Raw genomic sequence first — 106,455 nt, 5'->3', positions numbered from 1 at the left:
GTAACAAACCTTCTGAAAAAGGATTTCAGGATCACCAAAAGTTGGGAAGAGCCTGTACTGGTCGATTTGGGACGGGAGATTGTCCGCTCTAGCCGGACGACTTGCCAGCTCTATGCCGGACATCGGGGCGCAGGCAAATCGACAGAGCTGTTGCGGCTGAAGCAGGACTTAGAGAATAAAGGCTGTCTGGTCGTTTATTTTGCGGCGGTGGGGGAAGACGGAGACATTGATCCGGAAGACTCTGAATATACCGACATTCTGCTTGCCAGCACTCGACATTTGCTAGAGGGCTTACAAAATGCTGACCCAGCGCCTTTAGTAAACTGGCTGAAAGCCCGACTGAAAGCCATGCAAGACCTGGGACTCACCGAAATTCAGGTAGATAGCATCTCGGCTGAGGCAGGTATTAAGGAATTTGCCAAGCTCAGCACCATGATCCCAGCGGTGCCCGCCGAATGCCAAAAGATTCGTAACCTGGTGAATCCCCATTATTACAACAAAGCTTGTCGCTATGGATTGCAAGGCAATATAGAAAGGGCGATCGACTCTTTACAACGGGCGATCGCGCTTGACCCTGCCTATCGAGAGATGGCAAAACCCGATACCGATCTTGACAGCATTCGAGAGAGCAATGTGTTTCGGGCTTTGGTAGATGAGCGACAATGAAGATACTGATTGACTATCAAGGCCGCAGCATCCGCCTGACCGAAGAGCGATTAAGACATATTTTGGAGCGTCCAGAAATGGTGACGCTAGAAGCAGCTCTAGAAAAAACCTTGCAGGAGCCAGAGTTGGTCAGACGTTCTAGAAGCGACGCTGATGCCGCCTTATATTATCGCTATTACACTGGAACTGCGGTAGGAGATAAATGGCTTTGTGTCGTTGTTAAATTTTCGAGCGATGATGCTTTTGTCCTTACTGCCTATCTGACCGACAAGCCTAAGCAAGGAGACCCCCTATGAACCAGCCAGTGAGCCAACCAGTCAAAATCTGGTTTGATGCCGAAGGTGATTTTCTAGAGGTTTTATTTTCCGAGAAACCCGGCTACCTCCGAGAAACCAATCAAGATGCCGTTATGGAGCGAGTTGATGAAGCAGGCAATCTTCTGGGATTCTCTGTTTTCGGAGTCAGTCAACTGTCTAGAAGCAAGCCTCTGATTGCCGAGTTACTGGCTCAAGCCTCATAGCATTGAGAGAGGCAAAGTGATACAGCAGAAGCCCTAACATTGCAATACGATCGAGTGGGCGATATCCTCTACATTAATAAACGCCCTCCCTACGCAGAGCAAGAATCCGAGGAAGTAAGAGATGAAATTATTACTCGTCTCAATCCCATCTCTGAGGAAGTTGAAAATTTGGAAATTCTCTTCTTCTCTCAACGCCTCCTGAGCAGCGAAGATATTCTAGCGTTACCTATTGTTGCCAATCTGCGCCTCATAACTGCATGATCGCCTACGAGAGACAGATCTCCTTGAGAGCGTTACATCAAGCGATCGCTCTCAATCCAACCTATCGAGATAAGGCAAAAAATGACACCGATTTTGATGACATTCGAGAGAGCGATGCGTTTCAGGCGTTAGTGGAAGGCTCGTAGAATAGGGAAAGGGCGATCGCTGCCTCTCATAAAAATCGTCAAGGTGGTAAATAGGGTGGTAAACAATGCGCGTTAAAGCACTCGTTCATCCTGCTGAAGAAGGCGGATACTGGGCAGAAGTCCCGGCACTGACCGGTTGCATCACCGAAGGCGACACAATGGAAGAACTGATGGCAAATTTGCAGGATGCGATCGAGGGATGGCTAGACGTTGCCATTTCAACCAAGACTCAAAATTGGAACCTTGAAAGCTCTAATGAGAATTGCTGGACTCCTTGAAGACGATTTGCAGTGATAGGCGATCGCTCTCAATCCAACCTATCGAGATAAGGCAAAAACTGATACCGATTTTGATAGCATTCGAGAAAGCAAGGCATTTCAGGCGTTAGTGGAAGGCTCATAGATAGGGAAGAGAGCGATCGCTAATGCTTTTGTCCTTGCCGTTCCCTACAAATGTTGGGATAAAAGCTCAGTCGTTGCCTGTCCTGTTTTTTGCCAGCTAAACTGACTGGCTCTGGCGAGTCCGGCAGTCTGCAACTGCGATCGCGTCCCTTCGTCGTCAATTAAAGTCTGCATGGCGGCGGCAATTTCGGCTTCGCGGTAGGGATTAACCAGCAGGGCGGCATCTCCGGCAACTTCGGGGAGCGAAGACAGATTGGAGGTAATCACAGGCGTACCGCAAGCCATAGCCTCTAGCACCGGAAAGCCAAATCCTTCCCATAGGCTAGGAAACACCAGCCCGATCGCTCCTCGCATGAGCTGAGGCAAATCCTGGTAGGCAACATAGTCGAGAAACTTGACCCGATTGCCCACCGCCAATTCATCCGCCTGAGCCTGAAGCAGTGGCGTGTAGCGGCGATCGCGGGAGCCAGCAATCCATAGGTCATAATCTTGAGCGCTGTCTTTTGACAAGGCGGCAAAAGCACTGATAATGCGGTGCAGATTTTTGTAGGGATCAGGACGACCGATATAGAAAAAGTAGGGGCGATCGGATCTGAGAGCGTGATTTTCTGAAGCACTGCTTTCTGGAACCTTAAAATGGCTCGCGTCATGCGCCAATAAAATCGGCGTGATCTTTTTGGCTGGAATGTGGAAGTAATCCACAATATCCTGGGCGGTTGCTGCCGAGTTGCAGATGATATGCTCAGCCTGCGCTAACACCTGCGGCACATAGTAGCGGCTGTACTGCGTCAGCGGCGAAGTCCACTGCGGAAAACGTAGGGGAATCAGGTCGTGGACGACTACAACGGCAGGAATCTTTTGACTCCACAGCGGAGCCTCTGGAACCGGAGAGAATAACAGGGGCGATCGCAACTCAGCACAAATTCGAGGAAGCTGCTGCTGTGTCCAAATCAACCGCCGCAAGTGACCCAGCTTTCCCTGCTCGGCAGTTAGATTTGCCGGAATCTCTCGGCGATTGTAGGCTGCGGATTCTGCTTCAGGAAAAGCAGCTGAAGCCAGCAGCGTTATGGGCAAACTTAGATGGGGAATGAGATTTCGCGCATAGGTGGCTAGTCCCGTTGGCTTTACGCCGACTAGGGATAGATTGACCGTAACGCCGTTTCTTTCTCGCATACTAGACTTCTTGCAGATTAGGATTTTGAGATTGGATTGGGTAGGCTGCGCCCCCACCCAATCCAATTTGCAAGAGGTTTAATGCCCAGGTTGGGTTTGGGAAAATGCCTAGCCGATCGCCACTCGCAATCCAAAATAGGTCAGCACCAGATCCTCTATGCCGGGATTGCTGACCTCATGCACTTCACCTGGCTCCACAGACACGCAAACTCCTGGCTCTAGCCTGTAGGGCTGACCGTCAATTTGAATGATTCCAGCCCCCGACTCCACAAAAAACACTTCACACATATCCTGATGGGCATGGGCAGCGGCTATCTGTCCGGGGGCAAACCGCGCCTGAGAAAAATTGGTTAGGTGGGGCAAGTCGCCCGATCGCAGCATCACTTTTTTCTGGATTGCCGGGTTATGGGAAACCTGCTCATAGGGCAAATGGCTTAAGGCGGTGAGTTTCATGTGAAGCAGCAGTTAAGGCTAGGATGCAAAATAAGAAAATTTACGGGGATTGGCGGTCAGATTTTCGTGGGCTTGACGGAGATTTAAGCCTTTAGGCGCGATTTTTATCTCACTTTAGGCTTCAAAATATCTCTTAATGGCTGCTTTATAGAGGTCGATACGATCGCCGTACTTAGGGCATACTGGCTAAGAATAACCTACTTTGGCGATCGCTTTTGATCCTGACCCTTCGCTCAAAATATCAGCCATTCGCATCGATCTCTGCCCTAAATCTGTCCTAAAGCAGCCATCTACAGCTTCTCTGCTTCTGTATAAAAACCCCATAATCCCCGCCTTAAACCTGTCCTCATGAACCTATCGCAATCTTTCCCTATTTCGCCCTGCGCCCCTAACTTTCGCACGGCTGTCCAGACTGGAGATTTTTTGGTGACGGCTGAAGTGATGCCTCCCAAAGGCGGCAATCCAGCCCACATGATCGAGATGGGGAAATTGCTGAACGGGAGGGTTCATGCCGTTAACATTACGGATGGCAGCCGTGCGGTGATGCGGATGTCTTCGCTAGCAGCTTCGGTGATCCTGATGCAGCAGGGCATTGAGCCAATTTGCCAGATGGCCTGCCGCGATCGCAACCGCATTGCCCTGCAAGCCGATCTGCTGGGGGCACAGGCATTAGGAATTCGCAACATCTTGGCGCTGACGGGCGACCCGATTAAGGCGGGCGACCACGCCGATGCCAGAGCCGTCTTTGAGCTGGAATCCGTGCGGCTGCTGCGGCTGATCGACAAGCTCAACCAGGGTAGTGACTCTAACGATAAGCCGCTGACGGATGGCGCGACCGATTTGTTTGCAGGTGCGGCGATCGATCCTCAGTGTCAGAGCTGGTCGGGGCTACAGCGCCGCTTCGATCGCAAGCTTGCCTCTGGCGCACAGTTTTTCCAAAGCCAGCTAATCTCAGATTTCGATCGCCTAGAAAAGTTCATGGATCAAATTGCGATCGGCTGCAATAAGCCCATTCTTGCCGGAATTTTTCTGCTTAAGTCTGCCAAAAATGCGCAGTTCATCAACCGCAACGTGCCGGGGGTTCAGATTCCGCAACACATTATCGATCGCCTGGAAGCTGCGGCCGATCCCCTGCAAGAGGGCGTGGCGATCGCGGCGGAGCAGGTTCAAAGGGCGCGAGAGCTGTGCCAGGGTGTTCATATTATGGCGATTCGCCGCGAGGACTTGATTCCCCAAATTTTGGATCAGGCAGGAATTGCACCTCTAGATAGCGCTTTGGATACTGGCGAGAAAACGGCGAATCTTCTCCACAAGGCTCCTCTGTGATGGGTCACGCCCCCCTTGTGATTACGGGAGGAGGTTGTCATTATCTAACTCAGTGACGATTTTCAGGAACTCCAACCCTCAAGCTTTGTGTTTGGGGGTTTTATTTATGGGCTGGCGCGATCGCCCCCACTGCACAAAGCTATCGCTGGCGGTGTGGTTTTTGATGTCGTACAACTTCTTATGGTTCCTCTACGTTTTTATCGATCGCATCCATGACTTGCCTGACAATTTTGCCTCTTGTGCAGTTCAACGAGGAAGCTTAGGCAACCTGCACCTCTAGCGTCATGGCTACGACTTCTTTATTGAAGAAAGACTGCTTTTCTTCCTCTGAGAGCGTTTCCAGGTAAAGTTCAACTGCCTCCTTAATGTTCTCTGTTGCTTCGGCTAACGTGTCTCCCTGACTTTGACATCCCGGCAATTCTGGACAATAAGCATAGAACCCATCTTCATCTTTTTCAATTAAAATGTTCACTTTGTAAGGCATATTGCTTATCTTCTCCATATTTCGTTTTCAATATTATTTTGACTGGCAAAAGTGGCTTTGCGCGATCGCCCTCACTGCATCAAGGGGTCAATAACGAGCGCTTCCCAAAGTTGGATGAGGGGCAAGTTTCACCCTTAACCTACCGATCGGCTGCGGCTGCTACCGTCAACATCCGCCCCTCGATCGCGTCCCAGGTCTGGGGCGACACGCGCACGGCGGCTTCTTTGCACCGCACCATCAGTTCACAGGCATAGAGATAGTTGTCTATCGCTTTTGCTTCATCCTTCGAGAGCATTGCAGTCTCTTGATCAAGTCCCAAGGCATCAAACCAGATTTGACAGAGGCGATCGAGAAAGGCTCGTTGAAATTCAATCGGCTGACTGTTATCTGGAATTTGAGGCTGAAGTCTGTCTAAGTCTGCAACCAGCTTTGTAAAGTTAACAGATTTAAGGATTTTTATTTTTTCAAATTCACGAGCGAGAGCGAGGTCGAGGGCAAGGGCGCGGGCAAGGGCGAGATTGCGGGCGAGGTTGCGGACGAGGTCGAGGTCGAGGTCGAGGTCGAGGTCGAGGTTGCGGACGAGGTCGAGGGCGCGGTCGAGGTCGAGGGCGTGGGCGCGGTCGAGGTTGCGGGCGCGGGCGAGGGCGCGGGCGAGAACAATCGCAGCCGCTCGTTTAGCCACAGGCTTATAGTCTCCCTCTGAGCCTGATGTTGATTTGTCTGCCCATTGCAACAAAGCTTTCAACTTTGGACTGGTGATGAACGATCGCGCCCGTTCTTCTATCAACAGCAAAAGCGGATCAGCTCCTTTGCTTCCGGGCAGCAGACCCGCAATTAGCAAAAACACTTCCCGCCAGTTGTCGTTAGTCAGATGTTTTGCGACCAGCGATCGCATATTTTCGGGATTATCGACAATGTACTGCGCCGTCAGATGCTCTTGCAGCGTCAGATGCGAGAAAGAATAGGCATCTTCTGCCCGCTCTACCAAAATTCCTTGCTGTACCGCGATCGCCTCCAGCACTTTTTCGCCATCCAGATGCTTTGGCGCATTCAGGTTGCTAGCCAGAAAAGTCTTGATGCGATCGACAATCTCGCGCTGCGAAAAAAATAGCTGGTCTTTGGCAAAACCTTTGGCGGCGATTTCCGACAGCAGACTTTCCTCTAGCTCTACGCTCAGCCCTTCATAAATTTGCCGCTGATTCTCCAAACACTTCTCGGCTGCCCATTCTTCTAGCAAGATCCGCAGGGCTTTGCGATATAAAACACTGCGGTTGCTGGGAAAGCTAAGGGATCGATCATAGACCAAGCAAAGAAAGGTCAGCAGCAGCGGCGTATGGGCTAGCTCTTTGGCTCCAGCCGCTTGAGGCTTCTGCAATTCTGTCCAGCAGGTTTCGGCTTTTTGGGTTTGATAATCGGTGGGCGATCGGAACCAGTTGCGAATAAACTGCTGAATCTGATCGTCTTCAAACTCTGCCATTGTCACATCGCTGAAGCGCCGAAAATTGCTGCGGTAGGCGGCGATCCGGCAGGATGCAATGTAGCGATTTTTGTCATAGTGATCGACAAAATCTTGAATGGCTCGAATCGCTGGCGTTAGCTGTGCGGTTGGCACTTCATCTAGCCCATCCAACAAAATCAGCAGCCTGCCCTGCTCCAAGGCTTTGCGGGTAAACCCTTTGGCATCAGGAAACCCACAGGTTTCAAACTCGTTGACAATCACCTGCTCTAGATCAATGGCTCCAGTATTCAATCGCTTTAGCTCAATGAACACTGGAATGCAGCGATGCTGAAATTCCTGACGCTTTCCTCGCAGCGCCTCCAGACCCATCTTGCGCAAAAACGTAGACTTTCCGGCTCCTGGTGCGCCCAACACCATCAAATACGGCTTGGCATTGGCAACGGCTAGCCCCTCTTGCTTTTTGCCTTCCTGCTGCCGCAGCCGCCGCGATCGCGTTTCCCGAAACGCCTGCTCCATCGCTTGAGCTGAGACAAACTGGCGGAGACCATCACCGTCTAAAAATCGCACTGCGGTATAAACAGAGTCTAGGCTGACAGGCTCTCGCATCCCCAAAACCTTGAGGATGCAGTGTCGCTCCTGATAGTTTTCTATATACTGCCGAGAAGCATTGAAAAGCTGCTGCTGCGTTCCGTCGCTGATTTGCTTGCCGCCCCAGCTCAGGAGTCCTTTAGCCTCATCTTTGGCGCTGTCTTTAAGGATATCTGTCGCTAAGTCTTTCAAGACCGGAGCCATCGCCGCGATCGCAGCAGCCGTAAACGGATCAACCATAAGGGCAATCAGAGAAGAACGCTATGACTACCAAGATAGGCGATCGTTTCTGTTCCGAGGTGCAAGGTTCGAGTTCAGAAGGCGAAACTTCGAGTTCAAAGGTGCAAGGTTCATGCTCAAAGGCTAAAACTCCGAGTTCAGAGGTGAATGGTTCATGCTCAGAGCTACAAGGTTTGAGTTCAGAGGTGCAGTGTTCGTGTTTTGAGGGCGATCGTTCCTGTGTTGAAGTGCAGCGTTTGAGTTCAGAGGGCGATCGTTCCTGCTCAGAGGTATAGCTTTCAGGGTTATGAAGTGGAATTGAGAAAAGTAGAGGGTGTTAGAGCTTAATCTTCATCCTCTAATAGCTTTCCAAGATTGTGAGTATCCATTAACTCTTGATATCGATCGGGCAGACTCTCTCTAAGCGTGTCTTCAACAATGCTGCTCACCGTTTGATCGCTAAGACCAGATAGCGTCTTCAAAAGCCTATCTAAGTTAGGCGTGATATACAGGCGCAATTCTGTTTTCTTTTTCCTAGCCATCTAAGGTTCTCAATGCCCACTTAGCTTCAAAGACTCAACGATCGTATCTAGGTTTGGGAATTAATCTTTATTTTTGTCGATTCTATATTGCTCGAATTGCCGAATTAACTTATAGTGAAATCATATCAAAAACGTCCAGAAGTCTTATCGAATCTGGGCTATATCCTTTATGGAGTTTCAAGAATGATTACCCTTTCCGCCGACGAAGTTGCGCTCCTGCGATCGATCCTCACTGCTCTTAGAGCCATCAAAGTCCGAGATATCGACAAAGCTCTCGTCATTCTCAGTAAGTTCGATCACAACCCATAGGAGACCTGAGTTCAGCAGGCGATCGTTGGAGTTCAAAGGGCGATCGTCTGTAACAATTGAGGAGTGCCAGAGGAACTTGCGATTATGGTGACTTCACCCCAACAGCCTCTCAAAATGACGGTTGAGGAATACCTGGAATGGGAATCTCAGCAAGAGATGCGCCATGAATACGTTAACGGCGAACTGTTTGCCATGACAGGCGGAACAATTCCCCACAATGACATTGCACTCAATCTTTACACGGCGTTGCGTCCTCATGTGCGATCGCGAGGATGCCGGATCAATGTTTCGGATGTCAAAGTTCAGGTCAGTCCTGCTAGCCCCTACTATTATCCGGATGTCATCGTCAGTTGCGATACGCAAGACCGCAACGCCCGTAAATTCATCCAGTCTCCTACCCTCATTGTGGAAGTGCTCTCTCCTAGCACGGAGGCAAAAGATCGGGGCGAAAAGTTTATTTCCTATCAGACCATACCCAGCCTGCAAGAATACGTCCTGATTGATTCTGAGAAAGTTGCGGTGGAGTGCTATCGGCGGGGTGAGGGGCGAATGTGGCTCTACTCTCCTTACCGGATAGGAGACATGATTACCTTAAATAGCCTTGAGTTTGAGTGTCCGATCGAACTGCTGTATGAAGGGGTATTGTTTGAGGAGCCAGGATAGCGTTCAGAAGGCAATCGTTCCCTCTATTCACTCAACTCCTGCCTCTGGGACGCAAAAGCGTACTGATCACTTCTCCCGGATTCCCCGTCGAGATCAGCCGACTCCAGGTGGTTGCCTCAGCAATCCCAACCGCATGGAGCCTATAGATCATGCCTTTTACCCATTCTCGATCGCCAATCAAAATCATCTTATTGAAAGATCGATTCGGCTCTTCAGAGACCTTTGATGGGCTAGGCATGGCATTAGTGTTGTCTGAAAAATCTCTAAACATTTGAGTTGCTACTTCTTGCTCAGCGTTATGGTTGCAATTGCAGACATTGTCACACTCTCTGAGTGATTGCAATTGCAGACATTTACGCAATCCAACACCTCTGCCAATATTTGAGGCATGGGAAAAGCTGGAAAAGCGCTCAAGCAAGTCCTTGAAGCCTATGGCATTAGCCAAAATCGTTTAGCCGTGATCATGGGAATTGCCCGTTCCACGGTGAGCCACTGGTTTAATGAAACCAGAGATCCATCGGCTGAAGCCGTCACAGAAATTGTCAAAGCCCTTAGGCAAATCAATCCAGAGGCGGCTGATGAATTTGTCGATTTGTATCTAGAGCGAAATTCTTGGAATCAGCCTCCCGATCGCTTTGAGTAAATTCAGGAAAGCTAAAATTAGACTGTTCTCTAGCTGAGCAGCCCATTATGGTCGTCACGCAGAAACCTTCGAGCAATCGCCCCCCCCTGATCGTAACCTGGGAAAAACTGCCCGACGACTTTCAACTCGACGATGAACCCGTGGAAAATACAGACCAGCCGCTTCTGGCGGGCGCACTCCGAGAGGCACTAGAACTAGCAGACTACATTAAACCCGGAATGCTGATTGCCTCCAACTTTGGTCTCTGCGCCACAGTAAATGAATCTTTAGTGATCAAAGCTCCAGACTGGGTTTATGTCCCTTCAGTTTTTCCTCAAGGCGATCCCCAAACGCGCAGGAGTTACACCCCCAACCTAGAGGGAGACATTCCGCTGGTGGTCATGGAGTTTTTGTCAGATACTGATGGCGGCGAATACTCCGTCCGGAGATTTCCTCCCTTGGGCAAGCTATTTTACTACGAGCAAATTCTTCAAATTCCGGTCTACGTTGTTTTTGAACCAAAATCGGGGCATCTAGAAGTATTTCGGCTTCAGGCAGGGCGCTATGAGCTGCTTTTTCCCAATAGCGATCGCTCAGAACCCGATCGCTACTGGATTGCCGAAATGAACCTGTTTTTGGGCATTTGGCAAGGTAAAAAAGAAGGGCGATCGGGCTACTGGCTGCGCTGGTGGGATCAAGAAAATAATCTGCTGCTGTGGGGCATGGAGCGGATTGAGCAGGAGCGTCAGAATGTTGAAAAAGAGCGCCAGAGAGCTGAACAGGAGCATCAGAGAGCCGAGCGACTTGCCGCCTATTTGCGATCGCAGGGCATTAATCCTGACGACCTAAGCTAGCCGCTGCCGCAAGATAAATTCTGCGATCGCCAAATCTACCGGAGTCGTCACTTTGAGGTTCGTCTCTTCGCCTAAAACAATTTTGACGGGCAGATGACACTGCTCAAACAAGGCCGCATCATCGGTTACTGCCCAGCCTTGACGAATGCCTGTTTCGTGACAGGTCAGCAGTTGAGTTACGTCAAACCCTTGAGGCGTTTGAGCTGCCCAAAGTTGACTGCGATCGGGCGTGCTTTTGATCCGTCCCTCTGCATCTACGACTTTAATCGTGTCTTTGACCGGAACTGCTGCAATTAGCCCCGGAGTTTCCAGCAAGGCTTCGGCACAGCGATCGAACAACTCTGGAGTCGCCAGACAGCGGGCACCATCGTGAATCAAGACGCGATCGGCTTCGGCAGGCAACCCTTTAAGACCGCAATAGACGGATTCTTGTCGGGTCGAGCCACCCTGAATGAAATGAACTGTGACTTCAAGATCGGCTGCAACCGCTTTGAAATCCTGCCAGTCTTGGGGTTGCCCAATGATGCCGATCCATTCAATGTGCCGTGAATGCTTGGCGGCTAAAAGCGTCCAGGCGATCAAAGGTTTGCCTAATAACGGCAGCAAAAGCTTATTGCGATCGCTCCCCATCCGTCGCCCCGAACCTGCTGCCGGAATCAGTAAATGCACAATCGTCTCCTCAGCCCGTCACTAATGCGTTCGGGCGTTGCTGGTTTTATGTATGAATTTTTTTTGAAAGGGGCGCTCCGCGCCCCTTTCAAAAAAAATTCATACCCAGATTCAGCAATGCCTGCGTTCGCAGATCTTTGTCACTCTACCGTATTGCGCTAACTACAGCTCAAATGGAGCTTCAATTGCCAGACTTTCAAGCAGCGATCGCAAGACCTTTTGGGTAATCAGCACCAGCCCTAGCCGCATCTGTGCCACTTGCGGATCTTGCTGCCTGACTTCTCCCCAGATTCGGCAGGATTTATAAAAATCTTCAAAGCTGTGGCTGAGAGCTTGGGCGCTTTTCCAGATCACTGTAGGGAAAGCCACTTTCTCAGGCTGCGCTGCATGATCCAGAACAGATACGTTATCCAAAACAGACGCAATCTGGTCAATCAAGTGCAGCTCAGCTGTGTGCTGAGGTTTGAATAGGCTGGAACGTGAGTCCTTTAGCTCAAAATGAAGCAGATTTTGGGTAATTACGCCGTCTTTTGCAGCCGATCGCAGTAGAGAACAGCAGCGAGCGTGGCTATACAAAACGTAAAACTTATCCGTGGAATTACGTATTTCCCAGGGTTTTTCTAGAATACTTGATGTATTTTTTACATCTCTTGATATAGACTGGTCAAGGCTGCCAGGGTACATAGGTTGATCGACAAGAATGTGTAGCCATTCTGCTACTCCCTGATTCTCTAGCTTGAGATAAATCCAGCCTGGAGAATCAACCTGAACCGTGACGTTCTGCCAAACCCGATCTAGCAGAGGATTGTCTAACGAGTGAGACCCCTCGTTTTTCAATTCCACCCTCTGCTCCAGATAATGCTCTATTTCCAGCGCAATGTTTATGGGAGAACTTTTTCTTGAGTATTGTCCTGCTAACTTGAGGGCGATCGCAGAAACGTAACAAATCTGAGTTTTTTCTTTAACTCTGTTGAGCGGAATTTTGAGGGAGATGGATGATCTGGAATGTTCAGAGGGCAACAATTGAGCTAAAGGTAAGCAGAGAGAGGATTCTAGAGACGAATGCGGCTGAAAAACAAGCTGATTTTTTTTCTGTAATTGAATCGCTTTCTGTAGTCTATTGACTAGCAGCGACCGAATACCTAGAGATAGGATAGGGAAATATACAGGGTTCACAATATTTTGAGGTCAAAATTGTTGAGTTAGCGTATGAGATTCATTCAATTGAATCAATCCTTGTATAATTCATAGGGCTAAATTTTTTTAAGGGTAAAATGAAGATTCAGGTAAGTAAGTTGACTTAAAAAGCTGAAAAGTTCATAAAAAGTCAGATACCTCCAGAATTTTCCCTATTTTATTTACAGAGAGTAAAGTTAAGTCGGTGCTACTCCATAAGCTGTTTTAATCTGCGGGGTTAAGTTAAGTTCGCCCTATTTTTCCCTGTTGCAGAGTGTTCCACCTCTACTGACTTCAAGAAACTGCCCCTATGTTTTCAGTGTCATCACAAACCGATACCGCCCGTCCCTTCCTCACCTGGCAACGGATTCTAGATTGGGCACAAGAGCATTATCGTTGCCGTACCTTTAGCAAAGACGAAAAGATCCCGACGCGAGCGGGTCTACTTTATCTTGTTCAGCGGGGTGCCGTGCGGCTAGTGGGGGAAGCACAGGTCAGCGCAACGGCAGCTAACTCGTCGCGGGTGCCGAGGATTAACTCAGAAGAGGCGTTTCTGGGCTTTGTGGGAGCAGGGCAGCCGTTTGAAATTGTGGCTCAGTCTCCGTTCATTCTACAAAGCTTCGCCCATGTTGATCAAACCTCGGTCATCTGGCTGTACTGGCACGACTTAGACAACTGGCCTCACTTCCGTCGCGAAGTTTTGGATGCTTTCCGCTACCAGCACCAGCGCAAGTTGCTGTGGCTCAGTACGCTAGGGCAGCGCCGCACGATCGATCGGCTTCTAGGCTTTCTGACTCTGCTCATTGAAGAATTTGGCGAACCTTGCGAAGAAGGGTATTGCCTGCCTTGGTCGTTGACCCATGCCCAGATCGGCAGCGCGATCGGTTCGACGCGAGTGACGGTGACTCGGCTGATGGGCAAACTGCGGCAGCGGGGGCTAGTCCGGACCTACGGTGATAATTTGCTGTGTCTCCCGGCGGAATCAATTGTTCGCAATGTCCAGTAGAGGGCATCGCTGATTTTATCTATGAAATTTATTTTGAGAGGTGCGCGGAGCGTACCTCTCAAAATAAATTTCATAGCCGGATTAAGCAATACCCCAGTAGAGTACGCCCCAAAAAGCACTCGTGATGAGTGTTTTACGTCACCGGATGCGAATAAACTTAGCTTGGCTTAGCAGCTCTTGCCCCTGATCGCTGAGAAGCAGTTTTGCATAGGCTTCGCCTGCCTGTTGATCAGCCTGTCCATCCTGCTTGACAATTACAAACAGTCGGCGGGTCAAAGGATATTGACCGCTTTGTAACGCCTGCATATTGATCTGGTTACGCTGTGCTGGACATTGTGAGGCTGGAATCAACGGCTCTTGGTAAGGCGCAACTAGCTCATTGGATTGCCGCCCAATGGCTATAGGCTCAACGCCGCACTGCCCAATGACTTCAGGTGCAGAAGCATAGTACAGCCCTCCCGGATCAGACGAGACAGATTGCAAAGCCTGAGTCGTCGTGTTGCTGAACTGAACCGCGTTGCCGAAGCTGCCGCCGCCTAAGACGTTTTCCACAAAAAACTCCACGGTGCCGCCATCCTCAAGCCGACGCGAGTAGGGCGTGATTGGCAAATTGGCTCCGCCAACCTGGCTCCAGTTGGTAATCTGTCCGGTATAGATGCCCTTGAGCTGCTCGATCGTCAGCCCTGGAATTTTGAGATTAGGATGGACGGCGATCGCAATTCCCTCCATTGCCACCGGAATTTCTTTGAGGGTAAACCCCTTCGTTTGTGCTTCCTGGTATTCCTCTGGTTTGAGCGATCGCGAAGATTGTGCCAGAGAGAGCTGGTTGTTGAGCAACATGCGAATCCCGGTGGCTGAACCCGGCGTGCCGCTTGTAGGCTGGGTGTAGCGCAACTGAAATCCACTCCAGGCTTTCTGAATCTCTGGGTCAACCTCACCACGAATCGGTGCCCAGCTTGTGCTGCCTCCGTAGTTGAACAACCCTGAAGGTACCTGCACTTCGGCAAAGGTTTTGGCGCTGTCCTGGCTGGCGCTGCCCGGATTAGCATTGCCCGGATTAGCATTGCCCGGATTAGCATTGCCCGGATTAGCATTGTTCTGTGGCTGAGCAGATGCTGAAGTTGGGGGAGCTGTAGGAGAAGAAACTGTGGGCTTAGCTCCAGAAACCTGACCGAGATTAAAGCCCGATCGCTGCGTTAGCCACCACAACCCGCCGCCAATCAAGCCTAGCGTCAGCAGTAGGGAGGCAATCAGCGCGGGAGTGTCGTTCTTTTGAGCCATAAAAGATAAGCCTTTTGCGGGTGTTGCAGAGCGAGTGTTGCAGAGCCGTCACGGAATCGGCACAAAGTCATAGCCATAGCCTGAAGCTGAACCGGGCTTGATTTCGACGAGCTGCACCGACTGATTGCGATCGCCCGACGGCAAAAACCGGACGGTTCCCGTTGCGCCCTCGGCAGAAAAATTGGGATCACTCAAGGCTTGCTGCACGCCCTGGCGAGTCGGATTCCGCGACAGCGCTGCGATCAATGCTACCGTCGCATCGTACGCCATGGCAGTTCGCCAGTTGACATTGGCACGCCACAAATTGCGAGAGCTATTGGCAAAAACAGACTGGGGATTCGCCAGAATATGCCAGGGCACAGCCACCACCAGACCTTGGGCTGCCGCGCCTCCAACCGCCAGCGTTTTCGGAGCATAGACATCATCTCCAGCCAGCATTTTGAGCTGTTGCCGATTCACCTGCACCACCTGAAGGGCGCGATCGAGCTGACCTGAGTTGGGCATGAGCGCCAAGACGGTTGCTCCTTGCTGAGTGGCTTGCTTGAAGCTTTCGGCAGCGCTAAAGGTCGAGGCAGAGAGGTCAAACTCGCTAACTACCTGTCCGCCGCCCAGAGACATGGCGCGATCGAACTCTGACTTAATCGACTGGCTGTAGCCGCTCTGAGAATTAAAAAACACGGCGGCTTTTTGCTGTTTCAGATCTTTCAGCAAGTAGTTTGCCAGCGCCCCCGCCGCCACGAAGTCACTGGGAACGGTGCGAAAGGTGAAGCGCCCCAGATTAGAGAGCTTTACGGACGTGCTGACCGGAGAAATCATCACCAGCCCGCTTTGGTTGTACACTTCGCCTGCCGCTAGAGAAGCATCGCTGGCGTAATGTCCCACCACGCCCAATACGGCTGCGTTCTCCACCAGCGCCGAGGCTGTTTGTTGAGCTAGCGCCGGGGTGCCGCCATCGTTGACAATTACCACCTTGAGCGGAACGCCAGAAATGCCGCCTTTCTGATTAATCTCATCCTGCGCTTGGGCGATGCCGCGCAGCATTTCTTGAGAGGCATCCACATCGCTGTCTAGAGGGACGGCGATCGCAATCACATTCGCCTTGGCTTCCCCGATCCGAGCATTATTGAGATAGATCAGCGCTTCGGGATCATTTCTCTGTACCTGGAGAGCGGCTTGCAATGCCGTGATTGCCTGGGGGTAATTTTTGGCGGCGATCGCCTCTGTGCCAAGCTGCTTTTGGGCTTGTGCCTGGGGATTGGTAGTGGCTCCCGGCGGCACCAAGAGCCTGTCTCCCACACTCTGACGCGCTTGCATCGATGCGGCATCTATGGGGGCACCTAGCTGAGTAGAGCCAGACTGACCCGAATTGCTAGAACCCCCAAAAAGGCGATCGCGGAATAGCCAAAGCCCGCCTCCAATTAGCCCGCAGGTAATCAGTAAAGACAAAATTAGCGGCAGAGTTTCGTTCTTCTGAGACATAGGTTTTCCGACGAGAGCCAGTGGTGAAGATGCTTAAGCCCAGATTAGCCTTTACAAGAGGCGAGAAAGCAGAGTGTAAATTAAGCGAAATACCAGCGCGATCGCCACCACGCCCAGTCCGCTCAAAATCACTAAGGGTGCAAGCACGGACAAAACTTGTGACAGCGCTGCACCAGCAGTCAATCCCAAGGCAGGAATAGCGTGTAGCGCAGGAAAGAAGGCAACAATCCCCAGCGTGACCGCTCCAATGATGAGCAGATCCACTTTCTCAATCCAGCGGAAATACTGCGCTACTACCAGCCCTGCGATCGCCACACCTGTGGCTATAAGCCAGGTCGGTGCAGCCGTGCCTAGCAAACTTGCTGCCGCGATCGCCACTAATCCAGTCTCAGATCCCGTAAAAGCAGCGCTGCCAATCAATTCTCCTAGGGAAAACGATCGAGCAGGACGACGCATTGAGCCACGCTTGCCCAACGAAGGAGGCTGAGTGACTGCAGGTTGGGCAATAGCAGGCTGAACGTTGGGTAATGGGGTTGGGCGAGGGCTAGGCGATGGGGTTTGAGGTACGGCAGGTCGAGCGCTGGCAGAGGGGACACTAGGAGCCTGGGCAGGACTAGACTGAACCGCAGTCGAGTGAGCGGGCTGTGGAGTTGCAGCGGGCTTTAGCGCCTGCAAAACTTCCGCCGCAGACTGAAATCGCTGATTGGGAGCCGCTTGCAGCAGACGATTCAGCACGGCCTCTAGACGATCGCTCACCTGGGTATAGGCTCGCCAATTCCAGCGATCGCTGTAGTTGTCGTAGAGGTCAGCCGGGTCTTTGCCCGTCAACAGCATGACGCAGGTGACGGCCAGGGCATAGAGATCGGTTGCGGGATAAACGCGATCGCCCCGCATTTGCTCAGGCGGGGCAAACCCCATAGAGTAGATGCCTGTAGAGCGTCCGGGCTGTGCGCCCACTGCTGCGCCAGACGTGACTTGCTTAACGGCTCCAAAATCCAGCAGGTAGTACACGCCGTCCCGACGGCGGATGATATTGGACGGCTTGATGTCGCGGTGAATTGAGCCGCTCTCATGGACAAACTTCAGAACAGGCAAAATCTCTAGCAAAAGCTGGGTTATCTCTGCCTCTGAGAAGGTTCCGGTTCGCTCCAGCGTCTCCTCCAGCGTCTGCCCGTCAATATATTCCTGAACCAAATAAAAAAACTTGTTGGGCTGACCCGCAGCACCGCCAGGGGGGGGATCAATTTCAAAAAATGCGTATAAATCTGGAATTTGGGGATGCTTACCCAAGTCTTCTAGCACCTCGCCCTCGCGCTCAAACAGGTTTTGTGCCAGATGCAGTTGGTCAGGAGTCAGATCTCCGGCAGGCTGAAACTGCTTGACCACAGAGAGCCGCATGGCTGGCGTGTAGCGATCGCGCGCCAAAAATGCCGCCCCAAATCCACCCCGCCCCAGCAGCTTCAGAGGAATATAGCGATCTTTGAGAATCAGCTCCATGCCACAGGTCGTGCAGTATCTCTGGCGAGAGGCTTTTAACGTCGCCTTACTATCTAAATCAGGATACGGGTTGACGGGTCTAGGGCAACCTGGGCGGGTGCAGTAAATTTCCATGAATATTGGCTGGCTGGAGAAACTGAGTTTTAAGTTTTGAGCGATCGAGACTCAACTTTGATTAAACCTCTTGTCATCCATTCTGAACTACCCCCTGTCAAATCCAGCCTTTCCATCACAAAATTGAGCAGTTTATCCCGAAAGCGGCTTGAACGCTTGCCAACGGTCAAGCGATTTCCCGAAGCTTAGAGTAATTTCCCAAAGCTTAGAGTGATTTCCCAAAGCTTAGAGTGATTTCCCAAAGCTTAGAGAGTAGGCTCTAGCGCCAAAACCTCGCCCGATTTGCCCTTATCTGACGACTTATTATCTGACGACTTATTATCAGAAGGCTTGTAATTAGAGAACTGCGGCAAAATTTCCTGCGTGAACGCCTCTGCGGCTTTAGACCGATAGCGGTTGGGGTTAATAATCACGGATAGCGTGCGATTTACGACTACCCCTTCAATTTTGACGCGGTGCAAAACGCCCATTTGCAGCTCTTTCTCGATCGCCGAAATCGACACAAACGCGGCTCCTAGACCCGCCTGCACCGCATTTTTGATCCCCTCGATCGTGTTTAGCTCCATCTCCACCTTCAGCCGCCGAGTCTCGATGCCGCAGCGGGTCAAAACTTGATCAATCACTTTACGAATGGTGGATTGGGAATCTAGCGCAATGAATTGCAGCCGATACAGGTCGTCCCGCTCAATCTGAGCCAAACGGCTAAAGGGATGGAAAACAGGCAGAATTAGTGCGAGTTCGTCTTCTGCATAGGGAACAATCTCTAAAGAATCTTGTAACTCAGGAGGAATTTCGCCCCCAATGATCGCCAGGTCAATTTGTCCATTGGCGACGCTCCAGGCTGTGCGGCGTGTCGAATGCACATGCAGCTGCACTGCCACGTCGGGATATTGCTGTCGAAACAGACCTAGCATTCGCGGCAGAAGATAGGTTCCTGTGGTTTGACTCGCGCCAACAATTAGCGTGCCCCCTTGGAGGTTTTGCAAGTCTTCGATCGCCCGACAGGTCTCTTGACACAAGCTGAGGATGCGATCGCCATAGCTGATCAACAGGTGCCCTGCCTCCGTGAGTTGCGCTCGTCTGCCGCCGCGATCAAACAACGGCACATCTAGCTGGCGCTCCAGGTTTTGCACCTGAAGACTAACCGCTGGCTGAGACACATAAAGGCTATCGGCGGCGCGCTTAAAGCTGCCCTCAGCGGCGATCGCTTTAAGAATGCGTAACTGATCCAAAGTAAAAGGGAGATCAGACATAGCTGCTAAATCCAAAAGGAAAAAAAGCCGGTACCAGCAAAGCGGTGCCTCTAGAGTTTAGATCCAGAAGGGCAATACGGATGAACAGCGAGGTGAACCAAAACTTAAATTAAGGTCAAGACGCCTGTAGGTTAGGCTGTGATCTTGAAGATGGGCTTGAAAGCGACTCAGCATAACCCTGTGCAGACCAACTGTGAAGAATCATAATGAATAGAGTTTCTAGGTCGGTGGAAACTTTACAACAGATAGCTACGGTGAGATGGGATGGTTTAGCACGTAGAGTATTTCTATGAAGCGGGAGGTTGTTCAGGACTTTCTGAATTTACCAGGAATTATGGGCGTTGCCCTAATGCATGGGCGATCTCGTCCCTACTTTTGCGGTGTTGATCAAGTTTTAAACTTTCAGCAAAAGGAGGCGCTGGCGCAGGGTATTCAGCAGGTGATTGAGACTACCCCAGCTAGCTTTCACTTCTTTGAGTTTCAATTTAATGGGCACCAGGTCTATATCTATAAGCTGAGCCAGGGGATCATCCTGCTCGTCTTGACGGTAGATAATCTGGGCTATGTGGGCTGCTCCGAAGTCGTCGATCGCCTCAAAGCCGAGCTTCAGGAAAATATCACGGATGCGATCGCCACTTTTCGGCTGCTGGCAGGTAGCACCGCTCTTCCCGAAGAAAACCAATGGAAGCAGCAGTGCGAGTCTTCCCCTTCGACTGCCGCCGCTCGCCCTGTGGCGCTGGCTGCATCCGTATCTCTGCGCGATTTGTTGATTGCCCTAAATCAACTCAGCCATTTCACCAAGCACTATTTGGGCGCATCGATCGCAGTGAGCAACTGGAAGTCTTCTCGCCCTGATGCTGAATGGCTGAAACAGTTTCAGATCGATCGCACTGCCCAAATCGGCTTTATGGGACAAATGGACAGTCAGACTTTGGTTTCTGCCGAGCAGCAGCAATGGATTCAAGCCTGGGTTGCCGGATTTATCGATCGGTGCAGCAAAGTAATCCGCGATTTCCCCAAAACAGTTCGGCAGAAGGCGTTAAACCCTGAGCAGAAAAGACTCTTGCTGTCCGATGCTGACTAGCCGCCTCCTGATCCGTTTATTCGTCTAAAAATACTCTCTCTAAAAATATAAGGAAAGTTCCATGGTAAAAATTGTTCGTTTAGAGCCGATCGCCCAAGAAACCTCTATTGAAACCAATGGCAATCTGCTCTCGGTGCTAATTGACAAAGATCTGGATGTTTTGAGAGAGTGCGGCGGACGCGGCATGTGCGCCACTTGCCATGTTTATGTCAAGCAAGGTATGGAGGCTCTCTCGTCGGTTAACAGACGAGAACAGCGCACCCTAGAGGTGATTACCACCTGCAAGACTAACTCTCGTTTAGCCTGTCAGGCTCGCGTCATGGGCAATGGCGTTGTGGTCGAGCTGCCGCCGGGGATGTACATTAATTCCATTAAAGACATTGAAGATCTGATTGGACGACGCGCTGAGCAGAATTTACTGCATCCTGTCACAGGTCAAGTTTTGGTGGAAGAAGGCAAGCTGATTACGCGATCGATGCTGAAGCAAATCGAAACCACGACTAGCTTTAACTTTGGAGCCTTTCTGTCCAGCAGCAGCGATATTTAATCGGTTTGATTGCTGCTCAACGTTAAGCGATGTTGCTGAATTTCATTTATGTGATGAGTCATTCCATGCGACGGGAACAATCACTCTATATTCAGATCTAGCCTGTTACTTTGCGATTGATCGGAACCCCTACATGAATCAGAGCCTCCCATGCTAAGCCAACTCAAACGCCTCAGTTTGGAAGTCGATGGGCGCTATGCCAGCGATGCCGAACTTCAGTTTATGTCCGATTACGTTAAGTCATTTAATCTGCGGCTGCAAACCTACCAAAAGCTACAGGAGCTAGAGTCCAAGCTGATCGAGCAAACCTACACCAAAATGCGATCGCTCGATCCCACGCTATTTATGCAGGGCAAGGATGACTTCAGCAATAAATGGAAGATGGATACTACTCGCACATTTCGCTATGTAGCCATTGCTCTCTTAATCAATGATCCCGATACTTTGCGGGAACGACTCTTGCTTTGGTTCCAAACCATTCTCCACGCATTTGGCATGGAGCGAGCCGCCGACGTGACCTACCAAATCCTGCAAGAAGTAGTGAAACAAGACCTAACGCCTCCTCAAGCTAGTTTGGTCTGTCCCATTTTGGAGCTAACGCGTCGTTCTTTGGGAGGGGTTTCAGCTTAGAAGCTGAAATGGCTTCAAATTTGTTATCTATTTTTTGAAAAGGTTGCTGTGCGAATCTTTCAAAAATAACTGCCTTGTACAATCTTTGCTTCTTACCGTCTTCATTGCAAATCTGCTAAACGTTTGCCCTATGGTCACTCTAATTAATACCCAAAACCCTGTTAAGCTCAAGTATCCTAAAAAGCATGATCACTACGGCTTTCGAGACTTTTTTACCTTCGATCCAGATAAAGGAACGATCGTCGATTGGAACGAAGGTCAAAATTTACTAACCACTGAGGACTTTATCATTGGTCTGGTAGAAGGCTTGCAGGAAGAGGTCGGCGATGCCTCGGCGGCAACCATGTACGTCATCGGCTGCGAGTGGGGTCAAAAAGATGCCTTCTTCTTCGAGAAATGGTTTGAGAAAGAATTCGATCGCAATATGCGACAAGCCAGCCTGCTGTTCTTGCTAGAAACCTGGTGGTGGCCATTTACCTCGCAGGGCTGGGGTCGCTGGGAAGTAGACATGGGCGATCGCAAGCAGGGCTTTATGTTCATTAATATTTTCGATTCTGCTGTGGCGCGAACCTTGGGCGATGTCGGCAAGCCAGTGTGTTTTCTGTATGCGGGGCTATTTGCTGGATTTTTTACAGAGCTGGTGAAAAAGCAGCTGAGCTGTATTGAAATCCAGTGCTATTCCATGGGTGAAACCTACTGTAAGTTCCTAGTGGGTGGACAAGATCGGATTGATGCGGCGTCTTTTTGGATGAACGAGGGCGCCAACGCGCGCGATATCGAAAAACGTCTGCGATCGGGAGAGCTTCTAAGATGAGCAGCACTATGGTTCTTAACTCCACCAACGGTCATAAACCGCGATTGTCTGCATCCTCACCTGAAATTTTGTCTGCATCCTTAACTTCCTGGAAGCGACAATCTGTGCAGCAGTTCTTCACGGCTTTTAACTGGGATGATCATCCCGCTGAGATGCAGGAAATCAAGCTCATTGCCGCTCAGCAGGGCGTTCACCCACCAATGAGTCTGGCGCTCAAGGTCAAAGATTTCTTTAGCGCCTTTAATTGGGATGACAGCGCGATCGCGGCAACTCCTAAGCCGCCTCAAGTTATTCCGGGCAGCGACAATGCTGACGACGCCTTTACCTTAGACGATTTTTCTGGTCTGTTTTAGGTTTTATACCTTCAAGTTTCATACCTTCAAGTTCTATACCTTTAGGTTTCATATCGTTTCTCCTCTTCATTTACTATGCATCCCCAAATTGAAGAAATCTTTGATGATGCTGGCAGCCGCTACCTCAAGATTGAGGAATTGCGGCTAGTGGCCCAATATGCCAGCTCAGTTCCAGACCGACTGGCAACCTACCGCAGCTTGCGCGATTGCGAACTCGACGTCATGCAATGGGTTGCCGACCAACTCCAGGCTGAAATGCCTCAGGAGCCAGAGGCGACGCTTGAACGCAGTATCACCAACGCGCTGCTGATGCTGCGCCACTGCGGTCTGACTATGCTGCTGAATCAGGACTCCATTGTCAAAGAGCGGTTTCTCAACTGGGTGCAACCCACTGTTGAGGTTTACAACACTCAGGCGATCGATGCTCGGCTCTATCAGCTCTTGAATCAGCGCTTGGATGAGGCTCTAGGTAAGCAGATGATCTTGCTTAGCCCGATCTTGCTAATGGCTCAAAATGCGCTCCTGCCGCAAAAGGTTGAATCCGTCAACGGCGTGGCGATCGGCTGGTAGTACCTCCTCTCAGCGTGAATAGCGCGAATATCCTCCTGAATCCTGACACCCTTTTTTCCTATGATTTCCGTTGCTGATCTACTAATTGACAAACAGCTTCCGGGTAACTACTTTGCAGTCGATACCTATGTGCGGGGCGATCTAGAGATGGGTCTGATCGAGAATCGGCAGGGCGATCGCTTGATTGCCTTGCCCGAAACCTTGATCCAGGCGATCTACGCAGGTTTGGAGAAAGAAACCGGACAAGCCTCTCGCCTTGTGCTATTTAACTGTGGGCGCTGGTGGGGCAAAAACTTCTATGCCCGATTTCGCGAACAGCTGACGGATTACTACAGGCTCTCACCTGCCGACATGGCAATGGTTGAATTTTTACAGGCGCTCCAGCAATGCTGGATTGCCCATGGCTGGGGCAAAATTGACCTGGATCATACCCATCAGCAGCGCGGATTTCTGGTCGTCAAGATTTGCAACTCTCCGTTTGCCCGCCTTGCCCCTCAAAATCAGCAAACCTCTTGCCATCTAGAGGCTGGAATTTTATCTGCCTTTTTCAGTCAGTTGACGGGTCGAGACTTGCACTGCCTTCAAACCACCTGCGAATCCATGGGAGCAGACTGCAATCGCTTTGTCTTGGGCTTGCAAAAGCGGCTGGAACCTGCTGAAGGGATGGCGGCAATTGCTGATCACGATTCCATCATGCAGCAGCTTTGCCAGTAAGCTGAATTAGTAAGCTAGGTTCAATCAATCGGCGCAGCATCATCCCTTACCCCTCCTGACTCACTGTGTCCAAACGTTCAAACTATCGACTTCTCGGTCTGGTTGGACAAGGGCAGTTTGGTCAAGTGTATTGCGCTGCTTCTCGGCAAAATGGTCGCTTGGTTGCCTTGAAGCGATTAGATCATCAGCGCTTTCCCACCCACAAGTTTTTGCGTGAGCTGCGATTTTTGCTGAGCTTACGTCACCCCAATATTGTCGCCTGTCAAGCCGTAGAGCATATGGCAACAGGGCGGCACTTGGTGATGGATTACTGCGAAGGGGGCACTCTGCGCAGCCTGATGACTGAAGAGAATCGGCTGAGCTTGCCGCAAAGCTTGAAGCTGGTGATCGATGTTTTGAAGGGACTGGCTCATGCCCACGATCGCGGCATTGTCCACTGTGATATCAAGCCTGAGAACATTTTGGTGTCAGTGCAGCTCGATGGTTGGGTTGCAAAAATTTCTGACTTTGGCATCGCTCGCCTCAGTCAGGAGGTGCAAGACCGAGAGACTAGCAGCACCGGATCTCCGGCATACATGGCTCCAGAGCGGTTTTACGGTGAATACTCGCACACTTCTGATCTCTATTCAGTTGGCGTACTGCTATTTGAGCTGGCGGCAGGTCATAGACCTTTTTCGGGCACCCCCTTAGAGCTGAGATCGGCTCACCTAAATCAGCCCGTCACCCTGCCTGATGCCATCCCGGCTGCTTGGCGACCGATCATTCTGACGGCGTTGCAAAAGCTCTCTGCCCGTCGGTTTAAGTCTGCAACCGAAATGCTGATGGCGGTGCAAGCGATCGCTTCTTCCCCAGAGCTGAATGCAAATATGGTGCCCTTGCTCACCCCCATCACCGAGCCGCCAGAGTGCATCCTTCACGTTCAGCAAAAGCAGTCTTTAGATCAACCCATAACGGCTCTGGCCGTCCTAGAAAACTCGCTCTATCGAGTCACAACTGGGCGCGTCATTTGCGATCGCTATGCCACCTCTCTGCTGTCGTCCCCGAAGAATCTGCATTCTGCCCTGCCTGTAGCCTGTAGCCATATCCTGCTGCAAGAGCCTGTAGATCTGCTGTCGATGCGATCGCAGGGCTGTTTTGTGGTGACAGGGCGGTCGGTTTATCTCATGCCCACGCCTACCAATAATTCTCGACTGATGCCCATTCAGGCACGAGTGCCTACAGGCGTGACGGCGATTTCTCCCCAGGGTGACTGGTTAGCAAGCGTGATTCCCAGTGTTCAAGGAGGCAGTGTTCAAGGAGAATATACCCTGTCATTCGCACGCCTGTCCAAGCGATCGATGAAGTTAGCGACTGCACCCGTCGAAGTGTTTTTCAAAAAAAGGTTACCCGTTCATCCGCAGATCTTTGCGTTGGATAATCGCCATGTGGTGATTGCCATGCAGGTTGCAATCGGAGAATCGGTTTCTTCTGGATCACCGAGTAGTTCCCAAACCTTGATCAAGGCGTTTACGCGCCGAGGCAGCTATGTTGCATCACTGCTGCTTCCCTTTCACCTCGATCAGGCTATAGTCACCCAAAAGCCCTACCAGCTGTTAGCAATCGATCGCTATCAACCTCAGACAATCGGGGTGATTGACCTGAAGCCGTATCGCATTCGGCGGTTTGCCATCAGCATTGAGCCGACGCTGTTGGCGGCAACAGACTGGGGCTATATTCTGGCAAATTCTGCTGGACAAATTCTTCTGCTAGATTTTGAGGGGCGGCAGTTGGGGCAGCTTACCTTTCCTGAGCCGATTACGGCGATCGCCCCCTTTGATCAGCGCGGCTTGCTGGTGGCAACTTGGACAGGTCAGCAAGGCAGTCTCCATACCCTAGACTTGAATGAGATTGGCGCAGATCTATTGTTCTAGTACCAATTTAGGCTGGTCATGAGGGGGATTTTTTTGAGAGGCGCGAAGCGCGCCTCTCAAAAAAATCCCCGTTTAGACTTTAAAGCGATACATGCTAGGGGACAGAAACCCCGGCTCTCCTAAACTTCACAAACCGATCGCCTCGCATCGATGGAGCCGCACTCCGCAGCAGCTTCTCCATTAGACCTGGCATGAGGCGATCGCCCCAAACTGCCAGATGGCTCTGCCAGCCCACCAGGATTTCAGGGGATTCTCGCTTCAGTCCGGCAATCAGCGACTGCGCCACCTGTTCGGGCGACATGGGCATCACCCAGCGAAACCAGCGAAATTCTCGCACCATGTCAGTATCTGTCAGAGAAGGCAGCAGCGCCATGACCTGCACATTGTGGGCAGCTAGCTCTCCGCGCAATGCCTGAGTGAATCCGAGAATGGCAAATTTCGTTGCCGAGTAGGTTGCCATGGTGGGAGCCGCAAGCTTGCCCATCAGGCTAGAAACATTGACAATTTTGCCTTCGCCTTTTGCCACCATCCGCCGCGCCACGAATCGCGTGATTGTGTACATTCCCACCAAATTCACGGCGATTTCTTCCTGCACATCTGGCAACTTTGTCTGCAAAAAGGAGGCTTGATGTGCCACGCCTGCACAGTTAATCAGCAGGTGAATCGCGCCATAGTTTCGCCAAGCTTGGGCGATTGCCACATTCACCTCTACCACCTGCGTCAAGTCGAGCGGCAGCACCACGGCTTCCGCGCCCAGTGCCTCTACTTCTTCTGCCACCTCCATCAAGAGCTGCTGATTTCGCGCCACCAGCAGCAGCCTTGCCGCTCCTTGGCGGGCAAGTTCCAAGGCGATCGCTTTACCAATTCCCCGTGAGGCTCCGGTAACGAGAGCCGTCTTTCCTAAAATATTCACAGTCAGAACCTCCTAAATACGAGTCTCGCTGCATTCAAGAGACTAAATCTTGTCTGAATCAGCTTGCAAAAACTTGCCGAAATCAGAGCATCGAATGCAGTTGAACAGAATGCGTGGATTTAGAGTGGCTTGCGTCCGGGTATTGAGTCCTTCAAAGGACGCAGCTTGCAATTTGTCTCATGAGTTGCTACGGGTTCCATGCCCTGTTTGGGAACGCTGAGGACTCAGACTCTAGCCAGTGGGGGCAACCGCTTGAGGAGCCTTCAAGTTGATCCGGATAAAGTGGAAAGGTTAAGTGAATTAAAAAGAATGTTAAGAAGGAACAATGCTTGTCAACAGAAACTGTTCAACAGGGAGTCAACAGGGGGCTGTAGACATTGAGATATCGCATCGGAGCTTCTCTCTTCAGTGCCAAACAATCTGGACAAGACGATCTATGTCAGAGGGTCTATTCCAGATGGGTTAGCAGGTGAACTATCTGCACACCTTAGCAACGGGATCAAGTATCTGCAACATTTCATAAAATTTTTCAATGTTCTTTTACATCAGGGATCGCTGTTTTACAGAGGTCAAGCGACTTGCCCATAATGAATTGAGCCTGTTTAGGTGGATCAATTGCGTAACATTGCTAATCGTTATCAATGAAACCGCTATTTGTCATCTGCGTCACAAATGGCCGCTCTTTGGGATCGACATTAGGTTTAGTCCTCAGCACTGCTTAAAAGTAAAGCCCGTAAAATCCGGTTTGGGGATTTTACGGGCTGAGTTGTTTCACGGGATCAATTGAATCTTACAAAATTGGCTGAGCTGTATGCTCTAAACTTTCAGCACCCACTGGCTGCGGCTGTCAGCGCTCACGAAAGAGGCAGGAACAATGGGAATACTCACCCCAAGCGACACAAAGGCAGCGCGAATTGCGGTTGCATGAGCTGCCTCATCAGAACCAATGCTGGCCCCTGCGGTGATTAGCGCAGGAGTTTTGAGCTTAGCAATCTCGGTTGCGTAGGCGATCGCTGCATCCGTTTCCAGCGCCAGCGCCAGCTTTGCAATATTGACATCGCTATCAATGTTGCCTTCACCCCGCTGAATATAAGAAGAGAGATCGTAGCTGCTTGCCGCGACCGCAGGAGTTGCTCCTAGACTTTTAACGACTTCAGTGAGCTTATCGCGATGCGCCATATGATCGCGCAAGTTGCCTTGTGCTACAGCTAAGACAGCTTGACCTACATTGGAGTTGCTGAGCTTGCCAGCCGCAAATTGATAAGCCCAAATGGCTTGATGCTCATAAAATAGCGCCTGATTTAAGACTTCAGCATCACCTGAAGCAGCCATTCCTAAAGCCTGACTCGATCCTGCCGAGAGCGCTGAAAGCCCGATCGCGCTTGATAACCCTGCGATCGTTCCTCCTACCAAAATCCCCCGACGAGAGAGGACTTTACTACGACGGGAGCGCATTTGGCTCAGATCAAAATTATCGTCATTCACGCTAGTATTCTCCTTTCTTCACGCTCAAGATACCTATGATGAACAGCATTAGGGAAGCTGCGAGTTATGCTCTTCCACTGTTCTGTATATGATTACGAGAATGAAAGTGGATTGGATTGATTCAGCTAAAACTCACTCAAAGTTGATTGGGTTTTATTGATGCTTAGAAAATTATACGAGTCTGCACAAAGTTTGGATTGGTTAGACGATCGCCTCGTCTACTTCCTCAGGATCACAAACTAACGCGATGTGCCACTCTTTTTCTAAAGCTTTTGATCTACATGGGGCAGGCATCTTGTACCCATTTGAATTGGAACCACAACAGATCCTGGTACGGGCTTGGCATTGCCAAGCCCCTTCTGAGGTTCGATGTGCCCACAAATTCGTTTAAATCGGTATTACCTGCCCAGATTCGGATGGACAAGATGTCTACCCTACAAGACTTTCAGATCAAGTTGCACATCGCGTAAACTAACCTGCAATAGTTTTTGGGGTACTGGTATTCACGTACTGATTTTTTATGGAGTAGGCAAAGACCACCCCATAAAAAATCAGTACATTTTGAGGACTACCGTTTTTGGGTTTTATTTTGTACGCGAGCCTTGCTCAACTTTCAAGAGCTATTCTGGAGGCTTGTCTTCTGGGGTTTCCACCATGGCAGACTTAGCGCGATTCACCAAAGACCGAATTCGCTCCATCTGCGACTCACAGGCTGCCCTCTGTTCGGGAGACATCTGGGTTGTGTCAATTCTTAACATTTGCTCATAGGAGCGAAAAATCTGAAACGCATAGCTGGCGATCGCCACCTGATCTTGCGGCAGGGAATCAATATGCTGCACTAAATCTGCGCAGGTGGCTGAAGGGAATAGCCCAAAAACATCGGCATACAGGGGCGGCAATGTATCCGATCGCTGCTGCAATTCGTCCAGGATGGGCAATGCTGCTGGCGGCACCTGCCCATCAAAATCAGCTAAAGAATTCAACAGCGCCAGTAGCAAAGCGTTGGTGTGTTTCTTTTTCAATCTACGATACCTAAAAAATCCTTGGCTCTCTACCAGTTTAGCAAGGGGTTGGCATCCCTAATTCTGGGGCGATCGTTTAGAAGCTTTGAATGACCCATCGCCTTGTTTAGAATATTACCTGTACTGAGAGACTATCTCTGAAATAATGAGCAGCAGTGTTCAGGATATTTTTCTATGAGTAGTCGAGGAGTGGTTTACTGTGGTGCAACTAATTTGGCTTATCTGGAAGCTGCATTAATTAGCGCAATGGCTCTACGCCAGCAGGAACCCGAAATATCTATTACGTTAATTTCTGATCAGCCTTTGTTGAAATTTCTGCCGCTGCACAGCCATAGCATCACGCCTAAGTTTCTCAGTCCAGGTGAAATTGATACTCATCCCTTTTCATCTCGACAGATCAAGACCTGCCTCAATCTCCTGAGTCCTTATCAGGAAACGCTGTTTTTAGATGCAGATATTCTGCCGCTTCAGCCTATTTGTGATCTCTGGAATCACCTTGTCTACGGCGATTTTGCAATGGTGACTGACCGACTGCCCAGAGTAGCTTTGTGTGACCATGTGGCGCTGGAGGAGAAAACCTACACCCTGCAACGTTTACCCGGAAGTACCACACACTTTAATAGCGGGGTGATGCTTTGGCGCGATACGCTGGCAGTTCAAACCCTGTTTCAGCAGTGGCATGAAGAGTGGCGAAAATTTCAAAAACATGATCAGCTGGCGCTGGTGAGGGCGCTTCATAAAACGCAAGTTCCCGTGATACAGCTGCCCAAGACCTACAATGTGTCTCCCATAGATGCCGAATCAAGATTTGGAAAACACCAGGCTCATCTGCTGCACTGCTGGGGCGGAATGGTAGCTTCGGGAGAGTTTCGTCAGTTTGCTCACAATTACTATCCTGAGGTGGTTGAAAAAGTCGTTTCTTTATTTGAAAGCAGTCATGCTATTCTTCAGCCTGTACTTTTTCAGCCTATGAAGGTTGAGTGAATGGCTCCTTTGGCTCTTCCTCATAACTCTTCATAAGAGGATGGATATAGAGTAGTGAATGTTGGAATCATAGGCGATCGCACATGGGTAGGCTTTGGGATTTGAAAGGCAGGTGGTTGAGTCGAGATCTAGCGGCTTGGGTGCTAATGGCGATCGGGGCAACCCTGATGACAACTGGTTTGGCACCCTTGAGTTGGGCGCAGTCCTTGCCAACGCTAGAAAGGCAATCCGCTCAGCCTGATGCTCAGACGGCTGAGGGACAAATGGCGATTGGGGTACAGTATGTGCAGCAGGGACAGTTAGAGCCAGCGATCGCTGCCTTTCGTCAAGCTGCGGCGCTCAATCCAGCCTTTGCTCCTGCACACTACAATCTGGGTTTAGCGCTGCGCCAGCAGGGAAACCTTCAGGCAGCGGCTAACTCCTTCTATCAGGCGCTGCAAGCCGATCCGGGTTTTGCCCTAGCCTATGCCAGTTTGGGGGCGGCGTTGCTGGAGGGTGGCAATCTTACTCAGGCTTCAGAATACTTGCAGCGTGCTGTCTTGCTCGATCCCAATTTGGGGCTAGGACATTACAATTTGGGTCTGGTTTACCAACAGCAGAGACAGACTGATCGGGCGATCGTCGAGTTCAAAAAAGCCGCCCAGCTCAGCACCAATGCTGCCGAGCCGTCCTACCACCTTGGCTTAATCTATTTGCAACAGGGGCAAACTGCGGCGGCAACTGAGGCTCTACAACGCGCCGTGACGCTAAACCCGCGTTACTCAGAAGCGCATTACAGTCTGGGGACTATCTGGTATCAGCAGGGCAATCTCAATCGCGCCTTGGATTCATTTCGGCGATCGGCGGAGGCTAACCCCAATTACCCCAATGCTTACTATGGCGCAGGGTTAGTGTTTATGCAGCAGGACAACTCTACGGAAGCTCAGCGGGTTTTGCAGTACGCCAGAGATCTCTTTGCGGCTCAGGGCAATACGCAATGGGTGGAGCGATCGGCTCAACTTTTGCAGCAGGCACAGAGTCGGTGATGTCATGACTTTCAATGCTGAGGGAGAGAGCAAAATATATGAAGACGCTTCTCACTGCATCATTCAGGGGGATGCGCTTGAAAACTTGAAGCGCCTTGAATCAGAATCGGTTAACCTAATTTTTGCCGATCCGCCTTACAACATTGGCAAAAATTTCGATGGTCTAGTTGAAGATTGGTTAGAAGAAGAGTTTCTGAGCTGGACGTATCAATGGATTGATGAATGCCATCGTGTTCTCAAGCCTAATGGTACTTTTTACTTGATGAACAGCACAGAAAATATGCCCTACCTTGATATCAAGTGCCGCAAAAGTTTCTGCGTTAAAAGCAGAATTGTTTGGACTTACGACAGCTCAGGAGTACAGGCTAAAAATCACTTCGGATCTCTATATGAGCCAATACTTATGCTGACGAAGCATGAAAAGAACTATACGTTTAATGCTGTCGATATCCAAGTGGAGGCAAAGACGGGTGCAAAGCGTCAATTGATTGACTATCGCAAAGAACCTCCTCAGCCGTACAACACGCATAAAGTGCCGGGTAACGTTTGGGATTTTTCGCGAGTACGGTTCAAGATGGAAGAATATGAAAATCATCCCACTCAAAAACCAGAAGCTCTTCTGGAGCGAATTATTTTAGCCTCTTCAAATGTTGGAGATCTTGTACTAGACCCATTCTCTGGTAGCTTCTCCACCAGTGCAGTTGCCAAACGCTTGGGAAGAAGATCTATTGGAATTGAGATTAACGAAGACTATATCAAAATAGGAATTCGTCGCTTAAATTTACCTTCTACTTACACTTTTGAAGAGTTAGAAAAACAGAAGAAAAGAAAAACAAAAAATCTTTCCAAGCAATCAAGAACTTTGCTTAGAGATCAGCCAAAGCATATGTTTCACTATCCAGACTCTGTTAATGTACTGACCCAATAAAGGAAGTATTTTAGCTTCGTCTCTGTTTACTCAGACCCTGAAAGGCGATCGGTTTTAGCGGATAATTTCGCTAAGCTCAGTAGAGCATAAATGCTCGTTGATTCTCCAAAAAGTTAATTTTTTGGGGTTTTGGGTTGCGCTACGCGCAACCCAAAACCCCGTTTGCAATCTGCTGAAGCTATTAGTAAACCGAGAAGGATTTTACGGATTGACGAAATTTCTCCTGAGACTTTTCCCAGCGCTTCTCAGTAGTGGAGAGATTGTAGGTAAACAACTGACCGCGCCGCACGACAACGCTAGCCAAATTGTGACGAGCCTGAGTCGGCAACTGAACGGCATATTCCAACAGGTAGTAAGTTTCATCACCCACTTGACGAGCTTGGGCATCTACGAGTTCTGCCGTGCGGTTAGAGCCGGGGGGGGCGATCGCATTCTTTGACAGCCTGTAACCCACTTCGCTCGGCGTACCCAATTCCTCTAAGGTTTTGCCATCTGGCACGTCGCTAATGATGACGCTGGCGTTTTCAGTCTCTTCAATAATGTCGTGTAGCACCACGTCTGCGTCGCTGACCTTCACCGGAACCCAGCCGTTGGGATAAAGAAACTCGTACCCTTTATAGCTCTCAACGTAGCCTTTGAGTCCGGCTCCAGCTACGGTAGGGGCACAGCTTTGTATCGTCAAACTCAGCACTACCAGCAGCACGACCGCAATTCGCTTCAGCATCTCAAGACTTCCTAAAACCTTTCATCCTCAAATTTTACTGGCTTGGGGGACGCTACGATCGCCGATCGATCTCATTGCCGCTCTAATTTGCTTCCCTATTTCTTCAGCTTTGCCTTTGCCCGTCGCCAAAATGCCTCCAATTCTTCCGAGCTGTAGTCGGTAAGCGATCGCCCTTCACTCAAAGCTTCTACCTGACTAAACCGTTCGACAAAGCGCTGGTTAGTGCCCCGCAAAGCTGCATCCGGGTCTAACCCGTACCAGCGGGCTAGATTGACGATTGTGAACAGCAGGTCGCCCAATTCCTCTTGCTGCCGTGCCTGGGTTTCTTCCTCGATCGCCAGCCGAAATTCACCCAGCTCCTCCTGAAATTTCTCCCATACGCCCTCTACATCTTCCCACTCAAACCCCACAGATGCCGCCTTTTGTGAGATTTTCAGGGCGGCGGTGATTGGGGGCAGCGATCGCCCGTAGCGGCTGAGGCGAGGGCTAAGGGTTTGCACTTGAGTCTTTGCTGCCTCCTCAGCCGCTTTGATTTGCTCCCAATTTTGATGGACTTCATCAACGCTAGCAACGGTTACGTCGCCAAAGACATGGGGATGCCGCCGGATCAGCTTCTCCGAAATGTGATCTGCCACGGTGGCAAGGTCGAACTGTGCGGCTTCGCTGGCAATCTGTGCCTGTAACACGACTTGCAGCAGCAAATCGCCCAACTCATCGGCGATCGCCTCTGGTTCACCCTGCCGAATTGCATCCACCACCTCGTAGGCTTCTTCCAGAACATAGGGAATCAGGGTTTCAGGGGTCTGTGCCAAATCCCAGGGGCAGCCGTCTGGCGATCGCAGCTTTGCGACCACTTCCATCAAGCGTTGGAGTGCGTCGAGGCTCTGCTGACGAGTTTCTGAATGCGGAGCGGTCATGATGAGTTGGAGGTGAAGATTTGCCCTTATTCTAAGCCAGCCCTCCAGTCCAAGTTACAGCAATTTTCAATTGCATAAATCACACTTAACCAAGTGCAAAGGATCGTCGACTAAACAACCTGTACAACCTTAAATCCATGTTCCAAAGCGTTGTAGGAATCAGCCACTCCTGATTTTCTCTCAGCTCATCTTTTAACCTTCTTCTTTGCTTTACCGTTCTTACTGCGTTTGTGGGACGATACTAGCCAGTCAGCCGTGTAGTGGCTAAAGGCTCCGAGTTCTAGACCCACTATAAAGGCGATCGCTTCGACCCGATGTTGCCAGAGCAATTGCCTAATGACGCTGCCAATATCTTCCCAAGTCCAGCCCAACTGCCAGAGTTCGTTTGCTAGCGCCAAGCTAGCAAAACCCGCAAATCCCAGCCATGCCAGCAGATAAATAACCCGTACGGTCGTTCCAGTAATGGGCGCATGAGACCAGGGCGATCGATGCTTCATGCTGCCTCGGTAGGGCAACCAGATCCAGCGCAGCCAGCCCCAGCGCTTGTATTGCACAGAATGAATGTCGAGATCAGGTCCCAACATGAGTCCTCCAAACAGGAACCCAGCGCAAATCATCAGCGTTGCCATGCCTTGCTGAGTTCCGACGAGATGCCGAGTTGCCGCGAGAGTCAGTCCTGCTACTACAGGCAGAGACCATAGGGTGATGCGATCGTGGGTTTTACCCGAAGGCATGGAGAATTGTTCCAGAATTTTATTTCTGAGAAGATCTTAGCAAGCTGTGATTAGTCTGCTATCATCTTTAACTGTACTGATGTGACGAATGCGCCGAGGCGTATCTCTAAGCACGGGCGGTTAGCTCAGTTGGTAGAGCGCCTGCCTTACAAGCAGGATGTCGCGGGTTCGAGTCCCTCACTGCCCATAGATGTTGTACGTTCGTACACAAGGTCTTGCTTTGATGTGAAGCAGTGCTTTTTACAGAGATTTTCAATTGCCTTTTTCAGATGGGTATTCTAGGTCAATCTTTTCGATTGACACTAAGTTTTAAACTTGACAAATAGCTATGGCATTACGTAATTGAGTTAGGGCGAGTTAATTTTTGAAAGCCTCGCGGAGCGGGGCTTTCAAAAATCTTTAGGACTACCGCCAATTAATAACGCGCTTTAGGCAGGAATCACGATCGCCTCGCTACCCGATAGATCAAACGCAGTATGAATCACTTGAAGTGCCCGTACGCCGTCTGATTCAGGCACAACGCAGCTAATTTTGATTTCAGAAGTCGCAATCATCTGAATATTGATTTGCTGTTGGGCGATCGCCTCAAACATGCGCGCTGCAATGCCCGGTCGTCCCACCATGCCTATGCCCACAATGCTGACCTTAGCGATCGCCGGATCGACCGTCACTTCGCCATGACCCCATTCGTCTGCGGCTTTTTGCAAGAGCGCTCTCGCTTCTTCCGCATCCTGCTGTGCCACGGTAAAGGCGATGTCCCGCGTAGCGATCCCATCAATTAGACGGCAGCGCTGAGACTGAATAATCATGTCTACACTGATGTTGCAGTTTGCCAGAAGCGTAAAAATCTGAGCTGCCATGCCAGGGCGATCGGGCACATGACGTATCGCCAATTGAGCCTGTTTGAGATCGAGCGCTGCTCCTCGGACAGGGGAAAGATTTGAGGCGATCGCCTCAGGATGATGTCCACGCGCCGGAGAACTGCTGACTTGAAACACGTCACAGAGGGCAGCAATGGCGCGATCGCAGTCTTCCGCCGCCACCGCGCAGCTAATCTTTACCTCTGAGGTTGAGATCATTTGGATATTAATTCCCGCCGCCGCCAGAGTAGAAAACATTTGTGCCGCTACGCCTGGTCGTCCAATCATTCCGGCTCCGGCAATGCTGACTTTGGCGATGTGGCGCTCTACCATAACCTCGGCTTCTCCAACCGCTGGGTCAGCATTGCGCAGGGCAGGGGCGATCGCTGCGGCTACCGCCTCGGCGCGATTGAGGGAGTTTTTTCTGACCGTAAAGGCAATGTCGTTGGTGTTGCCCTCATGAATTGACTGAATGATCAGATCGACATCTAGACTCTGACGGGCAATTTCACCAAACAATCGTGCTGCAATCCCAGGGCGATCGGGAACGCGTAGCATCGCCACCTTTGCCTGATCGGTATCAAACTCAATCGCATCCACAGGTTGAGCAATTTCTAACCCCTGAAGCGATCGCGGCTGTGGCAGCGGAGACACCACTCTTGTTCCCGGATCGTCTGACCAGCTCGATCGCACCACCAGCATCACGCCATAGTTGCGGGCAATTTCCACAGCTCGCGGATGCAGAACTTTTGCCCCAAGACTTGCCAGTTCCAGCATCTCATCTGAGGTGATTTCCGCCATGAGCTGAGCGTCGGGCACCAGTCGCGGATCGGTAGTCAAGATGCCGGGAACGTCGGTATAAATCTCGCAAGCATAGGCTTTCAGAGCCGCTGCTAATGCCACAGCAGAGGTGTCAGATCCGCCCCGTCCTAGGGTCGTAATCTCTAGATCGTCATGGCTAGAAACGCCCTGAAATCCGGCAACCACTACCACGCGCCCCTCGCGCAAATGTCGCTGCATCCGCTCAGTCTCAATGCTAAGAATACGGGCACGGGTATGTTCGGCTTCGGTGACAATGCCTACCTGTGCGCCTGTCATGGAAATTGCGGGTTGTCCCATTTCCTGGAGCGCCATGCTGAGGAGAGCGATCGAGATCTGTTCTCCGGTCGAGAGCAGCATATCCATCTCGCGACGGTTGGGGACAGGAGAAATCTCGTGTGCCAGCTTCACGAGTCCGTCAGTGGTTTTTCCCATTGCCGAAACCACCACTACCAAAGAATGTCCGGCTTTAACCGCTTTAATCACTCGCTGGGCAACCGCCTGGATTCTCTCAACCGACCCAACCGATGTACCGCCATATTTCTGGACAATCAATGCCATAGTGCCGCCAACCTGAACCTTTGAAAACCTGGAGTCTTTGCGCTCTTAGCCATGCTTGGCGCTGCTCTCAGCCATGATTTATTTACGGTAGCAGAGAGGTTGAGCGATCGCCGCATTTTCCAGAATTCTTTTCAATCGGCTGAGCTAGATCTGGCTCAAGAGCCGTCTTTGCGCTTAACCATACTTAACTTGTTCAATAGGGCTAAGTATGAACATAATCTGTAGGAGGCTTTGCCCTACCCTTCGGGAGCGTCGGGTAAGGCAGAGTCTCTAGTTTTTTATCACGAACCCCTTTTTTGAAAGACTGCCCAGGAAACAGCTATGATCGTTGGTGTAGCGGCAGGGCGATCGTCACTGAGTCTTTAGATTAGGGTTTTAAGAGATTAAAGCTTTAAGCCTCTACGAAGGATAGCGCTGCGCAAAGCTAGGGTTTAGCGTTGAACGTATTGAGAGAATGCTGAAGGTTTTCCGAGAGTTGAAACTGGACAGTTGAGCCGCCCATTGGGGGTTTACTCATGCCCATAACCAGATAGAGGGCAGAAGTGATCGCAGTCGCCTGAATAAGTTTTTGCCACATTTTCAAATGCCTCTGCTTTGACTCCTACCATCTTTCAATGCTGGGAGCTTAAACTGCATCCGCACTTCACCCGATTGGGCTTACTTAAACAGCATTTAGTGCAGGTTTTTTGCATACTAATGCAGTTGACAAATTGTTGGATCTATGCAGGTATAGTTGAACGCGCCTTGCTTTCCTTGCCATCTTGAGGATAATCCGGGTAACGTGAGGTACATATGAAGAAATACTTTAAATCTGAAAAGTCTAACCTGAAAAAAGCTGGTAATTCTCATAATAATTGCCAGACATAATTGTTAAAAATTGCCAGAAACAGAATTACCAGAAACAGCTAACTGCCAGAAATAGCGATGCCTAAACTTCCCTCTGTAGACCCCCAAATTAGTGTTGAGGAGTTAGCTCGACGGATTGCCGAGCCGAGCTTACAGCTCATTGATGTGCGAGAGCCAGAAGAGTTGGAAATCGCCCAGCTCGACGGCTTTGTGAATTTGCCGCTCAGCCAATTTGCTGACTGGGCAGAAAATATTCACAGCCGCTTTGAAGCAGATGTCGAAACCTTGGTCTTGTGCCATCACGGAATGCGATCGGCACAAATGTGCAGTTGGTTACACCAGCAGGGCTTCACCCGTGTCAGAAATATATCAGGCGGTATTGAAGCTTATGCGGCGATCGTTGATTCGACCGTTCCGCGCTATTGACCCCCCATCTCAGGTCTGTCCAACTTTGATCTCCCTGTCCCCTTCCCTGAACCGTCCATGCAAGTGAAGCTTAGTCCTCGCCAACAGCTAGTGCTTGGAGCAACGGTGCGCCAATATATCGCCACAGCTCGACCTGTGGGTTCTGAAGCACTTGTAGAAGACTTTAACCCTAGAGTGAGTCCAGCAACGATTCGGAATGCCATGGGCTATTTGGAAAAAGCGGGTTTGCTCTACCAACCCCACACCTCTGCTGGGCGGGTACCTTCTGATTCAGGCTATCGCATCTATGTCGATCGCCTGGTGACTCCTTCAGACGCGATCGCTCGTCAGGCAGACCATTTGCTCTCGGAACAGCTGAACTGGGAAGAAAACGGCTTAGAGGTGCTGCTTCGCGAAGCCGCCCAAATCTTGTCTACCCTCAGCGGCTACATTGCCTTAGTCACCATGCCGCAAACTAGCGCAGCTCACCTGCGACACTTGCAGCTGGTGCAGATTGATCCGCGTCGGGTAATGCTGGTGGTGGTGCTGGACTCTTACGCTACACAGTCGATTATGGTGAGCCTGCCTCAGATGCAAGAGGAGAGCTACCCCGATCCAGAACAACTCGATCGAGAGCTGCAAATTCTCTCCAATTTTCTCAACAGCCAGCTTCGCGGGCGATCGATTAACGATTTGTCTACCCTCAACTGGAGCGATTTGGGGCGCGAGTTCGATCGCTATGTGGATCTAATCCATACTTCTTTGACAGAGCTAAAGCGCCGTAGCGGCATGGCTCTCTCGACGCAAATTTTGATTAGCGGCGTGGCAGAAGTCCTTCGTCGTCAGCCAGAGTTCTCAGAGCTTCAGCAGGTGCAGACGATCATGCAGCTTTTGGAATCAGAGCAGGATCAGCTCTGGTCGCTGATCTGTGAACCCATGCTGTGTGAACCCACTGAACCTGGCGCACTGGGCAAGCGCGTCACCATTCGCATCGGAGCCGAAAATCCTCTAGAGCCGATGCGAACTTGTGCCTTGGTGTCTGCGACCTATCAGCGCGGTACGGTGCCTGTGGGTAGCGTGGGCATGCTGGGACCTACCCGCATGATGTACGAGAATGCGATCGCTCTGGTGGAAGCCGCAGCTGACTATTTATCAGGGGCACTGAGTCAGCCTGCCTAGGCAAAAATATGCACAGGTAAAAATCAAAAACACGACAACCGCCCTGGCGGTTGGGACGGGGGCATTTGGGGTGGAGCGCGTAGCGCTCCACCCCAAATGCCCTAAGCAAACTGGTGGCGGCTATATAGCGCTACGCGCTTAGATCCAAGGAGTTATTTTTTGAGAGAAACGTGCTGCCTTGCGCGTTACCTTAAAGGTGAGAACTCAATCTAGAACCTTCGCTGATGGATATTACCCCAGCTTTACCGACCTTTGTCATTACCCTACGAGAAGGCGTAGAAGCGGCTTTAGTCGTAGGGATCGTGTTGGCTTACCTCAAAAAGGCAGGGCAAGACCGCCTGAATACTTGGGTCTATGCAGGTATTGCCGCAGGCATCGCCGCAAGCGTGCTGATTGGCATTGTATTCAACGGAGCCTTGCTGACACTCAAACAGTCTAATCAACCTTACGCACCCGTCCTCAAGCCGCTTCTGGAGGGCATCTTCGGCGTAGGAGCGATCGTCCTGCTCACCTGGATGCTGGTGTGGATGACGCAGCAAGCGCGATCGCTTAAGGGGGAACTGGAGGGCGCGGTGTCTGTGGCGCTCCAAAAAACTGACGCAGGTTGGGGCATCTTTGGGTTAATCCTAATTGCCGTACTGCGAGAAGGCTTTGAAACCGTTGTGTTCATCTCTGCTCAGTTTCAGGAAGGCTGGCTGCCCTTGGCAGGAGCGATCGCCGGACTCTTGGGCGCAACGGGCATCGGCTTTTTGCTGTTTCGCCTGGGCGTAAAGATTAACCTACGGCAGTTCTTTCAATTTATGGGAGTTCTGCTACTGCTGATTGTCTCCGGGCTGGTAGTAGGCGCTCTGCGGCACTTCAACGGCGCGGTGGCGGCTTTAGCACAGGTTGATCCACAGTTTGCCACCCTTTGCCCTCAAACACGCGCCTCCTGCATCCTAGGTGGGCAGGTCTGGGATCTGAGCCAGGTTTTGCCCGATCGCCAGTTTCCCGGCATTCTGCTGAAGTCGTTCTTTGGCTACACCCAGCGGCTCTACTGGGTGCAGGCGATCGCCTACCTCACTTTTTTGCTGACCGTGGGCAGCATTTATTTCCAAAGTCTAGGCGGCAAGTTTTCACCTGCCTCCGCTTCAGCAGCATCGGATGCTGGGCGATCGCCTGTTAAGAATTAGAGATTCAGGATCGCCTTATCTTGAGCCACATACCCCAAGTTATGGAGCGCTTTCATCACCCTTAAAGCGCTCTCAGAGAGGCTCTCCTCATCGGTTCTGCATTCTACTTCTGCATTGAGCGGTGGTTCGTAGGGGTCGTCGATGCCCGTAAACTGCTTGATTTCCCCAGCACGAGCTTTTTTGTACAGCCCCTTTACGTCTCGCTGTTCGCAGACTGCCAGCGGCGCGTTGACGTAGACCTCAATAAAGTCGCCAATCTTCTCGCGCACTTCGTCCCGGATTTGCCGATAGGGAGAAATGGCAGAAACCAGCACAATTACCCCATTGCGGCTCAGCAGATGAGCCACAAACCCAATCCGGCGAATATTTTCATCTCGGTCTTCCTTACTAAAGCCCAAGCCTTTGGTGAGGTTCTGGCGCACAATATCACCATCCAAAACCTCTACTCTGTGCCCTTGTGCCCGAAGCTGCTGCTCGACCTCCATCCGGATGGTCGTCTTACCCGCGCCGCTTAGACCTGTAAACCAGACCGTTACCCCACGTTGTTCTTGAGTCATGCCCTTCAGAATTTAGTTAAAAGATCATAGCCTACGATCGCCACACAAAATCCAGAATCCGACCCTGCCCAAATTTACAGCAATTCCCATTTTGAAACAAAGCCCGAAGAAGCCCGCCGCAGGCGGGCTTCTTCGGGCTTTGTTGGGGGAGTTCGCGCCCGCAGGGCGCGAACTCCCCGGCATGAAACATAATGATGACTGCTGCCAAATTTAGGCTGGAGATGTCCCTGGCATCATTTCATGAGAGACTCTCAGAAGGACTGTTAAGATTTTTATTTAATTTCAATTAATTTTTTCAAGTTGTCCTCTACAGGCAGGCTGCCACACCACTTTATCTAATCGGGTTTAATTCAATCAGGTCGCTAGGCATCAGCCACCGACCTTCAACCCTCTCGAACCCCCTCAACAGTGGAACAACTCTACGCTCAGCCCGTCCCCATGAGTCCCCAAAACCCCCATATTTACAGCGGATTTCAGCTCCGTCGCGGTATGCCCTTTCCATTTGGTGCCACGATTGTCTTGGGGGGCGTCAACTTTTCAATCTTTTCCAACCACGCCACCACAGCAAACCTGGTGCTGTTCAAAAGAGGGGCGTTGGAGCCTTTTGCTGAAATCCCCTTCCTGCAAGAGTTTCGCTTGGGCAATGTGGTCAGCATGATTGTCCAGGATCTCGACCCTGAAGATTTGGAGTACGGCTACCGAGTCGATGGACCTCGCAGCATTGTAGAAGGGCACCGCTTTGATCCCAGCAAAATCTTGCTCGATCCCTACGCCAAAAGCATCGGTGGACGCAAGGTCTGGGGCACCCCCTTACCCGACAGCGAAATCTATCCCTACCGGGCACAGATTCGAGACAGCGACTTCGTTTGGGATGGCGATCGCCCCCTAGAGATCCCCGAAGAAGATCTGATCATTTACGAAATGCATGTGCGGGGCTTTACCCGTCACCCTTCATCGGGCGTCAAGCCAGAACACCAGGGCACCTTTGCAGGACTACAGGAAAAAATTCCCTACCTCAAGTCTCTGGGCGTGAACTGCGTTGAGCTAATGCCCATCTTTGAATTTGACGAGATGGACAATCCTCGAAACAACCCGTTGACAGGCGATCGCCTGTTTAATTACTGGGGATACAATACGATTGGGTTTTATGCTCCTAAAGCGGGCTATGCGGCTTCGGGCAAACAGGGGAGTCAGCAAAACGAGCTTAAAACGCTGGTCAAAGAGCTGCATAAAAATGGCATTGAAGTGATTCTTGACGTGGTGTTCAACCATACGGCGGAAGGCAATGAGTTTGGCCCCACCATTTCTTTCCGGGGGTTAGACAACAAGACCTACTATATGCTCACGCCAGAGGGCTACTACTACAACTTCAGCGGTTGTGGCAACACGCTCAACTGCAATCATCCGGTGGTGCGGGTATTCGTGCTGGACTGTCTGCGCTACTGGGCAGCGGAATATCATATTGACGGCTTCCGGTTTGATCTAGCCTCGATCTTGGGACGCGATCCCAAGGGTGTCCCTATGGCAAACCCGCCCTTGATTGAAACTCTGGCGTTTGATCCCATCTTGGCAAAGTGCAAGCTAATTGCCGAAGCCTGGGATGCGGGCGGTCTGTATCAAGTGGGATCGTTCCCAGACTACGATCGCTGGGGCGAATGGAACGGGAAATACCGAGACACCATCCGAAAATTTCTCAAGGGCGAGGGTCTTGTGACGGACTTGGCGCAGCGGCTGCAAGGCTCTCCCGATCTCTATGCCAAAGGCAACCGCACGGTCGATAGCTCAGTCAATTTCATTACGGCGCATGACGGCTTTACGCTGAGGGATCTGGTGTCCTACAACGAGAAGCACAACGAAGACAACGGCGAAGACAATCAGGATGGCGCAAACGACAACGATAGCTGGAACTGCGGCGTAGAGGGCGAAACAGATGACCCAGAGATTCAGGCGCTGCGCTGGCGGCAAATGCGCAATGCGATCGGCATTCTCATGGTGAGTCAAGGGATTCCCATGCTGCTGATGGGGGATGAAATGGCGCGGAGCCAAGGGGGAAACAACAATACCTACTGCCATGACTCAGAAGTCAACTGGCTTGACTGGACGCTGCTGGATACCCATGCCGATTTCTTTCGCTTCGTCCAACTTTGCATCGCCTTCCGCAATGCCCACCCCATTCTGCGCAACCGAGAATACTTCCGCAACCAGGACTATATGGGTAGCGGCTATGCCGATATTAGCTGGCATGGCACCCAAGCCTGGAACGCCGACTGGTCAGATTATTGCAGCACTCTGGCATTCATGCTGTCCGGCAAACACGCCAAGGGCGGCACTGTGCATGACGATTTTATTTACGTGGCTATGAATACCCACTGGCAGTCCTATGATTTTGAGCTACCGCAGCTGCCGATTGGTCAAAACTGGCATGTATTCGTTGACACTCGCAGACAGCCGCCCGAAGATATCTGGGAACCTGGTCACGAGCCAGTCTTACACCATCAATCGAGTATTCTAGTGGGCGATCGCGCTATGGTAATTTTAGTGGGTCGGTAGCTCCAGTAGATCAGTAGTAAATTTAGTCATTTATACGGGTCGAACATTGTCATGAATTGATCATCTAATCGGGTCGCCAAAATCTGCAAAGAATCCTTATGCCCCCCACTAGGAGAGACTTGTTGCATTACGCTGGGGAATGCTAAAGTAATAAGCGAGTTTTACTTCGGCTGATTCAGTGTTGTCTCTGCGGTTTTTTAGCATTGACTGGGCGTTTCTCCGAATCTCGACCCATCCATTCCATGATCCGGAGGATCATCCATGTCAATTTACGTGGGCAACCTGTCCTATCAAGTTGCCGAAGAAGATATTACAGCTATCTTTGCTGAATACGGTACGGTTAAGCGTGTTCAGCTACCTGTCGATCGGGAAACAGGTCGGATGCGCGGCTTTGGCTTTGTCGAAATGTCGTCTGATGCTGAAGAAACGGCTGCTATCGAGGCGCTAGATGGCGCTGAGTGGATGGGTCGCGACCTGCGCGTCAACAAGGCTAAGCCCCGTGAAGAGCGTCCTCGGTCTTCGGGCGGCGGTGGCGGCGGCTGGAGCGGCGGTGGCGGCAACAGCTACGGTGGTGGCGGTGGTCGCGGTCGCTACTAAGTCGCTACTAGATTAATTATTCTTGAATGGTTTAACACAATTTGTTGCGCTGTGTAAGCGTTCAGTTTCATTTGCTCTATGTTTTTTGAGCCGGAGAGCATAATGTTTTGAAAAGGATGCAGGCTTGCATCCTTTTTTTGCGCTATCTATCTAGAGTTTCCTGTGATCGCGCCACCTGCAATGCCCATTCCATTTGTCTCAAGATTCCTCGCATCATTGCCACCTCTGCCTCTGATGGATAGGCTCGGTTAAACAATCGCCGAAACTTTTCCATGCGACTAGATGACGTGTGGGGATATAGATAGCCAATCTTGAGCAATAGGGTTTCGAGCTGTTGATAGTAGCCTTCTAAGACTTCTAGAGGGGCTAGGTCAGATGGGGAGGTGGGCAGGGAAGGAGATGGGGCGAAATTGGCGATCGCCATATGCAGCTCATAGCAGCAGATAGCGACTGCCTGCGCCAGATTGAGAGAGGGATAGACCTCTGTTGAGGGAATGCGGATGAATCGCTGCGCATAGTTCAACTCCTCCTTAGTTAGCCCTCGATCTTCGCGTCCAAAGATCAGGGCAGACTGCCAGGAGGGGCGATCGGGCGCAGGTTCTGTCGCAGATTCCATTAACCAGGGTAGAGCAGCTCTAGGCGACTCCAGAGTAATAGTGAAGGCAGTGCGATCGCGTCCTGTGGTGGCGATCGCTTTTTGGCAACCCTGCAAGGCTTCAGGCAGGGTGGGGATTTCTTGAGCAGCTTCAAGAATATCGGCAGCGTGGACTGCCATCTGGCGGGCTTCGGGGCTGGTGCGATCGCACTGCGGATTAACCAGCACAAGCTGACTTAAGCCCATGTTTTTCATCACTCTTGCTACCGAGCCGACATTAAGAGCGCCTGCTGGCTCCACCAGAATAATTTTGACATGGGCTAATGCGGTTTCGGGCATGGCAGAGAAGGGGCAAAAGGTTGCGCTATGGGAATGTTAGGCTGTAGAACGTAAATAATACTTAATACTTGCACTTCTCAGCCCTGATTTTCTTCACCTTACTTCTAAACACCCTCACTTCTAACCCCCCTACCTCTAACCACCATGGGACGTTCACGCGATAAACAGGAGTCTTTAGGGCGAGTTCGCTCTAAAGCCGATCTGCCCACTAAAATCTGTGTGGTGTGTCAGCGCCCTTTTACCTGGCGAAAAAAGTGGGAAGATTGCTGGAACGAGGTGAAATATTGCTCAGAGCGATGTCGGCGGCATCGATCGGCGGCGCAAGATAGCCCAGAAGCTTAGAAAACCCAGAAGCTCAGAAAGTTCAGCAGCTTAGAAAGTTCAGAAATTTAACGATCAATGAGTAACAGCAATGCAGCCTAAGTTAATTATTCACGGTGGAGCAGGTCTGCACGGCAAGGGAAATCTAGAAGAGGTGCGGCGATCGCTTTATGCCGTCATTGATGAGGTCTACCCAATGCTGATATTGGGGGCTGAAGCCGAAGCTGCCGTGGTGCGCGGCTGTCAGCTCTTGGAGGACAATCCTCGCTTCAATTCTGGCACGGGTTCGGTGCTGCAATCGGATGGGCAGATTCGCATGAGTGCCTCGCTGATGAGCGGTACGGCGCAGCGGTTTAGCGGCGTGATCAACGTCTCGCGGGTCAAAAATCCGATCGAGTTAGCCAAATATCTGCAAACCTCAGACGATCGCGTCCTTTCAGATTTTGGTGCCACGGAACTGGCGAGAGAGCTAAATATCCCTTCTTTCGATCCGTTGATCAAGTCTCGGATCAAAGAATGGATGGAAGAACGCGAACATAACTTCAGCCGAGCTATGGCGGATGTCATGGCTGATCCGGAAGCCGGACGGGGCACGATCGGCGTTGTGGCGCTAGATAGCCAGGGGCGCTTAGCGGTGGGCACTTCCACAGGCGGCAAAGGCTTTGAGCGGGTCGGTCGGGTCAGCGATTCTGCCACGCCTGCGGGCAACTATGCGGCACTGGATGCGGCGGTGAGCTGCACAGGCATTGGGGAAGACATCCTAGACGAATGTTTTGCGGCACGAGTGGTCGTGCGGGTGACAGACGGAATGGCAATTCAAGATGCCTTTGCCAAATCGTTTGAGGAAGCCGCCCGAAATAAGCGAGATTTTGGGGCGATCGGCATTGGTGTTGATGGAGTGATTGCCTGGGGTAAAACCAGTGAGGTGCTGATTTCGGCGTGTCACAACGGTGAGGAGGTTAGCGATACGTTGGAGACAGGGATTGGAGTGGAGACGGGTGTTTTTTAGGAGTCAGGAGTCAGGAGTCAGGAGTCAGGAGTCAGGAATCAGGAGTTTCAGGGCTGCTGTGAGAATGGCTTCTCGATCGACCCTTTCACCCAGTGCTGAAGTTTCGTAGCGTCCTTCAAAGGCTTCTATCGCTGCCTTCTTGAGAGCGACATCGTAACCTTCTTCTAGAATCTCGCGCAGCTCTGTTGCATCTAAGAAGTAGCCTTTAGATTTGCGCCGCCTGTTTATTTTATGAATTTCACGAACAGCATTCTCAATGGACATTTCCCACGATCGCATCGATCGCTGCTCGGCACGCTGCTTAATCAGATAAATCAGCAAAATCACGCCAGAGCTATCAATTTTGTTGATTTTATCGCTCAGGCTCATCTCTTCAAGCTCATCGACCAGCAGCAGGGCGCTGCTCACGTTTCCTTCTAGGAGAAGCTGCCGCAGTTCCAGGAGTTCTTCCATTGGGTTTAAAGATAATCCGCATTTCACAAATTTTAGCGGGTGAACCTGTTTTAGCGGGTGAATGTGTTTTAGCGGGCGAACCTGCCGATCGCCAATTAGTACAATTATTCTTAAGGTGAATTATCCTTAGAAAAGCGATTTTGAGAAAGTGACGATGCAAGTTTTGCTGGTCTGTCTTGTGCTGTTTTTTGTTGCCTCTGAGCTATATCAGTGGATACAAGGAATGACGTTACCTCTGCCGATGCTGATCGTGGCTGGTGTGGCGCTGGCGATCGCTTCTAATCTTCGCAGTCTCTCAGTGCCGTCTTGGAGTGTCCAGCTATTTCAAGTCAGTGCAACCTTGCCCAGTCCGGTATTGCCTAACGTGTCTGAGCCAGTCACGCTTAAACTAGGTATGACTGAGTTTTCAGTGCAGTTGCCCAATTTTATCTATTAGGTGCAGCCCTTTAAAGCGGCGATGTCAGAGCAAGTCAACGAACTCGTCTACGCTCAAGCCCACTTGTCGAATAATCGCACGCAACGTACCTCGGTCTAGCTCCTTATGATCCGGTACCGAGACAGTCGCTCTAGGTTTTTCACGAACCAGAATGATGTGGCTTCCACGCTGTCTATCCACAACAAAGCCTATTTGCTCAAGCGCTCTAACACACTCCGCACCTGAGACAACAGGCAATTTGCTCATACCAGTACGACCTCAACCTGATCATCTGGAACAGACTCGCCCCGGTTTTGCAGAACTTCGACGTAGAGAGTAATTGCCTCTTCTATATTTTCCAGAGCTTCATCACGGGTTCTGCCTTGACTGATACAACCTGGTAAACTTGGCACTTCTACAACAAAATAGCCGTCTTCGCCGGGATATAGCAGCACTTTACGTTTGGAATTAATCTGTGGCTCTACCACGGTCATTGCTCAGTACCTGTCTAGTACATATCATTCAAATGGTAACACTCTCAAACAGGCGTACGGAGCGGTTGCGACGGTATGGTCGGGTACCCACGGGATTTTCTCTCCCAGTCTGCCGATCGCCAATTAGTACAATTATTCTTAAGGTGAATTATCCTTAGAAAAGCGATTTTGAGAAAGTGACGATGCAAGTTTTGCTGGTTTGCCTTGTGCTGTTTTTTGTTGCCTCTGAGCTATACCAGTGGATACAAGGAATGACGTTACCTCTGCCGATGCTGATTGTGGCTGGGGTGGCGCTGGCGATCGCTTCTAATCTTCGCAGTCTGTCAGTGCCGCCTTGGAGCGCCAATCCGCCCCAAGTCTTTGCTCAAGCCATGCCTGAGCCAGTTGTACCCAATCCAGTTGCGTCTAAGCCTTCAGTACAGTTGCCTGACTTTATTTCTCAGACTCAGCCTGTCTCTACCGTCAAACCTGTAGTTGAATCGGGGAAAGGTGAATAAGGCGATCGCTCTGTACAAGATGGTGAAGTCTAGCTTATCTACTTGTTCCACAGGACTTTTTATTACGCTGAAATGCAAGGTTGTTTATCAGCCAGTGGTGTCTGAGTAGAGTGCAGCAACACTTCTGAATAAGGTTTTGAGAATGAACTCAATGCAGTCATTAAAAAACATCAGCCGGAGAACGAAAATTAAAAAGCGTCTTTACGAATTTGCGCTAGTTACTTTTCTGGTTCTCAATGTTTTGTCTTACGTTGGTGTTTATGTTCTGACACACTTTAGCTCTCCAACCCATTGGGCGATCGGGCTTTCCAGACCTAATAGCTCTAAACTTCCTACTAGCATTGGACTCGAATATACGACGCAGCGGATTTCAATCAATCAGACTGAGTGGTTAGAAACCTGGTTCATCCCAGCTCAAAATGCTACCCCTAGGGGAACAGTTTTACTCTTTCCAGGGAACGGTGGTAGCAAAGCCAAACAGCTTCTAGCGCCAGCCCAGGTCTTTCATAGCTTGGGCTACGATACCTTACTGGTTGATTTTCGAGGGGTAGGAGGTTCTAGTGGTGACACAACAACGCTGGGCGTACGAGAATCTAAAGATGTGGCTCTGGCAGTGAGTTATGCTCAACGCTCAAACTTCAACCGCCCCTTCGTTCTTTATGGTGTGTCGATGGGGAGCGCCGCAATCTTGAAAGCAATTGCTCATGAAAAAGTCAATCCTGACGCTGTAATTCTAGAGCTTCCCTTTGCACGTCTTCTAGATACTGTAAGAAGTCGATTAAGAGCCATCAGAGTGCCAACATTTCCGATAGCTGAAATGCTTGTGTTTTGGGGGAGCGTTCAACATGGATTTGATGGTTTTGCTCACAATCCAGTCGCGTATGCAAGCCAAGTCAGATGCCCAACTCTGCTATTTCATGGCAAGCTTGACCCCTGGACTAATCTAGCAGAGATCGATCAAATCTTTCAGAACTTGCCGAGTTTTAAGCAGCTAGTAATTTTCCCCAACACGGGTCATAGCTTACTGGTCACGATCGATAAAGAACTCTGGCAGCGAAGTATTGATCAGTTTCTCAGAGCAATTTAAGATGACGAGCTACGGCACAACTGCCTGTGGTGTAGCCAAGACATGGCGATCGTTGACCCAGAACGATGTCTCGAAAGCTTGATATCCTGGTAGATCGGATAGCTTACTCCGTGAACTCCTTTATCAGCAAAATTCATGTCTGCACTTGTTGAAGCCCCGCTTGCTTTTCCGCTTGCCGCCGTTGTCGGACAGGAAGCCATCAAACTGGCGCTATTGCTGGCGGCGATCGATCCCAGTTTGGGCGGCGTGGTGATTGCCGGACGGAGGGGCACCGCTAAGTCAGTGATGGCACGGGCGCTGCATGCCTTACTGCCGCCGATCGAGGTGATTGAAGGCTCTTTCTGCAACTGCGATCCCGACCGACCTGACGAGTGGGACGATGAGGCGTTTGAAAAACTGAATGCTTCTCTCTCGCAAGATGCTCTGCCGACTCGCGTGATTCCTACCCCCTTCATTCAAATTCCTCTGGGTGTCACCGAAGATCGGCTGCTGGGTTCGGTTGACGTGGCGCTGTCGATTAAGCAGGGCGAGACGGTGTTTCAGCCCGGTCTTCTGGCCGAAGCGCACCGGGGCGTGCTGTATGTGGACGAGGTAAATCTGCTGGATGATCAGGTGGCAAATCTGCTGCTGTCGGTGCTGACGGAAGGGCGTAACCAGATTGAGCGAGAGGGCATCAGCTTTCAGCATCCCTGTAGACCGCTGCTGATCGCCACCTACAATCCCGAAGAAGGCGACCTGCGCGAGCACTTGCTGGATAGAATTGCGATCGCCCTTTCAGCAGATTCCGTTTTGGGATTGGACGATCGCGTCGAGGCAGTCAATCAGGCGACTTCCTACGCAGAGTCTCCCCAAGTTTTTCTTCAGCAGTACGCCGAAGATTTGGACAGCCTGCGAACACAAATCATCCTGGCGCGGGAATGGCTGAAGGATGTTCAAATTAAGACGGAGCAAATTGCCTATCTGGTGAACGAGGCAATTCGGGGCGGCGTGCAGGGACACCGGGCAGAACTGTATGCCCTACGAGTCGCCAAAGCTCACGCGGCGCTGGAAGGTCGCACGGAGGTGAGTGCCGAAGACCTGCGCAAGGCGGTAGAGCTGGTGATCGTGCCGCGATCGACGATCGTGCAGCAGCAGCCTGAGCAAGAGCCGCCTCCGCCTCCGCCTCCGCCGCCACAAGACCCGCAAGATTCTGAGCAAGAGCAAGACGACTCGGAAGAAGATCAGGAAGAACAGGAGGAGGAAGACGACAAGCAGCAGGAGCCGCCCAGCGTCCCGGAAGAATTTGTCTTTGACCCAGAAGGGGTAATTCTTGACCCGTCGGTGCTGTACTTTGCACAAATGGCAACCCGTCAGGGCAAATCTGGGGCGCGGAACATCATTTTTTCCGACGATCGCGGACGTTACGTTAAGCCCATGCTGCCCAAGGGCAAAGCTCGACGCATCGCCGTAGATGCCACCCTGCGCACGGCGGCTCCCTACCAAAAAGCCCGTCGTTTGCGGCAGACTGAAAATTCAGCGCCCTCCAAAAAAGTGTTTGTCGAACAGTCAGATATTCGCGCCAAGCGCCTTGCCCGCAAAGCCGGATCGCTGATTGTGTTTGTGGTAGATGCCTCTGGCTCCATGGCGCTCAACCGCATGAATTCGGCAAAAGGCGCAGTGCTGAGATTATTAACCGAAGCTTACGAAAACCGCGATCAGGTGGCGCTGATTCCCTTCCGGGGTGAGCAAGCCGAAGTGCTGCTGCCCCCCACGCGATCGATCACGGCAGCAAAGCGGCGGCTAGAGCGAATGCCCTGTGGCGGTGGCTCTCCCCTGGCGCATGGTCTAACTCAGGCAGTGCGCGTCGGCACCAATGCCCAGCAGTCTGGTGATATCGGACAGGTGGTGATTGTGGCAATTACCGACGGACGGGGCAACATTCCCCTAGCGCGATCGCTGGGTGAGCCGATGGAGGAGGGCGAAAAGCCGGACATTAAAGCCGAGCTGCTGAGCATTGCAGGAAAAATCCGTGCCCTGGGCATCCAGCTTTTGGTCATCGACACCGAAAATAAGTTTGTCTCGACCGGATTTGCCAAAGAGCTGGCGAAACAGGCAGGGGGCAAATACTATCATCTACCCAAGGCAACCGACCAAGCGATCGCCAATATGACAAAAGGCGCATTGCGAGAACTTCGCTAATGCCGATCGCTTTCCCCTGAGCCAGACTGGGTAAATTGCCAGTATTCTGAATTTAGTGTTAGTCATGCTTCAGGCTTTAACTAGCCCTTTTGAAACATGGGTAGTCCTCAAAAATCATTACCTGGATACCACTACTGCAACACGACCCCTATTCGACCTCTTGCAGATTAAAGTTTTAGGATCAGGTTTAGTGGAGGCGCAGTCCCCACTAAACCTAATTTGCAAGAGGTCTATTCTGAACCGCCCTAGGCTTAATGACAGCGTGTTTAATGACAGCGTCGTTCATGATTCAGTCTAATTTGCTTAAACTTGCTCAATTAGGTGATCCAGAGACGATCGCCCGTCTGCTGAACCGCAGTCTGCAACCTCGCGGAGTTTCTGCCAAAATTCTGATTCGAGAGAACTGCCTCAAAATTTTGCTGTCTTCGGCACGACCGTTAGAGCAACAGGCTTTCATGCAGTTTTTGCAGAAGGAGATCAGCGATTGGGACATCAGCACTATTACCCTTGTAAAAGTCTATAGCCAGCAGATTGGTGAGGGCATTCCGACTTGGACACAAGACTTTTCACTGTCCCCTAGCAAGTCCACCAGCGCAGAGGTCGGAGAACCGGGCGGAGCAATTGTTAAAGTCACCAGCGCGATCGTCAAGGTGAATGCAGAAACCCATGACTTTTTGGCGACTCTGCGATCGTTCAATCTCAAGTCAATTTTTCCTTACCCCGATCTGCTGAGCCTTGAGCTATATCGCCACTATGCCGTACGGCTGCTGCTGTTTCTGGGGCTGTTTCCGCTGATTGTCAACCTGGTCGCTGAGCAGGTCAGCGTGGCGCAGACGGCTTGGCTGCTCGGCATTTACTACGCCTGCATTTGGGCAGTCGTGCTGCATGACCTGATCAAGCCCACCCAATTTTCTTGGAGGGACGCGATCCAGTCTGTCCTGTTCACAGCTTTTATCGGCATCCCGCTGCTGCTGCTGTTTCAGAAAGTGCCTCCCTTTAGCACGCTCTATGAAGCCATCAATCAGGGCGGCATGTGGGGAAGGCTGTTTGGCTTTGTTTTTGGGGTTGGGGTGCTAGAGGAAACCTGCAAAGCTCTACCCATTTACCTGCTGCTGCGCCAGGGCAAGCTTAACGATCCCCACACGTCGGCGTTTTATGGAGCCATGTCGGGGCTAGGGTTTGCCATTGCTGAAGGAGCCGCATACTCGCTGCGCTATGCCTTTGGCTTCAGTCAGGGGCAGTTGGGGCTAGGTTCATTTGTGGCGGCAAACACGATTCGGTTTGTCTCTCTGCCGCTGTTTCACGCCATTCTTGCCGGGATGGTGGGCTATTTTATGGGATTGGCGGCGGTTAATCCTTCGCGCCAAGGGGCGATCGTCCTCATTGGTCTAGCGATCGCGGTCGTCTTACATGGTTTTTACAATACTTTTGCGGGCAGCGTTGCGGGTCTATTTATTATTGCTTTTACCATCCTGCTGTTTGTCACCTATCTGCGGCGCAGTCGGCAAATGGTCGATGAGATGCAGCAGGCAGAGCTTAACCGACGGCAGGAATAGAGAGGCTGGGAGATAATAGGGCGATCGCGTTCACGAAAAAGCTAGACAAATCCATCGGCGCGGGCAGCATTTCGCCCCGAAAGTCGAGGATCTGCACAATCAGCAGGTAGGCAATGCTGATGAGAACGGCGATCGCTCCCGTCACAATCGCCACAAATTTCTGTCGATCCATAGCTGGCATTTCCGTTGATAATGAGGTCGTTGGTAATGATTGACTGTTGAGCCTTGGGTACTCTTACTCTAGCCTGACACAAATCGTATTAGCTTGACACAGGAAACCTCTATGCTGAGCCGTAGTGAATTGACTTTAGCGGAAACGATGCAGAACCCAATGGCGGTGCAGACGTTTGAGCTAAAAAAGGTCTATCGCACCGGATTTTGGCTAAATCAAAAGATAACCACCCTGCAAAACTTCTCTCTCCAGGTATTTCAGGGCGAAACCTTCGGTTTATTAGGGCCTAACGGAGCGGGTAAAACAACGCTGCTGAAAACCCTGCTGGGCATCATTCGCCCTACTTCTGGGCGGGGTCTGCTGCTGGGTAAACCGCTGGGCGATCGCGCCATCAAGCAGCGAGTCGGCTATCTGCCCGAAAGCCCCTATTTTTATGACTACCTGACGGGCTGGGAGGTCTTGCAATATGCCGCCGGACTGTTCCAAATTCCGGCAGAGGTTCAACGCCGCCGCATTCCTGAGCTGTTGGAGCTAGTGGGGATGGCGCAGTCAGCGGCACGTAAGAAGCAGCTCCGCCAATACTCCAAAGGCATGGTGCAGCGGATTGGCATGGCGCAGGCGCTAATCAACGACCCGGAAATCGTGTTTTTGGATGAGCCGATGTCGGGACTTGATCCGCTAGGACGCTACCAAATTCGAGAGATTATTCTGTCGCTCAAGGCGCAAGGCAAAACAATTTTCTTCAATAGCCATGTGCTGTCGGATGTGGAAAAGATTTGCGATCGCGTGGCTATCTTGGCGCGAGGCGAATTGCTCTGCTCTGGCTCCATGCAGGAGCTATTGGGAACCGCCGATCTGTATCAGGTAAAAATTCAGGGGGGCAACCCCGAAGTGCTGCGGCAGTGGATTCCTGACCTGGAGTTTCAAGACAACCTCTGGCAGGGGCATCTCAAGGGCGATCCGCAAGACCTGCTCTCGACGCTCAATTTGATGGGCGCAACTTTAATCGGCATGAATTTGGCGCGTCCCTCGCTAGAAGAATTTTTTGTGCAAATGCTGCGTCAGCGGGGCATTTATACCAGTGGTTAAAGCACATCACTAGCTAAGCTCCACCCATAATTCGGGCGATCGCTATCGAATTTTTCTAAAGCTCGGTAATATGTAAGCACTTACGTAAGCACTTACATATTATGGATTTCTATTCACAAACCGGAAAACTAGCGCTAGGGAGTCGCCTACGCCGATTGAGTGAAAAACTAGCGGAAGATGCGGCAAAAATATATGCGCTCTATGGGGTAGCGCTAGACCCTAAATGGTTCCCCGTCTTTTTTGTGCTTTCTCATCAAGAGAAAGCATCCATTACTGAAATCGCCCAAATCATTGGTCACTCTCATCCGTCTGTCAGCCAAATTGTGAAAGAAATGAGTAAAGAGGGGCTGACTCTAACAGACAAAACGGTTGAGGATGCCAGAATTAATGCCGTGAGGCTTTCTGATCGAGGAAAACAGCTCGTTCCTCAACTTGAAAAACAATATGTCGATGTTGCTCAAGCGGTTGAAGAACTGCTCTCAGAAACGCAGCATGATCTGTGGAAAGCCATTGAAGCGATCGAGTTTCTTCTGACTAATCAAAGCTTTTTCGATCGGGTTCAAGCTGTGCGAAAAGCTCGTGAACGTCAGCATATTGAGATTATTGATTACTCACCTGAATTTCACGATGATTTCAAACGCTTGAACTATGAGTGGATTGAGAAATACTTCAAGTTAGAAGAATTTGACTACCAATCTCTCGACCATCCAGACGAAAGGATTCTGCAACCGGGTGGACATATCTATATGGCTGTTGACAACAGCGAAATGAGCAGCGAAGTTGTTGGAACTTGCGCCTTGATTAAGATAGATAATGATACCTATGAATTAGCTAAAATGGTGGTCGCAGAGAGAGTAAGAGGCAAAGGTATTGGCTGGTTGCTAGGTCAAGCTGCTATCAGCAAAGCTCGTGATTTAGGGGCAAAAGTGATTTGTTTGGAAAGCAATACTGTTCTAGAACCTGCGATTAATCTTTATCAAAAGCTAGGGTTTCGGCGAGTAGTTGGACATGCTTCACCCTATGAACGCTGCAATATTCAAATGGAACTCAGTCTGGTTGAGCAGACTAGCGATCGCAGCCCCACTGGCAACGGCTAGTGAATGAATAACTCTTGGCACTCGCTGTCTAGAGCATTCACAGCGGTTAGGGCTTAGGGCATTTTTGAGGGCGCGCGGAGCGCGCCCTCAAAAATGCCCTAAGCCCGATGATTATGGCTATAACATCCAAAATTGCCTATTCTGGCTGTCGCTCGACGATCGCTTCCATGGTGCTGTGCAAATAATGCCCTGCCATGATGCTGCTAGAGAGGCAATATTTTTCGGGACTAAGCTGATGCAGGGTTTCAAATCCGGTGCGGCGTTGGCGATCGCCCAAGACCCAGTAGCGCTGCACAATTGATTCTGGCGCTACCCAGCCTTCGCCTTCTACGCGTCCTAGGCTGCTATGCAAGAGCACAAAAGTATATTGGCGCTCCCCGGCGTTGAAGCGTCCGCGATACTGGAAAGAAATTTCGTCTCGACTGCCGCCCGGAAAAATTAGCTTTGTCACCATGGTGAACCAGTCGTCTCGACTCCAGACCACCAGGATTTTTCCCTTGACTGAAATCGGCATCGCATCGCGATCGAGCCAATTTCCTTGCAGCGTCCACCGCCCTGACTCTAATAAAAAAGTGTGAGACACAACGCTTGTCCTTATCATTCCGCCTCAAGCAGTAACCCTGCCGAATTCATGGGCTACTGCATCTTAGTCTTGCGTGAATCTAGCTAACCAGGTGAATATCCCCTAGAAGTACGGATTGCTGTGCGCCTGTGACTTCAGGGAGATTACCGGGAATGCCGCGATTTCGCCAGTACGCCAGCACAGCAAAGGCGATCGCTTCTTTGAAATCTGAGTTCAGCCCTGCCTCATTAGTGGTCAGAACCACCGTTTGTTCCAGATTAGCCTGAATGCGCTGCTTGAGGTAAAGATTGTGGCTACCTCCTCCACACAACAGCACCTGGTCGGGCATCTGGGGCAAAAAGGTCTGGTAGCTATGGGCGATCGACGCAGCGGTGAGTTCTGTTAGCGTTGCCAGAATGTCTTGCGGGGCGAGGTGATGAGGAGCGGCATCTGCCAGGCAGCTCGCCAGATAGGCTTCCCCAAATAGCTCTCGTCCGGTGGACTTAGGCGGATGCTGCCCAAAAAAATCTTGCTGAAGCCACTGCTGAACTAATGCCTGACAGGGTGTGCCCTGTGCCGCCCAATTGCCGTTCTGGTCGAAGGTCAGTCTGCCCTGAGAGAGCCGCTGAACCGCCAGATCGAGCAGGGCATTGCCAGGACCTGTATCCCAGCCGAGAATGGGCTGGATCTGATTGCGGTTGGGGGCGATCGCGGGTAAAAACGTTACGTTGCCGATGCCGCCAATATTTTGCACACAGCGGTGGTAAGCCGGATGGCTGAGAAGACAGACATCCACAGGGGATACTAAAGGCGCACCCTGCCCCCCCGCCGCAATATCAGCCGCCCGAAAATTGCTGATGGTGGTAATGCCTGTGAGATGAGCAATTAGAGCACCTCGACCGAGCTGTAGACTATAGCCCAGAGAGGGTGAGCAGCCTAGACCAGGATCATTGCCTTCTCTGGGCGATCGATGGCTGGGCGATCGCTGGCTAAGCGATCGATGGCTGGGCGGTCGATGAAAGACGGTTTGACCATGAGATCCGATCAGTTCTGCGGCGGGATGGTTTTGCTGAATGGCGATCGCTGCTCTAGCAAACTCTTGAGCGATCATCTCATCTAGCTGAGCAAAATCTGCCATCGTCAGGGCTGCGCCGCCACAGACTGAATGGATTTGCGATCGAAGTGACTCTGGATACGGGTAAGTTTCTCCCGCCAACAGATCGACCTTGAGATCGAGGTGAGAGCCAGCGATCTCCACCAGCGCTGCATCAATACCATCAACAGACGTGCCGCTGATTAAACCCACCACATATTGCTTCATTGGCTCCATTAGACCTCTTGCAGATTACAGCTTTGGGATTAGGTTTAGTGGGGGCCGCGCCCCCACTAAACCTATATTTGCAAGAGAGGTCCGTTATTCAGGCAGTTGATCAATGCCTCTGTTAGTCCCAATCACCACCATAAGCCAGTCTTTCTGGAGTCGCATGATGGGTGAGGGGTTGATCTCAAATTTTTCGGCAATGCCAACCGCCAGAAGATTTAGCCCGTAGCGCTTGCGCAAGTCAAGCTCAGCGATCGTCTTGCCGTCAAACGCGGCTGGAACAATCACCTCGACAATGCTGTGGTCAGGATCTAGCTCAAACCGCTCCAGCACTCCTGGCTTGGTTAGCGATCGCGCCAAAGAACAGCCCATCTCCCGTTCTGGAAACACCACCTGATTCGCTCCCACGCGATCGAGCAGCTTGCCATGCACTTCTGAGGAAGCTTTGGCTACCACATAGCGCACGCCGCCCTCCTTGAGATTTAGCGTCGTGATAATGCTCTCCTGAACATAGTTGCCGATTGCCACAATCACTGTATCAAACTCAAACAACCCGGCCTCTCGCAGAGCCGAAGGCTCAGTCGAGTCTAGCTGAAGCGCATGGGAAACAATCTGATCGGTCAAAACCTGAGCCACAAGCTTCTCATCTGAGTCAATGCCTAAGACCTCGTATCCCAGACCATGCAGTGTTGAGCAAACGGCTCGACCAAACCGCCCCAGCCCGACCACAGCAAATTGACGACTATGGGCACGCAGTCCCTTGAAAAAACTTAAAGAGGAGAGAGGAGAGGAGAGAGTCACGATGCAGCGACCTAAAAGTACAGTATTTTTACTTCAGCCTTCGACTGGCTTATGAGAAGTCCCTTAAAGTTAGCAGAAATCCTTAGCCCACCAGCAAATTTTCTTCTGGATAGTTGATTTTAGTAGGTTTAGGATCACCAAGCAACGCAGACATGAGAAGAAGAACACCCACTCGTCCGACGTACATTGTCAAAATCAAGACCAGTTTGGAAAAAGTAGAAAGACCTGCCGTAATGCCCGTGGAAAGCCCCACGGTGGCAAAAGCAGAAACCGATTCAAACAAAATCCGAATGAACCCTACATCCGGGTCGCTAATAGCGATCAGAGTTGTGGAGATTGCCACCGTAATGATTGAGCCAAACACCACAGCGATCGCTTTAATCACCAGCGACATAGGAATCTGCCGCTGATAGCAAATCACCTCTTCTTTGCCCTGTAAAACCGTTGCAGTAGAGCTAGACAGCACCCGCAAGGTCGTGGTTTTAATACCGCCCCCCGTACCGCCCGGACTGGCTCCGATAAACATCAGCACGATCGTCAAAAACAGTCCGGCATCGCTCATTTTGCCGTAATCGAGCGAGTTGAATCCAGCGGTGCGGGGCACAACCGCCTGAAACCAGGCTAGCAGGATTTTCTCTCCTAACGTAAAAGTCCCCAATGTCTCAGGATTTGCATATTCCACCCACAGCAACGCGATCGTCCCGGCAATTAGCAAAAAGAGGGTAGTGCGAATCGCAATTTTGAAATTGAGGCTAAGAACCACCCGTTCTTGGCTGCGCATGAAGCGATCGCGGAGCCACAGGTACATTTCCATAATCACCTGGTAGCCAATCCCCCCAAAAATAATTAGCAGAGGAATAATCAGATTGATCGGGATGGAAGTGGCATAGCTAATGAAATTGTCTGGAAACAGACCAAACCCCGCGTTATTGAAGGCACTAACGCTATGAAAGACGCTCAGCCATAGGGCACGGCTGATGCCATACTGAGGTGCAAACACCGGAATCATCAGGATTGCGCCCGCTAGCTCAAAAATCAGCGTCACGGCAATGATCGACTGGACGAGTGACACGACTCCCGACATACCCCGACGATCAAGGGATTGCTGAATCGCCATTTTTTCTCGTAGACCAAATCTGCGACCCAAAATCAGCAGCAGAAAAGTGGTCGCCGTCATGTAGCCCAATCCCCCAATTTGAACCAGCAGCGTGATGAACACTTGTCCTACGAAAGAAAAGTAGGTGCCCGTATCGACCACGACTAATCCCGTGACGCAGACGGCTGAAGTTGAGGTGAACAGGGCGGTAGTAAAATCCCCCCAGGTGCCAGCAGCGATCGAGAAGGGCAGCATTAGCAAAATTGCGCCGATCGCAATGACCGCCATGAATCCTAAGCAGATAGTTCGAGTGACAGTCATGGGGAAAGAAAGCCTTTGGGTGCTTTAAAGTCGAGCAGTAAAACGGTGCGGGGGCGATCGCTCAAGTTCCAGGCTTCATGCTCTGAAGTATCGTCAAACACTAGGCATTTACCTTCCTTCCAGGTTTTAATTTCTTTGCCAACGCGCATGGCACAGCGATCGGGCACCACCAAGCCCATGTGACAGCGCAATACGCCGCTGGGTCTGCCCGAATGGGGCACGATATGCGCTCCTGGAGCCAAGCTAGAGAATCCGGCTGTAATCATGCCAGGAATAGACTTGACCGATCGCGCCGAGATAGGGCAAAGATCGCAGTTGATGTCAATCTTAACTCCGACAAAATACAAACCAAACACATCCCAACCCGTGTTTTGATCGAGCAGATATCGCTCTGGATAAGCCACGAAGTCTTGGGGCTGCAATCGGCTTAGCTCCTGCTGCATTGCCTGCCAATTGGCTTCCAGATTGGCGACAAACTCAAATTGCTGGGCATCGTAGTAGACCATTATTGCTTCGATCGAAATGGGGAGTCAGGAGGAGGGAGGAAAGAGTCAGGCTACTGGTCGTCCGGAAGGATTGGCTTCCACAGAATCAGTCCCAAAACAAATCGGGCGCGATTTCGCCAGCTGCGGATGCGTTTGGATAGGTTCCAGATGAACAGGACATAGCCCCAGCCCTGCTGAATTTCGCCCTGAAGGGTTTGCTTGGAGGCAGGCGATCGCGGCGGTGGATCTTCAACTCCAGGTTCTTTGATCCATTCTGTGTCGGCGGTTTTAGCTTCAGCCATATCTCAATGCGGTGCGTCGATGCTCTGTTTTATGATTCTCTGTTGATTGTGCCATGCCTCAGCACCAACAGCGTCTTATTCAGCTCATGAAAGACTCACTTGGGAGTGATGCTATTCATTACATTTCGAGGACTACCCACTTGAGAAACTGATACCGATTTCAACAAATTTGTGGGCACATCGAACCTCAGAAGGGGCTGGGCATTGCCAAGCCCGTACCGGGATCTGTCGCGGTTCCAATTCAAATTGATATGAGTTGAATGGGGAACTAAAGAGAAGGGCGATCGACAAGACTGTATGGTGTACATATTTGCATCTAGAGCAATTTTGCATCTAGAGCAATTTTGCATCCAGAGCAATTCCGTCTCAATTGGTGCGCCGCAGCTTATCTTCTCAGGAAATTCAACATGATCAAACGCCAGCATCTACTTTTGCCATTCGTCAGCTTGCTAGTCGCTGGACTGATTAGCTGTTCTCAGTCTGGTGATTTATCCAGTTCTAACGCCAGCAATACTTCTGCTAGTATCGTTGCTCAAACCATCACGCCTAGCCCGGTTCGCGTCACGCCTAGCTCGACTCCTAGCACGCCAGCCAGCTCTGATTTAACCCAGATGTTCAGCAGAATTTGGCGGGTGACAGCCCCTTCAGGTTCGGCACCCAACAGCCTCTACATCTTTTTGCCCAACGGCACTCTGATGCAAACCTCCTGCGTAGAAACCTATGCCATTTTTCCTTGGACGATCGACAAAGCCGCGCCCAAGGTCTTGAACGTTAGCGAAAACGGCAGACCTGCCTACACCGCAGAAATTCTGGAGCTAACTGACACTACCTTGCGCTTGAAACAAAAGCTGATTCTCTCTAACGAAACTCAGGAAGTTACGCTAACCGCCGTAGAAGAAGAGTTCGTCTGCCCCGATCTGCCCAAATGATTTCGTCAGGGCAAGCGATCGCATCCTTGCCTATATTTTTCCTACATATTCTTTAGGTAAGGTGGTGTTCTAAATTTACTGTTGATTTTTAAAGTCATGCACCTGAAGTCTGTCTCCTCCATCTTTCTAGTAGTGGGTCTGTCAGTAGTTCCCTCAATCATTCCCTCTATGCCTCAGCTCGTTGGCAGTGCAGTCAACGCCCTTCCTCTTTCCCCTGCCCCCCTGTTGCTGGCAACGGCTTACACCGATCAAACTCTGCCCACGCTGCGGAAAGGCGATCGCGGTGAATCTGTTGCCAAGCTTCAGGGCATCTTGCAGAGTAACGGGTTTCTGGGAGCTGCCGACGTGCGGTTAGGCAATCGAGGCTACGGCACTGTGGATGGCGTTTTTGGCTCAGTGACAGAGAGTGCGATTAAGGATTTGCAGCAGCGATACAATCTTCCTGTTACAGGAGTTGTCAATCCTGCAACTTGGGAGGTCATAGATGCTAACGAGAATCCCTATCGAGCGCCTCTGCCCTGGAAATATTAGGCATCAGCGCCTGCCGGGTTTAACCGGGGTGACTTGAAGCACGCCCACCTTCTGCCATGCGTTGCGAACAGCTTTTTGTTCAGGGCTTTCAACGCCGTATAGCGCTCCTGCTATAGCGACCATGGCATTGGCGGTTTGGCGGAAGGTGGCATTAGAGCGAAGGCGATCGCGCAAAGTCAAATACCAGATTTTGCCTGCTTTCTCCCAGGCGTAGCCGCCAATTTCGGTTGCTGCCAGGTAAAAAGCGTAGTTGGGAATACCTGAGTTGATGTGAACGCCACCGTTATCAGCACTGCCTCGGTAAAAGTCTTTGACATGGGCTGGCTGCGGATCTTTGCCCAAAACGTCATCGTCATATGCTGTGCCAGGGGCTTTCATCGAGCGAATGCCAACTCCTTGAACTTTGGGCGTAAATAGCCCCGCGCCAATGATCCAGTCTGCTTGGGCTACCGTCTGATTGAGCGATCGCTGCTTCACCAGCGTGCCAAACACGTCTGAAAAGGATTCATTCAGCGCTCCAGTTTCGCCATAGTACTCAAGACCCGCCTCATACTGCGTTACGCCATGGGTTAGCTCATGCCCAATGACATCGATCGCTTTAGTGAATCGCTGAAATAATTCGCCATCGCCATCGCCGTACACCATTTGATTCCCATTCCAAAAGGCATTCTCGTAGTTAACGCCGTAGTGAATGGTTGAGTCGAGCCGTAAGCCGCGATCGTCAATAGAATTTCGTCCAAAGACTTCGGCATAGAGATCATAGGTAGCGCCCGATCCATCGTAGGCTTCGTTAACAACCGGATCAGGCGAAACCGGATCGCCTTCACTGCGCACTAAAACTCCAGGCAACACTGTACTGCGCTGAGCATCGTAGATGGTGCGGCGTTTCACCCCTGCTGCTGCCATAAATGCCAGCCCACCCACGACTTCCCGCCGTCCCCGAAACTGCTCTGATTTACGCAAGGTTTGCAGCGCCCAATCTCGCTGGCGATCGCTGCCGTTTTTAATGACTGAATCCACCATGTGGGGCGGCACAATACAGCAAATGGGGCAGACGTGAAATTTGCTGTGAGAACCCTTCAACGGTAAGCCGAGCCATCCAGATCTCCGATTGGGCATTCTTATTAGTCTCCTCTAACGTGAAATAAGCTAAGGCTTGAAATGAGTTATGGCAACCGCCAAGGCGGTTAGGACGGGGACAATTTTGGTGGGGCGCGAAGCGCCCCACCAAAATTGTCCTAAGCAAACTGGCGACAGCTATAAGGCTTGAATCTAATTAAGGTTAACGGCTCTACCTTAACTTCAATCCTCCTTGCAACATTTATTTTGCAGTCTCAGTAGATCGCAAATAGGGTTTTGGGCTGTGCGTAGCGCAGCCCAAAACCCTAAAAGTTAATTTTCAAAGGCGCAAAGCACCTTTGAAAATTAACTTTCTAGATTAGTGATCGAGCATTGGCGATCTGCTGAGACTTGGTCGATCTGGTTTGTGGGTCGGTCTTTCGCGAAGAAATCTAGCTCACACTGGCGAATCTAGCTCACCTAGTGCGCCAAAACGATAGCCTTTGCCGTAAACCGTATGAATCAGCGGCGCTTCGCCTTCAGTTTCAATCTTGCGCCGCAGCAGCCGAACCTGCGCCGCTAGCACATTGCTACCCGGCCTTTCTCCCTCGCCCCAGACCTGAGCGTAGATTTGCTCATGGGTAAGGAGCTGATTAGGATGCTGCATGAAGTAGGCAAGCAGCATTGCCTCTTTTTCAGATAGGTCGATCGCTCGTCCTTGGCGAGTTGCAAGCTGGTTTTCCAGATTCAGCTCCAAATCTTTGACTCGTGGCTGCTGCGGGGCTGCCTCCAACGTGGGCGGACGACGAAGCAGTGCCCGCACCCGCGCCAATAGCTCCCGTAACTCAAAAGGCTTGATTAGATAATCATCAGCCCCGGCATCCAGCCCTGAAACGCGATCGTCCAGCGTATCTTTTGCTGTGAGAAACAGAACGGGGGTAATGTCACCCTGCGATCGCAGTTCTTGACAGATCTCAAGCCCGGTTTTTTGAGGCAGCATCCAGTCCAAGATCAGCAGGTCATATTGTCCCTGTGCCGCCAGCCGACTGCCCTCTAACCCATCATGCACAACATCTACCCCATAGCCCTGTTTTCGCAGAATCCGGCTGAGGGGTTCGGTTAGCGCCACTTCATCGTCAACTAGGAGAATTTGCATGGTTGAGCCAAAAATGTGAGCCAAAAATATGAGCCAGAAAGTAGAGTCACAGAGGTGAATTAGAGAGTGGAGCGATCGCCCTAACTATCGCATATCCTACGAAACCTAGCTCATAACACATTCGGAGACATCCGGTTAGAAACTGCAACTGACAACAGTAAAACAACTGGCTTCAATTCCTAGCTTCAATAATTTCCTATGAGAGCAAAGTACCCCAGTGGGTACCTCAATCCATTCGGAAAACTAAATTTTTAGATTGATGTTTCTGATATGGCTGTCGCCCGTTTGCCAAAAATTAATAGGACTTACGCAAGCCCTCTAGCTGTAGTGCATTTTTGTTGTGTGGTGGGCGCAGCCCACCACACAACAAAAATGTGTAAGTCCTCATTAAGTCAACGATTTTGCCAAGCAGAAAATCTCATTAGGAAAAGAACATGCCGAACTATATTGCTGTTGTTAAAACCCAAGGTGATCCGCTGCGGGTACGCTCCTTGCCCAATGGTCAGCCAATCGATCTTTTACCCAATGGCACTCTGGTTTACGTGACGGGTAACCCTGTGACGGCGGGAGGAATAACCTGGGCACAAATTGGGCTTAACCGCTGGGTTGCTACCAGTTTTCTCGTCCCCCACGCTGCCTCGGTGGGGAAGGCTAAGGTGATTGCAACCCGCACTCCGGATACGATTGGGGGCGGTTTGAGAGTCTACAGAACAGAACTACTGAATGGCAGCGATCAAATTATTCAAACGGTGCGCGGCATTTCGGGACGGGTGGGTAAGCAAACGCCCTCTCATGTGGCGGGTTCAGCAACGCCGCTTCCCTTTGGCATCTATACTTTCGATTTGCCTGGAAGTGTGGACGAAAGCGCTCCGGGTGAGTTTGGCGGTGCCTGGTCTGCTGTGACTCCGACCTTCAAGACTGAGCGATCGGGCATCGGCATTCATTATGATCCATCTGCATTCAGCCAAGATGCCAATACTGGGACATCGGGCTGCTTTGCGACTCCCACGAAAGATGAACGGGATAAGATGACAAAATTTATTCGAGCCTACAAGCCCATTTACTTTGTGGTTCTGTAACCATAGCCCGTTCATCCTACAAGTTTAGAGAAATCCGTCATCATAGTAAGCATATAGACAGCAAGACTGTAGCTTGATGACTCTTGAGGCGGCGCAACAATGACAGAGTTCCATATCCAGGCTCCGTTTGAACCGATGGGCGATCAGCCTAAAGCGATCGCCTATCTAACGAAAGGCTTGAATGCAGGAGAGCGGTATCAAACCCTGCTGGGGGCGACGGGTACGGGCAAAACCCATACTGCCGCCCGCGTGATTCAGAATGTGGGTAAATCGACGCTGATTCTGGCACACAACAAGACGCTTGCCGCGCAGCTCTGCAACGAGCTACGAGAGTTTTTCCCGGATAACGCCGTCGAGTATTTCATCAGTTACTACGACTACTATCAGCCGGAAGCCTATATCCCGGTGACGGATACCTACATTGCCAAGACGGCTTCGATCAACGACGAAATCGATATGCTGCGGCACTCGGCAACGCGATCGCTGTTTGAGCGCAAAGATGTGATTGTAGTTGCCTCGATTAGCTGCATCTACGGCTTGGGTACGCCATCCGAATATTTAAAAGCCGCTATCCCTTTTCGGGTGGGCATGGAGCTAGATCAGCGACAGGTGTTGCGCGATCTGTCGTCGGTGCAGTACGAGCGGAACGATTTGGACGTGGGGCGCGGTCGGTTTCGGGTGAAGGGAGATGTGCTGGAGATTGGGCCAGCATACGAAGATCGGCTAATCCGCATTGAGTTTTTCGGGGACGAAATTGAGGCGATTCGCTACATTGACCCGATTACGGGCGAAACAATACAAAGCATGGATGCGCTGAATGTCTATCCGGCGCGCCACTTCGTGACGCCAGAAGATCGGCTAGAGGAAGCCTGTAACGACATTGAGCAGGAGCTAAAAGACCAGCTCGTTTTTCTGGAGAAAGAGAACAAGCTGCTGGAGGCACAGCGGTTAGAGCAGCGGACTCGGTACGATCTGGAGATGCTGCGGGAAGTTGGCTACTGCAACGGCGTAGAAAACTATGCGCGACATCTGACAGGACGAGTCGCCGGAACCCCGCCAGAGTGTTTGCTGGACTACTTCCCAGACGACTGGCTGCTGGTAATTGACGAGTCGCATGTGACGATTCCGCAGATCCGGGGCATGTACAACGGCGATCGCTCCCGCAAAATGACGCTGATTGATCATGGATTCCGGCTGCCTAGCGCTGCTGACAACCGACCTCTTAAGTCTGAGGAATTTTGGGAGAAGGTAAATCAGTGTATCTTTGTGTCTGCTACGCCAGGAAACTGGGAGCTGGAGATCTCAGGCGGCAAGTTTGATATTGAGGGCGAAGGTAAGGATGAAGTCAAAAAATATATTTCTGGCACTGGAAAAGTTGTAGAGCAGGTGATTCGTCCAACAGGCGTAATTGACCCAGAAATCTTTGTGCGGCCAACTGAGGGACAAATTGACGACCTGTTTGGAGAAATTCAGGAGCGCACGGTTAAAAATGAGCGTGTCTTAGTCACGACATTGACTAAGCGCATGGCAGAAGACTTGACGGAGTACCTGCAAGAGAGAGCGGTTCGAGTTCGATACCTGCACTCAGAAATTAACTCGATCGAGCGCATTGAGATCTTGCAGGATCTCCGCAACGGAGATTTTGATGTGCTGATTGGCGTGAACCTTCTGAGGGAAGGTTTGGACTTGCCAGAGGTTTCCTTAGTTGCAATTCTAGATGCTGACAAAGAAGGATTCCTGCGAGCAGAGCGATCGCTGATTCAAACTATCGGACGCGCAGCTCGACATACGGAAGGGAAAGCCATTCTCTACGGAGATAACCTGACGAAAAGCATGGCAAAAGCCATTAGCGAAACCGATCGCCGTCGCGCAATTCAGATAGAGTACAACGAAAAACACAATATTACGCCCAAGTCCATCATCAAGCGATCGAGCAACTCTATCCTGAAGTATCTTGAAGTCTCTCGCAAGCTGACGGCTCAAGAGCTAGACGAAGCCTATGAGCATTCCTATGATTTGCCGCTGGAAAATATTCCTGACTTAATTGTCAAACTAGAAGCCGAAATGAAAGAAGCGGCGAAGAAGATGGAGTTTGAAGAGGCGGCGAAAATGCGCGATCGGATCAAACATTTGCGCGATCGATTGGTGGGAAAACGGCAGGGAATGGCATGATGCTAAGCCTAGCTTAAGGGCATAGAGCGACTTATCTCTTTAGAAGGATTATTAAAGCCCATTCGCTTCGTTATAGTGCAATCACTGCAACAAAATCGCAGTGACGCACTTGCTGCGATCGCATCTGAGAGTTGCATTAAGGCGGTCGCATAGAGACGATCGCCTACCGTAGAGCATTCTAGAAATCAGTTGCAGCTTAAGTTCGCATTCTGCGACTGCTTAGCTGTGCAGTTTTCAGCCAGTATGCAGGTGCAGCTTGAGATTCACATCATAAATTCAAAGGAAGATACCCATGAGTTCAACAAACAGCCAATCCATGATCAAGAAATTTGCGGGCGCTATCGGGTTTGCGAGCATTAGCGCTCTGATTAGCCTTCCTGCTCTAGCATTGGCTAATACCCAGACTTACTCAGCCTTGGGTCAAAGTTCATCCAATATGGGGCAGCTTCTAGCTCAAAGTAGCGGCTCAGACGGCGCAGGTGATGGCGCAGGCAGTGCGGGCAACTCAGGCGGTTCCGCAGGAGATAGCAATACCACTCCTGATGGTACTGGCACACCGGGCACTGGCAACATGGGTACTCCCCAGCCCAGCGGCGGCAGCATGGGCAACATGAATGAAACACCAGGTTCAGGTGGCTCGATGGGCAACGGTACCAGCGGTACAGGAGTCGATACGACTGTTCCGAGGACTGCTTCACCTACACCCAGCGAAACGAATCCTGACACCAACCCCGCCGCTGATACTACTCCTTCGACAGGGGGAACGTCAGGTTCAAGTGGTACCTCAGGTTCAGGTGGCTCAATGGGCAACGGTACCAGCGGTACAGGAGCCGATACGACTGTTCCTAGGGCTGCTTCACCTACACCCAGCGAAACGAATCCTGACACCAACCCCGCCGCTGATACTACTCCTTCGACAGGGGGAACGTCAGGCACTTATGGTGGCTCGACAGGATCAGGCACTTACAATCGCTCGACAGGCACAAGCGGATCTTCTTCAGGACAGTACGGCACGAGTGGAAGCAGCGCTGCTCCCGTTCGAGGTTTGTGGTAGGTTCTATTAGCGCTGTAGATAGCTGTAGATAATGGAGGGCGATCGCCTTAGGTCAGCTCTCATCATCTCAACTTGAGCTATAAGAGATGGCTGGATGCAGTAACGCATTCAGTCATTTTTTATGTCAGCCCTAAAGCGATCCTAAATTATTTGTGAGAAGGATTGCGATAGACCCATGCGATAGATCCATGTGATGAACCCGCCAGACTATCGCAACCAACGAAATTGGTATGATTGACGTGGATACCTGTCTCAAATTGACGATCGCCATGCCCGATAGCGAACTCGATCGAGAGTTAGACGATACGATTCAAGACTTTAGCGATCTTCAGGCAGAGCTGAATTACCGACAGGCGCAAGAGGTGTTGCGGGAGTTGATCGGCAATCTGGATCTCAGCGCCAGAGAACAGTCAGGCTTAGAAACAGAGATTCATAGTTTGGAAACTATGCTAGATAAGCTCGATCGCCAGGTGGTCCATATTGCCGTATTTGGTATGGTGGGACGGGGCAAATCTTCGTTGCTCAACGCGCTGTTGGGGCAAGAAGTCTTTGAAACAGGCGCAGTGCATGGGGTAACGCAGCAGGTTCAAACGGCTCAATGGAGCGCTAAGCCTGAAGGTGAATTCTGGCGGGTTTCTCTGCCTGGGTTGGGCAACTCACAGGTTGAGCTAATCGATACGCCAGGTATTGACGAAGTAGATGGCGAAACCCGCGAGGTTATGGCACGGCAGTTGGCAAAGCACGCTGACCTAATTTTGTTTGTCATTGCCGGAGACATGACTCGCATTGAGTTTGAGGCACTGTCGGAACTCCGCAAAGCCAGCAAGCCCATTTTACTGGTGCTCAACAAAATGGATCAGTACCCGGAAGCCGATCGCCGAGTGATTTATGAGAAAATCCGGGACGATCGCGTTAAGGAACTTCTTTCGCCCGATGAGATCGTGATGGCGGCTGCCTCACCGTTAATGGCCAGAGCAGTCAGACGAGAAGATGGGACGCTAATCGCCCGCATGGGTCGCGGTGTTCCGGATGTGCAAGGCGTGAAGCTCAAAATCCTGGAAATCTTGCAGCGGGAGGGTAAAGCCTTGGTGGCGCTCAACACCATGCTCTACACCGATGACGTGAACGAACAGTTGGTGCAGCGTAAGCTAGAGATCCGCGATCGCACCGCCAATCAAGTCATCTGGAATGCCGTGATGACCAAAGCTGTGGCAATCGCCCTCAATCCTGTCACCGTTCTTGATCTGCTCAGCGCTACGATCGTTGATATTGCCCTTATCCTGACGCTATCTCGGCTCTATGGCTTTCCCTTGACGCAGCAAGGAGCCGTCGGGTTACTCCAAAAAATTGCTCTTAGCATGGGTGGCATTACGGTGAGCGAACTGATCGCTACCCTAGGGCTAGGTTCTCTCAAGAGTTTACTGGGGTTATCAGCTCCTGCGACAGGCGGACTTTCTCTTGCGCCCTATCTCTCCATAGCGATTACGCAGGCGGGGGTGGCGGGGGTTTCTACCCACATCATTGGACAAGTGGCGAAAACCTATCTGGCGAACGGCGCATCTTGGGGCGATGAGACTCCAAAAGCGCTCGTTAGCCGGATTCTGTCCTCCCTGGATGAGGCATCCATTTTGAATCGTATCAAGGACGAACTGCGGGATAAGCTAGACCCCAATCGCCACCAATCGCCAATAAATTAACATCAATCCTAGAACTGCCCCTCAGCCCTTTAATATGGGTATAGCTGTCGCCAGTTTGCTTAGGACATCTTAGTGGGACGCGAAGCACCACCAAAATGTCCCTGTCCTAACCGCCTTGACGATTGCCATAAACGAGTCAATTCGCTGAAATCAATGAGTATGTCATCCTCTCAATTTCGCCTGAACCTTCCAGAAGGAACCGTCTCCTTTAGCTTTACACCTGAATCGGCGCGGGATTTGCAAGGAGCGATCGCCTCCCTCATGGATAGCCTCAAGGTCACGGCGCAGGGTGCAGGAAGCGGCAACAAGCCCAAGCCGCAGAAACCCATGGAGTATCGACATACGGGCGAGGTTTTCTTAGAGGTATTCTGCAACCCGAATATCTGGTCAAGCCCTTTCGCTGCCAAGGTTTTGATTACGCTGCGAGACGATCGGATTCGTCTCAGTACCGAAGTGGCGCTGACGCGAATGACAGATGATATTGCTCAGTATCTAAAGGACAATGCTTAAAAGGCAGTAATCTCCTAATTCATCGGCTGTTAATACATTATGCAAATGTAGGCATTACTTCAGTCACAGAACGACCTCACGCTCTAGAGAGCGATCGCACACATCTCTAAAAACTTCATCTGGGTCAACATCAACTTTTTCGATCTCTGGCCGCTCTCGAATGCAGCCAAGGACTTACCAAAGTCTCTTTCTGAGATAAGCGATGTCAATGCCAAATATGAGGCAGTGCCTCAACAGGTCGAGGTGTCGGTAAAAAAAGGGCGTTCGACGATTCAGTGTGACGAGATGTGGCCATTTGTCGGCAACAAAGGGAACAAACAATGGATTTGACTTGCTTTGGATGTGGCAACACGAGAAATTGTAGGGGTATATGTTGGCTCGCGTAGTCGTGAGAGAGCACAAGGCTTGTGGAATGCCTTACCGAGCCTGTATTCGTCAGTGTGCTCCTATACCGATTTCTGGTCAGCTTGTGATGAGGTATTCCCCAGCAAGCGGCATCAAAGTGTCGGCGAAAAGAGTGGCAAAACCAGCTACATTGAACGGTCTAACTGTACCTTACGGCAACGAGTTTCAAGGCTGGTTCGCAAGACCCTATCATTTTCCAAAAAAACAGAGAATCACATCGGTGCAATCTGGTACTTTGTTCACCACTACAACTTATCCTTACTTGTTTAGGACTACCGAGGCTCGATCGAACGCCTCTCCCCTTAATCTTCTTTTTCAGCCTGCATCTGGGGCAGCTTAATCACATAGCGGTAGCCATCTTCTGCGGAACCGCGAATGGATATTGACCCTCCATGCATCTCTGCCAGCTGACGGCTTAGACTCAGCCCCAGGCTCTGACGTGAGCCATCTAACTTCAATAGCTCCGTTAACTCCTGCACGGTAGATTCTTGAACCGATTGTCCGCTGAAAGAGGGTTCTCTTAGCTCATCTTCAATCGATCGCTCCAAAACATGACCTCGCGTGAGGCTGCTGGGAGGAGCTGAGGACGAATGTAGCGCCACAAGCTCTGCTTGAGGTAAGCCATCCCCCAGCCAGGGGTGAGAAGTCCATATAGTCAGGTTGAGAGAACTGTGACGACGAGAAACATGAATCCGAATGACGCTATCGGCACTGGAGGACTGAACAACGCTGAAGACCAGATGATAGAGCATTTGGCGCACCCTGTCTTTGTCCAGTAGCCAAACGCGGTTGCCGGGTTCTATCGTTAGCTGAATCTGCTGTTCTCGGCGTTGAACCGCCTGGTTAAGAGCGGCGATCGCCTGTTGACACAGCATTTCGATATCGACTGGACTGAGGTTAAGCGATCGCGTACTGTCGTCTAGTGCGCCTAATTCTATAATTTCATTGACTAAAGAAAGTAAATACTGCCCGCTATTGTGAATGATTTCAATATATTCTTTTTGCTTACTAGAGAGCGAACCATAGATGCCCTGACTCAAAACACGCGCCATCCCCAAGATTGAGGTGAGAGGCGTACAGAGTTCCTGAGTCATTTGTGAAATCAGATCGGTCTTGGCAGAAGTCTGTAGGGCAGAAGATGGAATTTCTAAATTTTTGGGACTGGGATTGAGATTAGATAGGACGGCTGGCAGGTGCGCCCCCTGAGACAGCTTGAGGAGGCGATCGCGCTCAAATTCGCTCATGCTCCAGCGGGCCGTGAGCTGCAATAGCTCAATTTCTTTGTGGGTGAAGCCGCGAGGGCTTAGCCCCATGACCGCCAAAGTCCCGATGCAATGCCCTTCTGAGGTCATCAAAGGCACGCCCAAGTAAGAGTAAATGCCATAGCGCTGCGTCAGCAAACTATTGGCAAAAACGGGGTTGGCGGTGGTATCGGAAATAGCTAAAACTTGCTGACTGTCCACAACATAGGTACAGAAAGATTCTGCGCGTGGCAACTGACGAGAGCTAGCCATGCTGTTCATTAGCCCAATCCGAGACAAACCCACAGCAGATTTGAATAGATGGCGATCGCTATCCAATACGCCCAAAATGCAGATGGGCATATCTAGAAAATGGGCAGCCGTTTGGGTTGCTTCTTCAAAAACTGGAACGCTTTCCAGCTCTAGCAACCCCATTTTTTCTAGTATTTTCAGCCGCTGTTGCTCCCATTCAGATGTGGGTTCATGATCTAACCGACAAGACAACTTCATATCAGGGTTTAACATGACACCCCCATCCTTGCATTTGCGATACTAGCCACCGATTCGGTATAGTTCCGATGGTGGTTCAATGTATTCATCATTCCCTGACTCTTCAGGTGATCACCACCGATCGTGTAGATAGAGTAAAGTTCAGGGTTTCTAGGGGTTTGGAGAGTTTAAGAGAAATATTTTTTCAGTAGCTCTACTGAACTTGAAGTAGCATTTGTATCAAATTTCTACTGAAATAAATTCAGCTTCACTGATGCAGCGCTTCCAAATAACTTGAATGCTCGAATGTGAGGGAGCAGCAGAGGGGCAACTTTAAGCTCGATCGGTAAATCCGATGTGCTGTAGGTTTTCTAAAGATCAGTGCTGATAGTAGCTTGTTTCAGATTTCTGGAGGCAGCTTTCGGAGTTTCAAAAGGCTGCACTGTTAAATCGATAGATCAACGTAAATATCCTAACGCGGCTCATGACGCATCTCAGGAATCATTGAGAACCGCAACATAGAGCCTGAGAGTTAGGGCTACACTACTTGCAGCATCTGAGGTGGACTAGAGTCTCGCTGCTGAAGCTGATGCATATGATGGAACAAATTCCAGCAATATTGCTCTGGCAAGCCACAGGTAACTGCGCCGCGCAACACCACGCTGAAGTACCAGTCATTGGGCGCATGTTCTTCAGAAAGCTTCTCAATCACCGTGTAGGTTCTGACATTGACGAATCGCTGTCCCTGGCTATGAACCTCGATCGCCTCATGGCTGTAGCCTTCTTCTCGCTCATCCAGACGATCGCTTAGTCGCATGGGCAGCCGATATAGCACGCCTTCTACTACGGAGCCGCTATCTCTGACAATATCTAGTACGCCACAGTTGCGCCGCTGCGATCGCCGGAAAAAACCCAGTCGGTAGCCCCTCAACGTCGCTGTACCTACTACGTAATCATGGGTGTTTTCGTCGAGCGATCGCTTCAAATCAACTGGGCACATGCAGGAGCCATAGGCAAAATAGTAGAACATTGGCTCTGGCGAATGGGCTGCCAGTTGTGATCCCTTGGCTGAGGGCTGCATGGTTCCTGTCTCAGGGCAATGCGACGAAATAATCTGCATGGTTTTATCGGTAGAGTCCACAAGGGGCTAGAGTTCTCAGCGATAGAAGGCGTAATTTTCTGACCAGAATTTTATCCCAGAAGTCTATCAATGTATAGCAACCACCAAGGCGGTTACAAAGGATACATTTTGAGTGGGGTGCTTTACGCCCCACCCAAAATGTCTTAAGCAAACTGGCGACAGCCATACCCAGATTTTAACCGTTACAGTTCAGCAATGTAACGTATTCCGATAAGAATACCGTAGATTTTTGGAATCCGCTGGTGAAGATCGATAATCAGCATCTTTCCGCTTCTGAGAGCCACGACTCAGTAAAATCATAAGACTCAGCAAAATTATGAAATGACTGAATCCTACTCCTCTACGACATCTGCAAATCCCAATATTCCAAGCTGTGCCTGGAGTCGGGCGATCGGGCTAGGCTGGACGAATCCCTACACCGTGCGCTATTCCAGCAATATTGATGACGGCGCATGGCATGGGATGCCCTTGGGCGGTTTTGGGGCAGGCTGTGTGGGGCGATCGTCTCGCGGTGATTTTAATCTCTGGCATATTGACGGTGGCGAACATCTGTTTCGCAATATGTCTGCCTGTCAGTTCAGCATTTTTGAGCAAGCAGATGAGCAAACTCAGGCTTATGCCCTCTCAACGGAGATTCCTGAAACAGAGCTACCGTCCTGGACTCCTTATCCGGCGAGTCAGGCGGCAGGTGAAGGGTTGCCCGATCGCTCCACAGGCGAGTATTCGGCGCTGTATCCGCGAAGCTGGTTTGTCTACCGAAATGTGCTTCAGGCGGAGCTGACCTGTGAGCAATTTTCCCCGATTTGGGCAGAGAATTACCAGGAAACCAGCTATCCGGTGGCGCTGTTTCAGTGGACGGCGCATAATCCTAGCGATCGCCCCCTCACGCTTAGCATCATGCTGACCTGGGAAAACATGGTGGGCTGGTTTACCAATAGCCAGAAGTCTCCAGAGGTGAAGGTGCGAGATGATGGCAGTCCGGTCTATGAGTATCAGCCGCGTCTAGGCGAAAGCCAAGGCAATGTTAATCAGTGGCGTGCTGAAGCGGACTATGTAGGATGCCTCATGGGTGGCAATCTATCTGAGAGTCCTGCCGAAGGCGAAGGGCAGTGGGCAATTCTGGCGGAAGCTGCTAACGTCGAAGTCTTTCACCATATGCGCTGGAATCCAGCAGGAGACGGAGCCGAAGTCTGGCAATCGTTTTCTCAAGACGGCTCCTTACCCAATGTTGCTGACGCAACGCCCGCAGCTCAAGGCGAACGGGTTGCTGGGGCGATCGCCCTGCGCTTCACCCTAGCCCCTGGCGAAACCCGACAGATTCCCTTCGCGGTGGCGTGGGATTTTCCGGTGACAGAGTTTGCCGAAGGGGTGATTTATTACCGTCGCTACACCGATTTCTTTGGGCGCAATGGACGAAATGCCTGGGCGATCGCTCAGACTGCGCTGCAAAATCATCTCTCCTGGCAGCAGCAGATTCAACAGTGGCAGCAGCCGATTCTCGATCGGGCTGACCTGCCGGACTGGTTCAAAATGGCGCTGTTTAACGAGCTATACGACCTGACCAGCGGCGGGACGCTGTGGAGCGCGGCAAGCGATCGCGATCCGGTCGGGCAATTTGCCGTGCTGGAATGCCTGGACTATCGCTGGTACGAAAGCCTAGATGTGAGGCTCTACGGCTCTTTTGCCCTGCTCATGCTGTTCCCTGACCTAGACAAAGCGATTCTGCGCGCCTTTGCCCGCGCTATTCCGACCGAGGACAATCGCACTCGCACAATTGGCTACTACTATACGATCGGCAAGCCTAGTCCCGAAGCCCTGCGCAAAGCTAAAAACGCCACTCCCCACGATCTGGGCGCACCCAACGAGCATGTCTGGGAAAAGACCAACTACACCAGCTACCAGGACTGCAATCTCTGGAAGGATTTGGGCAGCGATTTTGTGCTTCAGGTCTACCGCGACTTTGTGCTAACGGGCAGCACAGACTATGCGTTCTTGGCAGAGTGTTGGTCAGCCGTGACGGCGGCGATCGCCTACCTCAAAACTTTTGACCTAGACAACGACGGCATTCCCGAAAACTCAGGCGCACCTGACCAAACTTTCGATGACTGGCGATTGCAAGGCGTGAGCGCCTATTGCGGCGGTCTGTGGATTGCGGCTTTGGAAGCCGCGATCGCCATTGCTCAAGTCCTAATCAAGCATCCGGTGGCAGAGATCGCGATCGCATCTTTGGAGGAGACGATCGCGATCTACCAAACCTGGCTGGATCAATCTCGTCCCATCTACCAGGAAAAACTCTGGAATGGAGAATACTACCGACTGGATAGCGACAGCGGTTCCGATGTGGTGATGGCTGATCAGCTTTGCGGTCAGTTCTATGCGCGACTGCTGGGCTTGCCCGACGTGGTGCCGATCGCCTGTGCCCAGTCAGCGCTAGCAACCATTTACGACTCCTGCTTTCTCAAGTTTCACGACGGTAAGCTAGGAGCCGCTAATGGAGTGAAGCTGGATGGGTCGCCTGTCAATCCCAAAGATACGCACCCGCTAGAAGTTTGGACAGGCATCAACTTTGGTTTGGCAGCTTTCTTGGTGCAGATGGGAATGCGCGATGAGGCGATGCAGATCACAGAAGCCGTAGTGCAGCAAGTGTATGAGCATGGGCTACAGTTTCGTACGCCGGAGGCAATCACCGCGGCTCAAACCTTCCGCGCGAGCCACTATCTGCGGGCAATGGCAATTTGGGGAGTCTATGGTCTGTTGCCTAAGCCAGGATGACCTGTGAGCATGGGCTTGTGAGCAATAGGGTTCGGCGATCGCGTCAAAGCGTCTGCCCTATTCATTCTCTAGTTTCTCTGAGGCTTCTATAGCTGTTGCCAGTTTGCTTAGGACATTTAGGGTGGGCTGCTTCGCGCCCCACCCTAAATGTCCCCGTCCTAACCGCCTTGGCGGTTGCCATAGCAGGTTGCCTAAATAAAGCTGAACAAATTCTTGTGCTGCATCGGGATCAAGTTGCTTCAAAACTTTGACGATTTCCACGATCGTTTCAGAAGTCGGCTCTCGCTGATCATGAACCCACTTGAATACCGCAGAGCGATCGATTCCAAGTGCGACTGCCAGCTTGTTCTGGCTAATGCCCCGCAAGGGGACTGAAACGCTTGTATTAAATAGAATCAACAACTCTTGAAATGTTAAGTTTTCATCACCACTTCCCTGCAAGGGGACTGAAACGCCACTTGTTCCGCGGTTGCGGTTGGGTTCGACTCAAGGACTTTCATCAGCACTTCCCTGCAAGAAGACTGAAACTATAGCCAGAGATTTGTTCTATAGCACTACGGGTAAACGTTAGGACGCTCGTTAAAAGCAGCATCCACGCAATCTCGGAAGCTATCAAATTCATCCCATCGTTGTCTCATCCAGTTTTTCAGTACACTCCACCAATGCTCGATATCGTTCAAATCTGGGCAATAGGGAGGCAGATACCAGAGTTCACATCCGGCGGCTGCCACGATCTGCTCAATATAGGCAGAGTGATGGAAACTCGCATTGTCAATGACGATCGCATCTCCACTTTGCAATTTTGGCAGCAGGCAGTCCTTTAACCACAACTCAAATAAATCTCGATTATAGGTTCCTGTAAAGGTCATCGGGGCAAAGATCTCCCCTTACTTGAGCGCGGCAAGCCAACTGACTCGTTCGGTGCGTTTGCCTGATTGAGTTGCACTAAAGCGTTGCCCAATCTCGCAGTAGCCATAGGGATGCTCCTCTCGGTTATCAATGCCTGCTTCATCCACATAGACAACCTGAGCGGCTGACTTGCTCTTTAATTGCTCTTGAAATGCTTCGTGCTTCAGCTCTTCGAGCAAGCCATGTTTAAGTTGATAGATAGTCTGCCCTGCCTGCTTTGCCAAAGCGTTAAGCCGCACCCAAACCAGAAAGGCACAGCCAATGTGGCTGCGCTGAATCCGGGCTTTGCGGCACGGGCAAGCCTCTAAGCCAGTGACCTGCTTAGTCTCACGATGCAGTTGCTCAATCTTCCAACGCAAGCCACAGGCCTGTTGTGCGGCTTCTGTAGAATCTTGAGCCAAATCGTTGGTCACAACGAAGTCCGTGCGGTGGGTGGACACCTCAACCCGGAAACACTGCACTTTGTGGTCTTTAGGAAAGCCTTTGATTGTAATGCGCTTACCCTGCCTCAGTTCACTCTGACTCCAGTTGAGGGAATCCACTCGTTGGTAGGACTGTTGCCCTCCTGATTCATCAACATGGCGATTGTCTCTGAGCGGGCAGTAGTAACCTTTTGGAGGGACTCAATCAACAGCATTAGGTCTTTGGTGGCATACCAAGTGTCCATCAGCACGGCTTGAAACGGCAGTTGTTTGTGATAGACCGTATGGCTCAACATCTCGCTGACAGGATCGAGCTTACGTTTGCCGTCTCCCACTAGGTCGTAAATCCGGTAGTCAATGACCCAGAATTGATCCAACTCTGGATTGCCGTACACGCAAGTGACCACTCCAATCCCTTTAAGGACTCCATGAGCATTGCCACTGTACTGCCGTCGGACTAGGTCAATTGCAAAGGAGTGGCGCTTGTCGAGCACTGTGTCGTCAAACAACAGATATCCCGTGGAAGTCTGGATCACCTGAGAGCTAACGTTTTCCCACACCAGACGAGGCGTTATTTTCTCCCCACCTAGATATCGATTAATTTCGTCGTGGGAAAACTTCTCGCTGTGGTCTGCGAAATTAGTCAACCTATAATTGATCTGGCTGACGAGCAGATATTGACATTAGTCCAGCCGAGTGACAGTTTCTTTCATACCCTGACTCTAGCAATTGACCACGCATCTCGGCTCTCCACCACCATCTCCTCTGCGTAAGTCCTAATTGGATCTGAGCGCGTAGCGCTATGGGGAAAATAGGAAGACTTTGCGATCGATCTTCTAGATCAGCCGTTTTAGTTAATAGGCATCTTGCAAATTAGGTTTAGTGGAGGCGCAGTCCCCACTAAACCTAATCCCAAAACTTTAATCTGCAAGAGGTCTATTGTGGATAGGAAATCGTTAGGATGCCTGAACAAGCGGCTCGGTTCGAGCTTGAAATCCTGCCTTCATTAGCGCACTCACCGTTGCTTGGTGGTCTTGGACTCGAAACTGTGCCCCCAGCCGCACTAGCTCACGGCGATCGTTCCCCGTAATTACCGCAATCACCGGAATCTTGCTTTTATCCTCATCGCCGCGCTGCTCTAGTAATACCGTGCGCAAGTGATGTTGCTTCACGACATCTCCGGCAATCTGCGGCTCTAGATCCACCATCACCATGCAGACATCATCGATCGGCTCTGCATCTTCAATGATGAACTGAGTGCGATCGTCTCGCTTGTCTACTTTGCCCCAGAGCATCAGCCGCGCATCGACCTGCAACAGTTCGCCAATCCGCTCAAAGGATTTTGGGAAGACCACCGCCTCAACCTGTCCGCTCAGGTCTTCAATTTGCAGCGCCATCATTTTGTCGCCGCGTTTCGTCACGATCGGTTTAATGGTGCTGACCATGGCGATCGCGCTCAGCATCACGCCTTCGGGTTTGTCATTCAAATCGCTAAGGTTGATCGGTGCCAGGACTCTAGCCGCCTGCTGAATTGACTTCAGCGGATGGTCTGAGATATAAAAACCCAAAAGCTCTTTTTCTAAACGCAGCTTTTCTTGAGGCGGATAGTCGGGTACGGCAGGTGCTTTAGGAGCCGTCTCAAACTTGTTAGAAGCGGCAGTCGCACCCCCAAACAAATCAAACAGATTGCCCTGTCCAATCAGCCGATCTTTGGCGCGAGATTGTGCCCACTCTAGCAACAGCTCCAAGTCTTGAATGAGCTGATTTCGATTGGTTTCGTTACTCTCTAAACTATCTAACGCGCCGCACTGAATTAGTGCTTCCAAGGCTCGACGGTTAACGGTGCGAGAATCCACGCGATCGCACAAATCCGCCAAAGATTTGAACTTGCCACCCTCTTCACGGGCAATCAGCAGATGTTCGATCGCCCCTTCTCCCACATTCCGTACTGCCGACAGCCCAAACAAAATGGTGGTTTGTAGGGGGGTAAAGTCTACGCCCGATCGGTTGATGTCCGGCGGCTCCACCTGGATGCCCATGTTGACACAGCTAGCAATATATTTCTGCACTTTGTCTTGATCACCGCTGTTACAGGTGAGCAGAGCCGCCATGTATTCAACCGGGTAGTTTGCCTTAAGATATGCCGTCTGATAGGTGACATAGCCATAGGCGGTCGAGTGAGATTTATTGAAGCAGTTAGAGGCAACCAAACCGCTACTTAAAACAAAGTTATGATCTCGTTCAACGCCGATGTCATAAACAGCTTGCATCCCTAAAGATTGACGACTAATAATTTTAACCATAGCTATTTATAAGTTACTTAATAAGTTATTCAACATCTGCAAAAATAGGTTTCAAATCCAGCACAAAGCCGGGTAATACATCCTCACCAGAAAGCGTTTCAGGATTTTTGAGAACCTCAACTTCCTGTTCTAATCGATAAATTTCCACCTGCCGATTTTTGGGATCAATCAACCAGCCCAGCCGTACGCCGTTATCGATATATTCCTGCATCTTGACGCGCAGCGTGCCGATGGAATCAGAGGGCGATCGCAATTCAATCACAAAGTCAGGAGCCAACGGCGGAAATTTGCGCTTTTGCTCTGGAGTCAGGGCATTCCAGCGTTCGCGCCTCACCCAGCTTGCGTCAGGAGAATAGTTCGCGCCTCCGGGCATTTTAAACTCCGTAGAGGAATCGAAAGCAAATCCTAAATCGTTTGTTCGACTCCAGGCTTGTACCTGAAAGGAAATTTCAATATTCCGATGACCCGTTTCACCACCTGTAGGGGACATGATAATTAAATCTCCGCTAGAGTTACGCTCAATTCTTAGGTCAGGATTTGCCTGACACAGGAGAAAGTATTCATCGTCTGTCAGGCACAGCAGCGACTTGAGTTGGGGCGGAGAAAACACCATAGAGTCTCTGAGAGGATTGAGTAAACTATCTCCCATATTACCGACCCGCAAGAACGGGCGATCGCACTTCCACCCGCTTCAAGTCCAGGTTTCGCTGGAAAATCTCATCGATCGTCAGCATTTGTCCCGCTTCTGTCATGAACTTGTGATCTTTGGTTGCCTGAATAATTGAGCCATCTTCTAACAGATACTCAAAGATTTCTTGCTGCCCGCGATCGTGCCATTGGGCGATCGGTTGAGTATAGATGTAGCCATGATTGTTAACGCTGTAAACCGTGCATTGAACCTGATTCTCGACAATTTTACCGATCGGCAAAGCGCCATATTCAACGGTGAGTACGGGCATTTCATAGCTCAAACAATATTCTGCAAACATCACCATTTGTTCAAACAAATCGGTGGCAACTTTTGCCTTAACGCCGTTTTTGCCCGCCCCATCAATGAAGATCTGCTGATGCTTTTCCATCTCCGACTTTTTCTTTTTGCCCATTGCTCGCCGCAGCAGATCGGCTTGCCCTAGGGAATAGCCCGCCATATCTTGAGCGATCTTCATAATCTGCTCTTGATAGACCATAATCCCATAGGTTTCGTTGAGAATGGTTTCTAGGATTGGGTGTTCGTACTCAATTCTTTCTCGCCCATGCTTACGGTTAATGAACTTGGGAATCAGCCCTGCATCCAGCGGTCCCGGTCGATACAGCGCCAGTACCGAAGAGATGTCTTCCAATCCGGACGGCTTTAGATCTCGGACAATCTGCCGCATTCCTGAAGATTCAAGCTGAAAGATACCTTCTAGGTTGCCTTGCGACAGCAGCTTATAAACTTTTGGATCGTCCAGAGACAAATGATCGAGATCAATCACAACATTTTGATTTTGGGCAATCAGATCCACCGCTTTCTGGATCATTGTTAGGTTCTTGAGTCCCAAGAAGTCCATTTTCAGCAGCCCCAGCGCCTCAATGTCCTCCATGTAATACTGCGTAAACACAGAGCCATCAGCGTTGCGCTGAAGCGGCACGACTTCATCCAGCGGATGCGAGGAAATCACCACACCTGCCGCATGAATCCCCACACTCTTGTTAGTGCCCTCAATCTTGATTGCCGTATCGAGCCAGTGGCGAACCCTTGGATCATTGTCATACTTCGCCTTAAATTCTGGTGCAGGGGTGCCCTCTGAAATCATCACCTTCAGCTTTGCTGGTTTACCCCGCGAAACGGGAATCAGCTTCGCCATCCGATCGGACTCCGCATAGGGAATATCCAGCACTCGCGCCACGTCCTTCAGCACCGCTTTTGAGGTCATGCGGTTGTAGGTAATAATCTGGGCAACGCGATCGCTCCCATACTTATCCGTCACGTAGCTAATCACCTCATCGCGGCGATCGATACAAAAGTCTGTATCGATATCTGGCATCGAGAAGCGTTCGGGATTGAGAAATCGCTCAAACAGTAAGCCATGATGCACCGGGTCAATGTTAGTAATTGCCAGGGAATAAGCCACAAGAGAACCCGCTGCCGATCCGCGACCTGGTCCTACCGGAATGCCGTGATCGCGGGCATATTTGATGTAGTCCCAAACCACGAGAAAGTAGGCATCAAAACCCATCTGGTGCATCATTTGCAGCTCATACTCTAGCCGCTCTTGATACAAGGGTTCTACCTGGTCATAGGACTCATAGCCAAAGCGATCCATCAAGCCTTGACGGGTAATTGCCCTCAGGTAGCTGTCTTTGGTATAGCCTTCGGGGACTGAATATTCCGGGATGCGAGGCTTTCCCATAATGTCGTATTCTTCGATCTTGTCGGCGACCTCCATCGTGCTGGCGATCGCCTCCTCTACCGCCTCTTCCGGCAGGTGATCGCGGAAGAGATAACGCATCTCTTCTGCCGACTTGAGATACTCGGTGCCCGTGTACCGCAGCCGCTTCTCTTCGCTAATCAGCTTCCCAGTCTGAATGCACAGCAGCGCGTCATGGGCTTCTACATCAAAGCAGGAAATATAGTGGGAGTCGTTGGTGGCAACCAGCTTAATGTCCATTTCGCGGGCAATGCGAATAATCTCAGGATTGACAATTCGCTCCTCCTGCAAGCCGTGATCCTGAATCTCCAGGTAGTAGTCATCGCCAAACCGCTCTTGATACCACTGGGCGATGCGACGGGCAATCTCTGGCTTACCCTGCATGATCGCCTGGGGAATTTCTCCTCCCAGACAGGCGCTCGTGACAATCAGCCCTTCCCGGTACTGCTCGATCAGCTCTTTGTTAATGCAGGGGCGCGAAAAAATGCCTTTGCCCTGAACGCCTTGCAAATGAGAAATTGTGGTTAATTTGACCAGATTCTTATACCCTTGGGTATTCTTTGCCAAGATTACCTGGTGATAGCGGGGACGGCGCTCCTGTTTCGTGATGTCGCCATTGATTACGTACATCTCGTTGCCGACGATCGGCTTCACGCCACGAGCTTTACACTCCTTCAACAGCTCGATCGCCCCATACATGACGCCGTGATCCGTAAGGGCGATCGCTGGCATCCCCAGCTCTACGACGCGATCGAGCAGCTCTGGAAGCTGGCTTGCGCCGTCCAAAAGGCTGTAGTCGCTGTGAATATGTAGACCAACAAAGGACATAGCTCTCAATCTCGGTTTCAGACCCGGTGCAAGGTTGAGATAAGATTAACTGATCTTTGATGCTATATCTAGCAATTTTATTGAGATTTGTTGACAGATGCCCCTACCCGTAGCGCTTTTTAAGAGCTGAAAGGCTCAGCACAAGTGCAGTTGAACTAAAATTTAGCCAACTCAAATTAGTATAAACGTATCAAGGCAATTCTACCGCCGCAGGTTTCAACCTAATTGAGGGTCAATTTTAGGATCAATATGGCAATGTGGGTGGCAATGTGAGAAGAGCAGCTTGTTGAACGCTTAATCTTTATTGCCGAAAATTGCTGAAATATCAAGTTTTGATTAAGTTGCGAGCAAAGCAAAATCCGTGCTTCTGCTCAGCTCTTAGCTGAGGTTAGAAGTCAATAATGAGATTGTCAGTTCACCTACTCAGAAAAAATGCAGCTTCGTCAACTCACCGCTGGAATTGCTGCTTTGGCAGCGATCGCTTCCATTCTGTCCGCCAACTCTGCTCAAGCCTTCTCCTTCAAAGTCACGGATGGTGTCGCAAATCCCACTACTGGACTCACCAATCAAGGTGCGTACTCAGAATTCGCCAAGCTCAAAGGTACTACGACCGTTGACTTTAACTCTGGCAAAGCACCCACCGACGGATTTGCCAAATATAGCTTCTCTAACAAAGGTCAGAGCAGCAGCGTCCGCTCAGATATGTGGGCACCCGTAGGAGCAGAGGGCGAGAAGAACACGTCCAGCTACCTAGCAGCGTTTCAGGGTGATAACGTCATCATCAACCTAGCAAAGAACCTCAACTATTTTGGGATTAACTGGGGTGCGGCTCATACGGGAAACACTTACTCTTTCTATAACGGCGACAAGTTAGTTCGTAGCTTCAACACGAAGGATATTGATCAGGCAGGCGGTTTTGCTACCTACTCGGCTCTGCATTCTGGCACCAATGAAGCGGGCGCCCAGAAGCAGCAAAATGGCAAGTATTACCAGGGCAACGGCTACGTGCATTTCTATGCAGACAGCGAAGATGATATCTTCAACAAAATCGTCATTTCTCAAGCTGGCGGCGGCGGTTTTGAAACCGACAATCACTCTTTCCACGAAGGCTCAGGCAAGTTCAACTTCAACACAGAGTCTGTTCCTGAACCTGGCGTTGTTATGGGATTAATGACGGTGGGTGGTTTCTTCTTACGCCAGCGCCGTCGCGCTAAGGTGGCATAGCAGAAGGCAGCGCACCGCTGCATCAAGAACATCAAAATCTAAGTGACATGGCATAGGGTTTCCATCGCACCTCTTTTCAAGAGGTGCGATTTTTGGCATGGCTGATCTCTGCGCCCCTCTGGTACATAGCGCTACGCGATTAGATCCAACGAGTTATCTTTTGAGAGCCGCGCGGAGCGCGGCTCTCAAAAGATAACTCGTCCTAACTCAATTACGTAATGCCATAGCTATCGCCAGTTTGCTTAGGACATTTAGGGTGGGACGCTTCGCGCCCTACCCAAAATGTCCCCGTTCTAACCGCCTTGGCGGTTGCCACATCACACAAAAAATTATCCTAGAGATCAGCAACGCCCGATTTTTAATGCATGTGAGACTGGGTATGGTCCTTAAAATGTCAGGATAGATCAAGATGGCTGGCAAGACTTTTTTAGAAGATTCTCTACAGGATTATTTGCTTTCTGTTTCGCTGCGAGAGCCAGAAATTTTGAAAAGCCTGCGGCAAGAAACGGCAACTCACTCTATGAGCCAGATGCAGATTGCACCTGAGCAGGGACAATTGATGCGATTGCTGGTACAGCTAATGGGAGCCAAAAAAGCGCTGGAAGTTGGCGTATTCACTGGATATAGCTCGCTTTGTGTCGCGATCGCCCTCCCACCCGATGGCAAGCTCATTGCTTGTGATGTCAGCGAAGAATATACGGCGATCGCCCAGCGCTACTGGCAGCAGGCAGGAGTTGCTGACAAGATCGACCTGCGGATTGCCCCTGCGCTCGAAACTCTCGATCAGCTCCTGGCCGCAGGCGAAGCAGGCACCTTTGACTTCGCCTTTATTGATGCCGACAAAAGTAGCTACGACGGCTACTATGAGCGATCGCTACAGTTAGTCCGTCCGGGCGGACTGATTGCCATAGATAATGTCCTCTGGTCGGGCAGAGTTGCCGACTCGCAGACGCAAGATAGCCGCACTAAGACCATACGCGCCTTTAATCAAAAGCTGCATCAGGATGAGCGAATTACTCTCAGCCTACTGGCGATCGCCGACGGCTTGACCCTAGCCCTCAAGCGATAGCTCTTCTTGCCGTAAAGGCATGACCAGCACCTTGTCTACCCGATTGCCGTCCATATCCATTACTTCAAAGCGGAAGCCTCCCCAGGTGAAATGGTCGGACGATCGCGGAATATGCCCTAGCTGCATAATCACAAAACCCGCAATGGTCTGGTAGTTACCGCGATCGTCTCCGGGTAGCTCATCTGCGGCGATTAGCTCTTTCAGCTCGTCGCTAGACAGCATGCCATCTACCAGCCAAGAGCCGTCTTCTCGGCGGATAATGCTAGACTCCTGCGGATCGTCGGCAAAGGGAACATCTCCAATGATCACCTCCATGACATCGTTGAGAGTGACAAGCCCCTGAATCACGCCATATTCATCTACCGGAAGGGCTATATGCGTTCCCGACTGCTTAAACAATTCCAGCACTCTCAGAGCATGGGTACTTTCTGGAATCAGCAGAGGCGGGCGAAGTAAAGTAACCAGATCGATCGGCTGTCCAGCAAGGCTCCGCGCCAAAATATCGGCAACATGCGCAATGCCCATGACGTTATCTAAGGCATCTTGGCAGACCGGAATGCGGCTATGACGACACTCGATCATCTTCTGGCGGATGACCTCAGCCGAATCATTCAGATCGATCCAGATGATGTCAGGGCGGGGAGTCATGAGGTCGTTTACCTGCTGATCGCCCAGATGAAACACCCGTTCTACCATATCCTGCTCGGCGGCAGCAAACATACCTGCTTCAGCTCCTTGACGAACTAAAACCTTAATTTCTTCCTCCGTTACCGAAGGTTCTTCAGAGGGTGCATTGGCACGAAACAGCTTTAGAACAGCCTCGGTAGAAAGGCTAAGCAGGTAGACGATTGGAGCGGCAATTTTGGCAACTACCTGCATGGGAGCCGCTACGATCGCCGCAATTTTTTCTGGGTTATTCAGCGCCAAACGCTTGGGAGCCAGTTCGCCAATGATCAGTGACAGGTAGGTGATGATCAGCACGACGAGGGTAAGGGCGATCGCCTCACTGGAATCTTTTAGTGCTGGAATCATGGCAATATAAAATGCCAGATGCTCGGAGAAGGATGCACCGCCAAACACCCCGGTCAGCGTGCCAATCAGCGTGATGCCCACCTGAACCGTAGACAGAAAATTGTTGGGTGAGTTTGCTAACTTCAGCGCCGCTTTTGCCCCAGCGTTTCCCTGCTCGGCCTGCTCCTGGAGGCGGGCTTTACGGGCTGAAACAATTGCCATTTCTGACATTGAGAAAATCCCGTTGGCAACTATCAGCAGAAAAATACCCAAAATCTCAAAAATCATTGCAATCCTTTCATGAAATGGTAGCGCTGCTCTAAACTGCTCGTCATCTAGATTGAATTACCATGAAACAGCCAGCTCGTGAACGCGTATTTTTGACCTTTGAGGATAGGCAGCGACTCATGCGGATGGGTGTAGTATGCCGGGAAAACCAGAACTGCCCCGGCTTCTGGCTTTATCTTAAGGTCTTGGCGATCGAAATAAGTTTCGCCTCCTTCAAAGTCATCATTCAGGTAGCCGACAATGCTGATATCGCGGGTGGGAATGCCCTGATCAAGTTCTTGAAAGCGGCTGCCTAACAAAATATTATCGATATGGCGCTTGTAAAACTGCTGCTCCTGATAGCGCAAAACCGTGCAGGGTTCGGCGAAGGGAAAGTTAACGCCATAGGTTTGCTGAAGGAGTTGCTGAACGATCGCCAGTTTGCTAAACAAGAGCTGATTTGCAGACTGTAAGAGCGGATCGGAGCCACCCAACCTCAGCAGATCGTTACTCCGAACCTGATTATTAACCGTTTCAATCAGAATATCGGCTTGCTGAAGCTGGCACTGCTGAGTCACCTGAATAATCTGCTGGCAAGCAGAAGAATTTAGCAAGTCCTTGACCAGAAAGATTTCATGACCCAAAGAAGTTAGGGTTTGAGAAGCCATTAGCCGATCGCTCGTAGAGTGAAGTACATGCTAAATCTTTGCGAGAGAATGGGGAATAGAGAAAAGCCTAAGCTATTATCTCGAATTTATACTGCCACTCTCTACTCTCCCACATCCCTCACTTAGGCTGATGATTTAGGCTGATGGTGTTCATGCCAGTGACGGGCTATGTCAACCCGCCGACACAGCCAGACGCGATCGTGCCCTTTCACATAGTCTAGAAAGCGCCCTAGAGCCGCTGCGCGTCCGGGTCTGCCCACAAGGCGGCAGTGCAGCCCCACGCTCATCATTTTGGGGGCAGTTTCGCCTTCGGCATAGAGTACGTCGAAGCTGTCTTTCAAATAGGCGAAAAATTGATCGCCTGAGTTGAAGCCTTGAGCGCTAGCAAAGCGCATGTCATTGCTGTCTAGAGTGTAGGGAATGACGAGGTGGGGCTTACCGTAGTCGTGCAGCCAGTAGGGCAGGTCATCGGCATAGCTATCTGCGTCATAGAGAAAGCCGCCTTCTTCAACCACAAGCCGACGAGTATGAATGCTGTTGCGTCCGGTATACCAGCCTAGCGGTCGAGAGCCTGTCACCTGCGTGTGGATGGCGATCGCCTTTTGCAGATGCTCCCGCTCGGCAGCAGCACTGAAATACTTGTAGTCAATCCAGCGATAGCCGTGGCTAGCAATTTCCCAGTTTGCCTCCAGCATGGCGGCTACGGCTTCAGGGTTGCGCTCTAGCGCCATGGCTATGCCGTAGATTGTGACGGGAATCTGGCGATCGGTAAACATCCGGTGCAGCCGCCAAAAGCCCGCCCGACTGCCGTACTCATAAATAGACTCAATATTCATATGCCGCACACCCTGGAGCGGCTCGGCTCCTACGACCTCAGACAAGAAAGCCTCTGCTGCCTGATCGCCATGCAAAACGCAGCTTTCGCCGCCTTCCTCGTAGTTGATAACAAATTGCACTGCCACCCGCGCTTGACCTGGCCACTTGGGGTGGGGCGGATGACGACCATAGCCTACTAGATCGCGAGGGTAAGTATTTGTCATGGGTTAACTCCTAGGTATAGCAACCGCTAAGGCGGTTAGGGCGGGGACATTACAGTGAGGTGCGAGGCGCTTCACTGTAAATGTCCCAAACAAACTGGCGACAGTCATAAGTCATGATTTGTGCAGGAGTATGCAAATGGATTGAACCTTGAATTGCCACTCTCAAGCAGTATCCTTAAAAACTTATCCTTAAAAAGTTGCGGTTAGCGTTACTCAGGTAAGAATTTTTTGTTGCGTGGGCTTTGCCCACGCAACAAAAAATTCTTACCCCTTAAGGACTACCAAGTTGCAGAGGATTAAAAATTGCAGCGTGGGGCGCGATCGATTTCTCAGGCATGGTAAACTCTGCGGCAGTTACGCCATCAAGCTAAAGGTTGTGAATCTGAGGAGTGTTTTTTGACATGAAATTCAATACAGTCTCAAGAATAGGATACGCTTTGGTTTCAGCCGCCTTCATCACTGCAATCGGCGGACTACAAGCCTCCGCTACCGTCAGCGCGATCGAGCTAGCCCAGGCTTCACCCGCACCATCTCCTGCCCCTAGCGCCCCTGCCCCTGCTCCTAGCGCCCCCGCTCCTGGCGATGCGCCTTTGTATGAGCGGGCTAGCTATATCGGCACTTGCCGTCAGGCTAACGCGACCACAGAAGTCTTTCAAAACACGGCGCTAGGGCCTGTCAACCAGCGCGTGGGTACGGTAAATGCGGGTTCACAGGTAACACTCACAGGAGTACTGGGCGACATTGCTGGAATTGGGGGCGTGGCTCAAATTAAAACGCCCGTTGTAGGATGGCTGCGATCGTCAACTTTGGCAACCTGTGGCACCCCCCCTGTTACAGGAAGTTGCTTTATCATTCGCACGGCAACTGCGCCCAACGGACTCTATGCCTACTCAGACCCTATAACCGCGCAGAAACAGCTTTATAACGGTCAGGCAGACGGCCCGGCGGGTGGCAGCAAAGTGTATTTCACAACGCCACCTACACCCTCTCAGACGGCTCGGAACACTATCTATGTGAAAGTGACCTATACCAGCTTGAATGGGAGCAATCGCGTGGGCTGGATCTCTCAAGGTTCCGTAGGCAGTACGCCAGGTGGATTGAGCAGTAACTTGAGCGTTTGTCCCTAGTCATTGAGGGATTTTGGGTTTTGGATTGAATCCAAAACCTATAGCTGTCACCAGTTTGCTTAGGACGTTTGTTGTGGGGCGCGGAGCGCCCCACAACAAACGTCCCTGTCCTAACCGCCTTGGCGGTTGCTATAAGTTTGTTTACTGAATCCAAGTTTGTTTACTGACCTAAACCCAACTGCTTCTGAATTTGCTTCAGCGCTCGATGCATCTCTGGGAGGCGGCTGTAAATAGCTGAGGCTTTGAGGTACAGCTTGTAGGGCACGGCAGGTGTACCCAAAACCACGGTGCCAGGTGCTACGGTGCCATGGATGCCTGCCTGTGCGCCCGCCTGTACGCCATCGCCGATGTGAGAGTGGTTTGCAACTCCGACCTGTCCCCCCAGAATGACGCGATCGCCTAGCTGTGCTCCTCCCGCCAGACCAACCTGAGCTGCTAGGGCGCAGTTTTTGCCTACTTTAGAACCATGTCCAATTTGCACCAGGTTGTCGAGCTTGGTGTTGCGCTCGATGCGCGTTTCGCCTACGGCAGGGCGATCGATCGTGGAGTTGCAGCCTACCTCTACACCGTCTTCTAGCACCACGTAGCCCGACTGCTCCATCTTCAGCCAGCCCTCAGGAATAGGCACAAAGCCGAAGCCCTCCGAGCCAATTACTGCGCCGCTGTGGATGACGCAATCCGAGCCAATTTGAGTGCGTTCCTGAATCACACAATTGGCGTGTAGGAGGGTGCGATCGCCAATGGTCACGCCGGGATAAATCACGACATTGGGATGGATACAGAGATTATTTCCTAGAATCACTCCTGCCTGAATCACCACATGCGCCCCGATCGCCGCATTTTCACCCAGCTGCACTGAAGGATCAATGACAGCAGTAGGATGTATGCCGGGAGCCGGACGAAACGGTTGGTAGAACAGAGCGATCGCCTGGGCAAACAGCAGACGCGGTTCGCGAGTGGCAATCCAAGCAATCTGGCGATCGGTGGCTTGGGTTTGTAGCGCTTGATCTAGGGGCAGGATGAGCGCACTTGCCGCAGTAGTGTTGACCTGTGCCGCAAATTTCTCGCCTTCAATGTAGCTCAGGGTTTCTGCCTGTGCATCTTCTAGAGGCTTGACCCCTGTGAGATGAGGATCACAGGCGGCATTCAGGATGAGGCTATGCTCAGCGGCTTTCAATCGAGCAACTAATTCACTGAATTTCATGTTCTTAATCTCCCACTTGTCTGAAGCCAGATACTGCCGCCCAAACTTCTCATACAATCAAATTTTTCATGCCTAGAGCCATAGGGGGCATGAAACCCATCAGGATGCTGATGCTCTAAAAACATGTTTTGGTAAGCAGCGCTATTCTTATAAAGAATTCTTGTTTAAGCCTTTTCATTGTGAAGGAAACCGTGAATCGCCCGATCGCCTTTCGTCTAGAACAATATACTCTGAAGCGCCCTCAAGAAGTCCTGCTTGTCACCGCAGAAATTGCGGGCGAAGCAGATGAGATTATGATTTTTAAGGGTTTCTCTAGCTCTCTCATGCGATCGACTGCCTATGATCCTGATGTGCCAATGCTGCCTGAAGCGGCAAAAATTGTGGCGATCGATCGGCTGGTCGCACCCTATCAACCCGACCGTCCACAGTATATTCAGCAAGGGCTGACCTGGGTAGAGATGCAGGATTTACTAGCAACAGCCGGGGTTTGATTGAACTCAGCGGGGCTTTCACGAGAGAGAGCTTCAGTGACTTCTTTCAACGGCATTAGACCTCTTGCAAATTAGGTTTAGTGGGGGCGCAGCCCCCACTAAACCTAATCCCAGAGATTAGCAGCGCTCTTTCGCCTCCTGCTTTGAGACAACGACTGAGCCTTAGAAAATTCAGCATTCATTAAGGGTTTGCCAATCTGGCTCCCAGAGAAGCATTGCATAATTGAAATACAGGTTTTGGATATTTGCAACTTTGCCCTATGAAGCTCTCTAAGAAGAATTTGGATCAGCGGCTTGACCATGTCTATGATGCAATTGTCGTCGGCGGCGGCATTGGCGGGCTGTCGGCGGCTATTTATCTTCAGCGCTACCGCTTGTCCTGTCTAGTGATTGAGAAAGGGAAAGGGCGATCGTTTTGGATGCAAGATGTCACCAACTATTTGGGTCTACAGCCCCACACGCCAGGGCGCAGCGTCCTGCAAAATGGACAGGATCACGCGCTGGAGGTAGGCGCAGACCACCTGCGGGGCTATGTGGAAGATGTCACGGATGAGGGTGATACCTTTGCCGTCAAAGTCAAGCTGGGCAAGCAGGACAGCAGCCATTCCGTGTTTCGCAGCAAATATTTGATTGCGGCTAGCGGTATCATCGACACGCTGCCCCAGCTTGAGAATATGCAGAATGTGTTTGACTATGCGGGCTACAACTTACATGTTTGCTTGATTTGCGATGGCTACGAGATGGCGGATAAGAAATGCGGTCTGTTTGTCGGCTCCGAAGGTGCGATTAATACCGCCTTTGTGCTGAACTGGTTCACGCCCTATGTGACCGTGTTCACCAATGGACAGGTAGAGGTGGGTGCAGAGATGCGACAAAAGCTCCAGGAGCACGGCTACCCGCTAGTGGAAACGCCGATTAAGCAATTCCTGGGTCAGAATCATGAAATGACGGGTGTGGAGCTTGCCGATGGCACTACGGTTGATTTGGAAACAGGGCTGGTGTCGATGGGTTCTAAGTATCACGATGAATACCTGCGGGATATTCCGCTAGAGCGAAACGGCAAAAACATCCTCACCGACTCTATGTGTCGCACATCTCATGATCGCATTTTCGCAGTTGGAGATATAAAAGAAGGGATCAACCAGGTGTCGATCGCCGTTGCAGATGGTACATTAGCTGCTACAGCAATTTGGCGGGAGATTCGACGGGCTTCGCCGCCGCGTCGCTGGGAAGAAAACCTCATTGGAGTAAAATCGTGACTCAATCAGAAACGCTGACCTTTCCTGAGCTGCAAGCCGAAGTTGCCTACTTGCGGGAAGAGCTGCAAATGCGGGATCAGTTGGTTCAACAGCTCTCACAGGAGCTATTTCGCCTCGTCAAGGGTAATGAGACTGCGCTGCCTGCGCCCGAAGTTTCGGAGCGGCAAATGGCAGAAATGCGCGCCTTGCGAGAGCAGCTTCAGAGCGTTGAGCAGCAGGTGACGTTCTATCAGGCTCAAATTGCCGATCGCGATAGCGAAATCTACCAGCTCCGCCAGACCGCTCAGGAATTGGGCGATCGCTCCAAGATGCTCGAAAAGGTAGTGCAGGAGATGCCCCACATCTACCGAGAAAAGTTTGAGCGGCGTTTGGCTCCTATCAAAGAAAAAGTTAGCCTGGTGCAGCGAGAAAATCGTCAGCTTCATGCCGAGCTGCAAAGCGTCAGCTATCGTCTGGCAGTCCGCAGCCGACGGGGCACTCAGCTTGATTTGCCCACATTCCCATCGGGTTCTGTGGCATTGCCAACGCTGGGCTAAGAGCTTGGGCTAAGATCTAGACTAGCGTTAGGTTTGAATAAACGTGGAAAAAGTTAATTTAGCCGAGAAGCTCAGCCTATTCCAGGATCACTGGAACCCGCATGTGGTTGGCGATTTGAACGGACAGCAAGTCAGGCTCGTTAAGTTTCAGGGTGAGTTTGTCTGGCATCAGCATGAGCAGGAAGACGAGATGTTCTTAGTGATTAAGGGCAGCTTTCAAATGGAGTTCCGCGATCGGACGATCGACCTGACTGAAGGAGAATTCATCATCGTCCCGCGGGGCGTTGAGCATCGCCCCGTTGCCTCTGAAGAGGTGCATGTGATGCTGTTTGAGCCTGCCTCAGTTGTGAACACGGGCAACGTTCAAAATGAGCGTACCGTGCTGGAGCTGAGTAAAATCTAGGTCTTTCAAAAAACGGCTCCCTGAACTATGTTCAACTCTCCTACACCGCCAGAGTTTTTGACCTTCGAGGAAGTTGCAGAGGTCGATCGTGCCCTAATGACTTCGCGGGAAAAGTTTTCGGCGCGAGTGGCGCTGTATTCTTTACGATCGCTGAAGCTGATTGCCCAGAAGTATGGGGTGGCGATCGCCGATCTCGACTCACAGCAAATTGCCGATTGGGTGGCAGCAGACCCTACTTTTCAGGCAAATCCCGCCTTTGATGAGGGTTTCAAGGGTTTCTTTACGCAGCTTGTGATTTCATCCTTCAAGCCGCTGAAGCAGATCGCGCTGACGGAGAGCGGGGCAATCGAAGATTTGACGGTGCCGCAGGTAATTAACTGGTTTGAGCAGGAGGCAAAACTGCGGTTAGAAAAAAATTAGCTGATGAGATTCAGTCTTCCTGAGTTTCAGTAGGGAGATCGCCATCAAACACGACAATAAACGTTGCTTCGGGCATGAGTCGGCGCAAAACGCGGGCGTAGCCATCGGCATCAGATTCGTTGCGGCAACGCGCTACGACAATGCGCTGCATTTTGGGCAACAATCGCACCACAATCCACCTATTGAGGTTGTCTCGATAGGGCATAATGAATCTTATCTCCATTGCAAGTTGGAGCTTGAGCCAGTGCAGAACTTTCCAGGGGACGCACTGGTTTTAGCTTGAGATCAAGCATATCAGAAAACAAAATAAAGAAGCAATTTTGTTTCAATTTGCGACTTAAATGAATCAATTCTGTCTATGAGAGCTATGCCTAAACGGTTCCCAATAGGGCCACTCAGTGAACATGATGATGACTGGCTGACCGTTTGGGCTTGGCTGAACACTCGCAGCAAATCGGCTCAAGTTGCAGATCTGATTAGCTATGGAATTCGAGAAAGAAAGGCTGAAATTGATGACGCGCTGGCTTACGTTGCTAAAAAACGCGGAATTACACCCGAAGATTTGTTTCAACGCATTTTAGATGGAACGGTCAATCAAGAAGTAGATGAGGCAGAAGATGAAGAGTAGGGCGATCGGACTGCCATCTTGCCTTTAAAGCCTCGTGCAACAAAAATTCTTACCTAAATATCATCACTCTAATGAAAATGAATTAATCAGAGTTATGGGACTCTGGTGAGTGGGCATACCTATAAAGAATGCAAACTCACCTTTCGGGCTAAATCCTGATGCCAAAACTCGATCGCAAGGCTGGACAAAATATTCGAGATTTGGCTGTTAAAAGACGCATAAAGGCGCTAACCTCATTCACTTCTGCTGGGTTAGTAATTTTCTTGCCATTCTTTTTGAGCAAAGCTTCTGAGCGCTTTTTGAAACAGATCTCTTCACTAAACCCATCCCAACCTCCTCAAGCTTTTCAATTGCCTATTGCCCTGTACATTTTTTCTATTGTCATCGCTATGGGCTTGGTGATGAATGGCACTTACTTATGGAAACGAGCCAACCACGCCGATCAAGGCGCTAGAGGAGAAGAAGATATTGCTCAAGCCATAGCACAACTCACGCAAGAAGGATGGCAAATTGAGTATGGAATGCGCCTGGGGAATAAATTAGGCGATGCTGACATCGTTTGTATCTCTCCTCAGAATAAAGCCTACGTCATTGATGTCAAATCCCATCGAGGTGAAGTGATTACAGATGGGCAGCAGCTATATCGACGAGTTGGAAATTCAAAGTATTCATTCGAGAAAAACTTTCTCAACCAAGCTAAGAAACAGGCTCTACAAGTCAAGAAACAAAAAGAACTGAATTTTGTGACCCCAATTGTGGCTTTTTCTGACGCTAAAGTGGCGATCGCATCAGAGAAGTTACAAAAAGTCTATGTAGTAGAGAAATCTGCGTTAGTCTTGCTTTTGAGATCTCTCGGCTAGGCAGAAGCTCGCGGGATCATGTCATCTACTGTAGTGCGATCGTTCTGGTTATGGATTCCACCAAGTTCAACCGCCAAGCTTGATAGCTGATTACGAATCCAGAACCAAGTACAGTGCAAAATTACAAAACCTGGGAATGATAAGCCTATCGTTGTATCCATAGGCGGAACGCATTGGCGTTTGACTTTCAGTTGAGCGATGTCGCTATTTCAGCTTTAAGCCCCACTGCGTCTGCCTACTAGAAGGAAAACCGCCATGGGAGAACTCCGCATCCGTAAGCCGCTCCGTATCAGCCTGCCGGCTCTGCTGCTGACGTTTGTTCTGCCGTTTGCTTTTGTGGTGTATCAGCTGACTGCTCAGGTAAATGAGCGGATTGAATTGACTCAATTTGAACTGCATGGCACGCAATATCTGCGTCCGCTAGAACGGCTCCTGCAAGATGTGCCCCAGAGCCAGCGCATTGCCCAACGCTACTTTCATAAAGAGGTGCCATTGCTGGCGCTGCAACAGCGGCAGGCTCAGCTTAATGGGGATATGGAGGCCGTTGAGCAGGTGCAACGGACGTTAGGCGATCGCCTCAGAACGGCCAAAGAATTTCAGCTGCTTCAGGAATCCTGGCAGCATCTCCGGATTGAGCTTTCTCAACAAATTGCGCAGCCAAACTTGAGCACAACCAGTCGGGCGGCGATCGAAGATCTGCACACCAAATTCATTCTCAGAACGCGGGAGCTGATTTCTCAGGTGGGCGACACTTCTAATCTCATCCTCGATCCCAATCTCGACACCTACTACTTGATGGATGCCATTCTGCTAAAGCTACCTGAGGCTCAGGAGCTGCTGGCAAACCTGCAATTGAGGGGCGAAAATGTTATTCGCCAGCAGGCGCTAAACCCAGAGGAGAGAGGGCAGCTGATTATGCAAATTGGCGTGGCGCAAGCCAACAGTGATGCCACGCGCAAAGGCATGAACGTAGCATTTGACAATAATGATGCGGGCAATCTTCAGTCAATTCTGCAGCTCCCCCTGCGGAGTACCCTGTCTGACACTCAGAGATTTCTGGATTGGATGAATCATATGCTGGTTCAGAGCGAGGCCATTGTCACTGAGTCTTCTCCAACCGAGTTCGATCGCAAGGCAACCTCTGCTCTGAAAAGTAGTTTTGAGCTATGGCAGCATACCGTCAAAGCGCTGGATGGTTTATTAGAGGAGCGGATCGATCGCTTTCAGCAAAAGATCTATCTGGTGGAAATTTTTACGCTGCTAGTGCTGGCGGCGGTTGGCTCTGTGTTTATCATATTGAGCCGTAACTTGAACGCAAGACGCAGAGCCGATCGCCGCCTCAATGCTCAGTATGCGGCAACCCGCGCTCTGGCGGAATCTCTGATGCTCTCAGATGCGGCTCCCACCATTCTCCAGGCGATCTGCGGCAGCCTAAATTGGGATTTGGGCGAGGTTTGGCAGCTCAGGGCTGAGGTCAACAAACTGTTTCGAGTGGAATTATGGGGGCGATCGCCCCAGATAACCGATTGGGCTGCCGCCTCAGAGCCGCTGCTCGCACCCGGTGTTGGCTTGGCTGGGCAGGTCTGGCAGCGAGGAGAGCCAGTTTGGCTGGCAAATCTAGACGCCGATAGGCTAGGAACCCTTCCGCCTCAGCACCTTCAAGCTGCGTGCGGTTTCCCCATTTGCCATGGCGATCGCGTTGTCGGCGTGATGGTCTTCTTCGGTCACAAGATCCCCAAGCCCGATGCTGATCTGCTGAAAATGATGGCGGCGATCGGCAGTCAAATGGGGCAATTTATGCATCGGCAGCTTGCCGAAGAAGCCTTACGTCAGGGCGAAGAGCTGCGGCGGATGGCGCTCAGCGCCGCCTCTATGGGGGCATGGGATTGGGATATTGTCACTGGAGAAGAGCATTGGTCTACTGAGGTTGAGAGCCTGTTTGGACTGGCTCCCGGCACCTTTGGCGGCAGCTACGAAGATTTCCTTCAATATATTCATCCAGACGATCGCCATCAGGTGCTAAAAGCTCAGCAGCGGGCGATTCGAGAAGACACAGAATACGTGCCAGAATATCGCATCATCCGTCCAAATGGCACGTTGCGCTGGGTGACGAGTCGTGGAAAAGTCACACGCAATGCCCAAGGCAAGCCGCTACGGCTGTCAGGTGTGACGATGGATATTACCGATCGCAAGCAAGCTGAAGCCGACGTCCGCGAACGTGAAGAACGGTTCCGATCGCTGCTGGCAAATATTTCAGGAGCCGTCTACCGCTGCAACTATGATGCTGACTGGACGATGGAGTTTATCAGCCAGCCGATTCAGGCGATCACGGGCTATGCTGCAACTGCCTTCACCCAAAGCAAATTGCCCTCGTTTGCAGAAATTATTTACCCTGAAGACGAGGGCAGAATTCGCAGCGAAGTCGGGATGGCGATCGCCGAAAAACGCCCCTATGAACTGGAATATCGCATTCGTCACGCGGACGGCAGCTTGCGCTGGGTCTACGAAAAAGGACAGGGCATTTTTGACATTACGGGCGAACTTCTCTGTCTAGATGGCGTAATTTTTGACATCTCCGATCGCAAGCATTCTGAAGAACGGATGCGCCTCTTGGAATCGGTGGTGGTCAACACCAATGATGCCGTGGTGATCTTTCAGGTTAGCTCCACGAGTGAACTCAAAGTGGTCTATGTCAACCGGGCTTTTACCCAGATGACAGGCTATGAACTTGATGAGGCGGTGGGCAGAACAGCCGATTGTTTACATGGAGCCAACACCGATCGGGCAGAGCTAAATCGAGTGCGAACAGCGATCGCTCAAGGTCAAGCCCTCAATGCTGAGCTGATTCAATATCGCAAGGACGGCTCGGAGTTTTGGCTAGAGTTTGAAATGGTGCCGATCGTCCCTGATCAAGGCCGCCATCAAGATCACCTGATGCACTGGATTTCGGTACAGCGGGATGTGAGCGATCGCAAACAGGCAGAAAATATGCTGCTCAAGGGCAAAGAAGCGGCAGAAGAGGCAAACCGCGCCAAGAGCCAGTTTTTGGCAAACATGAGCCACGAACTGCGTACGCCGCTTAACGCCATTATTGGCTACAGCGAAATCCTGCAAGAAGACGCAGAAGATCAGGGCTATGAAGACATGGTGCCCGACCTGGAAAAAATTCGGGGGGCGGGCAAACATCTGCTGGGGCTGATCAACGACATCCTGGACATCTCCAAGATCGAGGCGGGCAAGATGGATCTGTATCTGGAAACCTTTGACCTAGAGCAGGTGATCTTTGAAGTCGAAAACACAATTCAGCCGCTAGTCCAGAAGAACCGCAATCGGCTAGAAATTGTCCGATCGGGCAATCTGGGCATGGGCAATCTGGGTGCGGGCAGTCTGGGCACAGGCAATCTGGGCGCTGGCAATCTCGGAACAATGTACGCCGATCTAACCAAGCTGCGGCAGTCATTGTTTAATCTCCTCAGCAATGCCGCCAAATTCACCGAAGCGGGCACAATTACCTTGACGGTGGAGCGCCGTGCCGATTGGCTAACCTTCAAAGTCGCCGATACGGGCATTGGCATGAGTCTGGAGCAAATGAACAAGGTCTTCCAGGCGTTTACCCAAGCCGATGCCTCAACGACACGTAAGTATGGCGGCACGGGCTTGGGGTTGGCAATCAGCCGCCATTTCTGTCAGATGATGGGAGGTGATATCACCGTCAGCAGTGAAGTAGGCAAAGGCTCAGCGTTCACGATCTGCTTGCCGTCCCAGGTAGACGATCGCGCCAGTTTGCCAGAAGACCTGTCAGAAGACCAAGACCTGCTGGAACCCGATCGAGTGGTCGGTGCCGATCGCTCGATCCAGACCAGCATCGGCACGATTCTGGTCATTGACGACGATTCTTCAGTGCGAGATCTAATGGTGCGGTACCTCGTTAAGGAAGGCTTTCGCGTAGAAACTGCCGCGACCGGAGATGAAGGTCTAGCAATGGCGGCAACCCTCCGCCCTGATGCCATTACCCTAGATGTGCTGCTGCCCCATATGAACGGTTGGGAAGTGCTGGCCTCCCTCAAAGCCGACTCCAATCTGGCGGATATTCCAGTTATTGTCATGAGCATGATCGACGACAAGAATCTGGGCTTTACCTTAGGAGCATCCGACTATCTGACCAAACCCGTAGACTACAAACGGCTGACTCGTTTGTTGGATCAATACTGCCCTCATCAAAGCCTGCACGCGGATCGCGATCGCCCTATAGTTCTGGTGGCAGAAGACGATGTCTCCACGCGAGAAATGTTTCGCAAGATGCTGGAGAAAGAGGGCTGGCAGGTGATTGAAGCTGAAAATGGCAAAGTTGCGCTAGACGCGCTGGAAAGTTGTTCGCCGGGTCATCTGCCGGATCTGGTGCTGCTAGATCTGATGATGCCGGAAATAGACGGCTTCCAGTTCATTAACACCCTGCGCCAGATGCCTCAATGGCGATCGCTGCCTGTGATTGTGGTGACGGCAATGGATCTGACACCGGGCGATCGCCTACGGTTGAATGGCTATGTCGAGCAAATCTTGCAGAAAGGCTCCTATCACCGAGATGATCTGCTCCGAGAAATCCGCGATCTGGTCACAAGCTGGATTCGGCATCCTGCCTAGCTGTCTAGAGTGCATTTCGGTAGTCTTCAAAAATCATTACCTGGATACCACTACTTGCATTTCTAAGACTTCATTAAGGTTACTCTCAGGTTGCATCGCTAGTGTAAGCATGACTAGCAAAAGTCTCAACTACAACCTGGAGAATTTATGAACTGGAAAACGTGCTCTCTCAGTGCAGGCTTAGCCCTCATTCTACTTGGCTATTCCAATATTCCTGCTGGCGCTCAAACTGCGCCGACCGGTGGCTCAATGCAACATTCGGGAGCAAGCAACTGTGATGCCATGCAGGCTTCCGCGATGGGTAGCGCCATGAGTAACGGCGAAGCCATGAAGCCTGAAGGTAGCGCGATGGCACAAGGCGAAGCCATGAAGCCTGAAGGTAGCGCCATGCAGGGTGACGCTATGCAGGGTGGCGCGATGGCACAAGGTGAAGCGATGAGCGGCGCGATGGCTTCAGGGGCAATGAGTGAGTGCAACGCGCCCAGCGCAGCCCCCGGCGCCCAGCCTAACTCAGCAGGATCTCGATAAAGCGATCGCCAGTTCCTACAGTGATATTTCAGTCAGGGTGCCTTAGCCCCAGCCAGGGCCGTTTATGCTCCACCGAGAATCTGCTGTAGGACAGAGCCTCTACCGTAATAGTGACTGTCACAAAGCAGGTTGAACACATCATGAAAAAACGATACTTTTTACAGGCTGGCGCAGCTGCCATTGGCGCAGTTACGCTGTCGCGCTATTTATCTTCGGGTTCTCAGGCGCAAACTTCGAGTTCACCTACCTCTGCCGTCAGCAGATTTGAAGTGACAAAAACTGAGGAAGAGTGGCGAAGAATTCTAACGCCTGAACAGTTCAAGGTCTTGCGTCAGCAGGGTACCGAGATGCCTTTAAGCAGCCCCCTCTCTGAGCAAGACATCAAAGGCAGGTACGATTGTGCGGGATGCAATTTGCCTGTGTTTTCCTCTGAGACGAAGTTTCACAGCGGCACGGGTTGGCCGAGTTTCTATGCGCCGATCGCCAATGGAGTCGCCACTTCTGAAGACACGTCCCTGATGATGACCCGAACTGAAGTACATTGCCGTCGCTGTGGCGGACACTTGGGGCATGTGTTTGATGATGGCCCTCAGCCCACTGGGAAGCGCTACTGTATCAATGGTGTCGCTCTAAAATTCGTTGCAGGTTGAAGCTGTAGCGCCTATGAAGCTGCGGGCTAAAGCTGCTTGAGCTACTGCTGGAATCGCTGTCTACCCTATCTAAATCTTTATAAGGACTTCCCAATATGCCACTTCCTAACTCTTCCCGTCGTTTATTGCGCAATTTAGCTCTCTTTTCGCTAACGACCGTGGCGATCGTCTATGGTGCTTCCCAAATGTCGCTTCCGAGCCGCGCTACCGATGTTGCCACAGCTCAGATCCCTGATCCGACCCTCAATCCGTCCACTGCAACAGGACAGCAAACGGCGGTTTTGGCGGGCGGCTGCTTTTGGGGCATGGAAGCCGTTTTTGAACATGTCAAAGGCGTATCTGATGTCGTATCTGGTTTTTCAGGCGGCGATGCTAGAAGCGCCCATTACAACATGGTTAGCTTTGGCGGTACGGATCATGCTGAGGCAGTTCAAATCACCTACGATCCGTCGCAGATTTCCTATGGTGAGCTTCTGAAAATCTACTTCTCGGTGGCGCACAATCCGACGGAGCTGAATCGACAGGGACCTGACTCAGGCACGCAATATCGATCGGCAATATTTTTTGTCAACGATGAGCAGAGGCAGGTCGCGCAGTCGTATATTGAACAGCTCAACAAATCCCAAGTCTTCCCTGCGCCGATCGTCACGCAGCTCAATCCTCTCGACAAGTTTTATCCGGCTGAAGACTATCACCAGAACTTCATCGATCGCAATCCAGATTATCCTTATGTAGTGATCCATGATCTGCCAAAGCTGGAACAGTTGCGTCAAAAGTTCCCCAGTTTGTACAAATAACGTTTGGCTCTCAATGAAGCAGATTAGCCGATTTCGGGAATCGATCGCCCAGAGCGGATGGCGGTATCTCAATCCCACTTCGCTACAGTTTCGTTTGACTAGCGAGATTGCCATTCTCTCAGTATTGTGTCTAGGGAGCGTGGGTCTGTGGACGAGCTGGAAGATGCAGCAAATTTTGATAGCGACCCATCAGCAAAATGTGGAGTACATTGCCGATCGCTTCCCCAGAGATGTCGAGCTTTATAGCGAGATGCTGTCTGTTAAGACGGGGTTGCAGAAAACAATCAACAATGTGTCTAATCCCAGCCTGCTGATCTGGGTCAAAGGTCGAGATAGCCAAATTCTGGCGCAATCAGAGAGTTTGAGGGCTGAATCTCCGGCAAATAAGGCGGCATTGATGTCTCTGGCAGAAATGCCTAGTCAGCCTCAAGTGTATGGTATTGGCGATCGCTATGTTGTTTTACGTGGCAGCTCTCTAACGGTGAAAAATCAGCTCTTGGGCAATGTTTACATTGCTCAGGATGTCACCGCCAATCAGCAGCAGTTGATCTCGGCATTGCAGGGATTAGTGCTGGTTTCGGCGCTAGCGATCGTCATCACCCTGATCGCCATCACCCTCAGGATTCGGCGATCGCTCCGTCCATTACAGGAGATGAGTCAGATTGCCGGAGCGATTTCAGCCGAAGACCTCAGCTCAGCTCAGCTACCCCTAAATCGCGCTCCCAGCGAAGTCAAAGAGCTAGCCGAAACCTTTAATCTAATGCTGTCTCGTCTCTCTAATGCCTGGGAAAATCAGCGCCAGTTTGTCGGCAATGTCTCCCACGAACTGCGTACGCCTTTGACGATCGTGCATGGCTATCTGCAAAGCGTTTTGCGGCGCAGCACCAATCTCAGTGCCTATCAACAGGAGGCGCTGGAAACGGCGGCGGCTGAAGCCGATCGCACGGTGCGGATGCTAGAAGATCTGCTGAATTTAGCGAGAGCAGACAATGGGCACCTCTACTTTCGCCAAGAGCCTGTGCTGCTGAATGCGCTGGTGGTGGAAGTTGCCGAAATGACGCAGAAAGTCAGCAATCGCCAGGTCACGGTGACTGCTCCCAACTTTGAGATTTGGGTGCAGGGCGATCGCGATCGGCTTCAGCAGGTTCTGATTAATCTGGTGGACAACGCCATCAAATATTCTGCCGCAGACCAGCCCGTAGACTTGATTCTGGAGCAGGGACAGCAGGTGATGGTGCATGTGCGCGATCGCGGTGTGGGCATTTCGCTCCAGCATCAGAACCGCATTTTTGAGCGGTTTTATCGAGTCGATGAAACCATGACACGCTCTAGGGACGGGACGGGGTTGGGGCTGGCGATCGCCAAGAGCCTAATCGAAAGCATGGCGGGCTGCATTACCCTCCGCTCTAAGCCGACCGAAGGCAGTATTTTCACCGTCGTTCTCCCTGTTTGGAAGTCTCCTGCATGACTGCTCCTCTTCTCACCGCCCATATTCTCATCGTAGAAGACGACTTGAAGCTGGCGCGGATGGTTGCCGCCGAGCTGGGCTTTGAGGGCTATCGCGTCACTGCTGCCCACAACGGCATGGATGGATTGGCAGCCGCCCGTGAGACACAGCCCGATCTGCTGATTCTAGACTGGATGCTTCCTGGCTTACCGGGCATCGAGATTTGTCGCCGCCTCAGAGCCACCGGAAATCTGGTGCCCGTGATTATGCTGACGGCTAAGGATGAGGTGAGCGATCGCGTTACCGGACTGGATGCCGGAGCCGACGACTATCTCACCAAGCCCTTCAGCTTAGAGGAGCTACTGGCAAGAGTACGGGCGAATCTGCGCCGTGCCTATCCAGAAACGCCGGATGTCTTGCAGTTTGAAAACTTGACGATGGATTGCCAAAGCCGAGAGGTGCGTCGCGGAACGCAGCGAATTGAGCTAACGGCAAAAGAATTTGACCTATTGGAGTATTTGCTGCGGCACCCGCGTCAGGTGATGACCCGTGATCAGCTGATCGAGAAAGTCTGGGGCTACGATTTCCTGGGCGATTCCAACATCATTGAAGTCTACATTCGCTATCTGCGCGTCAAGCTGGAAGCCCATGACGAGAAGCGTTTGGTGCATACCGTTCGGGGTGTGGGCTATGTGCTGCGGGATTATGCTTGAGAACTATGCCTGAGCGCTATCAAGCCTCTCCCTGCCAGTGCATTTGCGGTCGGTCGGTCGAGGCTAAAAGCTTACCCTGAGAAATCACATACCGCACCGTGGCGCGGCGGCGGATGGCATCAAAGCGATCGATCGCATCTAGAACAATCAAATTAGCAGAGTTGCCGACCTCTACCCCATATTGATCTTCGACATGCAGCGTCTTTGCCCCGTTCCAAGTCACCATGTCATAGCAGGCGTTGATTTCTGGCGCTCCTGTCATTTGCGACACATGCAGCAGCATTGAGGCGACATCCAACATATTGCCTGTCCCTAACGAATACCAGCAGTCCTGGATGCAGTCGTGTCCTAGGCTCACGTTCATTCCCTGCTGCCAGAGTTCCTTAACGCGCGTTACCCCTCGGCGCTTGGGATAGGTATCGGTTCGCCCTTGCAAGGTAATGTTAATCAATGGATTGGCAATGAAATTAATGGCGGTACGGCGCAAAAAGCCTAGCAGCTTGTAGGCATAGGCGTTGTTGTACGAACCAAAAGCCGTCGTATGACTTGCCGACACCCGTGATCCCATGCCCGATCGAATCGCACAAGCCGTCACGACCTCCAGAAATCTGGAGTTATCGTCGTCAATTTCGTCGCAGTGAATGTCAATCAGGCGATCGTACTGCTCTGCCCACTCAAAAATACGATGCACCGATCGCACCCCATCTTCACGGGTCAGCTCATAGTGAGGAATACCGCCGACCACATCTGCACCCAACTTCAGCGCCTCCTCCATGAGTGCCTCATTTTTTTCGCCGCCGTAGATGCCGTCTTGGGGAAACGCCACGACTTGCAGCGTCATCCAGTCTTTAACGGCTTCACGCACTTCCAGCAATCCCTGAAGCGCAATCAGATTGGACTCGCTGACATCGGCATGGCTCCGAACAAACAAAACGCCCTGCATGGCCTGCTGTTTTAGAGCGGCGATCGCCCGCTTCTTCACATCCTCCAGCGTCAAATCTTGCTTGCGCTCTCGCCAAATCTCGATGCCTTCAAACAAAGTACCGCTCTGGTTCCAGCGCGGCTCCCCGGCAGTCATTGCTGAATCCAGATGTACATGGGATTCTACAAAAGGCGGACTCACGAGCTGTCCCGCCAAATCTAGCTCAAGCTGAGCTGATGCCGAAATCTCAGGTGCTATGGCTGCAATCTTGCCGTTGGCGATGGCGATATCGACTGGGGCGATCGGTTCTGTAGGGTGCAGCAATCGGCAGTTGCGGAGCAGAAGTTCGTAAGACATAATGCGGCTTCTTGGATAATTCAGGAGAAACGTAGATTATCGCCCATAAATTTCCTTGCGAGTGAAAGGTTGAAAGTCCGGAAACACATGCGGGTGGCTGTTAATAAATTGGCTCCGTTATGGGGTTTGGATGGCGATCGCTACCATAAACACCTTTTCATTGAGTAAGCGATCGGGTGCTTCATTCACCACTACAACTCATCCTTACTTGTTTAGGACTACCGACATTTGTAATGTTGCTTGCTCCGACCATGCTTGACTACATCCTCGCTGCCACAGTCTGGGCAAAGAACGGGTTTCAAAACCATATGCAAATTGAGGAAAAATACCTGCCTGATTCTCCCTCATTTCCACACGTATAGAACATTACCGCGGCGTCCAGGTCATAGCTCAATCCAATACTGAGAAATGGGCTTACCCGATTTGTCAGAACTTACCTGCCCTTGCATCACTCCACCGTTCCTCTCAATGATCTTTGCTGATGCCGTGTTGTCTGTGTCGCACGTGAGGAACACGCGATCTAAACCGATGTCCCTAGCTCTCTCCAGTGTTAGCTTGAGGATCAACTTACCGTATCCCTTCCGCCTCTCAGAGGGCCGAATATCGTAGCCAATATGCCCGCCTTCGTGCTCCAACTCAGACGTGAGGTAATGGCGAAGGCTGCTACGTCCAATGATCCTATCAGCCAACACTAACCAGAAGGTGCTTGCCGGGACATGATCCATGGGCAGATTGACGCCTTTCGAGTAAAACACCAGATTGCGAACATAACTGGAGAAGTCATCGGCGGCAGATTTGTAGCGATCATCACCTGTGGCTCGATACTCATCAGCC

At 51.0% G+C, this 106,455-nt stretch carries 114 protein-coding genes, 1 tRNA gene and 2 pseudogenes (1 of these 117 cut by a window edge); 67 read left to right on the top strand and 50 right to left on the bottom strand.

Translation table 11 applies throughout. The annotated features are described in order from the left end of the window. The 7 genes from AC5JMP_RS10405 to AC5JMP_RS10375 form a co-directional block, all read left to right on the top strand. The coding region (locus AC5JMP_RS10405) for a tetratricopeptide repeat protein (RefSeq protein WP_495851377.1) at nt 1-666 on the top strand (666 nt) is incomplete at its 5' end. Continuing rightward, entirely contained in the window at nt 663-962 is a 300-nt protein-coding gene (locus AC5JMP_RS10400) for a hypothetical protein (protein ID WP_495851376.1), read from the top strand. The genes AC5JMP_RS10405 and AC5JMP_RS10400, both read left to right, overlap by 4 nt. Beyond that, nucleotides 959-1,186: a DUF2283 domain-containing protein gene (locus AC5JMP_RS10395; RefSeq protein ID WP_495851375.1), complete on the top strand. Its 228-nt coding sequence runs from the start codon at nt 959-961 to the stop codon at nt 1,184-1,186. Before AC5JMP_RS10400 ends, AC5JMP_RS10395 begins: the two co-directional genes overlap by 4 nt. Nucleotides 1,187-1,225: 39 nt before the next feature. Then, the gene (locus AC5JMP_RS10390; RefSeq protein ID WP_495851374.1) at nt 1,226-1,447 is read left to right on the top strand and encodes a DUF2283 domain-containing protein; all 222 of its coding nucleotides are present in this window, start codon (nt 1,226-1,228) and stop codon (nt 1,445-1,447) included. Between the two features lie 23 nt (nt 1,448-1,470). Then, nucleotides 1,471-1,593: a TPR end-of-group domain-containing protein gene (locus tag AC5JMP_RS10385; RefSeq protein ID WP_495851373.1), complete on the top strand. Its 123-nt coding sequence runs from the start codon at nt 1,471-1,473 to the stop codon at nt 1,591-1,593. Nucleotides 1,594-1,658: 65 nt separating this feature from the next. Beyond that, on the top strand, nt 1,659-1,871 hold the full coding sequence (locus AC5JMP_RS10380) for a type II toxin-antitoxin system HicB family antitoxin (RefSeq protein ID WP_495851372.1): 213 nt from the start codon (nt 1,659-1,661) through the stop codon (nt 1,869-1,871). A gap of 22 nt (nt 1,872-1,893) precedes the next feature. Continuing rightward, on the top strand, nt 1,894-1,995 hold the full coding sequence (locus AC5JMP_RS10375; protein ID WP_495851390.1) for a TPR end-of-group domain-containing protein: 102 nt from the start codon (nt 1,894-1,896) through the stop codon (nt 1,993-1,995). Nucleotides 1,996-2,039: 44 nt separating this feature from the next. Here the strand turns inward: AC5JMP_RS10375 and AC5JMP_RS10370 are convergent, their stop codons facing one another. Together AC5JMP_RS10370 and AC5JMP_RS10365 are read right to left on the bottom strand one after the other, a co-directional pair. Continuing rightward, a complete protein-coding gene (locus AC5JMP_RS10370; protein ID WP_495851371.1) occupies nt 2,040-3,167 on the bottom strand; it encodes a glycosyltransferase family 4 protein in 1,128 nt (375 codons plus the stop codon). Between the two features lie 108 nt (nt 3,168-3,275). Then, a complete protein-coding gene (locus AC5JMP_RS10365; RefSeq protein ID WP_495851370.1) occupies nt 3,276-3,620 on the bottom strand; it encodes a cupin domain-containing protein in 345 nt (114 codons plus the stop codon). Nucleotides 3,621-3,968: 348 nt separating this feature from the next. On the opposite strand from AC5JMP_RS10365, the gene AC5JMP_RS10360 reads away from it, so the two are divergent. Continuing rightward, on the top strand, nt 3,969-4,946 hold the full coding sequence (locus AC5JMP_RS10360) for a methylenetetrahydrofolate reductase (RefSeq protein WP_495851369.1): 978 nt from the start codon (nt 3,969-3,971) through the stop codon (nt 4,944-4,946). A gap of 52 nt (nt 4,947-4,998) precedes the next feature. Further along, on the top strand, nt 4,999-5,226 hold the full coding sequence (locus AC5JMP_RS10355) for a hypothetical protein (RefSeq protein ID WP_495851368.1): 228 nt from the start codon (nt 4,999-5,001) through the stop codon (nt 5,224-5,226). On the opposite strand, the gene AC5JMP_RS10350 is transcribed toward AC5JMP_RS10355, so the two are convergent. Together AC5JMP_RS10350 and AC5JMP_RS10345 are read right to left on the bottom strand one after the other, a co-directional pair. After that, nucleotides 5,206-5,430 carry a type II toxin-antitoxin system HicB family antitoxin gene (locus tag AC5JMP_RS10350; RefSeq protein WP_495851367.1) on the bottom strand — a complete coding sequence of 75 codons (225 nt, stop codon included), beginning with the start codon at nt 5,428-5,430 and terminating at the stop codon, nt 5,206-5,208. The genes AC5JMP_RS10355 and AC5JMP_RS10350 overlap by 21 nt on opposite strands. Before the next feature lie 139 nt (nt 5,431-5,569). After that, on the bottom strand, nt 5,570-7,717 hold the full coding sequence (locus AC5JMP_RS10345; protein ID WP_495851366.1) for an NACHT domain-containing protein: 2,148 nt from the start codon (nt 7,715-7,717) through the stop codon (nt 5,570-5,572). Nucleotides 7,718-7,740: 23 nt separating this feature from the next. Between AC5JMP_RS10345 and AC5JMP_RS10340 the strand changes: the two genes are divergently transcribed. After that, a complete protein-coding gene (locus AC5JMP_RS10340; RefSeq protein ID WP_495851365.1) occupies nt 7,741-7,992 on the top strand; it encodes a hypothetical protein in 252 nt (83 codons plus the stop codon). Between the two features lie 48 nt (nt 7,993-8,040). On the opposite strand, the gene AC5JMP_RS10335 is transcribed toward AC5JMP_RS10340, so the two are convergent. Beyond that, on the bottom strand, nt 8,041-8,238 hold the full coding sequence (locus AC5JMP_RS10335) for a hypothetical protein (protein ID WP_495851364.1): 198 nt from the start codon (nt 8,236-8,238) through the stop codon (nt 8,041-8,043). A gap of 183 nt (nt 8,239-8,421) precedes the next feature. On the opposite strand from AC5JMP_RS10335, the gene AC5JMP_RS10330 reads away from it, so the two are divergent. Next, nucleotides 8,422-8,547 carry a hypothetical protein gene (locus tag AC5JMP_RS10330; protein ID WP_495851363.1) on the top strand — a complete coding sequence of 42 codons (126 nt, stop codon included), beginning with the start codon at nt 8,422-8,424 and terminating at the stop codon, nt 8,545-8,547. An 84-nt stretch (nt 8,548-8,631) separates the two neighbouring features. Continuing rightward, nucleotides 8,632-9,210 carry a Uma2 family endonuclease gene (locus tag AC5JMP_RS10325; protein WP_495851362.1) on the top strand — a complete coding sequence of 193 codons (579 nt, stop codon included), beginning with the start codon at nt 8,632-8,634 and terminating at the stop codon, nt 9,208-9,210. 31 nt (nt 9,211-9,241) lie between these two features. Here the strand turns inward: AC5JMP_RS10325 and AC5JMP_RS10320 are convergent, their stop codons facing one another. Next, on the bottom strand, nt 9,242-9,448 hold the full coding sequence (locus AC5JMP_RS10320; protein ID WP_495851361.1) for a hypothetical protein: 207 nt from the start codon (nt 9,446-9,448) through the stop codon (nt 9,242-9,244). Nucleotides 9,449-9,598: 150 nt separating this feature from the next. On the opposite strand from AC5JMP_RS10320, the gene AC5JMP_RS10315 reads away from it, so the two are divergent. Beyond that, a complete protein-coding gene (locus AC5JMP_RS10315; RefSeq protein WP_495851360.1) occupies nt 9,599-9,853 on the top strand; it encodes a helix-turn-helix domain-containing protein in 255 nt (84 codons plus the stop codon). Between the two features lie 47 nt (nt 9,854-9,900). Further along, nucleotides 9,901-10,686, top strand: a complete 786-nt coding sequence (locus AC5JMP_RS10310; RefSeq protein ID WP_495851359.1) for a Uma2 family endonuclease — start codon at nt 9,901-9,903, stop codon at nt 10,684-10,686. Here AC5JMP_RS10310 and ispD read toward each other — a convergent pair. Beyond that, a complete protein-coding gene (ispD, locus tag AC5JMP_RS10305) occupies nt 10,678-11,355 on the bottom strand; it encodes a 2-C-methyl-D-erythritol 4-phosphate cytidylyltransferase (protein WP_495851358.1) in 678 nt (225 codons plus the stop codon). The two genes, AC5JMP_RS10310 and ispD, sit on opposite strands and share 9 nt — an antisense overlap. 162 nt (nt 11,356-11,517) lie before the next feature. After that, on the bottom strand, nt 11,518-12,198 hold the full coding sequence (locus tag AC5JMP_RS10300) for a DALR anticodon-binding domain-containing protein (protein ID WP_495851357.1): 681 nt from the start codon (nt 12,196-12,198) through the stop codon (nt 11,518-11,520). A gap of 643 nt (nt 12,199-12,841) precedes the next feature. On the opposite strand from AC5JMP_RS10300, the gene AC5JMP_RS10295 reads away from it, so the two are divergent. After that, nucleotides 12,842-13,537 carry a Crp/Fnr family transcriptional regulator gene (locus tag AC5JMP_RS10295; RefSeq protein ID WP_495851356.1) on the top strand — a complete coding sequence of 232 codons (696 nt, stop codon included), beginning with the start codon at nt 12,842-12,844 and terminating at the stop codon, nt 13,535-13,537. A 138-nt stretch (nt 13,538-13,675) separates the two neighbouring features. Here the strand turns inward: AC5JMP_RS10295 and AC5JMP_RS10290 are convergent, their stop codons facing one another. The 4 genes from AC5JMP_RS10290 to AC5JMP_RS10275 all read right to left on the bottom strand — a co-directional run bounded on the left by AC5JMP_RS10290 (nt 13,676) and on the right by AC5JMP_RS10275 (nt 19,161). Then, on the bottom strand, nt 13,676-14,818 hold the full coding sequence (locus AC5JMP_RS10290; protein WP_495851355.1) for a PstS family phosphate ABC transporter substrate-binding protein: 1,143 nt from the start codon (nt 14,816-14,818) through the stop codon (nt 13,676-13,678). A 48-nt stretch (nt 14,819-14,866) separates the two neighbouring features. Further along, nucleotides 14,867-16,297 (bottom strand): ABC transporter substrate-binding protein, encoded by a 1,431-nt coding sequence (locus tag AC5JMP_RS10285; RefSeq protein WP_495851354.1) that lies wholly within the window; start codon nt 16,295-16,297, stop codon nt 14,867-14,869. A 51-nt stretch (nt 16,298-16,348) separates the two neighbouring features. Then, nucleotides 16,349-17,908, bottom strand: a complete 1,560-nt coding sequence (locus AC5JMP_RS10280) for a protein kinase domain-containing protein (RefSeq protein ID WP_495851353.1) — start codon at nt 17,906-17,908, stop codon at nt 16,349-16,351. Nucleotides 17,909-18,153: 245 nt separating this feature from the next. After that, nucleotides 18,154-19,161, bottom strand: coding sequence for a LysR family transcriptional regulator (locus AC5JMP_RS10275; RefSeq protein ID WP_495851352.1), 1,008 nt, complete (start codon nt 19,159-19,161; stop codon nt 18,154-18,156). A 289-nt stretch (nt 19,162-19,450) separates the two neighbouring features. Here AC5JMP_RS10275 and AC5JMP_RS10270 point away from each other — a divergent pair, with 289 nt between their 5' ends. The 8 genes from AC5JMP_RS10270 (at nt 19,451) to AC5JMP_RS10235 (ending at nt 25,783) form a co-directional block, all read left to right on the top strand. Next, entirely contained in the window at nt 19,451-20,245 is a 795-nt protein-coding gene (locus tag AC5JMP_RS10270; protein ID WP_495851351.1) for a hypothetical protein, read from the top strand. Nucleotides 20,246-20,306: 61 nt separating this feature from the next. Then, nucleotides 20,307-20,792 carry a 2Fe-2S iron-sulfur cluster-binding protein gene (locus AC5JMP_RS10265; protein WP_495851350.1) on the top strand — a complete coding sequence of 162 codons (486 nt, stop codon included), beginning with the start codon at nt 20,307-20,309 and terminating at the stop codon, nt 20,790-20,792. Nucleotides 20,793-20,942: 150 nt separating this feature from the next. Further along, nucleotides 20,943-21,422 (top strand): globin family protein, encoded by a 480-nt coding sequence (locus AC5JMP_RS10260; RefSeq protein WP_495851349.1) that lies wholly within the window; start codon nt 20,943-20,945, stop codon nt 21,420-21,422. A gap of 130 nt (nt 21,423-21,552) precedes the next feature. Then, complete coding sequence (locus AC5JMP_RS10255) at nt 21,553-22,236, top strand: V4R domain-containing protein (RefSeq protein WP_495851348.1); 684 nt, start codon at nt 21,553-21,555, stop codon at nt 22,234-22,236. Nucleotides 22,237-22,244: 8 nt separating this feature from the next. Beyond that, a complete protein-coding gene (locus tag AC5JMP_RS10250) occupies nt 22,245-22,589 on the top strand; it encodes a hypothetical protein (RefSeq protein ID WP_495851347.1) in 345 nt (114 codons plus the stop codon). A 75-nt stretch (nt 22,590-22,664) separates the two neighbouring features. Then, a complete protein-coding gene (locus AC5JMP_RS10245; RefSeq protein ID WP_495851346.1) occupies nt 22,665-23,159 on the top strand; it encodes a globin family protein in 495 nt (164 codons plus the stop codon). A 60-nt stretch (nt 23,160-23,219) separates the two neighbouring features. Then, a complete protein-coding gene (locus AC5JMP_RS10240) occupies nt 23,220-23,873 on the top strand; it encodes a V4R domain-containing protein (RefSeq protein ID WP_495851345.1) in 654 nt (217 codons plus the stop codon). Between the two features lie 65 nt (nt 23,874-23,938). Beyond that, entirely contained in the window at nt 23,939-25,783 is a 1,845-nt protein-coding gene (locus tag AC5JMP_RS10235; RefSeq protein ID WP_495851344.1) for a serine/threonine-protein kinase, read from the top strand. A 94-nt stretch (nt 25,784-25,877) separates the two neighbouring features. On the opposite strand, the gene AC5JMP_RS10230 is transcribed toward AC5JMP_RS10235, so the two are convergent. The 3 genes from AC5JMP_RS10230 to AC5JMP_RS10220 form a co-directional block, all read right to left on the bottom strand. Continuing rightward, nucleotides 25,878-26,696, bottom strand: a complete 819-nt coding sequence (locus AC5JMP_RS10230; RefSeq protein WP_495851343.1) for an SDR family NAD(P)-dependent oxidoreductase — start codon at nt 26,694-26,696, stop codon at nt 25,878-25,880. An 816-nt stretch (nt 26,697-27,512) separates the two neighbouring features. After that, on the bottom strand, nt 27,513-28,151 hold the full coding sequence (locus AC5JMP_RS10225; RefSeq protein WP_495851389.1) for a DUF4439 domain-containing protein: 639 nt from the start codon (nt 28,149-28,151) through the stop codon (nt 27,513-27,515). Nucleotides 28,152-28,801: 650 nt separating this feature from the next. Beyond that, nucleotides 28,802-29,203, bottom strand: a complete 402-nt coding sequence (locus tag AC5JMP_RS10220) for a hypothetical protein (RefSeq protein WP_495851342.1) — start codon at nt 29,201-29,203, stop codon at nt 28,802-28,804. A gap of 174 nt (nt 29,204-29,377) precedes the next feature. Here AC5JMP_RS10220 and AC5JMP_RS10215 point away from each other — a divergent pair, with 174 nt between their 5' ends. The 3 genes from AC5JMP_RS10215 (at nt 29,378) to yhdJ (ending at nt 32,140) form a co-directional block, all read left to right on the top strand. After that, a complete protein-coding gene (locus AC5JMP_RS10215) occupies nt 29,378-30,187 on the top strand; it encodes a putative nucleotide-diphospho-sugar transferase (RefSeq protein WP_495851341.1) in 810 nt (269 codons plus the stop codon). Between the two features lie 83 nt (nt 30,188-30,270). Beyond that, nucleotides 30,271-31,212, top strand: coding sequence for a tetratricopeptide repeat protein (locus AC5JMP_RS10210; RefSeq protein WP_495851340.1), 942 nt, complete (start codon nt 30,271-30,273; stop codon nt 31,210-31,212). 4 nt (nt 31,213-31,216) lie between these two features. Beyond that, nucleotides 31,217-32,140 (top strand): adenine-specific DNA-methyltransferase, encoded by a 924-nt coding sequence (yhdJ, locus tag AC5JMP_RS10205; protein WP_495851339.1) that lies wholly within the window; start codon nt 31,217-31,219, stop codon nt 32,138-32,140. 181 nt (nt 32,141-32,321) lie between these two features. On the opposite strand, the gene psbP is transcribed toward yhdJ, so the two are convergent. The 3 genes from psbP to AC5JMP_RS10190 form a co-directional block, all read right to left on the bottom strand. Beyond that, nucleotides 32,322-32,864 carry a photosystem II reaction center PsbP gene (gene psbP, locus AC5JMP_RS10200; RefSeq protein WP_495851338.1) on the bottom strand — a complete coding sequence of 181 codons (543 nt, stop codon included), beginning with the start codon at nt 32,862-32,864 and terminating at the stop codon, nt 32,322-32,324. A 95-nt stretch (nt 32,865-32,959) separates the two neighbouring features. Further along, nucleotides 32,960-33,781, bottom strand: a complete 822-nt coding sequence (gene mazG / locus AC5JMP_RS10195) for a nucleoside triphosphate pyrophosphohydrolase (RefSeq protein WP_495851337.1) — start codon at nt 33,779-33,781, stop codon at nt 32,960-32,962. Nucleotides 33,782-33,966: 185 nt separating this feature from the next. Further along, nucleotides 33,967-34,515 carry a metal-binding protein gene (locus AC5JMP_RS10190; protein ID WP_495851336.1) on the bottom strand — a complete coding sequence of 183 codons (549 nt, stop codon included), beginning with the start codon at nt 34,513-34,515 and terminating at the stop codon, nt 33,967-33,969. 114 nt (nt 34,516-34,629) lie between these two features. Between AC5JMP_RS10190 and AC5JMP_RS10185 the strand changes: the two genes are divergently transcribed. Next, a tRNA-Val gene (locus tag AC5JMP_RS10185) sits at nt 34,630-34,702 on the top strand. 241 nt (nt 34,703-34,943) lie between these two features. On the opposite strand, the gene AC5JMP_RS10180 is transcribed toward AC5JMP_RS10185, so the two are convergent. Then, a complete protein-coding gene (locus tag AC5JMP_RS10180) occupies nt 34,944-36,755 on the bottom strand; it encodes an aspartate kinase (RefSeq protein WP_495851335.1) in 1,812 nt (603 codons plus the stop codon). Nucleotides 36,756-36,806: 51 nt separating this feature from the next. Between AC5JMP_RS10180 and AC5JMP_RS10175 the strand changes: the two genes are divergently transcribed. Then, complete coding sequence (locus AC5JMP_RS10175; protein WP_495851334.1) at nt 36,807-36,980, top strand: hypothetical protein; 174 nt, start codon at nt 36,807-36,809, stop codon at nt 36,978-36,980. A 199-nt stretch (nt 36,981-37,179) separates the two neighbouring features. On the opposite strand, the gene AC5JMP_RS10170 is transcribed toward AC5JMP_RS10175, so the two are convergent. After that, nucleotides 37,180-37,332, bottom strand: coding sequence for a QAALIT motif small membrane protein (locus tag AC5JMP_RS10170; protein WP_495851333.1), 153 nt, complete (start codon nt 37,330-37,332; stop codon nt 37,180-37,182). Between the two features lie 347 nt (nt 37,333-37,679). Here AC5JMP_RS10170 and AC5JMP_RS10165 point away from each other — a divergent pair, with 347 nt between their 5' ends. The 3 genes from AC5JMP_RS10165 to AC5JMP_RS10155 all read left to right on the top strand — a co-directional run bounded on the left by AC5JMP_RS10165 (nt 37,680) and on the right by AC5JMP_RS10155 (nt 40,357). Further along, nucleotides 37,680-38,027 carry a rhodanese-like domain-containing protein gene (locus AC5JMP_RS10165; RefSeq protein ID WP_495851332.1) on the top strand — a complete coding sequence of 116 codons (348 nt, stop codon included), beginning with the start codon at nt 37,680-37,682 and terminating at the stop codon, nt 38,025-38,027. A 57-nt stretch (nt 38,028-38,084) separates the two neighbouring features. Beyond that, nucleotides 38,085-39,185 carry a heat-inducible transcriptional repressor HrcA gene (hrcA, locus tag AC5JMP_RS10160; protein WP_495851331.1) on the top strand — a complete coding sequence of 367 codons (1,101 nt, stop codon included), beginning with the start codon at nt 38,085-38,087 and terminating at the stop codon, nt 39,183-39,185. A gap of 224 nt (nt 39,186-39,409) precedes the next feature. After that, entirely contained in the window at nt 39,410-40,357 is a 948-nt protein-coding gene (locus tag AC5JMP_RS10155; protein ID WP_495851330.1) for an FTR1 family iron permease, read from the top strand. On the opposite strand, the gene cysC is transcribed toward AC5JMP_RS10155, so the two are convergent. After that, complete coding sequence (cysC, locus tag AC5JMP_RS10150) at nt 40,354-40,914, bottom strand: adenylyl-sulfate kinase (protein ID WP_495851329.1); 561 nt, start codon at nt 40,912-40,914, stop codon at nt 40,354-40,356. The two genes, AC5JMP_RS10155 and cysC, sit on opposite strands and share 4 nt — an antisense overlap. Before the next feature lie 438 nt (nt 40,915-41,352). Here cysC and glgX point away from each other — a divergent pair, with 438 nt between their 5' ends. Together glgX and rbp are read left to right on the top strand one after the other, a co-directional pair. Further along, nucleotides 41,353-43,464 (top strand): glycogen debranching protein GlgX, encoded by a 2,112-nt coding sequence (gene glgX / locus AC5JMP_RS10145; RefSeq protein ID WP_495851328.1) that lies wholly within the window; start codon nt 41,353-41,355, stop codon nt 43,462-43,464. A gap of 261 nt (nt 43,465-43,725) precedes the next feature. Further along, entirely contained in the window at nt 43,726-44,061 is a 336-nt protein-coding gene (gene rbp, locus AC5JMP_RS10140; RefSeq protein WP_495851327.1) for an RNA-binding regulator, read from the top strand. A gap of 142 nt (nt 44,062-44,203) precedes the next feature. Here rbp and AC5JMP_RS10135 read toward each other — a convergent pair whose 3' ends face one another. Continuing rightward, nucleotides 44,204-44,995, bottom strand: a complete 792-nt coding sequence (locus AC5JMP_RS10135; RefSeq protein WP_495851326.1) for an RNA methyltransferase — start codon at nt 44,993-44,995, stop codon at nt 44,204-44,206. A gap of 144 nt (nt 44,996-45,139) precedes the next feature. Between AC5JMP_RS10135 and AC5JMP_RS10130 the strand changes: the two genes are divergently transcribed. Next, a complete protein-coding gene (locus AC5JMP_RS10130) occupies nt 45,140-45,337 on the top strand; it encodes a DUF2256 domain-containing protein (RefSeq protein ID WP_495851325.1) in 198 nt (65 codons plus the stop codon). A gap of 70 nt (nt 45,338-45,407) precedes the next feature. After that, nucleotides 45,408-46,325 (top strand): isoaspartyl peptidase/L-asparaginase, encoded by a 918-nt coding sequence (locus AC5JMP_RS10125; RefSeq protein WP_495851324.1) that lies wholly within the window; start codon nt 45,408-45,410, stop codon nt 46,323-46,325. 24 nt (nt 46,326-46,349) lie between these two features. Here the strand turns inward: AC5JMP_RS10125 and AC5JMP_RS10120 are convergent, their stop codons facing one another. Then, nucleotides 46,350-46,778: a DUF29 family protein gene (locus tag AC5JMP_RS10120; protein ID WP_495851323.1), complete on the bottom strand. Its 429-nt coding sequence runs from the start codon at nt 46,776-46,778 to the stop codon at nt 46,350-46,352. Nucleotides 46,779-46,932: 154 nt separating this feature from the next. Between AC5JMP_RS10120 and AC5JMP_RS10115 the strand changes: the two genes are divergently transcribed. Further along, nucleotides 46,933-47,214 carry a hypothetical protein gene (locus tag AC5JMP_RS10115; protein WP_495851322.1) on the top strand — a complete coding sequence of 94 codons (282 nt, stop codon included), beginning with the start codon at nt 46,933-46,935 and terminating at the stop codon, nt 47,212-47,214. A gap of 24 nt (nt 47,215-47,238) precedes the next feature. Here AC5JMP_RS10115 and AC5JMP_RS10110 read toward each other — a convergent pair whose 3' ends face one another. Further along, nucleotides 47,239-47,460 (bottom strand): type II toxin-antitoxin system HicA family toxin, encoded by a 222-nt coding sequence (locus AC5JMP_RS10110; RefSeq protein WP_495851321.1) that lies wholly within the window; start codon nt 47,458-47,460, stop codon nt 47,239-47,241. Then, nucleotides 47,457-47,687 carry a type II toxin-antitoxin system HicB family antitoxin gene (locus tag AC5JMP_RS10105; protein WP_495851320.1) on the bottom strand — a complete coding sequence of 77 codons (231 nt, stop codon included), beginning with the start codon at nt 47,685-47,687 and terminating at the stop codon, nt 47,457-47,459. The genes AC5JMP_RS10110 and AC5JMP_RS10105 overlap by 4 nt, the downstream gene beginning before the upstream one ends. Nucleotides 47,688-47,869: 182 nt before the next feature. On the opposite strand from AC5JMP_RS10105, the gene AC5JMP_RS10100 reads away from it, so the two are divergent. The 4 genes from AC5JMP_RS10100 to AC5JMP_RS10085 all read left to right on the top strand — a co-directional run bounded on the left by AC5JMP_RS10100 (nt 47,870) and on the right by AC5JMP_RS10085 (nt 53,005). Continuing rightward, nucleotides 47,870-48,184, top strand: coding sequence for a hypothetical protein (locus AC5JMP_RS10100; RefSeq protein ID WP_495851319.1), 315 nt, complete (start codon nt 47,870-47,872; stop codon nt 48,182-48,184). Between the two features lie 151 nt (nt 48,185-48,335). Beyond that, nucleotides 48,336-49,271 (top strand): alpha/beta hydrolase, encoded by a 936-nt coding sequence (locus AC5JMP_RS10095; protein ID WP_495851318.1) that lies wholly within the window; start codon nt 48,336-48,338, stop codon nt 49,269-49,271. Between the two features lie 135 nt (nt 49,272-49,406). Continuing rightward, nucleotides 49,407-51,449, top strand: a complete 2,043-nt coding sequence (gene bchD / locus AC5JMP_RS10090; protein ID WP_495851317.1) for a magnesium chelatase ATPase subunit D — start codon at nt 49,407-49,409, stop codon at nt 51,447-51,449. A gap of 284 nt (nt 51,450-51,733) precedes the next feature. Beyond that, nucleotides 51,734-53,005, top strand: coding sequence for a PrsW family intramembrane metalloprotease (locus AC5JMP_RS10085; RefSeq protein ID WP_495851316.1), 1,272 nt, complete (start codon nt 51,734-51,736; stop codon nt 53,003-53,005). On the opposite strand, the gene AC5JMP_RS10080 is transcribed toward AC5JMP_RS10085, so the two are convergent. Beyond that, nucleotides 52,986-53,177 carry a hypothetical protein gene (locus AC5JMP_RS10080; RefSeq protein WP_495851315.1) on the bottom strand — a complete coding sequence of 64 codons (192 nt, stop codon included), beginning with the start codon at nt 53,175-53,177 and terminating at the stop codon, nt 52,986-52,988. The genes AC5JMP_RS10085 and AC5JMP_RS10080 overlap by 20 nt on opposite strands. Before the next feature lie 111 nt (nt 53,178-53,288). On the opposite strand from AC5JMP_RS10080, the gene AC5JMP_RS10075 reads away from it, so the two are divergent. Continuing rightward, the gene (locus AC5JMP_RS10075) at nt 53,289-54,266 is read left to right on the top strand and encodes an ABC transporter ATP-binding protein (protein WP_495851314.1); all 978 of its coding nucleotides are present in this window, start codon (nt 53,289-53,291) and stop codon (nt 54,264-54,266) included. Nucleotides 54,267-54,367: 101 nt separating this feature from the next. Then, the gene (locus AC5JMP_RS10070) at nt 54,368-55,363 is read left to right on the top strand and encodes a bifunctional helix-turn-helix transcriptional regulator/GNAT family N-acetyltransferase (RefSeq protein WP_495851313.1); all 996 of its coding nucleotides are present in this window, start codon (nt 54,368-54,370) and stop codon (nt 55,361-55,363) included. Nucleotides 55,364-55,499: 136 nt separating this feature from the next. On the opposite strand, the gene AC5JMP_RS10065 is transcribed toward AC5JMP_RS10070, so the two are convergent. The 6 genes from AC5JMP_RS10065 to AC5JMP_RS10040 form a co-directional block, all read right to left on the bottom strand. Next, nucleotides 55,500-55,946, bottom strand: a complete 447-nt coding sequence (locus AC5JMP_RS10065; RefSeq protein ID WP_495851312.1) for a hypothetical protein — start codon at nt 55,944-55,946, stop codon at nt 55,500-55,502. A 79-nt stretch (nt 55,947-56,025) separates the two neighbouring features. Further along, nucleotides 56,026-57,246 (bottom strand): anhydro-N-acetylmuramic acid kinase, encoded by a 1,221-nt coding sequence (locus AC5JMP_RS10060; RefSeq protein WP_495851388.1) that lies wholly within the window; start codon nt 57,244-57,246, stop codon nt 56,026-56,028. A gap of 93 nt (nt 57,247-57,339) precedes the next feature. Beyond that, nucleotides 57,340-58,047, bottom strand: coding sequence for a potassium channel family protein (locus tag AC5JMP_RS10055; protein WP_495851311.1), 708 nt, complete (start codon nt 58,045-58,047; stop codon nt 57,340-57,342). An 82-nt stretch (nt 58,048-58,129) separates the two neighbouring features. Then, nucleotides 58,130-59,464 carry a TrkH family potassium uptake protein gene (locus tag AC5JMP_RS10050; RefSeq protein ID WP_495851310.1) on the bottom strand — a complete coding sequence of 445 codons (1,335 nt, stop codon included), beginning with the start codon at nt 59,462-59,464 and terminating at the stop codon, nt 58,130-58,132. Then, nucleotides 59,461-59,970 carry an aspartyl/asparaginyl beta-hydroxylase domain-containing protein gene (locus AC5JMP_RS10045; RefSeq protein WP_495851309.1) on the bottom strand — a complete coding sequence of 170 codons (510 nt, stop codon included), beginning with the start codon at nt 59,968-59,970 and terminating at the stop codon, nt 59,461-59,463. The genes AC5JMP_RS10050 and AC5JMP_RS10045 overlap by 4 nt, the downstream gene beginning before the upstream one ends. Nucleotides 59,971-60,020: 50 nt before the next feature. Next, nucleotides 60,021-60,251, bottom strand: a complete 231-nt coding sequence (locus AC5JMP_RS10040; RefSeq protein ID WP_495851308.1) for a hypothetical protein — start codon at nt 60,249-60,251, stop codon at nt 60,021-60,023. A 407-nt stretch (nt 60,252-60,658) separates the two neighbouring features. On the opposite strand from AC5JMP_RS10040, the gene AC5JMP_RS10035 reads away from it, so the two are divergent. Further along, entirely contained in the window at nt 60,659-61,180 is a 522-nt protein-coding gene (locus tag AC5JMP_RS10035; RefSeq protein WP_495851307.1) for a hypothetical protein, read from the top strand. A gap of 168 nt (nt 61,181-61,348) precedes the next feature. Further along, nucleotides 61,349-61,711, top strand: a complete 363-nt coding sequence (locus AC5JMP_RS10030) for a peptidoglycan-binding domain-containing protein (RefSeq protein WP_495851306.1) — start codon at nt 61,349-61,351, stop codon at nt 61,709-61,711. A gap of 3 nt (nt 61,712-61,714) precedes the next feature. Here AC5JMP_RS10030 and AC5JMP_RS10025 read toward each other — a convergent pair whose 3' ends face one another. Together AC5JMP_RS10025 and rppA are read right to left on the bottom strand one after the other, a co-directional pair. Then, nucleotides 61,715-62,734, bottom strand: coding sequence for a M4 family metallopeptidase (locus tag AC5JMP_RS10025; RefSeq protein ID WP_495851387.1), 1,020 nt, complete (start codon nt 62,732-62,734; stop codon nt 61,715-61,717). 493 nt (nt 62,735-63,227) lie between these two features. After that, on the bottom strand, nt 63,228-63,926 hold the full coding sequence (rppA, locus tag AC5JMP_RS10020) for a two-component system response regulator RppA (protein ID WP_495851305.1): 699 nt from the start codon (nt 63,924-63,926) through the stop codon (nt 63,228-63,230). A 434-nt stretch (nt 63,927-64,360) separates the two neighbouring features. Here rppA and AC5JMP_RS10015 point away from each other — a divergent pair, with 434 nt between their 5' ends. The 6 genes and pseudogenes from AC5JMP_RS10015 to AC5JMP_RS09990 form a co-directional block, all read left to right on the top strand. Next, nucleotides 64,361-65,005 carry an SH3 domain-containing protein gene (locus AC5JMP_RS10015; protein ID WP_495851304.1) on the top strand — a complete coding sequence of 215 codons (645 nt, stop codon included), beginning with the start codon at nt 64,361-64,363 and terminating at the stop codon, nt 65,003-65,005. Nucleotides 65,006-65,104: 99 nt separating this feature from the next. Further along, on the top strand, nt 65,105-67,177 hold the full coding sequence (gene uvrB / locus AC5JMP_RS10010; RefSeq protein ID WP_495851303.1) for an excinuclease ABC subunit UvrB: 2,073 nt from the start codon (nt 65,105-65,107) through the stop codon (nt 67,175-67,177). A gap of 292 nt (nt 67,178-67,469) precedes the next feature. Then, complete coding sequence (locus AC5JMP_RS10005; RefSeq protein ID WP_495851302.1) at nt 67,470-68,231, top strand: hypothetical protein; 762 nt, start codon at nt 67,470-67,472, stop codon at nt 68,229-68,231. 230 nt (nt 68,232-68,461) lie between these two features. Beyond that, nucleotides 68,462-69,928, top strand: coding sequence for a GTP-binding protein (locus tag AC5JMP_RS10000; protein WP_495851301.1), 1,467 nt, complete (start codon nt 68,462-68,464; stop codon nt 69,926-69,928). A gap of 159 nt (nt 69,929-70,087) precedes the next feature. Further along, nucleotides 70,088-70,438, top strand: a complete 351-nt coding sequence (locus AC5JMP_RS09995) for a hypothetical protein (protein WP_495851300.1) — start codon at nt 70,088-70,090, stop codon at nt 70,436-70,438. Between the two features lie 204 nt (nt 70,439-70,642). Further along, nucleotides 70,643-71,113 (top strand): annotated as a pseudogene (locus AC5JMP_RS09990) (IS1 family transposase); the annotation flags it as partial. Between the two features lie 32 nt (nt 71,114-71,145). Here the strand turns inward: AC5JMP_RS09990 and AC5JMP_RS09985 are convergent. After that, nucleotides 71,146-72,609 carry a GAF domain-containing sensor histidine kinase gene (locus AC5JMP_RS09985; protein ID WP_495851299.1) on the bottom strand — a complete coding sequence of 488 codons (1,464 nt, stop codon included), beginning with the start codon at nt 72,607-72,609 and terminating at the stop codon, nt 71,146-71,148. A gap of 502 nt (nt 72,610-73,111) precedes the next feature. Continuing rightward, nucleotides 73,112-73,654, bottom strand: coding sequence for a gamma-glutamylcyclotransferase family protein (locus tag AC5JMP_RS09980; RefSeq protein ID WP_495851386.1), 543 nt, complete (start codon nt 73,652-73,654; stop codon nt 73,112-73,114). Between the two features lie 381 nt (nt 73,655-74,035). Here AC5JMP_RS09980 and AC5JMP_RS09975 point away from each other — a divergent pair, with 381 nt between their 5' ends. After that, a complete protein-coding gene (locus AC5JMP_RS09975; protein WP_495851298.1) occupies nt 74,036-76,486 on the top strand; it encodes a GH116 family glycosyl hydrolase in 2,451 nt (816 codons plus the stop codon). A gap of 57 nt (nt 76,487-76,543) precedes the next feature. Here AC5JMP_RS09975 and AC5JMP_RS09970 read toward each other — a convergent pair whose 3' ends face one another. The 6 genes and pseudogenes from AC5JMP_RS09970 to AC5JMP_RS09945 all read right to left on the bottom strand — a co-directional run bounded on the left by AC5JMP_RS09970 (nt 76,544) and on the right by AC5JMP_RS09945 (nt 83,359). Then, nucleotides 76,544-76,927: a helix-turn-helix domain-containing protein gene (locus AC5JMP_RS09970; RefSeq protein ID WP_495851297.1), complete on the bottom strand. Its 384-nt coding sequence runs from the start codon at nt 76,925-76,927 to the stop codon at nt 76,544-76,546. A 113-nt stretch (nt 76,928-77,040) separates the two neighbouring features. Beyond that, nucleotides 77,041-77,550 (bottom strand): annotated as a pseudogene (locus AC5JMP_RS09965) (IS630 family transposase); the annotation flags it as partial. A 353-nt stretch (nt 77,551-77,903) separates the two neighbouring features. After that, nucleotides 77,904-78,464 (bottom strand): hypothetical protein, encoded by a 561-nt coding sequence (locus tag AC5JMP_RS09960; RefSeq protein ID WP_495851296.1) that lies wholly within the window; start codon nt 78,462-78,464, stop codon nt 77,904-77,906. Nucleotides 78,465-78,773: 309 nt separating this feature from the next. Next, on the bottom strand, nt 78,774-80,120 hold the full coding sequence (locus tag AC5JMP_RS09955; protein WP_495851295.1) for a helix-hairpin-helix domain-containing protein: 1,347 nt from the start codon (nt 80,118-80,120) through the stop codon (nt 78,774-78,776). A 25-nt stretch (nt 80,121-80,145) separates the two neighbouring features. Then, complete coding sequence (locus AC5JMP_RS09950; RefSeq protein ID WP_495851294.1) at nt 80,146-80,733, bottom strand: Uma2 family endonuclease; 588 nt, start codon at nt 80,731-80,733, stop codon at nt 80,146-80,148. A gap of 37 nt (nt 80,734-80,770) precedes the next feature. Next, nucleotides 80,771-83,359: a DNA polymerase III subunit alpha gene (locus AC5JMP_RS09945; RefSeq protein WP_495851293.1), complete on the bottom strand. Its 2,589-nt coding sequence runs from the start codon at nt 83,357-83,359 to the stop codon at nt 80,771-80,773. 432 nt (nt 83,360-83,791) lie between these two features. Here AC5JMP_RS09945 and AC5JMP_RS09940 point away from each other — a divergent pair, with 432 nt between their 5' ends. Together AC5JMP_RS09940 and AC5JMP_RS09935 are read left to right on the top strand one after the other, a co-directional pair. Next, nucleotides 83,792-84,583, top strand: coding sequence for a PEP-CTERM sorting domain-containing protein (locus AC5JMP_RS09940; RefSeq protein WP_495851292.1), 792 nt, complete (start codon nt 83,792-83,794; stop codon nt 84,581-84,583). Between the two features lie 409 nt (nt 84,584-84,992). After that, nucleotides 84,993-85,652 (top strand): class I SAM-dependent methyltransferase, encoded by a 660-nt coding sequence (locus AC5JMP_RS09935; RefSeq protein WP_495851291.1) that lies wholly within the window; start codon nt 84,993-84,995, stop codon nt 85,650-85,652. On the opposite strand, the gene AC5JMP_RS09930 is transcribed toward AC5JMP_RS09935, so the two are convergent. The 3 genes from AC5JMP_RS09930 to puuE all read right to left on the bottom strand — a co-directional run bounded on the left by AC5JMP_RS09930 (nt 85,635) and on the right by puuE (nt 88,638). Beyond that, nucleotides 85,635-86,951, bottom strand: coding sequence for a hemolysin family protein (locus AC5JMP_RS09930; protein WP_495851290.1), 1,317 nt, complete (start codon nt 86,949-86,951; stop codon nt 85,635-85,637). The two genes, AC5JMP_RS09935 and AC5JMP_RS09930, sit on opposite strands and share 18 nt — an antisense overlap. Nucleotides 86,952-86,998: 47 nt before the next feature. Further along, complete coding sequence (locus tag AC5JMP_RS09925; RefSeq protein ID WP_495851289.1) at nt 86,999-87,598, bottom strand: prolyl hydroxylase family protein; 600 nt, start codon at nt 87,596-87,598, stop codon at nt 86,999-87,001. 122 nt (nt 87,599-87,720) lie between these two features. Then, nucleotides 87,721-88,638 carry an allantoinase PuuE gene (gene puuE, locus AC5JMP_RS09920; protein ID WP_495851288.1) on the bottom strand — a complete coding sequence of 306 codons (918 nt, stop codon included), beginning with the start codon at nt 88,636-88,638 and terminating at the stop codon, nt 87,721-87,723. 401 nt (nt 88,639-89,039) lie between these two features. Between puuE and AC5JMP_RS09915 the strand changes: the two genes are divergently transcribed. After that, nucleotides 89,040-89,765, top strand: a complete 726-nt coding sequence (locus AC5JMP_RS09915; RefSeq protein WP_495851287.1) for a hypothetical protein — start codon at nt 89,040-89,042, stop codon at nt 89,763-89,765. A gap of 160 nt (nt 89,766-89,925) precedes the next feature. On the opposite strand, the gene lpxD is transcribed toward AC5JMP_RS09915, so the two are convergent. After that, complete coding sequence (lpxD, locus tag AC5JMP_RS09910; RefSeq protein ID WP_495851286.1) at nt 89,926-90,969, bottom strand: UDP-3-O-(3-hydroxymyristoyl)glucosamine N-acyltransferase; 1,044 nt, start codon at nt 90,967-90,969, stop codon at nt 89,926-89,928. 179 nt (nt 90,970-91,148) lie between these two features. On the opposite strand from lpxD, the gene AC5JMP_RS09905 reads away from it, so the two are divergent. From AC5JMP_RS09905 to AC5JMP_RS09885, 5 genes are all read left to right on the top strand, one after another. Then, on the top strand, nt 91,149-91,460 hold the full coding sequence (locus tag AC5JMP_RS09905) for a DUF7734 family protein (protein WP_495851285.1): 312 nt from the start codon (nt 91,149-91,151) through the stop codon (nt 91,458-91,460). Between the two features lie 260 nt (nt 91,461-91,720). Then, a complete protein-coding gene (locus AC5JMP_RS09900; protein ID WP_495851284.1) occupies nt 91,721-92,719 on the top strand; it encodes an NAD(P)/FAD-dependent oxidoreductase in 999 nt (332 codons plus the stop codon). Further along, nucleotides 92,716-93,255 (top strand): Npun_F5560 family protein, encoded by a 540-nt coding sequence (locus tag AC5JMP_RS09895; protein ID WP_495851283.1) that lies wholly within the window; start codon nt 92,716-92,718, stop codon nt 93,253-93,255. Before AC5JMP_RS09900 ends, AC5JMP_RS09895 begins: the two co-directional genes overlap by 4 nt. A gap of 43 nt (nt 93,256-93,298) precedes the next feature. Next, nucleotides 93,299-93,658: a cupin domain-containing protein gene (locus AC5JMP_RS09890; RefSeq protein WP_495851282.1), complete on the top strand. Its 360-nt coding sequence runs from the start codon at nt 93,299-93,301 to the stop codon at nt 93,656-93,658. Nucleotides 93,659-93,685: 27 nt separating this feature from the next. Further along, nucleotides 93,686-94,078 (top strand): NDH complex assembly factor CRR9, encoded by a 393-nt coding sequence (locus AC5JMP_RS09885; RefSeq protein ID WP_495851281.1) that lies wholly within the window; start codon nt 93,686-93,688, stop codon nt 94,076-94,078. 10 nt (nt 94,079-94,088) lie between these two features. On the opposite strand, the gene AC5JMP_RS09880 is transcribed toward AC5JMP_RS09885, so the two are convergent. Beyond that, complete coding sequence (locus AC5JMP_RS09880; RefSeq protein ID WP_495851280.1) at nt 94,089-94,301, bottom strand: hypothetical protein; 213 nt, start codon at nt 94,299-94,301, stop codon at nt 94,089-94,091. Nucleotides 94,302-94,445: 144 nt separating this feature from the next. Here AC5JMP_RS09880 and AC5JMP_RS09875 point away from each other — a divergent pair, with 144 nt between their 5' ends. The 8 genes from AC5JMP_RS09875 (at nt 94,446) to AC5JMP_RS09840 (ending at nt 104,342) form a co-directional block, all read left to right on the top strand. Beyond that, nucleotides 94,446-94,706: a hypothetical protein gene (locus AC5JMP_RS09875; RefSeq protein ID WP_495851279.1), complete on the top strand. Its 261-nt coding sequence runs from the start codon at nt 94,446-94,448 to the stop codon at nt 94,704-94,706. 158 nt (nt 94,707-94,864) lie between these two features. Then, nucleotides 94,865-95,566: a nuclease-related domain-containing protein gene (locus AC5JMP_RS09870; RefSeq protein ID WP_495851278.1), complete on the top strand. Its 702-nt coding sequence runs from the start codon at nt 94,865-94,867 to the stop codon at nt 95,564-95,566. Between the two features lie 255 nt (nt 95,567-95,821). Further along, entirely contained in the window at nt 95,822-100,207 is a 4,386-nt protein-coding gene (locus AC5JMP_RS09865) for a PAS domain-containing protein (RefSeq protein ID WP_495851277.1), read from the top strand. 147 nt (nt 100,208-100,354) lie between these two features. Next, entirely contained in the window at nt 100,355-100,735 is a 381-nt protein-coding gene (locus AC5JMP_RS09860; protein WP_495851276.1) for a hypothetical protein, read from the top strand. Between the two features lie 140 nt (nt 100,736-100,875). Further along, on the top strand, nt 100,876-101,385 hold the full coding sequence (gene msrB, locus AC5JMP_RS09855) for a peptide-methionine (R)-S-oxide reductase MsrB (protein WP_495851275.1): 510 nt from the start codon (nt 100,876-100,878) through the stop codon (nt 101,383-101,385). A gap of 95 nt (nt 101,386-101,480) precedes the next feature. After that, on the top strand, nt 101,481-102,182 hold the full coding sequence (gene msrA / locus AC5JMP_RS09850; RefSeq protein WP_495851274.1) for a peptide-methionine (S)-S-oxide reductase MsrA: 702 nt from the start codon (nt 101,481-101,483) through the stop codon (nt 102,180-102,182). 13 nt (nt 102,183-102,195) lie between these two features. Continuing rightward, nucleotides 102,196-103,650 carry a sensor histidine kinase gene (locus AC5JMP_RS09845; protein ID WP_495851273.1) on the top strand — a complete coding sequence of 485 codons (1,455 nt, stop codon included), beginning with the start codon at nt 102,196-102,198 and terminating at the stop codon, nt 103,648-103,650. Further along, the gene (locus AC5JMP_RS09840; RefSeq protein WP_495851272.1) at nt 103,647-104,342 is read left to right on the top strand and encodes a response regulator transcription factor; all 696 of its coding nucleotides are present in this window, start codon (nt 103,647-103,649) and stop codon (nt 104,340-104,342) included. The genes AC5JMP_RS09845 and AC5JMP_RS09840 overlap by 4 nt, the downstream gene beginning before the upstream one ends. A gap of 19 nt (nt 104,343-104,361) precedes the next feature. On the opposite strand, the gene codA is transcribed toward AC5JMP_RS09840, so the two are convergent. The 3 genes from codA to AC5JMP_RS09825 form a co-directional block, all read right to left on the bottom strand. Further along, the gene (gene codA / locus AC5JMP_RS09835) at nt 104,362-105,621 is read right to left on the bottom strand and encodes a cytosine deaminase (protein WP_495851271.1); all 1,260 of its coding nucleotides are present in this window, start codon (nt 105,619-105,621) and stop codon (nt 104,362-104,364) included. Between the two features lie 218 nt (nt 105,622-105,839). Beyond that, entirely contained in the window at nt 105,840-105,929 is a 90-nt protein-coding gene (locus AC5JMP_RS09830) for an IS1/IS1595 family N-terminal zinc-binding domain-containing protein (RefSeq protein WP_495851270.1), read from the bottom strand. 75 nt (nt 105,930-106,004) lie between these two features. Continuing rightward, nucleotides 106,005-106,455, bottom strand: the 3' portion of a protein-coding gene (locus tag AC5JMP_RS09825; protein ID WP_495851269.1) for a GNAT family N-acetyltransferase. Its footprint extends 65 nt past the window's final position; the window shows 451 of its 516 coding nt (coding positions 66-516); its start codon lies off the right edge, out of view; its stop codon occupies nt 106,005-106,007.

The sequence above is a fragment of the Drouetiella sp. genome, from assembly GCF_059504425.1.
The sequence above is the reverse complement of the archived record's forward strand: the minus strand, read 5'-3'. Positions and strand labels throughout refer to the sequence as shown.

Bases quoted from the DNA above. Each gene is read 5' to 3' on its own strand.
- AC5JMP_RS10025 (WP_495851387.1), bottom strand. From the start codon at position 62,734: ATGGTGGATTCAGTCATTAAAAACGGCAGCGATCGCCAGCGAGATTGG.
- AC5JMP_RS10245 (WP_495851346.1), top strand. From the start codon at position 22,665: ATGCATCCCCAAATTGAAGAAATCTTTGATGATGCTGGCAGCCGCTAC.
- msrB (WP_495851275.1), top strand. From the start codon at position 100,876: ATGAAAAAACGATACTTTTTACAGGCTGGCGCAGCTGCCATTGGCGCA.
- AC5JMP_RS10085 (WP_495851316.1), top strand. From the start codon at position 51,734: ATGATTCAGTCTAATTTGCTTAAACTTGCTCAATTAGGTGATCCAGAG.
- AC5JMP_RS10170 (WP_495851333.1), bottom strand. From the start codon at position 37,332: ATGTGGCAAAAACTTATTCAGGCGACTGCGATCACTTCTGCCCTCTAT.
- AC5JMP_RS10035 (WP_495851307.1), top strand. From the start codon at position 60,659: ATGATCAAACGCCAGCATCTACTTTTGCCATTCGTCAGCTTGCTAGTC.
- AC5JMP_RS10180 (WP_495851335.1), bottom strand. From the start codon at position 36,755: ATGGCATTGATTGTCCAGAAATATGGCGGTACATCGGTTGGGTCGGTT.
- AC5JMP_RS10135 (WP_495851326.1), bottom strand. From the start codon at position 44,995: ATGCCCGAAACCGCATTAGCCCATGTCAAAATTATTCTGGTGGAGCCA.
- AC5JMP_RS10240 (WP_495851345.1), top strand. From the start codon at position 23,220: ATGATTTCCGTTGCTGATCTACTAATTGACAAACAGCTTCCGGGTAAC.
- AC5JMP_RS09985 (WP_495851299.1), bottom strand. From the start codon at position 72,609: ATGTTAAACCCTGATATGAAGTTGTCTTGTCGGTTAGATCATGAACCC.
- AC5JMP_RS10320 (WP_495851361.1), bottom strand. From the start codon at position 9,448: ATGCCTAGCCCATCAAAGGTCTCTGAAGAGCCGAATCGATCTTTCAAT.
- AC5JMP_RS10380 (WP_495851372.1), top strand. From the start codon at position 1,659: ATGCGCGTTAAAGCACTCGTTCATCCTGCTGAAGAAGGCGGATACTGG.
- AC5JMP_RS10260 (WP_495851349.1), top strand. From the start codon at position 20,943: ATGCTAAGCCAACTCAAACGCCTCAGTTTGGAAGTCGATGGGCGCTAT.
- AC5JMP_RS10315 (WP_495851360.1), top strand. From the start codon at position 9,599: ATGGGAAAAGCTGGAAAAGCGCTCAAGCAAGTCCTTGAAGCCTATGGC.
- lpxD (WP_495851286.1), bottom strand. From the start codon at position 90,969: ATGAAATTCAGTGAATTAGTTGCTCGATTGAAAGCCGCTGAGCATAGC.
- psbP (WP_495851338.1), bottom strand. From the start codon at position 32,864: ATGCTGAAGCGAATTGCGGTCGTGCTGCTGGTAGTGCTGAGTTTGACG.
- AC5JMP_RS10075 (WP_495851314.1), top strand. From the start codon at position 53,289: ATGCTGAGCCGTAGTGAATTGACTTTAGCGGAAACGATGCAGAACCCA.
- AC5JMP_RS10270 (WP_495851351.1), top strand. From the start codon at position 19,451: ATGAAGCGGGAGGTTGTTCAGGACTTTCTGAATTTACCAGGAATTATG.
- AC5JMP_RS09860 (WP_495851276.1), top strand. From the start codon at position 100,355: ATGAACTGGAAAACGTGCTCTCTCAGTGCAGGCTTAGCCCTCATTCTA.
- AC5JMP_RS10110 (WP_495851321.1), bottom strand. From the start codon at position 47,460: ATGAGCAAATTGCCTGTTGTCTCAGGTGCGGAGTGTGTTAGAGCGCTT.
- AC5JMP_RS10400 (WP_495851376.1), top strand. From the start codon at position 663: ATGAAGATACTGATTGACTATCAAGGCCGCAGCATCCGCCTGACCGAA.
- AC5JMP_RS09945 (WP_495851293.1), bottom strand. From the start codon at position 83,359: ATGTCCTTTGTTGGTCTACATATTCACAGCGACTACAGCCTTTTGGAC.
- AC5JMP_RS10105 (WP_495851320.1), bottom strand. From the start codon at position 47,687: ATGACCGTGGTAGAGCCACAGATTAATTCCAAACGTAAAGTGCTGCTA.
- AC5JMP_RS10000 (WP_495851301.1), top strand. From the start codon at position 68,462: ATGATTGACGTGGATACCTGTCTCAAATTGACGATCGCCATGCCCGAT.
- AC5JMP_RS10285 (WP_495851354.1), bottom strand. From the start codon at position 16,297: ATGTCTCAGAAGAACGAAACTCTGCCGCTAATTTTGTCTTTACTGATT.
- hrcA (WP_495851331.1), top strand. From the start codon at position 38,085: ATGCAAGTGAAGCTTAGTCCTCGCCAACAGCTAGTGCTTGGAGCAACG.
- AC5JMP_RS10250 (WP_495851347.1), top strand. From the start codon at position 22,245: ATGGTTCTTAACTCCACCAACGGTCATAAACCGCGATTGTCTGCATCC.
- rppA (WP_495851305.1), bottom strand. From the start codon at position 63,926: ATGCAAATTCTCCTAGTTGACGATGAAGTGGCGCTAACCGAACCCCTC.
- AC5JMP_RS10265 (WP_495851350.1), top strand. From the start codon at position 20,307: ATGGTAAAAATTGTTCGTTTAGAGCCGATCGCCCAAGAAACCTCTATT.
- AC5JMP_RS10125 (WP_495851324.1), top strand. From the start codon at position 45,408: ATGCAGCCTAAGTTAATTATTCACGGTGGAGCAGGTCTGCACGGCAAG.
- AC5JMP_RS10210 (WP_495851340.1), top strand. From the start codon at position 30,271: ATGGGTAGGCTTTGGGATTTGAAAGGCAGGTGGTTGAGTCGAGATCTA.
- AC5JMP_RS10335 (WP_495851364.1), bottom strand. From the start codon at position 8,238: ATGGCTAGGAAAAAGAAAACAGAATTGCGCCTGTATATCACGCCTAAC.
- AC5JMP_RS10350 (WP_495851367.1), bottom strand. From the start codon at position 5,430: ATGCCTTACAAAGTGAACATTTTAATTGAAAAAGATGAAGATGGGTTC.
- codA (WP_495851271.1), bottom strand. From the start codon at position 105,621: ATGTCTTACGAACTTCTGCTCCGCAACTGCCGATTGCTGCACCCTACA.
- AC5JMP_RS10155 (WP_495851330.1), top strand. From the start codon at position 39,410: ATGGATATTACCCCAGCTTTACCGACCTTTGTCATTACCCTACGAGAA.
- AC5JMP_RS10255 (WP_495851348.1), top strand. From the start codon at position 21,553: ATGGTCACTCTAATTAATACCCAAAACCCTGTTAAGCTCAAGTATCCT.
- AC5JMP_RS10115 (WP_495851322.1), top strand. From the start codon at position 46,933: ATGCAAGTTTTGCTGGTCTGTCTTGTGCTGTTTTTTGTTGCCTCTGAG.
- AC5JMP_RS09925 (WP_495851289.1), bottom strand. From the start codon at position 87,598: ATGGCTTCTCAAACCCTAACTTCTTTGGGTCATGAAATCTTTCTGGTC.
- bchD (WP_495851317.1), top strand. From the start codon at position 49,407: ATGTCTGCACTTGTTGAAGCCCCGCTTGCTTTTCCGCTTGCCGCCGTT.
- AC5JMP_RS09995 (WP_495851300.1), top strand. From the start codon at position 70,088: ATGTCATCCTCTCAATTTCGCCTGAACCTTCCAGAAGGAACCGTCTCC.
- AC5JMP_RS10365 (WP_495851370.1), bottom strand. From the start codon at position 3,620: ATGAAACTCACCGCCTTAAGCCATTTGCCCTATGAGCAGGTTTCCCAT.
- AC5JMP_RS09845 (WP_495851273.1), top strand. From the start codon at position 102,196: ATGAAGCAGATTAGCCGATTTCGGGAATCGATCGCCCAGAGCGGATGG.
- puuE (WP_495851288.1), bottom strand. From the start codon at position 88,638: ATGACAAATACTTACCCTCGCGATCTAGTAGGCTATGGTCGTCATCCG.
- AC5JMP_RS10310 (WP_495851359.1), top strand. From the start codon at position 9,901: ATGGTCGTCACGCAGAAACCTTCGAGCAATCGCCCCCCCCTGATCGTA.
- AC5JMP_RS09880 (WP_495851280.1), bottom strand. From the start codon at position 94,301: ATGGAGATAAGATTCATTATGCCCTATCGAGACAACCTCAATAGGTGG.
- AC5JMP_RS10050 (WP_495851310.1), bottom strand. From the start codon at position 59,464: ATGACTGTCACTCGAACTATCTGCTTAGGATTCATGGCGGTCATTGCG.
- AC5JMP_RS10340 (WP_495851365.1), top strand. From the start codon at position 7,741: ATGACTACCAAGATAGGCGATCGTTTCTGTTCCGAGGTGCAAGGTTCG.
- AC5JMP_RS10045 (WP_495851309.1), bottom strand. From the start codon at position 59,970: ATGGTCTACTACGATGCCCAGCAATTTGAGTTTGTCGCCAATCTGGAA.
- AC5JMP_RS10295 (WP_495851356.1), top strand. From the start codon at position 12,842: ATGTTTTCAGTGTCATCACAAACCGATACCGCCCGTCCCTTCCTCACC.
- AC5JMP_RS10030 (WP_495851306.1), top strand. From the start codon at position 61,349: ATGCCTCAGCTCGTTGGCAGTGCAGTCAACGCCCTTCCTCTTTCCCCT.
- AC5JMP_RS10360 (WP_495851369.1), top strand. From the start codon at position 3,969: ATGAACCTATCGCAATCTTTCCCTATTTCGCCCTGCGCCCCTAACTTT.
- AC5JMP_RS10005 (WP_495851302.1), top strand. From the start codon at position 67,470: ATGAGTTCAACAAACAGCCAATCCATGATCAAGAAATTTGCGGGCGCT.
- AC5JMP_RS10040 (WP_495851308.1), bottom strand. From the start codon at position 60,251: ATGGCTGAAGCTAAAACCGCCGACACAGAATGGATCAAAGAACCTGGA.
- AC5JMP_RS09875 (WP_495851279.1), top strand. From the start codon at position 94,446: ATGCCTAAACGGTTCCCAATAGGGCCACTCAGTGAACATGATGATGAC.
- AC5JMP_RS10070 (WP_495851313.1), top strand. From the start codon at position 54,368: ATGGATTTCTATTCACAAACCGGAAAACTAGCGCTAGGGAGTCGCCTA.
- AC5JMP_RS09975 (WP_495851298.1), top strand. From the start codon at position 74,036: ATGACTGAATCCTACTCCTCTACGACATCTGCAAATCCCAATATTCCA.
- msrA (WP_495851274.1), top strand. From the start codon at position 101,481: ATGCCACTTCCTAACTCTTCCCGTCGTTTATTGCGCAATTTAGCTCTC.
- AC5JMP_RS10275 (WP_495851352.1), bottom strand. From the start codon at position 19,161: ATGTCTGATCTCCCTTTTACTTTGGATCAGTTACGCATTCTTAAAGCG.
- AC5JMP_RS10060 (WP_495851388.1), bottom strand. From the start codon at position 57,246: ATGAAGCAATATGTGGTGGGTTTAATCAGCGGCACGTCTGTTGATGGT.
- AC5JMP_RS10280 (WP_495851353.1), bottom strand. From the start codon at position 17,908: ATGGAAATTTACTGCACCCGCCCAGGTTGCCCTAGACCCGTCAACCCG.
- AC5JMP_RS10080 (WP_495851315.1), bottom strand. From the start codon at position 53,177: ATGGATCGACAGAAATTTGTGGCGATTGTGACGGGAGCGATCGCCGTT.
- AC5JMP_RS10190 (WP_495851336.1), bottom strand. From the start codon at position 34,515: ATGCCTTCGGGTAAAACCCACGATCGCATCACCCTATGGTCTCTGCCT.
- mazG (WP_495851337.1), bottom strand. From the start codon at position 33,781: ATGACCGCTCCGCATTCAGAAACTCGTCAGCAGAGCCTCGACGCACTC.
- rbp (WP_495851327.1), top strand. From the start codon at position 43,726: ATGTCAATTTACGTGGGCAACCTGTCCTATCAAGTTGCCGAAGAAGAT.
- AC5JMP_RS10370 (WP_495851371.1), bottom strand. From the start codon at position 3,167: ATGCGAGAAAGAAACGGCGTTACGGTCAATCTATCCCTAGTCGGCGTA.
- AC5JMP_RS09955 (WP_495851295.1), bottom strand. From the start codon at position 80,120: ATGGTTAAAATTATTAGTCGTCAATCTTTAGGGATGCAAGCTGTTTAT.
- AC5JMP_RS10175 (WP_495851334.1), top strand. From the start codon at position 36,807: ATGCTTGGCGCTGCTCTCAGCCATGATTTATTTACGGTAGCAGAGAGG.
- AC5JMP_RS09915 (WP_495851287.1), top strand. From the start codon at position 89,040: ATGAAATTCAATACAGTCTCAAGAATAGGATACGCTTTGGTTTCAGCC.
- AC5JMP_RS10215 (WP_495851341.1), top strand. From the start codon at position 29,378: ATGAGTAGTCGAGGAGTGGTTTACTGTGGTGCAACTAATTTGGCTTAT.
- cysC (WP_495851329.1), bottom strand. From the start codon at position 40,914: ATGACTCAAGAACAACGTGGGGTAACGGTCTGGTTTACAGGTCTAAGC.
- AC5JMP_RS09865 (WP_495851277.1), top strand. From the start codon at position 95,822: ATGGGAGAACTCCGCATCCGTAAGCCGCTCCGTATCAGCCTGCCGGCT.
- yhdJ (WP_495851339.1), top strand. From the start codon at position 31,217: ATGACTTTCAATGCTGAGGGAGAGAGCAAAATATATGAAGACGCTTCT.
- AC5JMP_RS09940 (WP_495851292.1), top strand. From the start codon at position 83,792: ATGCAGCTTCGTCAACTCACCGCTGGAATTGCTGCTTTGGCAGCGATC.
- uvrB (WP_495851303.1), top strand. From the start codon at position 65,105: ATGACAGAGTTCCATATCCAGGCTCCGTTTGAACCGATGGGCGATCAG.
- AC5JMP_RS10325 (WP_495851362.1), top strand. From the start codon at position 8,632: ATGGTGACTTCACCCCAACAGCCTCTCAAAATGACGGTTGAGGAATAC.
- AC5JMP_RS09830 (WP_495851270.1), bottom strand. From the start codon at position 105,929: ATGGTTTTGAAACCCGTTCTTTGCCCAGACTGTGGCAGCGAGGATGTA.
- AC5JMP_RS10345 (WP_495851366.1), bottom strand. From the start codon at position 7,717: ATGGTTGATCCGTTTACGGCTGCTGCGATCGCGGCGATGGCTCCGGTC.
- AC5JMP_RS10015 (WP_495851304.1), top strand. From the start codon at position 64,361: ATGCCGAACTATATTGCTGTTGTTAAAACCCAAGGTGATCCGCTGCGG.
- AC5JMP_RS10165 (WP_495851332.1), top strand. From the start codon at position 37,680: ATGCCTAAACTTCCCTCTGTAGACCCCCAAATTAGTGTTGAGGAGTTA.
- AC5JMP_RS09935 (WP_495851291.1), top strand. From the start codon at position 84,993: ATGGCTGGCAAGACTTTTTTAGAAGATTCTCTACAGGATTATTTGCTT.
- AC5JMP_RS09930 (WP_495851290.1), bottom strand. From the start codon at position 86,951: ATGATTTTTGAGATTTTGGGTATTTTTCTGCTGATAGTTGCCAACGGG.
- AC5JMP_RS09840 (WP_495851272.1), top strand. From the start codon at position 103,647: ATGACTGCTCCTCTTCTCACCGCCCATATTCTCATCGTAGAAGACGAC.
- AC5JMP_RS10120 (WP_495851323.1), bottom strand. From the start codon at position 46,778: ATGGAAGAACTCCTGGAACTGCGGCAGCTTCTCCTAGAAGGAAACGTG.
- AC5JMP_RS09980 (WP_495851386.1), bottom strand. From the start codon at position 73,654: ATGCAGCCCTCAGCCAAGGGATCACAACTGGCAGCCCATTCGCCAGAG.
- AC5JMP_RS10225 (WP_495851389.1), bottom strand. From the start codon at position 28,151: ATGCGCTCCCGTCGTAGTAAAGTCCTCTCTCGTCGGGGGATTTTGGTA.
- AC5JMP_RS09950 (WP_495851294.1), bottom strand. From the start codon at position 80,733: ATGGTGTTTTCTCCGCCCCAACTCAAGTCGCTGCTGTGCCTGACAGAC.
- AC5JMP_RS09900 (WP_495851284.1), top strand. From the start codon at position 91,721: ATGAAGCTCTCTAAGAAGAATTTGGATCAGCGGCTTGACCATGTCTAT.
- AC5JMP_RS10395 (WP_495851375.1), top strand. From the start codon at position 959: ATGAACCAGCCAGTGAGCCAACCAGTCAAAATCTGGTTTGATGCCGAA.
- AC5JMP_RS09885 (WP_495851281.1), top strand. From the start codon at position 93,686: ATGTTCAACTCTCCTACACCGCCAGAGTTTTTGACCTTCGAGGAAGTT.
- AC5JMP_RS10100 (WP_495851319.1), top strand. From the start codon at position 47,870: ATGCAAGTTTTGCTGGTTTGCCTTGTGCTGTTTTTTGTTGCCTCTGAG.
- AC5JMP_RS10290 (WP_495851355.1), bottom strand. From the start codon at position 14,818: ATGGCTCAAAAGAACGACACTCCCGCGCTGATTGCCTCCCTACTGCTG.
- AC5JMP_RS09870 (WP_495851278.1), top strand. From the start codon at position 94,865: ATGCCAAAACTCGATCGCAAGGCTGGACAAAATATTCGAGATTTGGCT.
- AC5JMP_RS10095 (WP_495851318.1), top strand. From the start codon at position 48,336: ATGCAGTCATTAAAAAACATCAGCCGGAGAACGAAAATTAAAAAGCGT.
- AC5JMP_RS10130 (WP_495851325.1), top strand. From the start codon at position 45,140: ATGGGACGTTCACGCGATAAACAGGAGTCTTTAGGGCGAGTTCGCTCT.
- AC5JMP_RS10330 (WP_495851363.1), top strand. From the start codon at position 8,422: ATGATTACCCTTTCCGCCGACGAAGTTGCGCTCCTGCGATCGATCCTC.
- glgX (WP_495851328.1), top strand. From the start codon at position 41,353: ATGAGTCCCCAAAACCCCCATATTTACAGCGGATTTCAGCTCCGTCGC.